Genomic DNA, 89,853 nt, shown 5'->3' on the forward strand with positions numbered 1-89,853 from the left:
CGGGTCCCCTCTCCCGTGCGGGAGAGGGACAGGGTGAGGGATGCGCGTTTTCCGGAAAGACCTGGTCCCTCACCCCAACCCTCTCCCGCACGGGAGAGGGGGCGCGTGGCGGCTTTCGCAAGCCGAGGTGTGAACATCGTAACCCGCACGGGAGAGGGGACCCGAGGCTCCTTCGGTCACGCCACGACCGTGGCTACGATCGAAATCTGGTCGCCGATCGGCTTCACGCCGTCGCGATGATGCAGGTGACGGAAAGCGTCCAGACCGAACGATCGGCCTGAAAATGGATGTGATGCAGGGATGCCGACAGAATTGGCTGCAAGCATGCGCCGAGCATGACTGATAGATCTCAGTCGCGGCGATCAGCAAAAGCGGGAAGACCTGTACTCCCTGAAGGAGCTTGGTCGGAGTGGCAGGATTTGAACCTGCGACCCCCACGTCCCGAACGTGGTGCGCTACCAGACTGCGCTACACTCCGAAGGCCGGCTTGCGTGTCCGCAACTGCCGGCAGCGGGCTTATAGCCGCGCCTTTCCCGGACCGCAAGGCCGGTTTTAGGCGATCACTGCAGTCGGCTCGGCCAATCGCCCCGGAGATGCCGAACCGCGATCCCGGCCTCCGCGGATCGCACTGCGATCGTTGCCGCGTATCCCGCTCCGCAATCGATACCCGCGAGGGTCCACGCACCGCCCTCTGCCATACGCAGGAGACGCGGCGGCTCCGGCGGCACGCTGACGCTGAAGCGGTTGAGCGGCAGCGACAGGCCGGAGCCCAGCGCCTTCACCACCGCCTCCTTGCGCGTCCAGAGACCGAAGAACGCGTGATCGATAGCGTTCGGCGACAACGCCGCCAGCGCAGCGGCCTCATCGGGCGCGAAATGCGCGCGGGCGATGCGCAGGGCGTCCGTGATGGGCCGGATTTCCTCGACATCGACGCCGATGGCGGCGCCGCGTGCTAGACCGATGAGCGCGCGGCCGCCGGAATGGGACAGATTGAAATCGAGGGTCCCCCGCGCGGAGCCGGCGAGTTCGGGCTTGCCGCCGGCGCCGGCCTCCAGGCGGATCTCGGCAGGAGCGAGGCCCAAGGCCTCTCCGAGGATCAGCCGAAGCGCTGCATGGCTGGCCCGGTAGCGCATGCGGTCAACCGGACGCAGGAAGCGCGCGGCGCGGTCGCGCTCGGCGGCGTCGAGAACTGCCGCGCAGAGATCAAGCTGGTCCGGCGACAGGGCGAGATCGACGATCCAGATGTCGGCCGCGCTCACGCGACGCCTCGCGGCTTCTGGGCGCACGACGTAGTCTGCTCGGGACGAGGCGGCACGGGCTTGGATCCGGTGACGGTGGGATGAGGAGCATCGTCGTGCGGCACCGGACCGGCAAGTGCATCCCGGCTTGAGCGCACAGTCGCGTGACGGATGGCTGCGAACCCCGAGTCTGGCCGGGCAGCGTGCCCGCTACGGCGTGTTCTTCGCGACCTACCTCTATCAGGGCCTGATCGCTGGATTCTCTCTGACCGCCCTGGCCAATCACCTCGCGGCGCGCGGCGTCCCGGCGACCGAGGTCGGGTTCCATTTCGCCCTGGCCGGGCTGCCCTGGACACTCCAGCCGATCCTTTGGGGACCGCTGGTTGATCGGTCCGGGAATCTGCGCATGGGCCGGCGGCGGCCCTTCGCGGTGGCGGCGATCCTCGGATGCCACGCGGCGGTCGCCCTGATGCTGCTGCTCGGTGCCGATCAGGTTGGCCTACTCGGCCTCGTCTTCCTGGTCCACAGTGTGTTCGCGTCCCTGCTCGACACCGCCTGCGACCGGATGATCATGGATCACGTCCCGGCAGACGAACTCGGCCGGGTCAGCGCCTGCACGCGGGCCGGGTTCGTCGCCGGCACCAGCCTCAGCGCTGCGGTCTTCGGCTGGACGCTCGCCGCCTACGGGCTGGATGTCAGCCTCGCCGGGCTGCTCGCGGCCGGCATCCTGGCAAGCCTGCCGATGCTGCTGCTGCGCGAGGCGCCCGGTGACGCGCTGGTGGATTTTAGCAGGCGCGGCCCGGCGCCGCGGCGCATCCCGTTTCTGCGCTTCCTGCGCCGCCTCGGCCTCGCCCTGCGGCGGAAGCGGGCGCTGCAGCTGCTCGCCCTGTGCTTCGGCCTCGACGGCGCCCTCGGGCTGTTCGAGCTGCCCTTCTCGATCGACCTGCTCCAGAGCCGGGGATGGGACCCGGCTGCGCTGTCGCGCCTTCAGGCCGGTCTGGCCCTGGTGAGCGGGACCGCGGGCGCCTTCGCGATCGGCGTCTGGTCGGACCGGGCCGGGCCGGTGCGGCCTCTGAAAATCCTGCTGCTGGCGAGCGCGTCGACCTTCGTGCTGGCGGGCATCCTGATCGCCGCCGGTCTGCTGGGGTCGGCGGCGCCGCTGATCCTGGCGCTCACCAACGCGCTGCCGGGGCTGCTGATCGTCGCGCTGATGCCGGCTCTGCTGCAGGCCAGCCGCGGGCCCGCCGGCGCGGCGACGCAGTTCGAGGTCTACATGGCGGCGATGAATCTCGGCTCGGTCACCGGAACGATGCTGGCGGGCTGGCTCGCCCCGGTGATGCCGCTGGCCGTCCTCAGCGCCGTGGTCGCCGCGGTGTTCTTGGGGGCCTTCCTGTCGGTCGGCCGCGGCGATCTGCTCGCGCCCCGGCGCTGAGGGACATGGGGATGCCGCGCCCCAACCGACTCCCGCGCGGCCCGCGATGCGCTAGAACGCCCCCATGCCAGCCGCGAAGTCCGATACGCCCGAGCTCGACCTGACCGCCGAGGAGGCGCGCACCGAGCACGCGCGGCTCTCGGAGGCGATTCATGAGGCGGACCGGCTCTACCATCAGGAGGATGCGCCCGAGATTTCGGATGCGGAATACGACCGCCTGCGCCGCCGGCTCGAGGCGATCGAGACCCGCTTCCCCGATCTCGCCGGGACCGGGGCGGTCAGCGCCTCGGTGGGCGCCAAGCCCTCGGAAAAATTCGCCAAGGTCCGGCATGCCGTGCCGATGCTGTCGCTGGGCAACGCCTTCGACCCGGAGGAAGTCAGCGAGTTCGTGGCTCGGGTCCGCCGCTTCCTCGGGCTTGCCGAAGACGCGCCCCTCGCCTTCACGGCCGAGCCGAAGATCGACGGCCTGTCCCTGTCGCTGCGCTACGTGAACGGCAAGCTGGAGACCGCGGCGACCCGCGGCGACGGCGAGGTCGGCGAGAACGTCACGGCGAATGCCCGCACCGTGCAGGACATCCCGGCCACGCTCGCAGGCACCGGCTGGCCGGAGATCTGCGAGGTGCGCGGCGAGGTCTACCTGTCGCACGCGGATTTCGCCGCGATCAACGCCCGCCAGGAGGCCGCCGGCAAGCCGCTCTTCGCCAATCCGCGCAACGCCGCCGCCGGCAGCCTGCGCCAGCTCGACCCGGGCATCACCGCCTCCCGGCCGCTGAAATTCTTCGCCTATGCCTGGGGCGAGCTCTCAGGGCCGATTGCCGAGACGCAGTCCGGCGTCCTGGAGCGCTTCGCCGCCTGGGGTCTGCCGGTGAACCCGCTCACCCAGACTTTCACCGACATCGAGGCCATGCTCGGCCATTATCGCCGGATCGAGGCGGACCGGGCCGGGCTCGGCTACGACATCGACGGCGTCGTCTACAAGGTCGACGATCTCGCGCTGCAGAAGCGGCTCGGCTTCGTCTCGCGCTCGCCCCGCTGGGCGCTGGCCCACAAGTTCGCCGCCCAGGAGGCGACGACGGTGGTCGAGGACATCGTCATCAACGTCGGCCGCACCGGCTCGCTCAACCCCCTGGCGAAGCTGAAACCGGTGACGGTGGGGGGCGTGGTCGTCTCCAACGCGACGCTGCACAACGAGGGCTACGTGAAGGGCGTCGGCGGCGACGGCGAGCCGATCCGCGACGGGCGCGATATCCGCGTCGGCGACACCGTCACGGTGGTCCGGGCCGGCGACGTGATCCCCAAGGTGATGGATGTCGACCTCACCAAGCGCCCGCCGGATTCGCAGCCCTTCGCCTTCCCGGAGACCTGCCCGGCCTGCGGCAGCCGCGCCGTGCGGGCGATCAACCCGCGCACCGGCCGCCCCGACGCGATCCGCCGCTGCACCGGCGGCCTGATCTGCCCGGCGCAGGGGGTGGAGCGGCTGAAACACTTCGTGTCGCGCAACGGCTTCGACATCGAAGGCTTCGGCGAGACCTATATCGAGGTGCTGTTCGAGGCCGGCTTGGTGCGCCAGCCCGCCGACCTGTTCCGACTCGATTTCGAGACCCTGAAGGCCGCTGTCGTGGCGCGGCGCGAGGCGCTCTCGGCCGAGCGGCGCGCCGGGGCCGGGACGACCGAGCCGCCCAAGAAAGCCGCCAAGAAGAAGGGCGAGGACGAAGACAAGGCGATCAAGAACCTGCTCGCCGGCGTCGAGGCGCGCCGCCAGGTTCCGATGAACCGCCTGCTCTTCGCCCTCGGCATCCCGCAGATCGGCGAGGCCACCGCCAAGGCCCTGGCCAAGCGTTTTTCTGAGATGCCGTCGCTGATCGGGGCGATTCGGGAAGCGGCCGCTGTGCAGCCAGGGCCGGACTGGGTCGAGCTGCGGTCCGTGGACAGAATCGGCGACACGACCCGCGACCGGCTGCTCGATTTCGGCTTCCCGGAGGACGCGCCCTCCGACGCGCCGCGTGCGCGCCTCAGCGCGCCCCAGCGGGAAAACCTTCTGCAGCATTACGGCGATGCCGATGCCGTGCGGGCCGCGCTCGCCCGGGCCGCCGCGCAGAAGCCAGGCGATGCCTATCGGCTGTTCGCCGATGACGGCGAGATCGGTCCGGTGGCGACCGACGCGCTGATCCTGTTCTTCTCCGAGCCGCACAATGCCGACGCGGTCGCGGCCCTGCTCGAAGAGGTGACGGTCGAGCCGATGGAGCGGCCGACAGCCGCTTCAACCTTCGCCGGCAAGACCGTGGTCTTCACCGGCACTCTGGAAAAAATGACCCGCAACGAGGCCAAGGCGGTGGCCGAGCGGCTGGGCGCGAAGGTCTCTGGATCTGTCTCGGCCAAGACCGACCTCGTGGTCGCGGGCCCGGGGGCCGGCTCGAAGCTCAAGGATGCCGAGAAGCACGGCGTCCGGGTCGTGTCGGAGGACGATTGGCTGGGGATGGTCGCCGAGGGTTGAAGCGCGAGTCGTGGGGCTTTAGACCGCTTGGGAACACCCCGAGAACGTTCCCCGGCATGGTCCACCCGCGATGACGGTCCTGGCCCTCGACTTCGAGACGGCCAACGAGCGGCGTGACAGCGCCTGCGCGGTGGGTCTTGCCTGGATCGCGGACGGGCGGATCGTGCGGCGGGAAAGCCACCTGATCCGGCCGCCGGAGATGCGGTTCTCGCCGGGCAACATCCGGGTCCACGGCATCCTGCCGGCCAACGTCGCCGATCAGCCGGACTTCGCCGGGGTGATGGCGCCATATCTCGGCGACCTGACCAGCGGTCTGATCCTGGCTCACAACGCCAGCTTCGATATCGGCGTGCTGCGGGCCGGCCTGGCCCGCGCCGGCCTGCCGGTGCCGGCGCTGTCCTATCTGTGCACCGTCCAGATCGCCCGCCGGGTGTTTCCCGCGCCGGAGGGATGCGGCCTCGGCAAGGTTGCCCGGCGCCTCGGCATCCGCTTTGAGCACCACGATGCCGGCGAGGATGCCTATGCCTGCGCGGCGATCGCGCTGGCTGCCATGCGCGAGACCGAGACCCCGGACGTCCACGGCCTCGCCGCGGCGATCGGCGTGCCGGTCACCCGGGTTACGGGCGGTCCCTCCTTGCCCCGCCGGGCTCCGGGGGCGATCAGCAACCGCGCGATGGCCGCCTTTCCGACGGCCCCTTCGGCGCTGAGCTTTACGATCCGGGGTTCGACCGGCAACCAATACAGCGTCTTGCTGGAAGAGCGTGCCGGCGGCCCGCAGTTGCGTTGCACCTGCACGGCCGGCCGCTACGGAATGCGCTGTCGCCACGTAAAGGCGCTGGAAGTCGGCGACATCACCGACCTGCTTTCCGACAACGCCAACGATGTCGAACTGCTCGCCCGCATGCTCGGCGCGAAGGTTTGCGTCGCCTGACCCTGATCAGGCTGCCTCCAGGCAAGACCGGAACGCAGCGACCGCACGCGCGATATCATGCGAGGCAATATGCGGTGCATGACCAGCCGCAGGCGCAGTGACCCGAGCCGTTCCCGAAGCGATCGAGAACGGCTCTCAAGCCCTGGTCTGATGTCCTTCCGCCAAAAAGATCAGGCGGCGCGCTTCTGCTCCCCGTAGAAGGTCCCGCCCTGCTCGGCCATGGCCGCCAGGGTGTCGGGCACCCGGAAGCGGGGACCGTGCTTGGCCTCCAGGCCTCGGGCGAGCGCCACGAAGGAGGCCGCGCCCATGAAATCGATGTAGGACAGCGTGCCGCCGGTGAACGGCGCGAAGCCGAAGCCCAGGATCGAGCCGACATCGGCCTCCCGGGGATCGGTGACCACGCCCTCGCCGACGGTGCGGGCGGCTTCGAGCGCCTGGACCACCAGGAGCCGCTGCTTCAGCTCGTTGAAATCCACAGTCTCCGGGGCGAGCCGGTTGGGCTGCAGCTCCGCCAGGCCCGGCCAGAGGCGCTTGGGCGAGCCCTCCGGGTAATCGTAGAAGCCCTTGCGGTTCTTGCGCCCGAGCCGGCCCTGGCCTTCGACCATAGCGGTGAGGATCGACTTCTGGGCCGGGTCGACCGCCCCCTCCCCGACCTGGGCCTCGGTGGCCTTGGCGATCTTGAGCACGAGGTCGAGGGCGACCTCGTCGTTGAGCGAGAGCGGCCCGACCGGCATGCCGGCCTGACGGCCCGCGCTCTCGATCATCGCGGGCGGCACGCCCTCGGCCAGCATCTTGTGACCTTCGAGGATGTAGGCGCCGACGCAGCGGTTGGCGAAGAAGCCACGGGCGTCGTTCACGACGATCGGAGTCTTCTTGATCAGCCGCACATAGTCGAGGGCGGTAGCGAGCGCCGCGTCGCCGGTGGCCTGACCCTTGATGATCTCGACCAGCATCATCTTCTCGACGGGCGAGAAGAAGTGGATGCCGACAAACCGATCCGGCCGCTGCGAATTCTTCGCCAGGCCGGTGATCGGCAGCGTCGAGGTGTTGGAGGCGAAGATCGTGTCGGGGCCGATCACCGCCTCGACCTTCTGGATCACCTCGGCCTTGACCCTGGGATCCTCGAACACCGCCTCGATCACGAGGTCGCAACCGCTGAGGGTGGCGTAGTCCGCCGTGGTGGTGATCCGGCCGAGCAGCGCGTCGCGATCGGCGGTCTTGGCGCGGCCCTTGTTGATCTGGCCGGTGATCAGCGTGTGGGCGTAGGCCTTGCCCTTCTCGGCGGCCTCGATCGACTGGTCGACCAGCACGACTTCGAGGCCGGCCTGCGCGGTGACGTAGGCGACGCCGGCGCCCATGAAGCCGGCGCCGATCACCCCGACCCGCCGCAAGTTGGTGGCCGGCACGTCCTTCGGCCGGCGGGCGCCCTTGTTCAGCTCGCCCATGGAGATGAACAGCGTGCGGATCATCGCCGCCGCCTCCTTCGAGCGCAGGATATGCGCGAAGTACCGGCTCTCGACCCGCAGGGCGAGGTCCATGGGCAGCTGGAGGCCCTCGTAGACCGAGGCCAGGATCGCCTTGGCGGCCGGGTAATTGTCGTGGGTCTCGCGGCGGTAGATCGCGTTGGCCGGCGGCCAGATCATCATGCCGGCGGGCGAATAGACCTTGCCGGAGGGCGCCTTGAATTTTGGCACGTCCCAGGGGGCGACCGCGGAGCCGCCCTCGCGGATCCAGGCCTTGGCGCGCTCGACGATCTCGGCCTGCGGCGCCACCGCGTGGATCAGGCCCATGCCCTTGGCCATGGGCGCCCGGATCTGCTCGCCCTTGAACAGCATCTGGAGCGCGTCGCCGGTCTGCATCAGCCGGGCGACCCGCTGGGTGCCGCCGCCGCCCGGGAACAGCCCGACCTTGATCTCCGGCAGCCCGACCCGCGTCTTCGCGTCATCCGACGCGACGCGGTGGTGGCAGGACAGGGCCAGCTCGAAGGCGCCGCCCAGGCACAGGCCCTGGATCGCCGCGGCGAACGGCTTGCCGCTGGTCTCCAACCGGCGGAACAGCAGCGACAGCCGGCGCGACGCCTCGAAGAAGTGGCGCATCGCCACCTCCTCGCCCTGCTCGGCTTTCAACTGCTCGTAGGCCCGGCGGTGAGCTTGCAGCATCGTGAGGTCGGCGCCCGCGGAAAAATTGTCCTTGCCGGTGGCGATCACGCAACCCTTGATCGCAGCGTCCGAGGCGACCGTCTCGATGATCTGCTCCAGCTGATCCATCACCCCTTCGGTGATCACGTTCATCGAACGGCCCGGCATGTCCCAGGTCGCCACCGCAACGCCGTCTAAATCGGTCTCGAAGCGGAAATTGTTTTGCGACTCCGTCATCATCAGCCCTCCTCGCTAATTTCCTTCGCTAACTGCTCGGCGACAGCTTTCAGAATGGCCGATTCAAGCCATAGCGGGACTTCAAACCAAGCAGCCCGAGCAGATGATTGTGGAAATCCGAGCTTCCGACCGGGTTGATCGCACCACCGCATGGCAATCCGGCGCCGATGACCCTCGCCATATGGCCTGACGACGGCCACTGCGAAGCCATGAGGTCCCGTGTCGGGATCATCGTATTGGGTATGATAGACGATCTGCTCGAGATTACCGCCGCCGGTCACAAAAACGTCGCTTAGATCATCCTTTTGGATCGACATTGGCGGTTTTCCCGAACAAGATTGTCGCTTTAACCCAATAGCATGCTTCGATTCATTTGGGCGGCGGAACCGGCGGCGCACCGGTCTTCGGGGCGTTGTCGGTGGCGGCGGCCACCGCCAGCATGTTCAGGAGCTTGGTCACCGAGTTCTGCGAGATCGCCGTCACCGCCGAGTTCGGATCGGCGTTCATCGTCTGGAACTTGAGATAGGTCGGATCGGCATAGATCTCGTCGAGATGCTTCAGCTCGGCGAGCGTGAACTTCTGGGCGTATTCCTTCGACAGCCCCTCGATCATGATGCCGCGCTGCTTCTCGAACTCGTCGGTGAGTTCCTTTCGCACGGCCTCGGCGCGCGATTCCGGCATCGGCGCCACGGTCTTCTCCAGGGCGACGTTGAAGCCGGTCTGAAGGTTCTTGATCAGGGTCTTGTTCACGAGCGAGGTCGCCTCGGCGACGCGGTCCGACGCTTCGTCGGCGCGCGCAGCAAGCGGCAGGCTCATGGAGACGCCCAGGCAGAGCGTCGCGATCAGGCGGTTCAAGGGCTCGACTCCCAATTTGTTATCGTTCGGCCCGGATTCGCGCCGCACGTCATCCGCGCCTCTACCAGCGTTCCCGGGCTTTGGGGAGCGGCCCCCGCCGGCTCCCGCGCCGCAGGGCCGCTCAGACCCGCTCGATGATCGTGGCGGTGCCCATGCCGGCTCCGATGCAGAGGGTGACCAGGGCGCGCTCCTTGCCGGTGCGCTCCAGCTCGTCGAGCGCCGTTCCGAGGATCATCGCGCCGGTGGCGCCCAGCGGATGGCCGAGCGCGATCGCGCCGCCGGTGACGTTGACGATCTCGGGATCGAGATCGAACGCCTGGCAGAAGCGCAGGACGACGGCCGCGAAGGCCTCGTTCACCTCGAACAGGTCGATATCGGACAGGCTCAGCCCCGACCGGGCCAGGACCTTGCGGGTGACGTCGACCGGGCCGGTGAGCATCAGGGCCGGGTCCGAGCCGATATTGGCGAACGCCCGGATCCGCGCCCGCGGCCGCAGCCCGGCGGCGTCGCCGGCCGCCTTCGAGCCGATCAGCACGGCAGCGGCGCCGTCAACGATGCCCGACGAGTTGCCGGCATGGTGGACGTGGTTGACCGTCTCGACATCCGGATGCGCATCCGTCGCCACCGCGTCGAACCCGCCCATCTGTCCCATCTGGACGAAGGAGGCCTTCAGCGCGGCCAGCGACTGCATGTCGGTGCCCGGCCGCATATGCTCGTCGCGGTCGAGCAGCGTGATGCCGTTCACGTCGCGCACCGGCACCACCGAGCCGCCGAACAGCCCGTCCGCCCAGGACTTGGCCGAGCGCGCCTGCGAGCGGACCGCGTAGGCGTCGCAATCGTCCCGCGAGAAGCCGTACTTGGTGGCGATCAGGTCGGCCGAGACGCCCTGCGGCATGAAATACGACTTGATGGCGATCGCCGGATCGACCGGCCACGCGCCCCCCGAGGCGCCGATGCCGATGCGGCTCATCGATTCGACGCCGCCGCCCACCGCCATCGCGTGCTGGCCGCTCATCACCTGCGCGGCAGCGAAATTCACGGCATCGAGGCCCGACGCGCAGAAGCGGTTGATCTGGATGCCCGGGACATGGTCGCCGTAATCCGAGACCAGGGCCGCGGCGCGGGCGATGTCGCCCCCCGCCTCGCCCACCGGGTCGACACAGCCGAGGATCACGTCGTCGACCAAAGCCGTGTCGAGGCCGGTGCGGTCCTTGAGCGCTCGCAGGGCCGTCTCGGCAAGGCGCAGGGCCGTCACCTCGTGCAGCGCGCCATCCGCCTTGCCACGGCCGCGCGGCGTGCGGACGTGATCGTAGATGAAGGCTTCGGGCATCGGCGTTCCCCAGCGTGTTCTTGCCTGTTGGCGACGCGGCCATACCGGGCCGAGTCGCTGGGCGCCAGTCTGCCACGGCGCATGCGCCTCGCACCATCCCGGGCCGCGGTGAAACGTAGAGCTTCGAAGGGAGCTCGAAACAGAGCCGCGCCCGATCGGGGTTCGATCGGGCGCGGCTCGCAATCTCGATGGCCGGTGGCGGCCTGTATCCCGGTCGGGACCTTAGTCTTGGAGCATGCGCTTCAGGAGCTCGACCTCGTCGCCGAGGATCGTATCCTCGCCGATCAGCTTCTCGATCTTGCGCACCGCGTGCAGCACGGTCGTATGGTCGCGTCCACCGAACCGACGGCCGATCTCGGGCAGCGAGCGCAGGGTCAGCACCTTCGACAGGTACATGGCGATCTGGCGCGGCTTGACCACGGCGGCGGTGCGCCGCTCCGACAGGATGTCCGAACGCGAGACGTTGTAGCGCGAGGCGACCAGCTTCTGGATGTCCTCGATCTTGATCCGCTTCGGCTCGCGGTTCTTCACGAGGTCGCGGATCGCGCTCTCGGCGGTCTCCATCGTGACGGCGGTGCCGGTGAGCGTGGCATGGGCCAGCAACCGGTTGACCGCGCCTTCGAGGTCGCGACCGTTGGCCGTGATCGCCCGGGCCACGTAGGTCGCGACCTGCGGCGACACGTCGAAGCCCGGATGCGCCGCCCGCACCGCGGCGAGCCGCGCCGACAGGATCGAGACCCGTAGGGCCTCATCGAGGGCCGTGATCTCGACCACGAGGCCGCCGCCCAGGCGCGAGCGCACGCGCTCGTCCAGCGCCTCCAGCTCGGTCGGGGGACGATCCGAGGCGACGACGACCTGCCGGCCGGCATCGATCAGCGCGTTGATCGTGTGGCCGAACTCGGCCTGGATCGACTTGCCCTGGATGAACTGGACGTCGTCCAGGATCAGCAGATCGATGCCGCGCAGGCGCTCCTTGTAGGCGAGCGCCGACTGAGTCTTCAGGGCGTTGACGAAGCCGTACATGAACCGGTCGGCGGTCAGGTAGATCACCCGGCGCCCGGCCTCGCGGGCGGCGTGGCCGATCCCGTGCAGCAGATGCGTCTTGCCCAGGCCGACGCCGGCATGGAGGTAGAGCGGGTTGTACAGCGCGCCCTCGCCCTGGTGCCGGGCGACCCGCTCGGCGGCGGCGTGGGCCAGCGCGTTCGAGCGGCCGATGACGAAGCTGGAGAAGGTCAGCCGCGCATCGAGCGGCGTGCCGCTGAGGTCGCCCCCAGCATCGGCGTTGCGCTGCTCGGAGGCGGCCGCGACAGTGGTGGCCACGGGGGCCGGCGTGTTGGTGGCGTGGAGCCGGGCGAGCGGGCCGCTGGCCGGGCCGGCCTTGGGCGCGCCGACGACGGCGGGACGCGCCGGGGCGCCGGTGCCGCGCACGCCGACCTCAATCCGGGCGATCTCCTCGGCCTCGGCCTTGAAGGTGCCGAGCACCCGGTCGAGGTAGTGCGATTCGATCCAGCTCTTGAGGAAGCGCGTCGGCACCGTCAGCCGTGCCGTGCCGGCCGATACGCCTTCGAGTTCCAGACGGGCGAACCAGCTGGCGAACACGTCCTCGCCCAGCTCGGCGCGCAGCCGCCGCTTCACCCGCGCCCAGGCGGGTCCGAAATCCGTAGTGCCGCCGCTGCGGCCACCCTCGTCGTCGCTCGCCACCGTTCCGTCGACACGCATCACTGGCTCTCCCGACGCCGCCGGCGGAAACCCGCAGGCTGCGCGTACGCACGATTTACGCCCTCAGCGTCCCGCATGACCGGGCGGGACAGACTCCTTGGGTGGAGTCAACTCCCCACCAAGGAACTTTTGCCGATTGGAAGAGCCTATCAACAATTACCTACAGTTCCTTTAACAGTGGGACTTGTGGGGATGGCCCAGATTCCCAACCGCAAGTGTTTCCTGACCCAACCAAGCCGCTTGCTAGAGTCTTGGCGAATCGGATTGATTCGCTCTCGTCCCGATATCGGCAGTTTTTGCTTGAACGCAGTCAGCTTCTGTTAAGCTACACGCCGCCCCTAGACTCTGCAACGTACCAAATTCTGGTCTAGGGTTAACGCTTCGCGACGGCCCGGGACACGGAGCAGCCAAGCGCATCCGGACAGCGGACACGAAAAAGCCCGGCGCGAAGGCCGGGCTTTGTCTCGTCCAGTGGTGCGGTGGCGGCTTAGGCGGCCAGCGCCTTCACCCGGGCGGCCAGGCGCGAGACCTTCCGCGAGGCGTTGTTCTTATGGACGATGCCGTGCTGGGCAGCGCGCATCATCTCGGGCTCGGCGGCCCGCAGGGCGGTCAGCGCGTCCTGCTGGTTGCCGGCGGCGATCGCCTCCTCGACCTTGCGGACGAAGGTGCGCATGCGCGAGCGGCGCGAGCGGTTGACCGCCGTGCGCTTCTCGATCTTGCGGGTCATTTTCTTGGCCGAAGCGGTGTTGGCCATGGAGTCCTCGTTCTCTTCGTCGGGCGATGCCGACGGGCCGGCTCAGCCGGGAATCGGTCGTCGCATCAGGTTGTCAGGCGATGGCCGAGACGCAGCGCGCGCGAAAGCGCGGCCCCTCGGCGAAGCGCGCTCTATAGACACGGTCCGATGTCGCGTCAACGCATCGGTCGGAGCAAGCCCAGCGACACGGCGAGCTTCGGCGAAGCCATCACAGGTTCTCGGGTGGTCATTTTTTCCTTGTAAATAGGCTTTAATTCAGATACAAGTCTCTCAGTCCATACGGGAGAGAGGGCCGTCCGTGAATGGCGTTACGCTCAAATCCGTCATTCGAAGTGGCGTTGCTACGCAGCCTTGTGGCTGGTCTCACATTCGAATTTAAGCTTTTAAAGCTGCGACTTGCTCTTCAACGAGCGTATTCGCCAGAACAGCCTCGTGTACCCGCCGGCCAACCCAATGCCGGACAGTGGGCGCGTGAAGCGGAAAACTCGCGCCCTGGATCGAATTATCAGCAAATTGCCGAAACATGCCAGGAGTATATCGAGGCCAACTGCGTAGGATAAATTTATCGCGAATTCCCTCGACAATTCCTCGGAATGGATATCTCAGATTTGAAGGCTGCCGCGCGAGCTAATGAACCCGGAGCCAAGAAAGCACATAAACTATTATTTGATAATCGCTTCAAAAAGTAGGAGGCATAAGAATGGAACCTGTATCTATTTTTAGAATTTTGAATCTTCTCGAAAAATCGAAAGTGAAATTTCGTCTCGCCCGTGACCGTCCAGACACAATTAGGGTTGATGCGACATTATATGGTCTGCGACTCGAAATAGAGTGCTTCGATGACAATCATATAGAAATTTCAACATTCCGAGGCACGGAAGATATCGACGGAGAATACGATTACCTACTGAAGATCTTGTCCGAAAACTCAATGGATTAGATCGAGACAATTCAATATGATGATTTGAGGCATGGCGGCAGGTGATCACGTGTCACTCCGGCCAGCGCAAAGCCGCCGCCGCCGCCAGCGTGCCGACCACGGCGGCGATCAGGGTCAGCGCCGCCAACACCGCCAGCGGCACCAGGAACGGCACCGTGCCGCCCGTCGCCGCCTGGGCGGCCGAGACGCCGAAGATCAGGCTCGGAATCATCAGCGGCAGGACCAGCACCGCGAGAATCAGGCCGCCCCGGCGAATCGAGGCCGTCAGCGCAGCTCCGACCGCGCCGATGAAGCTGAGTGCCGGGGTTCCGGCGAGCAGGGTCAGCGCCGTGGCGCCCATGGCGGTGCCGTCCAGGGCGACGAGCAGGCCGAAGAGCGGCGAGGCGAGCGCCAGGGGCAGGCCGGTGGTCAGCCAATGCGCCGTGACCTTGGCGAGCACGACGCCTTCGAGGGGCACCGGGGCGGCAGTCATCAGGTCGAGGGAGCCGTCCTCCTCGTCGGCTTGAAACAGGCGGTCGAGGCCGATCAGGGTCGAGAGCACCGCCGCGAGCCAGAGGATCGCCGGGCCGATCCGCGACAGCAAATTGAGGTCGGGCCCGAGCGCGAACGGCACCAGGGCGACGATCATCAGGAAGAACACCAGCGACAGGGCGCCGGAGCCGCCGACCCGGCCGGCCAGGCGCAGGTCGCGGGCGATCAGGGCCAGGATCGCGCGGGTCACGCCCAATCCTCCATGGGCTCGGGCTCCGGAGCGACCGACGCCTCGATGCACAGCTCCGCCGCCCCGTCGAGGCCGAGCGCCTGGTGGGTGGCGGCGATCACAAGGCCGCCCCCGACCCGATGCGCCGCCATCAGGCCGGCGAGCAAGGCCTGCGAGGCGGTGTCGAGGGCCGCGGTCGGCTCGTCGAGGAGCCAGAGCGGGCGCTCGCAGACCAGCAACCGCGCCAAAGCCACCCGCCGCCTCTGGCCGGCCGACAGGTAGCCCACCGGCAGGTCATGGGCATGGCCGAGGCCGAGCTGCTCCAGCGCATTCCGGGGCGACAGCCGCGGCGCGCCGAGGAGTTTTTGCGCGAACAGCAGGTTCTCGCCGGCGGTCAGCGAACTCTTGAGCCCGTCGCGATGGCCGACGACGTGGAGGCATTCCGGCAGGCTCGCCTCGCCGACCTCGGCCACCTCGACGCGCCCGGCATCGGGCCGCAGCCGGCCCGACAGGATGGCGAGCAGGCTCGACTTCCCGGCGCCGTTCCGTCCGGTCACCGCCAGGGCATCCCCCGGCCCGAGGGCGAAGGCCAGACCGGAAAAAATGCGGCGCCCGGAGCGGCGGCAGGCGAGATTGTCCACGCTGAGCCGCACCCGATACCCCGCCCTCTCCCGCCGACGCGCGGCGCCTCCATGCCCGATTGCGGCCCGCAACGGAACCGTGCCGCTACGCTCCGTCTTTTTCACCGGTTACGGAGGCTCCGATGAACGAGGCGAGAAACCCGACTGAATCCGAAGTCGCCACGACGGCGGACGCGATGGCCGGCCGGGCGCTGGTCGAGGCGCGAATGGCGCTCTGCACGCCCGAGGAACAGGCGGCGTTCTGGGAGGCGGTGGGGCGCTGCTTCGGCGGTGGCAAGCCGCCCGACATGCAGGCCGCCGACTGATCAGGTGCCCTTTCGCGTCAGCGCCCGCAGCGCGCCGCGGAAGGTGCGGACATCCTGCTCGGTCAGGCTCATGCGGTGGAGCATGTCGCGCATGTTGCGGGCGATGATCTCCCGCTTCTCCGGCGGGTAGAAGCCGGCGCCGTCGAGGGCCGTCTCCAGGCTGCCGAACAGCGACATCAGCGCCTCGCGGCTGGCCGGCGGCGATAGCAGCTCCCCCGAGAACGGCAGAACCGCCCGCCCGCTGGCCTGGCGCCAGGCATAGCCCACCAGCAGCACCGCCTGCGCGAGGTTCAGAGACGGGAAATCCGGGGAGACCGGGAAGGTGATGATCGCATCGGCGAGCGAAACTTCTTCGTTCGTCAGCCCGACCCGCTCCCGGCCGAACATCACCCCAATGCGCTGCCCCTCCCGGGCGACCACCTCGCCCATGGCGGCCTCGGGGGCGAAGACCCGTTTCATCTGCCCGCGCTCGCGCGCCGTGGTGGCGAGCACGTAGTGCAGGTCGCCGATCGCCTCTGCGACGCTGCTGTGGATCGTCGCCCGGTCGAGGACATGGGTGGCGCCCGAGGCCGCCTCGCGCACGCCCTTCTTGGGCCAGCCGTTCTTGGGGTTGACCAGGCGCAGCTCCGACAGGCCGAAATTCGCCATGGCCCGGGCCGTCATGCCGATATTCTCGGCGAGCTGCGGCTCAACCAGGATCACCACCGGGGCGATCCCCGGCGGCACCTCGGTGGTCGTCGACGGTTTCTCGCTCTGTTGCTCTGGCGTCGTCATGCCGGCCCTCTGGCACAGGGGGCGGCAGCCCGTCGAGGCCCGGGTGACGAAGCCGGCCGGATGACAGCCCGCGCCTTCCGCTGCCGAAAAGGCCGCGCTATGTCGCCGGGGCGATACGGACCCGGTCGATATTCGGGCGGGCGACCGCACGGCCCTTGCATGCCGTGCGCGGGGACAACGGGAGAAGGCATCGGTCCATGGCGAAGATCAAGGTAGCGAACCCCGTCGTTGAACTCGACGGCGACGAGATGACCCGGATCATCTGGGCCGAGATCAAGAACAAGCTCATCCACCCCTATCTCGACGTCGACCTCGAGTATTACGACCTCGGCGTCGAGCACCGCGACGCCACCGGCGACAAGGTCACGGTCGACGCCGCCGAGGCGATCAAGCGCCACGGCGTCGGCGTGAAATGCGCCACCATCACCCCCGACGAGCAGCGGGTGAAGGAGTTCAACCTCAAGGAGATGTGGCGCTCGCCCAACGGCACGATCCGCAACATCCTGGGCGGCGTCATCTTCCGCGAGCCGATCATCTGCAAGAACGTGCCGCGGCTCGTGCCCGGCTGGACCCAGCCCTTCGTGATCGGCCGCCACGCCTACGGCGACCAGTACCGCGCCACCGACTTCAAGGTGCCCGGCAAGGGGCGCCTGACCATCAAGTTCGAGGGCGACGACGGCACCGTCATCGAGAAGGAGGTGTTCAAGTTCCCGGACGCCGGCGTCGCGATGTCGATGTACAACCTCGACCAGTCGATCATCGACTTCGCCCGTGCCTCGCTGAACTACGGTCTGGCCCGCAAGTACCCGGTCTACCTGTCGACCAAGAACACCATCCTCAAGGCCTATGACGGCCGGTTCAAGGACCTGTTCCAGAAGGTCTACGAGGAGGAGTTCGAGGCCAAGTTCAAGCCGCTCGGGATCACTTACGAGCACCGCCTGATCGACGACATGGTCGCCTCCTGCCTGAAATGGTCGGGCGGCTACGTCTGGGCCTGCAAGAACTACGACGGCGACGTGCAGTCGGACACCGCCGCGCAGGGCTTTGGCTCGCTCGGCCTGATGACCTCGGTGCTGATGACCCCGGACGGCCAGACCGTCGAGGCCGAGGCCGCCCACGGCACCGTCACCCGCCACTACCGCGAGCACCAGAAGGGCCGCGAGACCTCGACCAACTCGATCGCCTCGATCTTCGCCTGGACCCGCGGCCTGTCGCACCGGGCCAAGCTCGACGGCAACGACGATCTGGCGAAGTTCTCGGCGACGCTGGAGAAGGTCTGCGTCGATACCGTCGAGGCCGGGCACATGACCAAGGACCTCGCGCTTCTGGTCGGCCCCGAGCAGAAGTGGCTCTCGACCACGGGCTTCCTCGACAAGGTCGATCAGAACCTGAAGACGGCGATGGGCGTCTGAGCTGTTCTTCCGGTCACGTTCAGCGGCGGGCGCCCCCGGGCGTCCGCCGTCTTCATGTCGTGGTCCGGCGCGGCCGGCTGAGCGCCAGGGCGGTCGCGGCCAGCGTCACCGCCATCCCGACGGCCTCGGCCGCATCGATGCGCTCCCCGGCGAAGGCGTAGCCGACCAGCACGGCGATCACCGGGCTGACGAAGGCGTAGAGTCCGGCCCGGAACGCGCCCCAATCGCGCAGCAGCATCAGGAAGATCGGGAAGGCGATCAGCGATCCGCCGCCGACCATGACGGCGAGACCCTGCAGGACGCGGGGATCGCCGATGGCGGCGAAGCGGCCGGGATCCCAGCCCTCTACAGCGAGGCAGATCGGGATCAGGCCCAGCGTGCCGAGGCCGGATTGCCAGAACGCCAGCACGGCCGGCGGGGTCACGCGCACCAGGGGTCGGCTGATCACGGTACCCCAGGCATAGGCGAACGTGCCAAGGGCCACCGCCCCGAGGCCGAGGGCGGCCTGCCCGCCCTCCCCGCCCCCGCCGAGGCGGCCGGAGAACAACAGCGCGAGGCCCGCGAGTCCGAGGACGATGGCGGCAATCCTGCGCGGGGTGATCGGCTCCTGTCCGTAGGCCGCTCCGATGCCGATCAAGAAGATCGGCATCAGTCCCAGGTTGACCACCGCGGCGAGCCCGCTCGGGGCCTGGGCCAGCCCCCAGAACACCAGGGCGTAGCAGGCCGTGGTGATCAGCATCGAGGCCGCCAGGACGCGCGCCGGTCGCTCGACCCGCAGCGTGAAGCCGCGCAGCCGCGCCATCACGAGAAACCCCAGCGCCGCGAAGCTGAAGCGGAGGCAGGCGAAGAAGATCGGCGGCAGGACCTCCATGGCGAGCTTCGTGGGGAGCCAGCCGGCCCCCCAGATGAACGCCATGGCGGTGAAGGCGAGGATCCGGCTCGAACCGGCCTCGCGTCGCGGGGCTGCGTCGACGAGCGGCGCGTCAGACATCTTCGGCTGCCGTACCGCTGGTGAGATCGACCCGCCCGAACTGACGCCGTCTCCCCAGACGGTCAAGCGTCGAGACGGCATGACAGCCCGGAGGTCCGAGCCGACCTCGAAGCGCTTCCGGATCAGGCCTCGCCTTGGCCGTCCGACGACGAGGTCTCCGCGAGGGCCCTGCCGACCTCCATCAGCAGCAGGTCGATGGCGGCCCGCATCAGCGGATCGCCAACCGAATCGATCAGGTCGCGGACCGAAAGGCACTGCGCCGCGAGGGCATCCAAAGGGGCATCGTTCATGTCGGGGCTTTTCATCAGGCGGCCAGGTAGGCCGGCTCGGACACGAGGACGGACCGGCTGTCGCCGTGGACCGTGCGGAGGCGTGCCAGGGTGCGGTCGTCGAAGGCGGCGGTCGCCGCCATGATCTCCTCGCCGCCGATCTGGACCGGCAGGCCCAGCGGCTGGGCGCGGAAATGCAGCTGGATGACGTGGATCATGTACAGCGTCGGCATCTGCAGCAGCAGGCCGGTGAGCCCGTGCGCCATGCCCCATTCGACGATGCCGGTGAGCAGCGCGATCGAGACCGGATTGACCACCCGGCCCCGGGCACGATGCGAGCGGGCGACGCCCTGTCGGGTCCATTCCCAGAGATGCGGGCCGGCGGGACGTTCGCCTTCGCAGAGCTCCGGATAGACGTCGGACAGGAGATGCGGGCGCGTGGTCGGCAGGAGGCGGCTGTAGCCGATGACCCTATCGCCCTCCATCGCCAGGAAGTGCACCGCGTGGGCCGTGTCGAACTGGTCGATCTCTCGCCCGTCCGGCCGGGCCAGATCCGTCCAGCCCTTCTCCTCGACAAAGATTTCGTGCCGCAGGCGCCAAGCCTGCTCCATCGCGCCGGCATATCGCAGCGCGTTGGCGGGGGTGACCACATGGATCATGGAACAACCTCACGTCTCTATGGCGTGAGTGTCCCGCGTCCGGACCGAAGTTTGTACTACGTAAAACCGTAGGGTTTGCGTGTGCTGGCCATGGCCAGCGCAACCTTGGATTTTGGTGCTGGACCGCGTGCGGGGGCCTGCCGAGACGGTGTCGTGCCTCGCGCATCGTCCTGGACATCAGAACCAGGAGGATGCGCGAGGTCTTCAGTTTTGCATCATCTTTTCCGAACGTCGGAAACCAGCCTTCGGGATGATGCGCTAGGTGATCAGACCGGCCCGCAACGCCTGCGCCACGGTGTGCGCCTTGTTGACCGTGTCGAGCTTCGTACGGGCCGAGCGCAGGTGGAAATCGACGCCCGAGGCGGTGATGCCCATCACAAGCCCGATCTCCGCGTCGGTCTTGCCCTCGGCGGCCCATTGCAGGGTCTCGCGCTCCCGGGGCGACAGGCGCACCGGCTCGCCGGGCACCGGACGACTGTTCATCAGAAGCAGCTGCCCGACCGCGTAGGTCGCCACCAGATTGACCGCGATGCGGTCGGCCGCCTCGATCTCGATCGCTTCGCCGGAGAAGCTGATCCCGCCCGGCTCGCCGTCGAGGGTGACGAACGGGATCGTCAACCCGGCCCGGATGCCGAACTCGGTGGCCTCGTTCATCACGCGGCCGGCCGCCGGCGTGTCGGGCTGCACGGCGCTCCAATCGAACGGCGTGGCGCTGGTGCAGAGCCGGCGAACCGTCGGGTCGTGCACGGCGTAGCCACGGGTGACGTAACGGCGGCCCCATTCCTCCGGCATCGTGCTGGCCAGAACGTAGCCGGCGTGGCGCCGGGCCGGCAGGTTGGGCTCCGGCACGATGCCGGCCATGACGTAGGAAATCCCGTAGCGCCCGAAGGCGGCGACCAGCAGGCGAGCAATCTCGTCCGGCGTCGCGGCGCGGTCGAGATCGCGTAAGATGTTGAAGGTTCTATCCAAATGCCTCGCTTGCGGCATGCTCGCCCCGGGGTTTTTGCACGTAGCGCGACAAATCGCAGACCACCACAACCTGAGGATGGCATCTGCGGCGCTTCGGCGATAGGTTGCAGAAGAATTCTCTCCCGCGGCCGGGGTCTCTTCGACGTCGATGCGGGAAGCGGATCGGGTGCGAGCTGCGAGCCAATGATCGACGACGAGACCCCTCCGACGACGCGCTACCTGCTCGAGCGCATTGCCGTGACCCTGGACGTGCCGGCGTCCTACTTCTTCCGCGTCGAGACCCTGCCGGTCGATGTCTCGGGCGCGAGCGCCTCGGACTGTGACGAGGTCGCATCCCTGTTCCGCGCGATCAAATCACCGACCCGCCGCGGCGCCGTGCTGAAGCTGCTCCGCGAGATGGCGAGCGATCGCTGACGCCTGGCCACGTCCGGAAGCCGGCACCGCCTGGTCGGAACACGCCAGCCAAGCGGGTGAGCGATCCCACCGCCGGATGCACGTCATCATCCGCACCCGCCTGCGGCGCCGCCCGAGAAAACCAGTCGATGTTCAGGCCGCCACGAGCAACGCGGCCCCGGCGACGCCGGACAGGACGAGCCGCAGGCGGCCGAGCCAGAGTGGTACGAGGCCGCGGCGGGTCAAGTCCTGGTCGACCAGGCCCCAGGCCAGCACCAGGGCGCCGAGCACGCGCAGGTCCCAGGGTGCCGGAGCGGCCATCGCCGCCCAGGCCACCAGGGACGGCACGATCGCGATGACGTAATCGCCGTTGCCAGTATTGCGAGCCGCGGCCGCCCCCCAGCGGATGCCGCCCAGGAACGACGCGATCACCGCCCCGTAGGCCGACAGGATCGTCCGCGGCGACAGGCCGATGCTGCTCAGACCCCCGTCCGAGCCCGAGACCGCAAGCGCCGCGAAGCCCAGGAACGGGATGAGGCCGGCCACGCCGAGCACGAGCGCGCTCATCGGGACAGGGTTCCGGTGCGCCATCCATCCTCCGAGCCGCCGTACCGGCAGCGGCTACGCCACCTTCAAGGCAGGCGCGTAACGCCCACATGGAGCGATCCCGCATCGCGGCAGAGCGGTCAAGCTGGGATCGGGGCGGCAAAAGAGAGCAGGACGTCAAACGGTTTGCCGGCTTTCGGAGTGCTGCTTTATTGTACGCGACGCTGCCTTGGCAGGGCGGTCGGGTGAGCGGACACAACCATCGGTCCGGTCCTAATCGACGATCATCCCACCCCCCCCCCTCATCCTGAGGTTTGAGCGAAGCGAGCCTCGAAGGAGCCTTCCAGTCTGCGCGCGATTCCTGGAGGGCTCCTTCGAGGGCGCCGCTGCGCGTCGCCACCTCAGGATGAGGGGGGTGGGTTGGACAAGCGCCGATCAAGACGACGCCAGACCCTGTCCTCTACCGTGGTGATGCTCGAACCGCCGTCGGCAACCGTTACGATTTGCGCGACGGCGCGGTGAAGCTGGTCGGGCTCGGCGTCGGGGCGCCGAGGAGCGACATCGGCGCCGTGATGCCCTCCTTCGGGGCAGGCGGCTCGTTGACCGCCAGATCGATCTTGCGCGGCTTGAAGGTCGCCGCAAGGGTCTTCGCGCTGGCGAGGTCGGCGGGATTCAGCTTGTTCGCCACGTCGTCTCGCTTCTTGGCGGCGTCGTCGTCGCCCTGGGCGGCGGCGGCCGAGAACCACGCGTAGGATTGCACCAGATCCTGCGTCAGGCCGAGGCCACGGGCGTAGAGCACCGCCAGGTTGTACTGGCTGTCGCGGACGCCGAACTCGGCGCCCTGCCGGAACCACGAGGCCGCCGAAGCGAAATCGGGCTTGCCGTTGGCGGCGGGGTTCTCGGCGTAGAGCACCGCCAGATTGTGCATCGAGCGGGCATGGCCCTGCTCCGCGGCGCGGCCGTACCAGAGCTTCGCCTTGTCGAGGTCGCGGACAAGGCCCGAGCCCTTCTCGTAATGGCCGGCGAGCTTGTACTGGGCCGGGGCGTAGCCGGCCGTCGCCAGCTTCTCGAACAGCTTCGCCGCCACGGACAGGTCGCGCGGCATGCCGCGGCCATCCGCCTCGCGGGTCGCCAGATCCCAGATCGCCGCCCCGTCGCCGTCCAGAGCCGCTTGCTTCACCTTGGCCAGCGCCGGCGGCAGGGTGCCGAGATCCGCCTGCATCGTGTTCATGCCCGAGATCTGGGGCACCGCAGCCTTGATGGTGGCGGGCCGCGGCTCGGCAGGAAGCGGGGTCGGCAGAGCTTGCGTGGTAACCGGATCGGCGATCGGCGCCTTGGGTGCCGGCGCCTCGGGGGCGGCCTCCTGGCGCGACTCGCGGGCGGGCTCGGCGCGCGCCGGAGCGACCTGGGAGGTCTGGACCGTGCGGGGCGCCTCCTCGGGCGCGCGCAGGCTGATCGCCTGGAGTGCGCCGAGCGCCAGAACGATGGCGGCGAGCCCGAGCAGCAGCGGCCGGCGGCGGCGGTTGATCTCGGCGCGCAGGCGCTCGAAGCGGCTCTCCCCCGACGCCGCCGGCTCGCTCTCGGCCCGGTTGGCGCGCAGGTCGCGGCGATCGGCCGGCGCTTCCGCGGCGAGTTCCGCCTGGGCGGCCTGGGCGGCGCGCCGGGCCGCCGCGATGAAGCTGGTCTTGATGTCCGTCTCGCCGCCGGCGTCCGGTGCCGGGCGGCCGCGCTGCGGCTCGGCCGAACGGTCCCGCGTGGCCCGGCGGGCCGTGGTCTCGCGCGCCGGGCGCGGCTCGCGTCCCGGCCGTCCGCTGCCGGGCTCCAGCAGGTCGTCGGCCAGGCGCGAGGCCTCGGAGCCGACGCCGCGGGCGATCTCCGGGCTCGTCGTGGTCATCAGGCGCTCGTCGAGGGACGGCACCCGTGCATTTGCCGATTCGGCCGGGCCGAGCCGGTTGACCAGGCGTTCCAGGGCGGACTGGACACCCTCCAGGGTGGCGCCGAGACGCTGGTCCGACGCGATCTGCCGCGCCTGCATGTCGGCAAGGCTCGCCCGCAGGAGCCCGATCTCGCCGAGATCGGCGCTCGGGATGCTGGATCCCTTCAGGGTCTGAGCGACGGCGTTGCGCGTGGCGCGCTCGACCGCGGCCTCGCTGGGCGCCGATTCGCGCAGAGCCGCGACCTGCTGCAGCAGGTCGTCCATGGTCCGCCCGAGGCCGGCCAGGGCCGGGTCGCCGCCGCGGGGTGCATCGAGCCGGCCCGCCAGCGAGACGACCTGCTTCTCCAGGGCGTCGAGACCCTCGTATTCCGAGCGGCTGCCGACCTGATCGACCTTCTCCACGAGGCTGCGCAGCATCGCGTGGATGGAGGCCATGTCGCCGGACTGGGCCGCATCCGGCGCCCCGGCGCGATCGTACCGCTGGTCGCGGGTGTAGAGGCCGTCGACCTTGTCGGCCAGCGTCTGGATCTGCTCGGCGATGGCGGCCGGCGCGGCAGTGCGCACGTCGCTGCGGATCTCCTCCAGGAGCGGGCGCAGGCTCGCGTCGCTGCCCATCCGCTGCAGCTGCGCGATCTGGGCGCTCACGGCCTGGAGGCTGTTCGCCAAGCCCTGGATGCGCTCCGGCCCGGCCAGGGCTCCGATCAAGCGGCGGATCTCTTCGAGTTCCGCGAACAGGCCGGCCAGGGTGTGACCGTCCGAACCGGCCTGTCCGGTCGCGGCGACGCTGTCGAGACGCTCGGCCAGGCGGCGCACGTCGTCGGCGACGCGGGTATGGACGTTCTCGGCGACCTCCTCGGCCAGGCGCTCGACCTGGGCTCGGACCTCCTCGATCGGGGCGGCAATGGCGGCGAGATCGGTGCCGACCTGTGCCCGTTGGATGCCGTGGGCGAGGGAGTTTACCGCCTGTTCGAGGGCGCCGACATCCCGGCTGGTCGCCAGCTGGTTGATCGCCTCGCGCAGGCGCATCGTCTCGCGCTGCAACTCGGACACGGCGGCGGACGGTCCCGCCATCTCCTCGACCCGCGCCTCCAGGCGGCGGGCGAGGTCCATGCGCATGCTGGCTACGACGCCGCCGTCCGACTGACCGGCCGCGAGCGCACGCTCGCCGACGCCTTCCGAGAGCTCGCGCTGGCGCTGGCGGATATCCTGGACGGCGTTGCGGATCTCGGCCACGTCCGGCCGGCCGCGGCGGCCAGCCGGGCGCCCGGAGGCGAATTGCTCGCCGAGCTGGGACATCCGCCGCTCGATGTCGCCGAGCCGCTCGGTCACCTGCTGGACCGGCGTCGCCTTCAGGGCCCGCTCGATCCGGGTCTCGATCTCGGCCAGGCGCCGAGCCTCGGATTCCTGGGCGAGGCGCCGCTCCTCATCGAGCGTGCGGTTGAGGCCATCGATTCGGCTCATCAGAGCTGCGAAACCCTGGCCGTAGGATTCGGGGCTCTGCTCGTGCCGGCTCTCGGTCGGCCGCTCGAATGGGGAACTGCCGTGCGCGACGTGATCGTCGTGCTGGTTGATCTCGTGCCGGCTCTCCGGGCGGGCGGCCTGCTCGGCCCGTTGGCGGCGGCGCTGGCGTCGGTTGCCCTGGAGGCCCTGCTGCTGCGGCACCACGGAGGCGATCCAGGTCTCGAGCGGGACGCCCGCTCGCGCCGCGACATCCCGGGCGGCGTCGAGCACCTCCGGGTCGAAACTGTCGAGCTGCGGCATGGCGTTGCGGGTCATCGGAGGCCTGTCGTCGGCAGCGTTCGGCGTTGATCCTGTTCGCGGGGCGGGACCGAGAGACGGTATCCACGGAACGCGGGTGCCGGATCGTTCGAGGGGACCTTTAACTTTCTTGGTAAACACACGGTTAAGGCGAGCTTGACCCAGTAATCTTCGGCGCTCGCGTGCATGCCCCTGACAGATCCCGCATCCGCGACGGCAGAACCGTTGCTCCGGATGCGGCGGCGCGCTTAGATGCTGGGAAACGGGCGGGCCGATGGTGGCGCTCAGCCTGAGCGAGGGGGAACCAATTCATGCCGCACTACCGCGCCCCGGTCGACGACACGCTGTTCCTCCTCAACGATGTCCTAGGCTTCCATAGCCGGGACAATCTCGCCGGATTCGCCGATGCCTCCCCGGACGTGGTCGAGGCGGTCCTGCGCGAGGGCGCGAAACTCGCCGAGGAAGTTCTTGCCCCGGTGAATCGGGCCGGCGACCTCGAAGGCTGCCGCCGCGAGCCGGACGGCAGCGTTCGGACGCCCACGGGCTTCAAGGCGGCCTACGACGCCTACGCGAAAGGCGGCTGGATGGGCCTCGCGGTCCCGGAGGAATTCGGCGGCCAGGGTCTGCCCCACACCGTCAACACCGCGATGCAGGAATTCGCCTCGGGCGCGAACCTCGCCCTCGGAATGTATCCGGGCCTGACCCAGGGCGCGATGGCCGCGCTCTTGGTCCACGGCACCGAGGCGCAGAAGGCGCTTTATCTCCCAAAAATGGTCGAGGGCGCCTGGACCGGCACCATGAACCTGACCGAGCCGCATTGCGGCACGGATCTCGGGCTCCTGAAGACCAAGGCGGTTCCGAACGGCGACGGCTCCTACAGCCTCACCGGCACCAAGATCTTCATCTCAGCCGGCGAGCACGACCTCGCCGAGAACATCATCCACTTGGTCATCGCCCGGATCGAGGGGGCGCCGGCCGGGACCAAGGGCATCTCCCTGTTCGTGGTGCCGAAGTTCCTGGTGAACCCGGACGGCTCGCTGGGCGCCCGCAACGGCGTGTCCTGCGGCTCCCTCGAGCACAAGATGGGCATCCACGGGAACAGTACCTGCGTGATGAACTACGACGGCGCGACGGGCTGGCTGGTCGGCCAGGAGAATCGCGGCCTCAACGCCATGTTCGTGATGATGAACGAGGCGCGGCTCGCCGTCGGCGTCCAGGGGCTCGGCCAGTCCGAGGTCGCCTATCAGAACGCCGTCGCCTACGCGAAGGAGCGGCTCCAGGGCCGGGCGCTGACCGGCGCCAAGGCGCCCGACAAGGCGGCCGACCCGATCCTGGTCCACCCGGATGTCCGCCGCACCCTGATGCAGATCCGTGCCTTCAACGAGGCCGCCCGGGCCCTGATGCTCTGGACCGCCCTCCAGGCCGACATCCTGCACCGCTCGGAAGATTCCAAGGAGCGCCAGACTGCCGACGACCATCTCGGCCTGCTGACCCCGGTGGTGAAGGGCGTGCTGACCGACCGCGGCTTCGCCAATGCGGTCGAGGCGCAGCAGCTGTTCGGCGGCCATGGCTATATCGAGGAATGGGGCATGTCGCAGTTCGTGCGCGATGCCCGCATCGCCATGATCTACGAGGGCGCCAACGGCATCCAGGCCATGGACCTGATCGGCCGCAAGCTGCCCAAGGACGGCGGCCGGGCGATGATGGCCTTCCTGGGCGAGGTCCAGACTTTCCTGAAGGACCACGGCGAGGACCCCGCGATGGCGCCGTTCACCCAGCCGCTCCAGGCCGGGCTGAACGATCTCCAAGGCGCCGTGATGTGGCTGATGCAGAACGCCTTCTCGAAGCCCGACAATGCCGGCGCTGGTGCCACCGAGTTCATGCACCTCTTCGGTCTCGTGGCGCTCGGCTACATGTGGGCGCGGATCGCCAAGGCGGCCCAGGCCCGCAACGCCGAGGAGGCCGCCCCCCGCTGGGAGGCCAAGCTCACCACCGGCCGGTTCTTCATGGAGCGGATGCTGCCGGAGACGAGCCTGCGTCTCGCGCGTATCAAGGCCGGGGCGGAGACCACGATGGCGCTGGCGGACGAGGTTTTTTAGGCCTGGGCTACCCTACCCATTCATCGCATCCTGAGGCGGTGCGAAGCGACCTCGAAGAACGTCTCCAGCGCTCGCTGAGCTTCTGAAGGCGTCCTGCTTTGCGAGCGCGTCCCAAAGAAAAGGCGCAGGCGGGAAATCGCGAGTTACGCGATTTCCGGCCAGACCATTCAGCCGATCACCCCACGTCGTCATTGCGAGCGCAGCGAAGCAACCAGGGTAGCGCACGGTCCCAGAACGTAGCGAATCCCTAGGTTGCTTCGCTGCGCTCGCAATGACGGGATCGCTACGAGCAGTCCCCAAAATGCTGCGGGAGACAGCCGCCCTGATCACGCTCGACAGCGGGAAGGCCGCTCTTAAGCCCCCAGCGCGCCGTCCAGATCCTCGATCAGATCCGCCGGATCCTCCAGCCCGATCGACAGCCGCACCACTTCCGGCCCCGCCCCGGCGGCGGATTTCTGGTCGTCGGTGAGCTGGCGGTGCGTGGTCGAGGCGGGGTGGATCACCAGCGAGCGGGTGTCGCCGATATTGGCCAGGTGCGAGAACAGCTGCAGGTTCGAGACCAGCTTCACCCCGGCCTCGTAGCCGCCCTTCAACCCGAAGGTGAAGACCGCGCCGGCGCCGTTGGGCGTGTAGCGCTTTGCCAGCGCGTGATAGCGGTCGGTCTCGAGGCCCGGATAGCTCACCCAGGCCACGGCCTCGTGCTGCGCCAAGTGTTTGGCCACCACCAGGGCGTTGTCGGAATGGCGCTGCATCCGCAGCGGCAGGGTCTCGATGCCGTTGAGGATCAGGAAGGCGTTGAACGGCGACAGGGACGGCCCGAGATCGCGCAGGCCGAGCACCCGGCACGCGATGGCGAAGCCGAAATTGCCGAAGGTCTCGGCCAGAACCATGCCGGAATATTCCGGCCGCGGCTGGCTCATCATCGGGTAGCGGGCGTCGCCGGCCCACTGGAACGAGCCGCCATCGACAATCAGGCCGCCGATCGAATTGCCGTGGCCGCCCAAAAACTTGGTGGCCGAGTGCACGACGATGTCGGCCCCGTGCTCGAACGGCCGGATCAGGTACGGCGTCGCCATGGTGTTGTCGACGACGAGCGGGATGTTGTGCTTTTTTGCGACATCAGACAGCGCCTTGATGTCGGTGATCACGCCACCCGGATTGGCGATGGATTCACAGAAAATCGCCTTGGTGCGCGGCGTGATCGCGGCCTCGAACGAGGCCGGATCGTCGTTGTCGGCCCAGGCCACCGACCAGCCGAAGTTCTTGTACGAGTGGTTGAACTGGTTGATCGACCCGCCATACAGCTTGTTGGAGGCGACGAACTCGTCCCCCGGCTGCATCAAAGCGTGCATGGTCAGGAACTCGGCGGCATGGCCCGAGGCCACGGCGAGCGCCGCGGTGCCGCCTTCGAGCGCGGCGATGCGCTCCTCCAGCACGGCGTTGGTCGGGTTGGTGATCCGCGAGTAGATGTTGCCGAAGGCCTGGAGCCCGAACAGCGAGGCGGCGTGGTCGACATCGTCGAACACGAAGCTCGTGGTCTGGTAGATCGGGGTGGCCCGTGCGCCGGTGCTCGCATCGGGCGCGGCGCCGGCATGGATCGCCAGCGTGTTGAAGCCGGGCAGGCGGTCGGTCATCGTCGGGTCTCCTCCTCGCACCGTCTCGCCTGTATGCCCGCCCGGGAGCGGCGCGCAAGGTTTGCCGAGCGCCGTCGCGCTAGTCGTGCGAGGCGCTGATATCGACGTGCGGTTGCCCGGCATCGACCAGGGCGCGATCGACGGCCTCGATCGCCAGCAGGGTCCGGGTCAGGTCCTCGGCCATGGAAATTGGGGCGACGTCGATTCCGCCCAGCCGCTTGGCGATGGCGTTCCGCTGCCGCGCCAGGGCACCGCGCGCGCGCTTCAGGTCTTCGACCTCGTCCACAGTCATCCGCTATCCTTTTCCAGCCCCGGGCCGGTCAGTCGCCGGGCGTCCAGTCGATGTTCGGCCGTTGCGCCAGCATCCGGTCGAAATAGTTGGCCACCGCCTGCGCGCCATCCGTGTGCATCATCGCGACCGGATGCGCGAGGTAGGCGCGGGCGAGATCCATCGGAATCTGGCCCGCCTGGAGGGCTTTCAGCACCTCGTCGATGAAGGCGTCGTTGGCCTCGTTGAAATCGCTCGACAGCTTCTTGCGGTCGTTGAGCGCCTTGATCGGCATGCCGTGTCCTTTGGTGCGGAATCGGGCGGCGCCCACGGAAGAGGTCGCGGGCGGTCTTGCAAGTCTCTGTGCCACGTCAAGAAACGGCGGGTTGCATCTGCGCGCCACCGTCTGGTCGAACCGCCGCGCCGATCAGGTCTTCACCGTCTTCGATTAGTCGATGCAATTTCTACGAGCGTGCGATTGCACACTTAAGTAACCGCGCGGCGCGATGTGTTGGAGCGGAAATCCGACGTGGCACGTTAATCCACCATGTCGATCGATCTGATACCCGCGCACAGCGTCGAAGTCATTCCCTGCGCGAGCGATCCGCGGTGCTTTCGCTGGATCATCCGGGCCGGCGGTGGCGCGGTGGTGGAGCACTCGCCCTACGCGTTCGTGACGCAGAACGGCGCCCGCATCTCCGGGGAATGCTGGATCCGCGAACATTTCGCGGATGGGATGCGGGGCTGAGCCCACCATCTGCGTTGGATCTTTCCGGACATGCCGGCGGGCTGACGATTTCCGTTCGGCCAAGCCGACGATCCCAGCTTTCTCCGAACGCATTGCCGCCCGGCCGTTCGGCGCGTTGAGCGAAGCAGTTCGTCATCGGCAAACGAAGGCTCAAAAAGCAAAAAACGCCCGTGAGGGCGTTTTGCGAAGATCTGGTTGGGAGTTGGAAAACTGGAGCGGGCGAAGGGATTCGAACCCTCGACCCCAACCTTGGCAAGGTTGTGCTCTACCCCTGAGCTACACCCGCTCACTAGTGCCTGGCCGCCTGGACTTGCGTGCCGGCGGCCCCGGCGGCGCTCTCTAAACACCATTCCGCCGGGCGACGCAAGCGTCTCTTTCGCGGTTCGTGTCGATTCACCAGTCGGGGTCGGGCGGGAGCCCTTGGCGGATCTCCCGGAGCCGGGCCACGGTCGCCCGGGTGGTGCCCTCGGGGAGCGCGTCGGCCGGGAAGAACCCGACGGCGGCGATCTCCCGGTCGGGGGCCTTGGCCCGCAGCACCGCGAAGGCCGGCAGCACGAACACCGCGACATGGTCCCGGGGCGCGGCCCCGGCGTTCCGGTAGAGCCCGTGGAGCCGCAGCGGCGCCTCGGCGACGATCTCCGCCTCCTCACGGAACTCGCGCTCCATGGCGGCGGCGGCAGTCTCGCCGCGCTCGACGCCGCCGCCGGGCAGGTGCCAGCCGCTGACATAGGTGTGGCGGACCAGGGCGACGCGGCCTTCCGCGTCGAGGGCGACGCCGCGCACGCCGAGCGTCATGCCCCGGGACGCGAGCGCCCCGAGGTGGAACAGGCGCCGCAGGAACGGCCGGTCGAGGAGCATTTTTTGGGACGCGGTCAGACGACGTCGAGGGTGATCTCACCCAGGCCGGCGATCGCCGCAACCATGCGCTCGCCGCGCCGCACCGGGCCGACGCCCGACGGCGTGCCGGTGAAGATCAGGTCCCCGGGCTGCAGGGTGAAGTAGGTCGACAAGTAGGCGACTTGCTCGGCGACGGACCAGATCATGTCGGCGAGGTCGCCCCGCTGGCGGATGTCGCCGTTCACGGCCAGCGTGATCGACCCCTTGGCAGGATGGCCGATCGCCGAGGCCGGATACAGCGCGCCGATCGGCCCGGACCCGTCGGCCGCCTTGCCGAGATCCCAGGGCCGCGACAGCTTCTTGGCCTCGTCCTGGAGGTCGCGCCGGGTCATGTCGAGGCCGATCGCGTAGCCGTAGACGTGGTCGAGGGCCGATTCCACCGGGATGTCGCTGCCGCCGCCGGCGAGCGCGGCCACCAGCTCGACCTCGAAATGGTAGTTCTCGGTCTTCGGTGGGTAGGTATGGGGCGTCGGCTCGGCGCCGACGATCTGCAGGGCATCGGCCGGCTTCATGAAGAAGAACGGCGGCTCCCGGTCGGGATCGGCCCCCATCTCGCGGGCATGGGCGGCGTAGTTGCGCCCGACGCAGTAGACGCGGCGCACGGGGAACAGGTCGCTGCTGCCGGCGATCGGCAGGGCGATGCGGGGCGGGTTCTGGATGACGGAGAGCATCGCAACCTCTGCGGTGGGGCGCCCTGATCCGGGCGCTTGGCCGTCCCGGGCGTGGATAAGGGTTGTAAGGCGTGCAGGGGCCTGCGCCATCCCGGCGCTTGCAAGGCCCACGCCCTGGTCTACAAAATTTTGCCGATGATGCCCCCAGCCCTCACCCACGATACGCTGCTCAGCGCCCTGCGCGATTGGCTCGGCGCGCGGCACGTTCTGACGGAACCGGAGGACCTCGCCCCCTACCTGGTCGAGAGCCGCAAGCTGTTCACCGGCTCGGCGCTCGCGGTGCTGCGGCCTGGCAGCACCGAGGAGGTCGCGTTCGCGGTCCGGGCCTGCACCCAGGCCGGCATCGCGGTGGTGCCGCTGGGCGGCAATACTGGGCTCACCGGCGCCGGCATCCCGCAGGGCGGCGTGGTCCTGTCGCTGGAGCGGATGAACCGCCTGCGCGCGGTCGATCCGGTGGATTCCACGATCACGGTCGAGGCCGGGATGATCCTCTCGGAGGTGCAGGATGCGGCCGAGCGGGCCGGCCTGCTGTTCCCGCTCTCCTATGCGTCGCGGGGCTCGGCCCGGATCGGTGGCGGCATCGCCACCAATGCCGGCGGCATCGCAGTGCTGGCCTACGGCAACGCCCGGGATCTCGTCCTCGGGCTGGAGGTGGTGCTGGCCGACGGGCGGGTCTGGAACGGGCTGCGGGCGCTCCGGAAGGACAATGCCGGCTACGACCTCAAGCAGCTGTTCATCGGCTCCGAGGGGACGCTGGGCATCGTCACCGCAGCGGTGCTGAAGCTGTTCCCGAGGCAGCGCTCGACCAGCGTCGCCTTCGTGGGCCTGGATTCGGCGCGCGCCGCCCTCGACCTGTTCGTAAACCTGCGGGCGCGGATGGATCGCGACCTCACGGCCTTCGAGTACCTGCCGCCCTTCGCCCTGGAGATCGTGCTGCGGCATGTCCCCGGCACGGTCCGACCGCTGGCAAGCGAGCACGGGGCCTACGCTCTGATCGAGGTCTCCTCCGCGCGGCCGGACGCCGACACCCGGGCCGAACTGGAAGCCGCCCTCGGCGAGGCTTTGGAGGCTGGGGTGATCGCCGACGCGACGATCGGGTCCGGCGGCGCCCAGAACACCGCGCTCTGGGCCCTGCGCGAGGGCGTGCCCGAGGCCCAGACCCGGGAAGGCGCCTCGATCAAGCACGACGTCTCGGTGCCGCTTTCGAAGCTGCCCGATTTCCTGGAACGGGCGAGCGCGGCGTGCATCGCGGCGATGCCGGGACTGCGCCCCTGCGGCTTCGGGCATTTCGGTGACGGCAACATCCACTTCAACCTGACCCAGCCGCCTGCCCTGGACCGCACGTTGTTCCTGGCGGAATGGGGCCGGTTCAACCGGATCGTCCACGACATCGTGCACGAACTCGGCGGCTCGATCGCGGCGGAGCACGGCGTCGGCCTGATCAAGCGCGACGAACTCGCGCATTACGGCGATCCGGTCGGGCTCGATCTGATGCGGCGGGTGAAAGCCGCCCTCGACCCCGCGAATTTGATGAATCCCGGAAAAGTTCTCCCGAGCCCGGATCATACGCCGTCGACTTTGGCTTAGGGGGCGAAAGCTGAACCTTTGTGGGGTCGGGTTTCGACCGCTCTCGGTCACACGGGCAGCTCTCGGCACTTTTCGAAAGCGGTCATTCTTCGGACGTCCAGCCACCTCCGCTTGGGGCGTAAAGCAAAGACCTCACGCCGGCTTCTCACATGATCGATTCGGCTAGTAGACCACAAGCACTCACCGTCCTCGTAAAAAGCATTTTTTTAGTGATTTTCTTCCATCTCATTTTCCGTCTTGATCCGGCAAACCTCTATGTGACTTCATTTCCCGGGAAGTAAAATATATCGACGATTATTAAAATTACTCCATTAGTTGTTTAATAGTTTCCTCAATCCAATGCTTTACCGATCACATTTTCAAGAACACCGGCACTTGGCTTCAAGCATTACAAAAAATCAGAGACATCTCGCCAAAAAATACCGCGCAATTGAAGCAATATTTATCATGAGTTAATCTGCAAATTTAGATACGGCTTCCGTTTCGTAACAATTTTATCGAAGCCTGTTAAATTCTCGCGCCACAAAGCCGCATCCTGCTGTGTTATGGATAGATCTGAGACCAAATCTTTCATTCTATCAACAGAGAAGGGCGGATTCGGGCAGAAATACGGCGTCAAAGGCTTATTGGCATAGTAATTAAAAAATAACGCTCGCCGATTTCGCCCTACAGCAGGTTTGCCTCTGTGAAAATACTTGAATGTGTCGCAGAGTATTACAGTCCCTGTCGGTCCGGTGAAGGACGTGATTTCGAATTTGATCTTGCCTTCGTTTTGAAGATCGATCAATTTTTGCTGCCTAAACCCTCGTAAGTTTTCAAAAACAGGGGCGTTGTGCTGCAAATGGAGAATTTCTAGCGGACCGTCGTTCTCACCAACATCATTGAGATACACGGCAACCTTAACCATTGGATTGTCTTCACTGTCTTTATGCCAAGCTCTCGCGCCTCTTTCTAACCCGTCAGCTACAGTAAAAAATATATCGACGCCGCCATAACCCACGGGAAGCCGCAGATAATGTTCGACGATTCTCAGCAGCTTAGTATCAAGGCCGGCACGGAAAATCGTTTTAAACTGATCCAATAATAAAGGCTTTGCGGCAAGCAACTTCACGATATCGATATTTTCCCCGGTCTCAAGATAATTTTTCTCAATCACGTCATAGATGTCATTCGTCGCCGTCTGAAATTTTTCTGACCTAAAGGCTTCAAATATCTCTAAATTCGTCGTGCAAAACCCTTGCCTGGCCAAACCTTCAGCAAGCAGTGTCTCATCGGTATTTAATACTGATAAATTTTGGCTATGGTGTTGAACAAGATCGATTCTGTGTCGATCTCTTTTGTTTTTGATCGGTCCTATTGAATAAATGCTATGGACTGTCTTGGAGGGCCACTGCAAAATTCTGTGAATAATCTTTTTTGCAACAATCACAATCTTTCGAGCGACGTCCATGGGGCACCAAGTTTTTAAAGCTGGAAACAGCTATGTATTAACTCACTTTGCAAATTTCTTGCCATAAATTAATATTCACGCTCGGCAAGATCAAAAATAATACTCTGCGACAAACCGACTTCGGAATACAAAAGCATTTATTGCTACGGCAGTTTGATGGCGAGTCAATAGCTATGCGTCAATTTTGGGCCGAGCTGTCGATGACTCTGACATATTTCATATTAATTTGAGCGTATTCAATCTCTTTTACCCGGGCGCGCTCGACTAACTCATCAAGATCAATCTGTTGCCATCGGTTGTTCCCGGTCCTAAATTTCCCAAATGAGCCGTCGTTTTTTGAACAAGTCAGCCCAGACTACCGAATGACTGCTCGGGTTTAAAAGAGGAAGCCAAAACGACGTCTGCGTTCATGCATTGCCGCCTCAAAGCGGACCAGCGGAAATCCACCCGTTGCCGACACACCGCTGCCAATCAAAGATGCGGAATGTACACCGCCCGACCGGTTCGTGCCCCAGTCGGTCCTCCCTCCCGGCTCTGTTCGCAGCGTCCGAAATCAGCCGTGCCGCCGAATCCGATGAGCAGGCCGAGCGCACCTGGCGGGAGACGATGGCGCAACCGCGTGTCCCCGTCTTTGTGTCCGATGATCACGACCGCCTCGCGGCCACCTGCACGCACATCGTCGCACCGAACCTGCTGCGCGGCGGGCGCCGCCACGGGTTTTTGAAAAACGTGGTCACACATTCCGAGCTTCGATGGTGTGGGCATGGCCGTACCGTCGTCGCGGCCGCACTGTCACGGGCCTGGGCGGACGCGTGTCACCACGTGTTGATGCAGAGCGGGTGGCCGAACCCGCGGTTCGCCTATGTCGCCCAGGGGTCTCGGCGGTCCGGCGAGGCGTGATCACGTCGCTTTCGGTACTGCCTTTGAGGGCAGCCACCAGGCATCCAGTTCGTGCCGTGTGTGCCGCATCGCCTTCGGACACCGGCGATCACATCTCGGCATGAGACCCCGAAATTTGTGCGGCGCGCCATAATTCGGCACGGCGGCGGGTGCAGGAGTGGCCGCAACGGCACGGTTCGTCGCCGCCGGACTGTGCGTTAAGCGACTGCTAACGCTTCGGGCCGACCCTCATTGCAGAGATCGGGGACACCCGCCCCCGCACAGGCATGGTCTTTGCTCAGGAACCATTCATCTCGCATGTGCGAGATCAGTGATGAGCCGTCCACCGACAGACAGCCTTTCCTTTTTCTGGAGACCGACGGAATGCCTACCTCCCAGGCCCGCGTGCAGACCACCGAGGCTAGCCGCTACCTGCAGCAGCTGTGCCGGCACTGGAGCCACAAGTTCAAGGTCGAGGCGACCCCCGAGCACGGCACCGTGCCGTTCGGCGAGGACCGCGTCTGCACCTTCGACGCCGAGCCCGACGCCCTGGTGATGCGCATCGACAGCGCCGACCCGGTGAACCTCACCCGTCTCGAGAACGTGGTCGCCGACCACCTCGCCCGCTTCGCCTTCCGCGAGAGCCTGGGCGACATCCGCTGGTCCCGCGCCGCCTGATTTTTTCGGCGATTGGGGTCACGTTGACCCGTCGCGAGCGGCGCCGCCCTTCGGCCTGTCCGGCGCCAGGTCGGACCGGCCTTCTCGTCTCAAGAACGTTTCTCGGCCGGTTGCTGGCGTAGGCTTTGCAGCCGTGGTGGGCCGCGCGACAGCGTCGGCGACTCCTGGATACGAGAGCGGGACGACGGAATGAAGCGACGCACCCTGCTGCGAGGCGCCGGCGCCCTGATCGCCGGTGCCGTGGCGCGACCCGCCCTGGTCCGGGCGGCCTCGGCGACGACGCTGCGCTTCGTCCCCTACGCCGACCTGGCGCTCCTCGACCCAATCATCACCACGAATTACGTCACGCGCACGCATGCGCTGATGGTGTTCGACACGCTCTATAGTCTCGACGCGTCCTACCGCGCCCAGCCGCAGATGGTGGCGGGCCACGATGTGTCGCCGGACGGGCTGACCTGGCGCCTGACCCTGCGGGACGGCCTGCGCTTCCATGACGGCACGCCGGTCCTCGCCCGCGACGTGGTGGCGAGCCTCAAGCGCTGGTCCGTGCGCGATGCCTTTGGCGGCGCCCTGTTCGCCACGGTGGACGAGCTGTCCGCACCATCCGACACGACGGTGCAATTCCGGCTCAAGCGGCCGTTCCCGCTGCTGCCGGACGCTCTGGCGAAGCCGACCTCCTACCTGCCGGTGATCATGCCCGAACGGCTGAGCGCCACGCCCGCCACCCAGGCGGTCTCTGAGATCGTTGGTAGCGGCCCCTACCGCTACGAGGCCGCCGAGCGGGTGCCGGGCTCGCTCAACGTCTACCGCAAGTTCGAGGAGTACCGGCCGCGCCCGGATGGCAGCGCGAGCTTCACCGCCGGGCCGCGGATCGCGCATTTCGACCGGGTCGAGTGGCGCACGATCCCCGACGGCGCCACCGCGGCCGGCGCCCTGCGCTCCGGCGAGATCGACTGGTGGGAGCAGCCGCTGGTCGACCTCGTGCCCGACCTGCTGCGCCAGAAGGACGTGCGCGTCGAGCTCGTGGAGAGTGCCGGACTGATCGGCCAGATCCGCCTCAACCACACCCTGCCGCCCTTCGACAATCCAAAAATCTGCCACGCGCTGCTGTCGGCTGTCGATCAGACCGAGATGATGGATGCCGTCGCGGGCAGCGATCCCGCGATCCGGCGCGGCCCGGTCGGCATCTTCACCGCCGGCGGCCCGATGGCCTCGGAGGCCGGCATGGGCGTGCTCACCGGCCCGCGCGACCTCACCGCCGCCAAGAAGGCCCTCGCGGCGGCCGGCTACAACGGCGAGCGGGTCGTGCTGCTCGCCGGCACCGACGTGCCGCGGATCAACGCGGTCTGCGAGGTGATGGCCGACCTCTGCCGAAAGCTCGGCATGAATCTCGACGTCGTCGCCACCGACTGGGGCACGGTCAATCAGCGGATCCTCAACGCGAAGCCCCTGGACCAGGGCGGCTGGTCAATGTTCGGCATTTTTTCGGGCGGCCTCGATATGATCTCGCCGGCCTATCATCTGGCGGTCCGCGGCAACGGCCGTGCCGGTGTCCCGAGCTGGCTCACCGACGCGCCGCTGGAGGAGCTGCGCGGCGCTTGGTTCGCGGCCCCAGATCTCGACGGGCAGAAGGCGCTGGCGGCCAAGATCCAGGCCCGGGCGCTCGAGGTCGGCGCCTACATCCCCTGCGGCCAGTACTTCCAGCCCACCGCCTACCGGCGCGACCTGGAGGGCATGCTGACCGGCCTGCCGCTGTTCTGGAACCTGCGCCGATCGGCTTGAGCGCTCAGCCGATCGCCATCAGGCTGGCATTGCCGCCCGCGGCCGCGGTGTTGATCGCGGTCGAGCGCTCTTCGATCAAGCCGGGCAGCGCGTAGAGATCGCCGGCCGCGAGCACCTCGGGCGTGCGGCCCTGGACCTGGACGATTGAGCCGGGCCGCTCGGCCAAGGTGCGGTTCAGGGTCTGCAACGCCGCGGCGTCGCCCTCAAACAGCACCGCCCGCACGTCGCCGGCCTGGTTTAGGTCGGGCACCCACGTGACCAGGACAGCGAGGTCGGCCGGCAAATCGCTCAGGGGATCGAGGACGCCGTCGGCGCCGATCACCACCGCGTGGTTGCCGGTCGCCAGGATGGCTCCGAGCTGGAGGAACAGCCCGGTCTCCGTCGTCGCGACGGCCGCCACGCGTCCGCGGGGATGCAGGGCGTAGAGGTTGCGCTCGCCGACCGGCCCGGCCAGCTCGACCTCGGCGCTATGGGGAAAACGTTCAGCAACGAGCCGGTCCGCCAGCGAGCCGTGCCCCCGCGACCTTAGCCAGTCGGCGTAGCGGTGGCTCAGTTCCTGGTCGTCTGCCAGCCCGTCGAGGGCGGCGGCCGGTGGCCGCTTCAGCAGGCGGCCGAGATAGAGCGGGCCGCCGGCCTTGGGGCCGGTGCCCGATAGGCCGGACCCGCCGAAGGGCTGCACCCCGACCACGGCGCCGATGACGTTGCGGTTCACGTAGCGGTTGCCGGCGCCGATGCGGGCCAAAACCCGGTCGGCGGTCTCGTCGATACGGGTGTGGAGGCCGAAGGTCAGGCCGTAGCCGGTGGCGTCGATCTCGGTCAGCAGCCGGTCCAGGTCGGCGCGGGCGTAGCGCAGGACGTGGAGCACCGGCCCAAACACCTCTTGTTCAACGTCGGCGATGCGGGCGATCTCGATCAGCGTCGGCGGCACGAAGGTCCCGAACGCCACCGCGTCCGGCAGCGGCACTTGGTGGACTGCAAACCCGCGCGCCCGCATCGCGGCGACATGCCCGTCGATGCGCTCGGCCGCCGCCCGGCTGATGACCGGACCGACATCGACGGCGAGCCGGCGCGGATCGCCTACGGCCAGCTCGCGCATGGCGCTCTTGAGCATCGCCAGGGTGCGATCGGCGATTTCCTCCTGCAGGCACAGGATGCGCAGGGCCGAGCAGCGCTGGCCGGCGGAATCGAAGGCCGAGGCGATCACGTCCCCGACCACCTGCTCGGCGAGCGCGGAGGAATCCACCACCATGGCATTCTGACCGCCGGTCTCGGCGACGAGCGGGACCGGCTCGCCGTCGCGGGTCAGGCGCTGGGCTAGGCTACGCTGGATGCTCTTGGCGACGGCGGTCGAGCCGGTGAACATCACCCCCTGCACCCGCGCGTCGCCGACGAGCGCCGCGCCGACCTCGCCCGGGCCGGGCAGGAATTGGAGCGCGTCCTCCGGCACACCCGCCGCATGCAGCACCCGGATCGCCTCCGCGGCGATCAGCGGCGTCTCCGCGGCGGGCTTGGCCAGGACCGGGTTGCCAGCCGCCAGGGCGGCGGCGACCTGCCCGACGAAGATCGCCAGTGGGAAATTCCAGGGCGCGATGCAGACCACCGGGCCGAGGGGCGCGTGCGTGCTGTCCAGCGTCCGCTCGGCCTCGGTCGCGTAGTAGCGCAAGAAATCCACGGCCTCGCGGATCTCTGCGACGGCATTGGCGAAGGATTTTCCGGCCTCGCGCACGATCAGCCCGATCAGCACCGGCATCCGCGCCTCGAAGGCGTCGGCGGCGGCGCGCAGGCAGGCGGCCCGGGCTTCGGGCGCGGTCGCGCCCCAGGTCTCGGCGGAAGCGTCCGCGCGGGCGAGCGCAGCCTCGATCTCGGCGGGCGATGCGGCCCGGACGCTGCCGACCCCATCGCGATGATCGGCCGGATTGCGGACCGGCGTGTCGGCCGAATGCGGATCGGCCCCGGATGGGACGGCCCGCCACACGGCCCGGCCGCTCTCGCCCAGATGTTCGGCGAGCCGCGCAAGGACCACCTCGTCGGCGAGGTCGAGGCCCGCGGCATTGGCCCGGGCCGGACCGTAGAGGTCGCGCGGCAGCTTGATCCGCTCATGCGGTGCGCCCGGAACCGGCATCGCTTCGACCGCCGCCACCGGATCGGCAATCAGCGATTCCACGGGTACGGCGGCGTCGCTGACCCGGTTCACGAAGGAGCTGTTGGCGCCGTTCTCCAGGAGCCGGCGGACCAGATAGGCCAGCAGGGTCTCGTGGGTGCCGACCGGCGCGTAGATCCGGCACGGCCTGTCGAGCTTATCCGGCCCGACCACCGCCTCGTAGAGCGGCTCGCCCATCCCGTGCAGGCACTGGAACTCGTACTGGCCGAGGGAAAAATCCGGCCCCGCCATCTCGACGATGCTGGCAAGCGTCTGCGCGTTGTGAGTGGCGAATTGCGGGAACACTGCATCGGGCGCGGCGAGCAGCTGGCGCGCGCAGGCGAGGTAGGACACGTCGGTGTGCAGCTTGCGGGTGAAGACCGGGAAGTCCGCGAGCCCGTCCACCTGCGCGCGCTTGATCTCACTGTCCCAGTAGGCCCCCTTCACCAGGCGGACCATCAGCCGGCGTCGGCTGCGGCGGGCGAGGTCGACGAGCACGTCGATCGCGAACGGGCAGCGCTTGCCGTAGGCCTGCACGACGAAGCCGAGCCCGTCCCAGCCGGCGAGATCCGGGTCGAAGGCCAGGGTTTCGAGGATGTCGAGGGACAGGTCGAGACGATCGGCCTCCTCGGCGTCGATGTTGAGGCCGATCTCGTAGCGCCGGGCGAGGCGCGCCAAGTCCCGGACCCGGGGCGCCAACTCGGCCATCACGCGCCCGCGCTGGGACCGGGTGTAGCGGGGATGGAGCGCCGAGAGCTTGATCGAGATGCCCGGCCCCCGGAGGATGCCGCGCCTCGCCGAGGCTCCGCCGATCGCCTGGATCGCCTCTTCGTAGGATTGCAGATACCGCTGCGCATCCTCGGCGGTGAAAGCCGCTTCGCCGAGCATGTCGTAGGAGTAGGTGAAGCCCTTCGCCTCCATGCGCTTCGCGTTGCGCAGGGCCTCCGTGATGTCGCGCCCGGTGACGAACTGCTCGCCCATCAGCCGCATGGCGAGATCGACCGCCTTGCGGATCAGCGGCTCGCCGCCGCGCCCGATCAGCCGGGTGAGCGCCGCCGACAGACCGGCCTCGCTGCGCGTCGCGGCCAAGCGGCCGGTGACCAGCAGGCCCCAGGTCGCCGCGTTCACGAAGGGCGACGGGCTGTGGCCGAGATGCGCGGCCCAATCGCCGCCGGCGAGCTTGTCCCGGATCAGCGCGTCGCGGGTGGCGGCATCGGGGATGCGCAGCAGCGCTTCCGCCAGGCACATCAGCGCTACGCCCTCCTGGCTCGACAGAGCGTATTCGTGGATCAACCCCTCGACGCCGCCGTGCCGGGTCTGGCGGCGCAGGGCCTCGACCAGGTGCCGAGCCGTCTGTGCGACACGCGTGGCCGCCTCGGGCGACAGGCGCGCGCGATCGAGGAGCGGCGCGATGCAATCCGGCTCGGGCCGCCGACAAGCCGCGACCATCGCAGCCCGCAGGGGCGACAGGGTGGCGACCTCGTCCGCGAAGGCCGCGAACGGATGGGCTTCGGCGTCTGCAGATCGATCGGGATGGCCGGATCCGGACATGGGGCGCCTCTCGGGGTTGCGCGACGACTCACACCGTCACCCCAGGCTACATCGTCCGCCGCTCTTGTTCAGGCCTTGTCCGCCGGATCTGAGGTCGCATTCGGCACCGCCCAGCCGGAGGCGCGTCCTACGGACGCTTGGCATGCGCGGCGTCCATCGCGTCGGTGAGGACAGCCTGAGCGCCTTCGCGGCGCAGCGTTGCGGTGGGGATGACCACCGTGTCGGCGCAGGCCTGGACCACGTGGGCCAGATCGAATTGGACCGCGAGCCCGCCCGCCTCGGCGTCGGGCCATACCGTCATGGCGGGCGGTTCGCCGGAGTAGGTCTCCGTCACTGCCTCCCGACACGCTTTGTCGTCCTCATCGACCTTCGGCTTTCCCGTCTTGGGGCGGTAGGCCTGGAGGTAAAGGGCGTGCAGCCGCTCGGACGACAGGGTCACCATCTTGGTCTCGTCGGCCTGGGTCGCCAGCGCGACCTTGCCGGTCAGCGCGGGTGGCAGCAGCGTCGTCCAATCCACCGGCGTGCCGGTGGTGAGATCGTAGACGATCGCCGTCGTGCCGGTGTTCGGATGGGCACCGCCGCAGAACGTGCTGTCGTGAATCTCAAAGCTGAGGAACCGGGGACCACGCATCGCCGCGCGGACGCTCCGCTCCCAGGAACTCTGCGCGCCGCCCTCGGCCTTGCAGCTCTTCGCCGCCTTGCGGACCTGGGCGTCGAGGCGCTTAACGGCGGCGTTGATCCGCCGCTCCGCATCGTCGACCGGATCGACGATCTGCGGAAAGGCATCGATGTTCGGTCCAGCTTGAGCCGGCTGCACCTGCACGATCCGGTCGGCGGCCTTCGCCGGTACACCGGTGGCGACGAGCAGGGCTCCGAACGCCGCAAGCCGAAGACGTGCCTTCATCGATCGCTCCCACGCATCCCGCGCGCCCCGTCCGCGGCGACTTTGACCGCTAAACCCAAGTGAGATCCCGAACAGGGACCGCTCTCGCGGTGCTCAACCTGTCGCGTGAATGCCGATCTAACGGATTGGTGGAGATCGCCATGTCTTCGAGCGCACATCGGATAGGCCGCACAGGGTTTGCGCTGGGACGAACATTGTTCGGCGAGCGCAGGCGTGGCGGGCAGCATCGGCGTCCGCATCAGATCGACGTCCGAACGACTATCCGCACTGGAAACCGGGCTTCCGAACACCTGGCCTGCGTCGCCGCATCGACCGCCCGTGGGAGGTCTTCCCTGCCGAGGCGGCCGCTCGCCATGGTACAGGGACGGCCATGACCGCGATCCTGATCTATGGCGCCACCGGCTACACCGGCACGCTGCTCGCCGAACACGCCGTCGCGCAGGGCCTGCGCCCGATCCTGGCCGGGCGCGACTCCGGCAAGCTCCGGCCGCTCGCCGCCCGGCTTGGGCTCGACTGGCGCGCCGCGCCCCTCGACGATCCAAGTCGCCTGCGCGACATGCTCGCCGGCATCGCCGCGGTGATCCACGCGGCCGGACCGTTCTCGAAGACGGCCCGCCCCATGGCCGAGGCCTGCCTCGCCGCGGGGACGCATTACATCGACATCACCGGCGAGATCGACGTGCTGGAATCGCTCGCCGCCCGGGATGCCGAGGCGAAGGCCGCCGGCATCGTCCTTCTCCCGGCAGCCGGGTTCGACGTGGTGCCGAGCGATTGCCTCGCCGCCCAAGTGGCGAACCGGCTGCCCGGCGCCACGCATCTGCGTGTCTCCATCGGTGGTTTCGGCGGCTTCAGCCGGGGGACCGCCCGCACCATGGTCGAGGGCATCGCCTGGGGGACGCGGGTCCGCCGGGACGGCCGCATCGTCGAATTGCCGAGACCGCCCCGCGGCAGCGCCGATTTCGGCCGCGGCGCCCGGCGCACCGTGGGGCTGGGCTGGGGCGACGTCTCGAGCGCGTGGTACTCGACGCGAGTGCCCAACATCGAGGTCTATTTCGAGGCCTTCCCGGCCATGGCCGCAGCCGCGGGCCTGCCGTCCGGCCTGCGCCGGATCATCGCCGGCCCGACGGCGCAGCGCCTGATCAACCGCGGCATCGACCGGCTGCCGCCGGGCCCCTCCGAGAGGGCGCGGGCGACGGCGCGCAGCACCTTCCTGGCCGAGGCCTGGGACGGGAACGGCAACCATGCGGCGAGCCGCATGGAGACCCCCGAGGGCTACACCCTGACGGTCCTGACCGCTCTGGAATCCGCCCGGCGCGTGGCCGCGGGCGCGGTGGCAGCGGGGTTCCACACCCCGGTCACCGCCTTCGGGCCGGATTTCATCATGGGGTTTCCGAACGTGGTGCGGACGGATCTCTGATCCTCCCGTCATTGCGAGCACAGCGAAGCAACCCAGGGCTGCGCGCGATCTCCAAATGTGGCGTGTCCCTAGGTTGCTTCGCTGCGCTCGCAATGACGGGGAGCGGCGTTCGAAGGCATCAAACGCTGCGCGATCGCAACGGGCTCACACGGTCGCGCCCAACTGCCACGGCGCGAATTCCGACGAGCCGAAATCGAACTGCTCGCTCTTGGTCCGCTCGCCGCTCGCGACCCGCAGGATCAGCTCGAAGATCCGTTGGCCCGCCTGCTCGACGCTCTCTTCACCGTCGAGGATGGTGCCGCAATTGACGTCCATGTCCTCTTCCAGCCGCCGGAACATCGCCGAGTTGGTGGCGATCTTGATCGACGGCGACGGCTTGCAGCCGAAAACGCTGCCGCGCCCGGTGGTGAAGCACACGAGGTTCGCCCCGCCGGCTACCTGCCCGGTCGCCGAGACCGGGTCGTAGCCGGGGGTGTCCATGAACACGAAGCCCTTGGCGGTGACGGGATCGGCGTAGCGCACCACGTCGACCAGGTTGGTGCTGCCGGCCTTGGCCATGGCGCCGAGCGACTTCTCCAGGATCGTGGTGAGGCCCCCGGCCTTGTTGCCGGGGGACGGGTTGGCGTCGATCTCCGAGCCTTCCCGGCGGGTGTAGTCTTCCCACCAGCGCATCAGGTCGACGAGCTTCTGGCCGACCTGCGGGCTCACCGCCCGCCGGGTGAACAGGTGCTCGGCCCCGTAGGTCTCGGTCGTTTCCGACAGGATCACAGTGCCGCCGTTCTCGACCACGCGGTCGCTGGCGATCCCGAGTGCCGGGTTGGCCGAGACGCCGGAATAGCCGTCCGATCCGCCGCATTGCAGGGCGACGATCAATTCGCTCGCCGGCACAGTCTCCCGGCGGACCACGTTGGCCTCGGCCAGGATGCCGCTCACGAATGCGATGCCGGCCTCGACGGTCTTGCGAGTGCCGCCCAGCGTCTGGATGTTCATGCTGCGGATGCGGTCGCCCAGGCCCTGCTCCTCCAGGAAGGCGCCGATCTGGTTCACTTCGCAGCCGAGCCCGATCATCACGATGTGCGAGAAGTTGACGTGCCGGGCATAGCCCGCGAGCGTCCGGCGCAAAAGCTTCAGCGGCTCGCCCATCGCCATGCCGCAGCCGGTCTTGTGGGTCAGCGCGACCACGCCGTCGACATTCGGATAGGGGGCGAGCGGATCGAGGCCGAGGATCGGATGGCGCCGGAACGCGTCGGCGATCAGGTCGGCGACGTGGGCGCTGCAATTCACCGAGGTGAGGATGCCGACATAGTTGCGCGTTGCCACCCGCCCGTCCGGGCGGCGAATACCCTGGAAGGTCGCCGGCGGCGTGATCAGCCGAGTGGGGCGGGCATCGACCCCGAAGGCGTAGTCGCGGGCGAACTCGCCCATGCCGAGATTGTGGACATGGACGTGCCGGCCGGCGGCGATGTCGTCCTTGGCGAAGCCGATGATCTGGCCGTACTTGGTCACCGCCTCGCCGGAGCGATGCGGGCGGACCGCGACCTTGTGGCCGGGCGGGATCCGCTCGGCGGCGGCGACGCCCGGGGCCACCGGCGTGCCGGGCTCGATGGCGGTCCGCGCGACCACCACGCCGTCGTCCGGCCGCAGGGCGATGACGGGATAGGCGGACAGCAGGTCGGCCGTGATCGGCATCGTGGTTCCTCCCTGGGCCGCGCCTCGTTGGGCGCGTGCTTCAAGAACCTAACGCGCCGACCCGGACAGCGCGAGCATCGCGGGTGACGCAAGAGACCCGATGTCGGCGGATGGTCTCAAGAAATCTCGCGGACCAGCTTGGCGATTAGCGCCCGGCCGAAGGCCTCGAAGCTCTCCGCCGTCATGACGAACGCCCCTTCGCCGCCGATCACGGTCTCCCGGTAATAGGCGGCGAGCCCGTCGGGGGGATTGGTGTGCTCCTTCAGGTAGCCCGGCATCCCGGCGGGGTCGGTGAGGATGACGATGCCGTTGACGGTGGTGCCCAAGGCCACGGCGGCGTCCCGGGCCTCGGCGATCGCGCGGCCGGAATTGCTGGTCCCGTCGCCGGAGATGTCGATGACCGTCCGTTCGGCGCGGTAGGGCGACCGGTCGAGCAGCATGGAGGCGAAGCCGATCGCGGACCCGATGGCGGTCCGGCCGTAGAACGGGCGCGTCACCGCGCCGAGTCTGCGCGCGAAGGCGGTCGCGTCGGCGGCCGAGGCAATGATCATCCAGTCGACCGCGACCTGCTGCTCCCCGGGGCCCGCCCAGTCGAACAACGCCACCGCGATGCGCCCGCGCTTGCCCTCGGCGATCGCCCGCAGGACGAGCGGATTGCCGAAGGCTTGGGCGTAGCCCTGCCGTTCCAAGTCGAATCGCGCCGCGCTGATGCTCAGCGAGACATCGACCGCGAGCACGAGGAGAACGTCGACTCCGGTCTCGGCGGCGGCGGCCCGCCGGCCTGCCAGCGACAGCGCGGCGAGCATCCCGGACAGTAGATGGCGTCGCCGCATGGCCGACACTCGGTGACAGGCACCCGCACGGTACGGCGGACGGCCTCACGCATGCAACGAGCCTGCCGCCGCGGTGGTTCGCGACCGCGCGCACCGTATCCGCGGCGCGTCGGACCGACGGAGCCGACAGGCATGCCCGGATGAGGCCGTCCTGCAGGACGGTTCCGTCCGATCCGCGGCGGGCGACGCCGCCTTCGGTCGCATCGGGCGTCGATCGGTCCGCTCTATCTGAGGCTGGACCGGCGCAGCAGGCGCCGACTCTCCGAAAGCTCGAAACCGACAATGCGCATCTTCAACTGGATCGGCCGCATCACGAAAATCGTCGTGGTCGGCGGCTTGACCGGCGCGGTTACCCTGACCAGCCGGCTCCTCGACGGGACCATCGGGCTCGTCGGCCGATCCTCCGAGCGGCTGGATGCGAAGCTCGGCGCCCTGGCACGAGCCTCGGAAGAGCGCCGTCGCCAGCAGGGCCGGCGCCCGATCGACCCGATCAGCCTGCGATATTCGGAAGCCCTACAGGCCTGGGCCCTTGGCAGCGCCGAGGATGCGGCCCGGCCTGCCCTCTGCAGCACCCTGGACCAGGATCACCCAGCTGTCGGCGTCGGCGATCTCCGCCAGGGTGCAGGGCACGTCGAATCGCGTCGGCTGGCCGGTCCAGGCGCCGAGACGCTGCATGCCGCGCACGACGTTGACGTAGGTGGCCGTCCGGCCGCCATTTTCGCCGCCCTGGATCGCGATGGCCCGGCTGCGCAGCACCGGCACCAGCCAGACATCGCCGCGCGTCTCGGCCTTGAGTTCCGGCGCGGCGCCGACCTCGACCGCAATGCGGTCGCCGTGGATCTCGCCGCGGACCGGGATCGGCAAGCCGCCGTGCTGCGTCGCCTCGCGCATCAGCCGTTCGAGGGCGGCGCGGTCCGAGCCCACGGCGAAGCCGCTGCCGTCGACTACGACCTGCGGGGTGAAGACCTGCCGGGCGCCGCGGACCCGGGCATAGGCGCGCTGACGCTCAGTGAACGGCCGCAGCGCCAGGGTGTCCTTCCAGCCGAGATAATCCCAGTAGGTCACCGGCAGGGTCAGCGCGACCACGCCGGGCTGGCGGGCCAGGTCGCGGATGATCGGATCGGCGCTCCGGCAGGCGCCACAACCCTGGCTGGTAAACAGCTCGACCACGGCGCGGACCGGTTCCGCCCGCGCCTGGGCGGACGCCGAGACCGCGCAGACAAGCCCGGCCGCGCAGAGCGCGCGGGTTACACCGAACCGGGTCTGGGCGCGGGGCCGATGGGTCATCGCGCCATCAGAGCGTCTGGCATGCCGTCTGGGAAATCACGTTGGCTTGAGGGTTTTCTACCATCGGTTGCGACGTATTCCGAAGACCTCTCGCTTTAGGCAACATGTCCGGGCGCCAGCGGCGATGCATCCACAGCCATTGACCCGGATTCTCGCGCACCCAGCCCTCGACCACGGCGGTCATCGCCTGCATGGCGCCGGTGACATCGATCACCCCATCGGCATTGCGCGGCAGGTCCAGGGGCGGGGTCAGCTCCAGACGGAACCGGCCCTCCGGCAGGCGCACCACCCGAACGCCATGAACCGGGCAATCGTAGTGCCGAGCGAGCTTGGCCAGCAGCGGGTTGGCCAGGCACGGCCGGCCCATGAAGTCGACCACGACGCCGCGGGTGAAATGCTGGTCGATCAACTGCCCGAGATGGCCGCCATTCTCGACCACGTCGCGCATGGCGAAGACGGCGCCCGGGGTCGAGGCCGCGAGGCCTCCCATAGAGCGTCGGCGGACTTCCTGGACGAGCCGGGCGGCGGCGGGGTTGTTCGGGGGCCGGAACACGGCCGTGGCGTCCAGGCCGAACCGGGCCGCGCAGATCGCCGGGAGTTCCCAATTGCCGAGATGAGCGGAAAAAATCAGCCCCGGCTGGCCGTCGTCGCGCAGGGTGGCGAAGTGGTCGATGCCCGCAACCTCCGTGCGCATCGGACCGGTGGCATCGGGATCGAAGTCGAACAGCGAATCGAGATGGGCGTATTCGGCGCCGGTCCGCCCGAGATTGTCCCAGGCTTCCAGGGCGATCCGCTTCCGCTCCGCCTCCGGCATCTCCGGGAACGCGGCGCGCAGGTTCGCCATGGCGGTGCGGTGGGCTGGCAGCATCGGCCCGATCGTGCGCAGGAGCGCGGCCCCGAACGCCGTCGAGCGATCCGGCCCAAGGGCGCGCGCCAGCCAGACCAGGGAGCGGATCAGCGGGATCATGGCGAAGCCCGCGAGCCGCGGGAAGGATCGTCTGAGGATGAGGGCGAGGCGCAGCACGTTGGATTCCCGGGCACGATGCGGGCAGGCCCGGCAGTTCGCGTGTAAGGCGAAGCTTATCCGATGTCCCGCGCGGTGCGATAGCACATCGTCCCGAAGGGCGGCCGCGGGCGGCCGGGACGATGCATCAGGCGTCAGAGGCTGACGAGGATTTTCCCGAAGACCTTGCGGGATTCGAGCCGCTCCAGCCCCTGCGCGAAGTCGCCGAGCGGGTAGACGGTGTCCACCACCGGGCGGATGCCCTGGGCCATCTTGTCGAGGGCTTGGCCGATATTCGCCAGTGCGCAGCCGAACGAGCCGGTGATGCGGTATTGCTGCTGGAACAATTGCATCAAGTTCATGGTCGCCGAGACGCCGGAGGTCGACCCGCAGGTCACCAGCCGACCGCCGCGCTTCAGGCAGAGCAGCGAGCCGTTCCAGGTATCGGCGCCGACATGCTCGAACACCACGTCGACGCCCTTGCGCTTCGTCAACCGCCGGACCTCGCCCTCGAACCGCTCGGTCCGGTAATTGATGACGTGATCGGCGCCGAGTTCCGCCGCCTTGCGACCCTTCTCGTCGTCGCCGACCGTCGTGTAGACGGTGCAGCCGATCGCCTTGGCCATGCGGATCGCCGCGGTGCCGATGCCGGAGCCGCCGGCATGGACCAGCACGCTCTCGCCGGGCTCCAGCCGGGCGTTGTCGAACAGCATGTGCTGAACCGTGCCGAAGGCGATGCCGGCGCAGGCCGCGTCAGTATCGCTGACCCCGTCCGGCACCTTCACCACCAAGCGGGCCGGTATGTTGACCAGTTCGCGGGCGAAGCCGTCGATGTGGAAGCCCATCACGCCGGATACGTCTTCACAGAGGTTGTCGCGGCCCTCGCGGCAGGCCCGGCACTGGCCGCAGGTCATCGCCCCGTAGGGCACGACCTGGTCGCCGACGGCTACGTTCGCGACATCCGCGCCGACCGACTCGACCACGCCCGACGCCTCGGCGCCGACGATCAGCGGCATCTTGCGCTTGGCGAAGGCCATGCCGCGAAAGCCCCAGACGTCGATGAAGTTGAGGCCGACCGCGCGGATGCGGATCTGCACCTCGCCCGGACCCGGGGCGGCGGGGGCCTCGACCTCGGTCAGGCGCAGATCGCGGTCGCCGAATAGCTGGAGGGCTTTCATGCTGTCTCTCATCATTCCGGCGCCAGATAGCGCCGCCGCGCCCAACCCACGGCGCGTCCGGCCTTGACCCGGCACCACGTGGTCCGGCTCGGCGTGTCGTTGGTGCAGCCGAAGACCAGGGCGCGGGTGCGGATCTCGCCGACCTGCTCGGACGCGGCATCCGGCTCGGCGCGGATCGAGAGCGGCTCGCCGGGGGGCAGCCCGGAGATCCGGTAGGCTTCCGGTTCGGCGCCGGCGCCGCCCGGGACGAGGGGCGCCACGAAGCAGAATCCGGCGAGAACGATGAGGCGGGCGCGCATCGGCAGGTCGCTCAAGCAGGGCGCGTGTGTGGGGAAGTCCGGTCTTCGGACTTATCACGGCAGCCACGAGAGCCGTGAGCCTCCGACGGAGACACGCAAACACAAAAAAAATCAGGTGCGGTGGACGCCCATCATCGCGGTGAGGCCGCCATCGACCGGCAGCACCGTCCCGGTGATGTAGGCGGCGGCATCACCCATCAGGAAGGCGGCGAGCGCGGCGACATCCTCGGGCTGGGCGAACCGGCCGGCGGGGATCTGGCGCTCCATCCCGGCCCGGTGGGCGGCGTAGCGCGCCATCATGGCGGTGTCGACGAAGCCTGGGGCGATGACGTTGACCGTGACCCCGCGCTTGGCGGTCTCGATCGCGAGGGTCCGGCAATAGGCGATCAGCGCGCCCTTGGTCGCCGCGTAGGCGGCGTTGCCGGCATTGCCGCGGAGCGCCGCGACCGAGCCGATGGCGATGATGCGGCCCGACCGCGCCTGGGTCATCGGGCGGACCAGCGCCTTGGCCAGACGGGTCAGCGCGAAGAAGTTGACCTGCATGGCCGCCTCGGCCTTGTCCTGGTCGAACATCGCCGCGAGGGCGTCGCTCGGCTGGCCGGCATTGTGGACGAGGCCGTGATAGCCGGATTCCTCGGCCACCGCGCAGAACGCGTCGAGGGCGGCCTTGTCGGCGAGGTCCAGGGCGTGCCCGGTGAAGGCGCGCTCGGGATGGGCGGCGCGTAATTCGGCGAGCAGCGCCTCGGCGGCCTCCCCCGAGGCGCGGTAGGTGAAGTCGACCGCGTGGCCGGCGCCGGCCAGCGCGCGGACGATCGCCGCGCCGACGCCCGAGGCGCCACCGGTGACGAGGACGCGGCGGGCGGCGCTCACGCCGGCTCCGCCCCGAACACCAGGCAGGTGTTCTGGCCGCCGAACCCGAAGGAATTCGACAGCACGGTGCGGACCGGCAGGTCCCGGGCGGTCTCGACCACGTCGAGGCCGATCGCCGGGTCCGGCACCCGGTGGTTGATGGTCGGCGGGATGCGGCCGTGGCGGATCGTCAGAAGCGAAACCGCCGCCTCGATGGCGCCGGCCGCCGTGAGCGTGTGCCCGATCATCGACTTGTTGGAGGTCACCGGCAGGGACGGCGCCCGGTCGCCGAACACCGCGGCGAGCCCCAAGGCCTCCATCTTGTCGTTCTCCGGGGTCGAGGTGCCGTGGGCGTTCACCGTGTCGATCGCCTCGGGGCCGAGCCCGGCATCGTCCAGGCTGGCCCGGATCGCCGCGATGACCGGCGCCCCGTCGGGGCTGGAGCGGGTGCGGTGGAAGCCGTCGCCCTTCTCGCCGCAGCCGAGCACGTAGCCGAGGATTTTTGCTCCTCGACCGACCGCAGCCTCGGCATCTTCGAGGACCAGGGCGGCCGCGCCCTCGCCCATCACGAAGCCGTCCCGATCCTTCGAGAACGGCTTCGAGGCTTCTTCCGGCACGTCGTTGCGGGTGGAGAGCGCCGAGAGCAGCGAGAACCGGATCAGCGATTCCGGGTTCACCGAGCCGTCGGTGCCGATGCAGAGCGCCGCCGCGGTCTCGCCCCGGCGAATCGCCTCGACGCCGAGCTGGATCGCCGTGGCGCCCGACGAACAGGCGGTGGAGAGCGAGATCGGCGAGCCCTTGGTGCCGAACCTTTCGGCGATGCGGTCGGCCACGGTGCCGAAGATGAACAGGTCGTGCCAGGCGTCGAAGCGCCGGGTCGCGGCGGCCCGGAGCAGGCCGGCATAATCGACGTCGCCATCGCCGCCCGCGGCCTCGGCTAAAGCCTGCCGCTGCGGCCATTCCATCTCCACCGGCGGGACCGCGATGAACAGCGCCCCCGGGAAATCAACCTTCGCGCCGATCCCGGCCTGCGCGACCGCCTCCTCGGCGGCCTCCGCGGCGAAGCGCTCGGACAGGAGCGGCGCCACCAGCGGCTCGGTATCGAGGAAATCCACCGTGCCGGCGATGCGCGTGCGCAAGCCCTCGGTCGAGAACCGCGCGATGGCATGGATGCCGGACCGGCCGGCGCTCATGGCCGCCCAGGTATCGGCCTGGCCCTGTCCGAGGGAGGAGACGACGCCGATGCCCGTCACCGCGATCAGCGGCCGGCCCCTGGCGTCGCGATAGGATCGCGCGCTCATGGCGCGTCTGTACGGGATTTTTTGGTGGCGTACACCCGGTCCGCTCAGAGCCTGCGCCCCAACCCGAAACCGTTGATCGCCCTGAACAGCACCCGCGCCCCAGCCTCGATGTCGTGGAGGCTCGCGAATTCCGCCGGGTTGTGGCTGATGCCGCCCCGGCAGCGCACGAACACCATGGCGACCGGCGCGATCGCCGCCACCGCCATGCCGTCATGGCCGGCGCCGCTCGGGAGGGCGAGGACGGTCAGGCCTTCGGCGATGATCGCATCCCGGATCAGGGTGGTCAGCCCGGGATCGCACGGCACCGCCGCGGCCTCGTGCATCGGTTCGACGCCGAGATCGAGCCGGCGGCGCTCCACGATCTCCATGCACGCGGCTCGGATGTCGGCGAGCGCGGCAAGGCGCTGGGCATCGTCGGGCGCGCGCAGATCGAGGGAGAAGCGCACCAAGCCGGCGATCGTGTTCCCTACCCCGGGATGGACGTGCATCCGGCCGACGGTGCCGACGAGATGCGCCTCGTCGCAGCAGCGCGCCTCGATGGCGAGCACGCATTCCGCGGCACCCGCGAGGGCATCGCGCCGCTCGTTCATAGCGACGGTGCCGGCATGGCCGGCCTCGCCGGTCAGGGTGAATTCCAGGCGGCTGGCACCCGAGATCGCCGTCACGACGCCCACCGGCAGGCCGGCCTTCTCGAGCATCGGACCCTGCTCGATATGCAGTTCCAGGTAGCCCAGGATTTCGTCCGGCCGGCGCGCCGCAGAGGCGGTTGCCGTGGGGTCGAGGCCGTAAGCCCGCATCGCTGCCGCGACCGTGGTCCCGTCCGCATCGGTCGCGCGAAGCGCCGCCGGGTTGAGGCGGCCGGCGAAGGCATTGCTCCCCGTGAGCGTGGCCGCGAAGCGCACACCCTCCTCGTCGGCGAAGGCCACCACCTCCAGGGCGTGCGGCAGGCGGATCCCATCGCGGGCCAGCGCCTCGACGCAAGCGATCCCGGTGATCACGCCGAGGGGCCCGTCGTAACGGCCGGCGTTGCGGACCGTGTCGAGATGCGATCCGATGACCAGCGCCGGCCCGCCCGGTTCCGACCCTTCCAGGCGGCCGATCAGGTTGCCGACGGCGTCGTGCCGCACGCTCATGCCGGCCTCGCGCATCCAGCCCGCAACCAGGGCTTCGGCCCGGGCCTGCTCGGGGGTGAGGTAGAAGCGCGTGATCGCGCCCGGCTCGGCGGTGATCGCCGCCAGCGCGTCGAGGCGCTCCTGGATGCGCGGGGCGAAGATCATCGCGCGGGCAGTTCCGTCCGGGGTGCGTTGGCGAGGCGGAGCACCGTCTGCAGCAGCACGTCCGCGCCGGCCGCGCAGTCGCCCGGGGTGGCGGATTCCGATTCGTTGTGGCTCACGCCGTCCTTGCACGGCACGAAGATCATCGCGGTCGGCACCTTGGCGGCGAGGTTGCAGGCGTCGTGCCCGGCCCCCGAGATGATCCGGCGCCGCGCATGCCCGAGGCTTTGGGCCGCCTCATCGACCGCGGCCACGATGGCGGGATCGAACGGCACCGGCTCCTTGCGCCAGATCCGGGTGAGCGCGATCTCCAGCCGGCGGCGCTTGGCGATCTCGGTCGCCGCCTCGTTGAGGCGCGCCTCCATGGCGTCGAGCGTCGACGAGCTGGGATCGCGGACGTCGACCGTGAAGGCGACGCGGCCCGGCACGACGTTGCGGGACGGCGCCAGGATCTGGGCCTCGCCGATCGTCGCCACCGCCGAGGGGGCGTGCGCCAGGGCGATCCGCTCGGCCGCGAGGGCGAACTCGGAAAGCGCCAGCAGCGCGTCCCGGCGGCGCGGCATCGGCGTGGTGCCGGCGTGGCTCTCGAAGCCGGTGATCAGCCCGTCGAACCACATGATGCCTTGGCCGCCCTCGACCACCCCGATGGTCTTGCCTTCGGCCTCCAGGATCGGGCCCTGCTCGATATGCAGCTCGACGAAGGCGCCGATCGCGCGCGTACCGACCGCCTCGGCGCCGCGATAACCGATCGCGTCGAGGGCCTCGGCCACGGTGATCCCGGCGGCGTCGCGCTTGGCCAGGATCTCGTCGGTTGTGAATTCACCCGCATAGGCGGCAGAGGCCATCATGGCGGGGGCGAATCGCGAGCCCTCCTCGTTGGTCCAGTTGACCACCATCAGGGGCGCCTCGGTCTCGATCCCGGCATCGTTCAAGCTGCGCATCACCTCGAGCCCGGCCAGGACTCCGAGCACGCCGTCGAACTTGCCGCCGGTCGGCTGCGTGTCGAGATGCGAACCGAACGCGATCGGCGCGCGGTCCATGTCCCGCCCCGTCCGCAGGGCGTACTGGGTGCCCAGCGCGTCGACCGAGACCGTGAGCCCCGCGGCCTCGCAGGCCTCCCGGAACCAGTCGCGTACGCAGCCATCCTCCGGGGACAAGGTCAGACGGTTGATGCCGCCGGCCGGCGTGCTGCCGAACGTCGCCGTCTCCAGGATCGTGGCCCACAGGCGTGCGCCGTTCGCGCGCAGGTTGTCGGTCTTGCTCGGGTTGGTTTCGGCCATGGCGGGTCCTTTCACGGCGCGGCGCCGTGCGACACGAGTCGCAGTCACCCTTATCGGGCGTTGCGTGGGCCCGGAGCAACGGTGATGCCAGCCGGCCCGCTCAGGCCGGAGGCCGCCGTACCGGGTTGGCGCGCAGCAGCGCTTCGCCGTGGACCTGCAGGGCAGAGGCAATCTCGCCCAGGGCAGTGGCTTCGATGCCGCTGATCCCGTCCTGATCGGCGACGTCGGCGGCGATCAGGAAGACGTTCTCGCGCTGGCTCACCGGCCGCTCGGCGATGGAGGCAACGTGGCGCAGATTCTCGGCGCGGCCGAGGCGCGTGCGCGCGCGGGCGATGCCCTCGTATAGCTCCGTCTCCAGCATCAGCGCGTCGTAGCCCTTCACCAGGACCGGATCCGCGCGCAGGCCGTGCAGGGCCGCGTCGAATTCCTCACTCGCGACCTCGCCGTCGGCCACGATGACGTTGGCGGCAGCCGAAACGGCCGCGAGCATCAGGGCCTTGTCGCCGGCATAGGCCGTCACGGTGCGGCCGACACGGCCGAAAATGTCGCTCAGAAGGGTCATGCCGAATATTCGAGGCTGTCCGCCGGGCCGCGAGGGATAGCAGACCGTGCTGCGGAAGAAAGGTGCCGGGGAGCACCCGGTCAACGCGACGCGGGTCTGATCGAGGGCGGGAATTTCGAATGCGGCGCGATCCAGAAATTCTCCGGCAACACGCGTGTGGGAATCAGGCGTTCAACCGCGTCCCCAGCGCGGTCCGACGGATCCCGGGCCTGCCATCCCCCCCTCGGGCAGGCCCGGTTCCTGTTCAACGCCGTCGGGACGGTGCGCGGGTGGCCCCAACCGCGTCTCCCGTTCCGGCGGCGGTCTTTCCCAAGGCAGTCTCCTGGGCGAGATGATCCACCACCGCCGACAGGGCTTCGCGTTCCCGAGCGCCGCGCTTGCGCGCCGCCGAGAAGACCGCGATCTGGCGATCGGCGCTCGATCCCTCCGCCGCGATGATCCGGGCGTGTGCGCAGGCCTCCGTGCAGGCGAGGGCGTCGGCATCCTCGGCCGTGTCGGCGAGGAGCGTCTCGACGCATTCGGCCATCGGCACCGCCTGCTCCCGGGCCTCGTCGATCAACTTCGCCTGCACGCCGTCGCGCTCGGCGCGCCATAGGTTCTCGCGGATGAAGCCCCGGGACGCGGCCGTCATCTTGGCATTGAGCGTCCGGTCCCGGACCACCCGGCGCACCAGGCACCGGAAAAGGCTGGCGATACAGAGCGCGTCGTCCAGCCGGGTGCAGCTATCGGCCACGCGCAGTTCGAGCGTGGGGTATTTCAGGGACGGGCGCAGCTGCCACCACAGGAACGTCGCGTCCGGAATGGCGCCGCTGCGGGTCATCACGTCGACATAGCGGGCATAGTCGGCCGGGTCGGCGAACAGCTCGGGCAGGCCGGTGCGGGGCAATTCGGCGTAGGCGCGGGTCCGGTAGCCGGCCATGCCGGTCCGTTCGCCCTGCCAGAACGGCGACGAGGTCGAGAGCGCGAGCAGCACCGGCAGGAACGGCAGCAACCGCCCCATCAGGTCGATGCGGGCGTCGGGATCCGGCACCTCGACATGGACGTGCAGCCCGCAGACGAGGTTGCGCTGCCCGACGATGCGCAGGTCGGTCATGATGTCGTGGTAGCGGGCTTTGTCGGTGGCGCTCTGGTCGCGCCACCGCGCCACCGGATGGGTCCCGGCGGCGAAGGGCAGGATGCCGCGCTCGGCGCCGATCTCCGACAGGCTGCGGCGCTGCTCGGCCAAATGCGCCCGCGCCTCTCCGATGTCGGCGGTCGGGGGCGAGGCGACCTCGATCTGGCACTGGAGCTGCTCGCGCTCGGCGGTGTCCAGCCGGGCCTTCACGGCGGCGTGGAACGCCCTCAGGCGGGCCCGCGGCGAGCCGCGGGTGCGGGCGTCGGCGAGGAAGAACTCTTCCTCCATCCCGAATCTGTAGGCATGGGCCATCCGCGCTCCTCGCCCGGTCTGCCGGCGCAGGCCGGCATTCCCGTCAACGACGCGTCGCGAGATCCGTGCCGGTCCCGATCGCGATCGGGCCCGGATCCGATGCTTCAGCCTCGTTTAACCGGCTGCCAGACGATCCTCAGCGCCAGAACGGCTTGACGTCGAGCAGCTCGGCGCGCGCCTCAGCGGCCGCGGTGAGCAGGTCTCGGGTGCTCTCGTCATCCGGTCCCGGCACCGGCGGGCCGCCCAGGCTCTCCATCATCGACCGGGCGGTCTCCAGGTCGTTCAGGGTGCCGAGATGGTCCTGCAGGTCCGAGAGCGCTGCGCCGAACTTGTCCTGGCGGCGGCGGGCCTTCTTCTTGGTGTAGAGCTCGGCGAAGAACTCCGCGCCGTAGCGGAGTTTCTTCGCAGCGATCCGCGCCCGGTGGCGGGTATGCGGATCGAGCTTCTTCAGGCCGCGGCCGCGCTTCTTCAGGCGCTCGCGGGCGTGATCCAGGACCTGCGCCGCGAAGGCAGGGCCATCCTCGGCGGCGGCATCCTGGGCCGCCCAGGCGCCGGCCTCGACCCAGCCGGCGAAGTCGATGATCAGCCCGCGCCATTGCGGGCTTTCCAGGATCGCCAGCACCGCATCGTAGGCGTCAGTGCGCTCCGCCTCAGCCAGCTCGCGCACCGCGGTGAGGTCGCCGTCGTCCGGGCGCTCCTTGGCGAGGTTTGGCAGGGTGTGGCCGAGGAAGACGTCGAGGTTGCGGGCATGCCCGAACGGTTCGGTGACGCGCTTGATCTCGTCGCCGAAGCTGACCGCCCGCGGATCGGCTTCCAGCATGGGGGCAAACAGCGACAGCGCCGAGCGCAGCCGCCGCAGCGACACGCGCATCTGGTGGAGGGCCTCCGGGGCGTGGCTCGCCAGGAACGCGGTCTCGTTGAGGCGCAGGTGACGCAGGCAGGCGAGCGCCACAAGGCGGAAGACGTCGCCGGCGCTCGCGTCCTCGGGCAGTTCGATCGGCTCGGCCTTGACCACCGATGGTCCGGTCCCGTCCACCAGGGCGTAGCCGCGGGCGCTCTTGGCGGTCGCGCTCAGGCGCAGCGGCACGGTCTCGGCGAGCGCCTGCGCCAAGGCGAACAGGTCGGCTGGCTCGCCCGCGGCGAGTTCCAATTCGAGTTCGCAAAACGGCGCATCGCCGGCTTGGCTCTCCACGCGTCCCTCGTCGAGGGTGACGAGGATCCGCGAGGCGCCCTGCTCCACCGGGATCACCCGGCGCGTGATCACGGTGGAGAACAGCTTCTCCAGCGGCGCATCCGCCTTGCGCAGGACTTTTTCCGCCGCCGTCTCGGCCCAGGCCGCCGGATCCGGCGACTCGCCTGCGATCTCGATCTCCCACTCCGCCCGGTCGAACAGGCCGACGCCACCGCTGCCGGCCTTCACCGTCTGGATGTGCCGATCGCCCTGGGCCCGGACCCGCAGGGTCAGTCCAGCCGCGCGCAGATCCTGGTTCGGCGTATCATAATAGCTGGTGACGAGGAGTTCGGGCTTGGAGCTTTCCGCTCCCTGAAGCCGCGGGTGCGCCGCGAGTGCCGTCAGATCGGGGCCCGCGCAGTCGAGCTTCAGCTCGATCTCACGGGGGGCTGCCACGGCGTGGCTATCGGTCTCGCTCATGCTCTCCTCTTCAGAAACGTCCGGTTCATAACTCGGCTGGGCGCCCGCCGGGTTGCATCCGAGCGTCTTGAAAGATGATCTAGGGCCGATTCCGACGGCGACGCAATCGGGTCTGGCCCTAAGCCCTTGATTCGACACGCACGGTTGCCGCCGAACCGATAGCGACGTCTGCGGCGTACGCCCCGCGGCGGCGCAATCGGAAGCGGCCGGACAGCCGAACCTTGCCGACACGCCAGACGGCGGAAGCCGAACTTGCCCGCAGCCTGCGTGAAGAATCGCCTCACATTTACACTTTCCCAATTCGGGATGCCGTGGCAAAACCGATTGTCCACAATTCATCTGCCTCCTGCGCCCCGGCCCCGACCGCTCGGCGGCGACCCGCACGACGCCGTGCCAGCGAGTCGGAATCCCTAGCTGAGAATGCGGTGCGCCCAGCGTGGACGGTTGCGCCGCGGAGATCGTCGGGTCGGTGGCTCCCTTGAAGACACTTTTGGTCGGTGTGATCGGGCATGTGGATCACGGCAAGACGGCCCTGGTCCGAGCGCTCACGGGGGTCGAGACAGACAGGCTGAAGGAAGAGCGGGATCGCGGTGTCTCGATCGTCCCGGGCTTCGCGCTGCTCACGAGCGACGAAGGCGAGATCGACTTGGTCGATCTGCCCGGGCACGAGCGCTTCGTCCGCGCCATGGTTTCCGGCGCCACCGGCATGCGCGCCGTCCTGCTGGCGGTCGACGCCAACGAGGGCATCAAGCCGCAAACGGTCGAGCACCTCGAGATCGCGCGGCTGATCGGCGTCCGCCGCGGCGTGCTGGCGCTGACCAAAGCGGATCTGGCGACGCCCGAAACGATCGCGGCGCGCGCGGCCGAGATCACCGCCGCCGCGTCCCGTGCCGGGATCGCAGCGGGGCCGGTGATCGCCACCTCGACGCTGACCGGCTCCGGGGTTCCGGATCTCGCGCGCGCGCTCTCAGCGTTGCTGGCCGACGCGGAGCCGGGGACCGACGACGGGTTCCCGTATCTTCCGGTGGACCGGGTCTTCACCCGTCCGGGCTTCGGCACGGTGGTGACCGGGACCCTACGGCGGGGACCGTTGGCAGTCGGCGACACCCTGGAGATCGTCCCGGGAGGCCGCAGCGCGGTGGTGCGCAGCCTCCAGATCCACGGCCGCCCGGTCGAGCGCGCCGAGCCTGGGCGGCGGACCGCCGTGGCCCTGCGCGGCATCGGCCTCGACGAGATCGTCCGCGGCCAAGCGCTCACGGTGCCCGGCCTGCTGGCACCGTCGCAATGGCTCGACGTCGTGCTGACCGCGGCGGCCAGCGCGGATTCCGCCCTGGCGGGCGGCAGCGCCTGCCGGCTGCTGTTCGGCACCACCGAGGTCGAGGCTCGCCTGCGGCTGCTCGACCGCGATGGGCTGGAACCGGGCGCGACCGCGCCGGCGCAGTTGCACCTCGCCGAGCCGGTCACGGTGCCCGCCCGCGAGCCCTTCGTGCTCCGCCTCGATTCCCCGGCCGCGACCGTGGCCGGCGGTCGCGTGCTCGATCCGGTGAGCCGCCGGCGGCGGCGGCACGATGCCCGCGTGCTCGCCGACCTCACCGCCCTGGCGACCGGGAAGCCGACGGACGCCGTGGCAATCCGCCTGTCGCAGGCCGGGGCGGCTGGGGCGACGCTCCCGGATCTCGCCCGCGCGGCTGGCACCGGAGCGGAACGCGCCCGGCAGATGCTCGCCGCCTCCGGCGCTCGCGAGATCGGCGACCGCTTCATCGGGGCTCCGGCCTTCGCTTCGCTCCGCACCGGCGCGCTGGCGGCCCTGTCCACGCACCACCAAGACAATCCGATGGAGCACGGCATCGCGCTGGAACGCCTCGCGCGCCTCCTGGCCCTTCCGGAAGCGATGACCGCCCTGGTCCTGCGCGACCTCGCGGCGACGGGCGGCACGGTCCAGGCCGGAGCACTCTGGCGCCGGTCCGATTTCGACCCGGCCCGCAACGAGAGCGAGACCGCGCGCAAGCTCGAGCACCTGTTCCGCCGGGCCGGCCTCAACCCGCCCGACGAGGCCGAGGCGGTCGGCCGCGATGTCCGGCGGCGGGAAGCGCTGACCTACCTGGTCGGCGCCGGCACGGTGATCCGTGCGATCGACCGGGTGCAGCGCCGGGCGGTGCTGTTCCATCGCGAGGCGGTGGCGGTCGCCAGGACGCGGCTGGCGGAAGCCTTCCCGAACGCCACCACGCCGGAGACCGGCTTTCTGGCCCGGGAGGCCGGGGCCGCCTTGGGGATCTCGCGCAAATTCTCGATCCCGCTCCTTGAGCACCTCGATGCGGTGGGCTTCAGCCGCCGGACCGGGGACCGACGGGTCATCGTCGAGCTGGAAGCCGGCAAGCGTTGAGGCTTACGCACCCAGGCTAAAAACCCTCGCCGGGCCAATCGTCGGTGCCGGGCTCGTAGCAGGTGTAGCCGATGAGGCAGTTGGGGTTGTCGCGGGTCGGCCGGAAGGCGCGCCTCGCGATCTCGGTCGCCTCGCAGAACGACCGGTCCCTCACGAACCGGTCATAGGTCTGGCCGCCGGTCCCGAGCACGAGGGCGCCGCGGGCCTGGATCAGCCGGACCGTCTGCTGGCAGGTCATGGCGGTGCTCGACGGGCGCGTCTGCGCCGCGGCGGGCGCCGCGACCACCATGAGGGCCGTGGCGATCCGGAAGATCATGGGGTGTGCCTGGTTCACTGCGCTCGTGCTCAAGGACAACGCCACCGGGCCAGGGATCCGCGCTGTGTCGGTTCGACACGTATCCGCGGGGATCCAGGCAATCCGCTCCGAGCGTATCGTCCCGCAATCCCCCTCGGCGAAACGCGGAAAAAATCACTCCTCGAACGCCTCGACATACACGGTGCCCGGCTCCTGGCGGCGGGCGGTCTCCTCGATCCGGGCGAGTTGCGCCTCGGCGCGACTGCAGGGGAAGCCGTAGCGCTCACGGACCCGTTCGCTGGCGATGCCGAGGGCGAGGCGGGTGAGCGCCAGGAACTCGTCGAGCGGGTAATCCTGGCCGACCGCGAGATGATCCTTGATCACCAGGGACGGTGCGTAACAGGCGTCGCGGCTCCCGTCCGGCCAGCGGATATGGAAGCGCATGTCAGGCATCGCCGGGGATCCGGGTGGTGTTCCAGGCGGCGGACCCCGTGGCGATCGTCCCCAGCGGGGCCGGTCCGGGGGCGAAGGACGCGTAGGTCGGCAGATGGCGCGCCGCGCAGGCATCCCAGGCATGGGCCCGGGCGACCTCAAGGCCGCAGGCCCGCAGCCGGGCCCGCCGGGACGGCTCGAGGCTCGCCTGCATCGCGGCGGCGATCGCGTCGGGATCGTCGGGCTCGACCGCGAGCGCTTCTCCGGGGGCGAGGTACTCGGTGAAGGGCGGCTGTGCCGAGACGATGACCGGCGTCCCGCAGGCCATCGCCTCCAGGACGCACAGGCCGTAGCCCTCCCGCAGCGACGGGAATACCAGCGCGTCGGCGATCCGGTACAGCCCCGGCATGTCGGCTTGCGGGATCGGCCCGGTCCGGACCACCGGCTTGCCGGGGCCGACTTCGAGGCCCTCGCGTTCCAGCGCGGCACAGCAGCGGGCCTCGTAGCCCGCATGATCGAGGAGCGAGGCACCTCCGGCGATCACGAGTTGTGCGGCTGGGATATGCTGGCGCAGGCGGACGAAGGCCGCGATGATCGCCAGCGTGTTCTTGCGCGCCTCGAACCCGCCGACGCTCAGGAAGACCGGCCCCGCCCCGAGCCCGAGGCGCCGGCGCAGGTCGGCATCGCCGGGCGCCGGTTCGGGCGTGTAGACCATGCCGTCCACGCCGCTGCCGACTACGTCGGCCCGGGCCCCGTACTCCGCCGCGAGGGTCGCGGCCCAGGTCCGGCTGACACAGAGCAGCCGCCCGGCGTCGACGATCGCCCGCTCCTGCAACTGACTGAGCTGCGGGTCCGTCAGCGTGTCGATGTGGTGGACCGTGCGGACGAACCCCGGGATCAGGCGACGGCGCGTCAGGGTCGCCAGCGCGTTGCCGCTGATGCCGCAATGGGCATGGAAGATGTCGAAGTCGCAGGCAGCCGGTGTCGAGAAATGGGACAGGTAATCGGCGATCCGCGACTGGACCAGCGCCCCCGTCGGCGCCGAGACGGCTTTGGCCGCGACAGAGACCACGGGGCAGCGCGCGTCGCGGAAGAAGCCTCGGCCGGTCGGGTCGGGCGCGTGGACCACCGCCTCGTGCCCGAGGTCGCACAGCGCCTCGCCGAGGGCCAGGGCATGGACCACCCCCCCACGGGGATTGGTCGAGTGCGTGAGAATCGCGATGCGCAAGCGATCGACCATGGGGCGGCTCACAAAGGCCCGCAGCCGGTCCGGACTTCGCGCTCGAAGGTCCGGACCCGGATCGCCGCCGCCCGCTCGGGGATCCGGGCCGACCGTTCGCATCGTTCATGCCGAAATCGGACCCGGCGAACCAAATCGGTGATTTAACACCGCAGTCCGTAGTCTCCGTTGGGCGAACGCCGGGAAACCGCGAGGCTGATTGTCGGATCTGAGCCACAGCGTCGCGTATCGGAACCACCAACCCGCCGCATCATTGCCGCCGAGACACCCGGGCATCCGAAGCAACGTCCTGAATATTGAATTCAAGGCCGTAGCGTTGGGATTAAAACGTGGCGCTGTCCTCCTGCGGACGCCGATCCTCGGCTCTTCGGACGACGCTTCGGCCGCGGGATATGGCGGAGAACCAAGACCTTGCGACGCATTCTGATGACCGCTGCCTTGGCCACGCTGCTCGCGGGCGCAGCCAGCGCCGAAGACAACCCGCAGCTCGGCAAACCCGCCAGCGCGGTGATGCCGCCGGTCGAGCTGACCGTCACCCTGCAGGACGGCAAGCCGGTCTGCGCGCCGGCGGATCTGCGCCTGCCGGCCAACACCGACGTGATGCTGCAGGTCGTGAGCCAGGCCAACGTTCCGGTGACGATCACGGCGGAGGGCCAGTTCGAGCAGGGCCATCTGCTGCACGCCGACGGCGACCTCGTTCACGTGATGAGCGAGAAGGGCTACACCGTGAAGGCCAATGGCCACGGGACGCTCAAGCTGCGCACCCTGGATGCCGGCGAGCATAGCTACGCCTGCACCGCCAACAACATGCGCGATGCGCCGTTCGTGGGCAAGATGACCCTGTCCCCGCCCGCCGGCTGATTCGCGTCTTCACGCCGTGCGGTTCCGGCCGGGCGGCGTGCCAGCGTTTATTTTGTGTTACGAATTCACTTCGCCTTCAACGCGCCCGCGGAACTGCTCTTTTCAAGTCCCTGTGTCAGATTGTATCTGTCGTCGACGAGCGGCGGAGCAATCGGTCCCGTGTCCCAGAATCCGACATCAGTCTCTCCCGCCAAGTCACGCCGCAGGCGGCTGCGCGAAGTCTTGGTGGTGTGCGGCCTCCTGCTGGTGCCCACGGCGGTGCTCGCCTACGCGGATCTGCTGCCCGATTCGCTGGATCTCCTCGGCTTCGACCTGAGCGACAGCCCGGACCTGCCGCACGTCGCCCGGCAGATCGCGATCGGCGCCCCGCTCAAGATCGTGGCGTTCGGTTCGTCCTCCACCGAGGGCATCGGCGCCTCGAGCCCGGCCCATTCCTACCCCGCGCGCCTGCAGATCGACCTGCGCAAGAAGCTGCGCGGCCTGGATGTCGCCGTGATCAACCGCGGCATCGGCGGCGAGCACGTGGACGACATGCTGAAGCGCCTGGACCGCGACGTGATCGCGGCCGAGCCGCAGCTTGTTATCTGGCAGACCGGCAGCAACGATCCCCTGCGCGGTGTCTCGATCGAGCATTTTCACGAGGCGACCGCCGCCGCGATTCGGCGCATCCGGGAGGCCGGCATCGATGTGGTGCTGATGGAGCCGCAATGGTGCCCGAAGCTCGATTCGACGCCCGGCTCCTCGCGGTTCCGCGACGCGGTGCGGGCGATCGGGGACGAGCTCGATGTGCCGGTGATCCGGCGCGCCGACCTGATGCACGGCTGGGTCCGTGAAGGAAAACTCACCGCCAAGCAGCTCTTCGCCTCGGACGGCCTGCACATGGCCGATGGCGGCTACGCCCTGCTGGCCCAGGCCGCGGCCGAATCGATCCTGCACGATGCCGGCCCGGTTCAGACTACCGAGGCGGTCGCCGAGTAGCTCACCGCTGGACTCGGCCTGAAAAGCTCCCCATCTCGGCCCCACCGAGATCGGAGCCGACATCTTGAGCCACGACGCATTCAGGTACGACGACCGGGGCTTCGTGCCCCAGATGCACGCCACCACGATCCTGATGGTCCGCAAGGGCGGCCGCGTGGTCGTCGGCGGCGACGGGCAGGTCAGCCTCGGCCAGACCATCGTGAAGGGCAACGCCCGCAAGGTCCGACGCTTGGCCAAGGGTTCCGTAATCGGCGGCTTCGCCGGCGCCACCGCGGACGCCTTCACGCTGTTCGAGCGGTTGGAAGCCAAGCTGGAACAGTATCCCGGCCAGCTCACCCGGGCCTGCGTCGAACTCACCAAGGATTGGCGCACCGACCGCTACCTGCGCCGCCTCGAAGCGATGATGGTCGTGGCCGACAAGGAGGTCAGCCTGCTCCTGTCGGGCTCGGGCGACGTGCTGGAACCGGAGAGCGGCGTCATGGCGATCGGCTCCGGCGGCAACTACGCCCTGGCGGCCGCCCGCGCGCTTGAGGATACCGACCTCGACGCCGAGGCGATCGTGCGCAAAGCCATGGCGATCGCCGCCGAAATCTGCGTCTACACCAACGGCAATCTGGTGATCGAAGCGCTTGATCAGGCGTGATCGAAGGCTGGGACGCTGATGGGATGATGGCCTCGCCGCCGGTGAAAACGATTGGCGCGGTCGATTAAAAATCACGTCTCCCGCGGTATGCTCCGATCCGCCGAACGGGCAGTCGGGCCGATACGGTGAGCCGGCCAGTCCAAGGTTCAAAACGTACGGACTCGCCAGCAGGACCCACTTTAACGGAGCCTTGATCCGTCACCGGCACAATCGTTCCACAAAAGCTTTCGGTGGAAACGGCCATGAAGATCGGCGGGAAACTTCTGGGCTTCGTGGCGGCCTGCAGCCTCACGACGCTGGTGGTCGCTGGCGTAAGCGTCGCGACGCTGCAACGCTTCGAGCAGGCGCTGACGCGCGTCGAGGACGCCTCGATCCGATCCCTCGATGCCGCCAACTTCAACCGCCTCGCCGCCGAGGTCACGATGGATTCGCGCGGCGTCTACGCCTCGGCGGACCGGACCGAGGCCGGGAAATACGCCGCCGGCATCCGCAAGGGTCTCGCCGCGATGGATGCCCTGCGGGCCGACTGGGCGCCCCGGGTGACCGATGCCGAGCGCCCGCTGTTCGACACCATGGCGCGGAACGCCGATGCCTTCCGGACCCTGCGGACCGCGCTGGCCACCGCCGGCGTGGAGACCGGCCCGCGCGCCGCCGCCGATCTCGGCTTCAACGAGGCCAACCAGTCCAACCGCAGGGCCTTCCAGGCGAGCATCGATGCCCTGGTCACCGGCGGTCGGGCCGAGATGGCGGCGATCAAGGCCGAGACGCGGGATCTCTTCCAGGCGCGCACGCTCCTCGTCTTCGGGCTCGCGCTCGCCGGAACGCTGCTGTGCTGCGGCCTCGGTCTCCTCGTCGGCCAGCGCCAGATCGCCCGGCCGTTGCGTGCGGTCTCTGCGGCGATCCAGCGCCTGTCCCGGGGCGATCTGACGCTTCCGGTCGTCAAGGCCGGCCGCGACGAGATCGGAGCGATCTGGGCGAGCATGGCGATCTTTGCCGGGACGATGCGGGAGGCCGAAAGCCTCCGGTTGGAGCGTGAGCGGAGTGGTGCAGAAGCGGCGACGCGCAAGCACGCCGAGATGGTCGCGCTCGCCGACCAGTTCGAGGGCAGCATCGGCGGCCTGGTTCATCACTTGGCCGGCGCCGCCACAGGCATGGAGCGGGCTGCGGCCACCATGGCGGGCAATGCCGAACGCACCGACAAGCAATCCCGAGCCGTGACCCGGGCCGCCGAAACCACCGCGCACAATGTCGAGGCGGTCGCCGCCGCCACCGAGGAACTTGCCGCCACCGCGAGCGAGATCGGCGTCCAGGTCTCGCAGACCTCCGAGGCCGCGGCCGGCGCCGTGGAGGCGGCCAAGCGGACCCGCGCGAGCGTCCAGGCGCTCGCCCGCAGCGCCGACGGCATCGGGCAGGTCGTGTCTCTGATCTCGACCATCGCGGGCCAGACCAACCTCCTCGCCCTCAACGCCACCATCGAGGCAGCGCGCGCCGGCGAGGCCGGGCGTGGCTTCGCGGTAGTTGCCACCGAGGTGAAGGCCCTGGCAAACCAGACGGCCCGGGCCACGGACGAGATCGCCGGGCAGATCGAGGCGATGCGGGCTGCGACTCACGCGGCCGTCGAAGCCATCGAGGAGATCGGCGGCACGATCGAGCAGGTCCACGGCATCGCGATCGGCGTCGCCGCAGCCGTGGAGCAGCAGCAGGTCGCCACCCAGGAGATCGCCCGCAGCATCGCCGAGGCGGCGAGCGGGACCCGCGCCGTGACCGAGACCATGTCGCTGGTGCTCGGTGCCGCCCATGAGACCGGCGCCAGCGCCGGCCAGGTCCTGGACGCCGCGGCCGACATCGCCCGCCGGTCGGACGGGCTGGGCGGCGAGGTCGCGGGCTTCGTCGCGCAGGTGCGGGCGGCCTGACGCGGGCGATGTTGCATCGCAGCGCGATGCCCCCTAGGGTCTGAGGCATTCGCAAGGACCCGGTGAAAGCCCGGGTGGCTCTTCCGGCCGCCGATCCGCCGGACCACGCATCCGAGACGCTCTCTCCTCCGCCTCCAAGTGCGGACGCGCGTCTCGTGCGGATTTTTTCATGCCACGCAACACATCCGGAACCGCCGGCCTTCTCGGGTCGTGGGTGTCCAATATCCGCGGCGACACCCTGTCGGGGATCGTCGTCGCTCTCGCGCTGATCCCGGAGGCGATCGGCTTCTCGGTCATCGCCGGGGTCGATCCCAAGGTCGGGCTCTACGCCTCGGTGGTCATCGCCTGCACGATCGCCTTCGCGGGCGGGCGCCCGGCCATGATCTCGGCCGCCACCGCCGCCACCGCGGTGGTGATGGTCGATCTCGTCCGCGAGCACGGCGTCCAATACCTGTTCGCCGCGACCATCCTGATGGGGCTGATCCAGATCCTGGCCGGCCTGCTCAAGCTCGGCCGGCTGATGCGGTTCGTGTCGCAATCGGTGATGACCGGGTTCGTCAACGCCCTGGCGATCCTGATCTTTCTGGCACAGATGCCCGAGCTCACGGGCGTCACGCCGGCGACCTACGGGCTGATCGCCCTCGGGCTCGCGATCATCTACGGGTTTCCCCGGATCACCCGGGCGGTGCCCTCGCCTCTCGTGGCGATCGCGGTGCTGACCGCGGTAACGGCGATCTTCCACCTCGACGTGCGTACCGTCTCGCATCTGGGCGCCCTGCCCTCGACGCTGCCGAGCTTCGCCCTGCCGAACGTGCCGCTCACCTTCGAGACCTTGCGGATCCTGCTGCCCTACGCGGCGACGCTGGCCGCAGTCGGCCTGCTGGAGAGCCTGCTCACCGCGCAGATCGTCGACGACATGACCGATACCGGCAGCGACAAGAACCGGGAATGCATGGGCCAGGGCGTCGCCAACATGGCCTCCGCCGTGTTCGGCGGCATGGGCGGCTGCGCGATGATCGGGCAATCGGTGATCAACGTCTCCTCGGGGGCGCGGGGCCGCCTGTCCACGCTGGTGGCCGGGGCGTTCCTGCTGCTGCTCCTGGTGGCGTTGCAGGACCTGCTGGCGGTCGTCCCGGTCGCGGCCCTGACCGCGGTGATGATCATGGTCTCGCTCAACACCTTCTCCTGGCGTTCGCTGGCGCAGCTGCGCACCAACCCGCTACCCTCCTCCGCGGTGATGCTGGCGACCGTCCTGGTCGTGGTCGCCACCAAGGATCTGGCGATGGGCGTCCTGGCCGTCGTGCTCCTGTCCGGCGTGTTTTTCGCCGGCAAGGTGTCGCGGCTCAGCCAGGTGACATCCGAACGCTCGGCCGATGGCCGGACCCGGACCTATCGGGTGACCGGCCAAGTGTTCTTCGCCTCGGCGGGCACGTTCTCCGAGGCGATCGACGTGCTGGAGCCGGTGGATCGCTTGGTCATCGACGTGCACGGCGCCCATTTCTGGGACATCTCGGCGGTGGCCGCCCTCGACCGCGTGGTCCTGAAGGCCCGGTCCCGCGGGCGGAACGTCGAGGTCGTCGGCCTGAACGCCGCGAGCGCGACCCTGGTCGAGCGCTTCGGCACGCACGACAAGGCCGGCGCCGCGCCGGCGCCGGCGGGACACTGAGGCGGCAGGACGCGCACCGCCGGCCGCGCTTCGCCTCTTGCGTCGCGCGCGCCGGGACCCCATTCCCGGCCTGGGCTCTTGGTTTCTTCGGGCCGGGAAAAACAGGATGGCACAGCGGTGACGACGTTCTCTCCGCGCGAGATCGTGTCCGAACTCGATCGCTTCATCGTCGGGCAGCACGACGCCAAGCGCGCCGTCGCGATCGCGCTCCGCAACCGCTGGCGGCGCCAGCAGCTGACCGGCCCGCTCCGTGAGGAAGTGGCCCCCAAGAACATCCTGATGATCGGGCCGACCGGCTGCGGCAAGACCGAGATCGCCCGGCGGCTGGCCCGTCTGGCCAACGCCCCGTTCCTGAAGATCGAGGCGACCAAGTTCACCGAGGTCGGCTATGTCGGCCGCGACGTCGAGCAGATCGTGCGCGACCTCGTGGAGGTGGCGATCGGCCTGACCCGGCAGGCCAAGCGCGAGACCGTGAAGGCCAAGGCCGAGGCGGCGGCCGAGAACCGGATCCTCGACGCCCTGGTCGGGCCGACCGCCAGCCAGGCGACCCGCGACAGCTTCCGGCGCAAGCTGCGCGACAGCGAGCTCGACGACAAGGAAGTCGAGCTGGAACTGGCCTCGGGTGCGCCCGCGGGCCTGCCGATGTTCGAGATCCCCGGCATGCCGGGCGCCTCCATGGGGGCGATCAATATCGGCGACGTGCTCGGCAAGGCGCTGGGCGGCCAGCGCGGCAAGCCGCGCCGGGTCCTGGTGCGCGACGCCTACGCGCCGCTGCTCGCCGAGGAATCCGACAAGCTGGTCGACGACGACGCCCTGATCCGCGAGGCGATCCGCGAGGTCGAGAACAACGGCATCGTCTTCCTCGACGAGATCGACAAGATCTGCACCCGCGAGGGCCGCTCCTCCGGCGACGTCTCCCGCGAGGGCGTCCAGCGCGACCTGCTGCCGCTGATCGAGGGGACGACGGTTGCGACCAAGCACGGCCCGGTGAAGACCGACCACGTGCTGTTCATCGCGTCCGGCGCCTTCCACGTCTCGAAGCCGTCCGATCTCCTGCCGGAACTTCAGGGCCGCCTGCCGATCCGGGTCGAGCTACAGCCGCTGACGGTAGACGATTTCCGCCAGATCCTGACCTCCACCGAGGCGAGCCTGCTCAAGCAGACGGTCGCGCTGATGCAGACCGAGGGCGTGACCCTCACCTTCACGGACGACGCCGTGGACGCGCTGGCCCGCGTCGCCGTCGAGGTGAATTCCTCCGTGGAAAATATCGGCGCCCGTCGGCTCCAGACCGTGCTGGAACGGGTGATCGACGAGATTTCGTTCACTGCTACCGACCGCTCCGGTGAAACGGTGCCGATCGACGCCGCCTATGTCCGGGCGCGGGTCGAGGATCTCGCGGCCAACGCGGATCTGAGCCGGTTCATCCTGTGAGCGTGCGCTGATCCCCCGAGGCCGATGCGTCGATTAGGCCGGACAATCGACGCATGATATGCGTCGATTGGTGTATATCTACGACCACCCCGACTGGCCTCGCTTCCGCTGGGACGAGACTGCGCTCCTCGCCCCGCTGGGCGCGGTTCGCTACCGGCAAGGCCGGCTGCTGGGCCGCATGGAAGCCCTCGGCTTCCATCTGCGCGAGGAAGCGATCCTCGACACCCTCACCCAAGACGCGGTCAAGACCAGCGAGATCGAGGGTGAGACCCTGACCCGCAACGAGGTCCGCTCGTCGCTGGCGCGGCGTCTCGGGATCGAGACCGCAGGCCTCGTTCCGAGCGGGCGGCAGGTCGACGGGATCGTCACGATGGTCCTGGACGCGACTCAACGTTTCGCCGAACCGCTGACCGTCGAACGTCTGTTCGGTTGGCACACGGCGCTGTTCCCGCACCGCGATATCGGGCGCCAGCCGATCACCATCGGAGCGTGGCGGACCGATGCGCTCGGACCGATGCGCGTCGTCTCCGGCCCCTGGGAGCGCGAGCGGGTGCACTTCCAGGCACCGCCTGCCGACCGGATCGCCGCGGAAATGGATCGCTTCCTGAGGTGGTTCGAGGACCCGGCCGATCCGGCCGACCCGGTCCTCAAGGCCGCGATTGCACATATCTGGTTCGTTACCATCCATCCGTTCGACGACGGCAACGGCCGCATCGGCCGGGCCATCGCCGACATGGCGCTGGCCCGGGCCGAGGGGACGGGACGGCGCTTCTACAGCATGTCCGCGCGGCTGCGGGTCGAGCGGAACGCTTATTACGAGACGCTCGAAGCGACCCAGAAGGGCGATCTCGAGATCACGGCGCGGCTGGCTTGGTTTCTCGGAATCCTTGACGCAGCCATCACCGATGCCGAGACCATGCTCACGGCGGTCCTGCGCAAGGAGCGGTTCTGGCGCGCTCTGGAAGCGCAGCCCGTGAACCCGCGCCAGCGCATGATGCTGGGCCGCCTCCTCGACGGATTCGAGGGCAAGCTCACGACGTCGAAATGGGCGCAGATCGCGAAGTGCTCGCACGATACCGCCCTTCGGGACATCGAAGAGCTGAGCGCGCGCGGGCTCCTGATGCGCGGCCCGGCGGGGGGACGCAGTACCAGCTACCGTCTGGTCGAGCCGCACGTCTGAGAGATCCGTGTCCGTGACGATCACCAAGCCGAGCCTCGGCGCCACACTTCTCCCGGTCGCCGCACTGGTTGGCGGCATGGTCTCGCTACAATACGGCGCGACCGTCGCGAAAAGCCTGTTCCCGGTCGTCGGCGCGGCCGGGACCTCGTCCCTGCGCGTGGGCTTCTCGGCGCTGATCCTGATCGCCGTCTGGCGGCCGTGGCGGCGCAGCCTGTCGCGGCGCGAAGCCGGGTGGATCGCGCTCTACGGCGTCACGCTGGGGCTGATGAACCTGCTGTTCTACCTGTCGATCGCGCGCCTGCCCCTTGGGCCTGCGGTTGCGATCGAGTTCGCCGGGCCGCTCTCCATCGCGCTGATCGCGTCGCGCCGCAGGGCGGATTTTCTCTGGATCGGCGTAGCGGTGGTGGGCCTCGGGCTACTCCTGCCGGTCGCGTCGACCAATGCGCTCGACCCGCTCGGCGTTGCCCTCGCCCTCGGGGCGGCCCTGGCCTGGGCGCTCTACATCCTGTTCGGGCAGCGGGCCGGCCGAATCGACGGCGGCCAGGCCGTGTCGTTGGGTATGCTGATGGCCGCCCTGGTGGTGGCGCCGTTCGGCTTCGCCGAGGCCGGCCCGGACCTGCTGGCGCCCGGGATCCTGGTTGCCGGGCTGACCGTGGCGCTGATGTCGAGCGCCCTGCCCTACTCGCTGGAGATGTTCGCGTTGCGGCGCCTCGACCGCAAGAGTTTCGGCGTGCTGATGAGCCTGGAGCCGGCGGTTGCGGCCTGCGCGGGCTTTGCCCTGCTCGGCGAGCGGCTCGGCGCCGTTCAATGGCTCGCGATCGGCTTGGTGATCGCCGCATCCGTGGGCATCACCGCCACGTCGCGCCGGGCTGTCCCGGAGGCCGCGCTCATCGAAGGCTGAGAGATTTTATTTGCCGGCCAGAACGCGCGAGGCGACGTTGATGTACTTGCGGCCTGCTTCCTGGGCGTGGAGGACGGCGTCGCCGAGATTCTCCTCGTCGCGGACGCTCGCCAGCTTGATCAGCATCGGCAGGTTGATGCCCGCCACCACCTCGACCGAGCCACCGTTCATACAGGAGAGGGCAAGATTCGAGGGCGTGCCGCCGAACATGTCGGTGAGCACCACCACACCGTCACCGGTGTTCACGCGACAGACCGCGGACATGATGTCCCGCCGTCGCAATTCCATATCGTCTTCCGGCCCGATCGTGATCGTCTCGATCTGATCCTGCGGGCCGACCACGTGCTCCAGAGCGGCCTTGAATTCGGTCGCCAATAGCCCGTGAGTGACGAGCACCATGCCAATCATCGACACGTGTTCCAACGTCCTCTGTCTGCCGCCATGTTGTGCAATGCACAGGTCCCAACAAGGCGATCGCGACGTTTTTGCTCGGACATTGCCGCGATCATGCCATGCGCGCTCCTTGGGCGCCATGGGGTCTCACCACCACGACGCGAATCAACGACCTGTGCGGCTGCGAAGTCACGGCCTCTGCTTCCGCAGTGCCGCACGAATCAGCAGCGGCGCCAGTCCGGCATTTCGTACGCCGCGGTCAAGGACCAGGCGGGGTATTCGAAGGTCCAATATTTCGGCGTCCGCCAGCGGCTCGGGCAGCCGGGGTGATTCTGCGACGAGATCGATCGCGAGGCGCACGATCGCCTCGGGGCGGATCGCAAGGCCGAGTTCTTGAACCGGCAGAATACCTTGTCCGTGGATCTCGACCTGCCCGACAAGGGCGTCGTGCGGCCGGGCCACCAGCGCGCCGGCGCGGCGCTCGCAGACGACCCGGTCGTCCGCGACGAAGGCCCCGTCGCTCTCGGCGGCGAGAAGCAGCGCCAGGCTCGACTTACCCGCGCCCGAGGGACCGCGAATCAGGACGCCGGACTCGCCTAAGGCGACGCAGGCGGCATGAAGGCTCGGCATCAGGCGTGAAGCTGCCGCGGCGCGGCGGGCAGACGGACGGTAAAGCGAGCGCCGCGCACCGTGGGTTCGCCGTCCTCGTCGGGCGCGCCCGGGCGGTTCTCGGCGCGGATCATGCCGCGATGGGCCTGGACGATCTGGCGGGAGATCGAGAGGCCGAGGCCCGAATTCTGGCCAAAGCCCTGCTCCGGCCGGTCGGTATAGAAGCGCTCGAAGATCCGTTCCAGGGCGTGCTCCGGGATGCCCGGCCCCTCGTCCTCGCAGACCAGCTCGACCTCGCCGCGGACCCGGCGCAGGGCGACTCGCACCTTGGCGTCGGTCGGCGAGAACGAGCGAGCATTGTCGAGGAGGTTGTTGACCACCTGACCCAGCCGGCTGTCATGGCCGATGACCGTGAACGGCGCGTCCTGGTCGGGGATCGGCTCGACATCGAGCTGGATCAGGCAATCCTTGGGACGCCGTCGCTCGTTCGCCACCGAAACGACTGTGGTGAGCAGCTTCTTGAGATCGACCCGACGCGCCTCGGCCCGGGCGAGCTCGGCATCGAGCCGCGAGGCATCGGCGATGTCGCTGATCAGCCGGTCGAGGCGCTTCACGTCGTGCTGGATGATCGCCATCAGCCGCCCGCGAGAATCATCGGACTTCGCCAGCGGCAGCGTCTCGACCGCGCTGCGCAGCGAGGTGAGCGGGTTTTTTAGTTCGTGACTGACATCGGCGGCAAAACTCTCGATGGCGTCGATGCGCCGGTAGAGCGCCTGGGTCATGTCCCGCAGCGCCCCGGAGAGGTGGCCGATCTCGTCGGTGCGCTGGGTGAAATCCGGGATCTCTTCCCGGGTCTTGATCCCCATCCGGACCTTTTCCGCGGCCTCGGCGAGACGGCGAACTGGGCCGGCGATGGCACCCGCCAGCAGCGCCGACAGCACCACCATCACGGCAGACGCCACGAGAAACACTTGGAGCAGGCCGAAGCGCTCGGAGGCGATCACCCGGTCGATCGCGTCGCCCTGCGTCGAGATCAGCAGCGCGCCGCGCACCGAACCAGCCCGATGGATCGGCACGGCTACCGACACGGTGGTCTCGCCCAGCGCGTTGCGGCGGACCAGGCTGCCGCGATTGCCGCTGAGCGCAGCCTGGACCTCGCGCAGCGAATGGCCGTTCACCGGGCCGGTCTCTTCGAGCTGCGTGGTGCGGCTGCCGAACAACCCGCTCAGCTTCGCCTGGACTGCCTGGAAGGCGGATTCGAGCATGCCGGCCTTGTGCGGCTTGGCGGCGATGGGGTCGCTGCGGCCGGCATCGCCGCGCTTGAACAAGGTCCGCGTGTCGAACAGCAACCCGCCTTCTTGGTCGTAGACCCGGGCGCGGTTGCCGGTGGGCGTCACCAGGCGCGACAGCAGCGGCGCCACCTTCTCGGGGTTGAGCGAGAAGGCGAGCGGCTGCGATTCTTCTTCCGCGGACTCGCCCGCCTGCTGCTGGAGCAGCTTGTCGGGGTCGATCTGGATCGTGTCGGTATCGACCGACGCGGAGGCCGCGATGGCGCCCGCGATGATCTCGCCCTGGATCGCCAGGCTCTGGATCCGGGCCTGGATCAGGCCCTGCCGGAACTGGTTCAGGTAGAGGAAGCCGACGAGCAGCGCGATCAACCCGACGAGGTTGAGCACGACGATGCGGCGCGTCAGGCTCGACGACGCGCGCTGGCCGATCGCGTCCCAGAGGGCGCGCGGCCAGGTCAGCGGTCGGGAGAGGAGCTGGGTGAACGAGGCGCGCGGTTGCACGTCCTCGGTTTGGGCGGGGGTACGGCCGGTCACGGAGCGGATCCTTGGATCACGCCTCCTTGAACCGGTAGCCGACGCCGTAGAGCGTCTCGATCATGTCGAAGCTCTGGTCGGTCACTTTGAACTTCTTGCGCAGGCGCTTGATGTGGCTGTCGATGGTGCGGTCGTCGACATAGACTTGGTCGTCATAGGCCGCATCCATCAGGGCGTTCCGGCTCTTCACGACGCCGGGGCGATGGGCGAGCGCCTGGAGGATCAGGAACTCCGTGACGGTGAGCGTCACCGGCTCGCCCTTCCAGGTACAGGTGTGGCGCTCGGGATCCATCATGAGCGAGCCGCGCTCCAGAGACCGGGCCGCGACCTCGGCCTCACCCCGCGGGGTGGACCCGGCCGGCTCCTTGGCGAAGCGCCGCAGCACCGCCTTGACCCGCTCGACCAGCAGGCGCTGCGAGAACGGTTTATGGATGAAATCGTCCGCGCCCATCTTGAGACCGAACAATTCGTCGATCTCCTCGTCCTTCGAGGTCAGAAAGATCACCGGAAGGTCCGATTTCTGCCGCAGGCGTCGGAGAAGCTCCATCCCGTCCATGCGCGGCATCTTGATGTCGAAGATCGCGAGGTCCGGCGGGGAGTGCCGCAGACCGTCGAGGGCGGAGGCGCCGTCGGTGTAGGTCTGGATGCGGTAGCCTTCGGTCTCAAGCGCGATCGACACGGAGGTGAGAATGTTCCGGTCGTCGTCGACGAGGGCGATGGTTGGCATGCGCGATCCCTGAATGAACGGGCTCAAGCGCGGTCCCGGCTGTTCGCGCGGGCCGCGCTTCACCCCGGCCCCCGAGGGGCAGGCGGACGTGCGAACCAGGCCGGTGTCGGCGCCGCCCGGTTCGCGCAACGGGACAGGTGCTTTAGTACGGTCGATCGGAAAAAGCGAGCGGCGGTCATAGCTTGGCCGTAAAGGCCGATCTGACGCGGGCCGCGGCGCTCGTGCGCCGGCTACGGCATCGCTACCATGGCGCGCGATTGTGGCGGCGGTTCGAAACGGGAGGGATTCGATGGCGGACGTGAGCACAGGTGCGTCGGAACAGCGCGAGCCGGCCCGCCCGCTTCCCGCAGCGGACGCGCCGTTCGACGCCATCGGGTTGTCCCGGATGCTGCTGCGGAGCATCCGCTCCGGCGCGCTGGCGACCCTCGACCAGGAGGGAACGCCGTTCGCCTCGCTGGTCACCATCGCCACCGACCAGGACGGCACGCCGCTGATGCTGTTGTCGCGGCTCTCGGCGCATACCCGAAACCTGCTGGCCGATCCGCGCTGCTCGCTTCTGTTCTCGCAGGGCGGCAAGGGCGATCCGCTGGCGCATCCGCGGCTCACCGTGGTCGGCGAGGCCGTCCAGACGAACGAGGCGCGGGCGCGGGAGCGGTTCCTGGCGCGCCATCCGAAGGCGAAGCTCTACGCCGACTTTCCGGATTTCGGGTTCTTCGCATTGTCTGCGAAGGCCGGCCACCTCAATGGCGGTTTCGCGAAGGCCGCGACGCTGACCCGCGAAGAACTGCTCCTCGACCTGACTGGGGCGGACGCCCTTGCGGCGGGCGAGCGCGGGGCGGTCGAGCACATGAACGCCGACCATGCCGATGCTCTGGCTCTCTACGCCGCCGCGGCCGGCGCCGAGGCCGGGCTGCCCTGGCGCCTGACCGGGCTCGACCCGGAGGGCATGGATCTGATGGCCGGCGAACGGACGGCGCGGGTCGTCTATCCGGAGCGGGTCACCGATATGGGCGCCCTGCGCAAAAGCCTGGTCGCCATGGCCGCGCAGGTGCGCGGGGGTGGTGGCGGTACGGCAGAAACGTAACGCGGGAGATCGCGCTCAGGCATGGCGAAGCATCGCCCGGTGCACCATATCCGCGCGATGAGCGACACACAGACAGACACCTATCCTTTCAGCCTCGATGTGCAGCCGGTCGGCGAGAGCGGGTCGATGTTCCAGTGGAGCATCCGCAAGCACGGCAAGCTGCATCAGCGCTCGGACCGGAAGCACCCGACCGAGTCGAAGGCGCGGACCCACGGCGAGGCCGAGATCGAGCGCCTGATCCGCGACCGCGGTCGCTGATCGCATCGGAAATCCGCCGGAACCGGCGGGACGTTGCCGACAGGCGGGGGCTGGATCGTTCCGGCTCCCGTCTCGTCGTTTGTTCCGGCTCGACCGCAGGGCGGTTGCCGGCGCGCTTGGCGCGTTCCCGCGGCGCTGCTATCTCGCGCGTGAGCCGATCCTACCGAACACGCCCTGACGTCAGACGGTGCGCGCCGTCGCGCGCCCGAACGGAATGCCGATGACAACCCCGATCGACAACATCCGCAACTTCTCGATCGTCGCGCATATCGACCACGGCAAGTCGACCCTGGCGGACCGGTTGATCCAGGCCACCGGCACCGTGGCCTTGCGCGACATGAGCGAGCAGATGCTCGACTCGATGGATATCGAGAAGGAGCGCGGCATCACCATCAAGGCGCAGACGGTGCGCCTGGAATACCGGGCCGAGGATGGCAAGGATTACATCCTCAACCTGATGGACACGCCCGGCCACGTGGACTTCGCCTACGAGGTGTCGCGGTCGCTGGCCGCCTGCGAGGGCTCCCTTCTGGTGGTGGACGCCTCCCAGGGCGTCGAGGCGCAGACGCTGGCCAACGTCTACCAGGCGCTCGACGCCAACCACGAGATCGTCCCGGTCCTCAACAAGGTCGACCTGCCGGCTGCCGAGCCCGAGCGCGTGAAGGAGCAGATCGAGGAGGTGATCGGCCTCGACGCCTCCAACGCCGTGCCGATCTCGGCCAAGACCGGCCTCAACATCGAGGCGGTGCTCGAGGCGATCGTGACCCGCCTGCCGCCGCCCAAGGGCGACCGGAGCGCGCCGTTGAAGGCCCTGCTGGTGGACAGCTGGTACGACGCCTATCTCGGCGTCGTCGTGCTGGTGCGCATCATCGACGGCGTGCTCAAGAAGGGCATGACCATCCGGATGATGGGCGCCGATGCGGTCCACGGCGTCGACCGCATCGGCGTGTTCCGCCCGAAGATGGCTGAGATCGGCGAACTCGGCCCCGGCGAAGTCGGCTTCTTCACCGGGTCGATCAAGGAGGTCGCCGACACTCGCGTCGGCGACACGATCACCGAGGATAAGCGCCAGACCACCTCGATGCTGCCGGGCTTTAAGGAAGTCCAGGCGGTGGTGTTCTGCGGCCTGTTCCCGGTTGACGCCGCCGAGTTCGAGAACCTGCGCGCGGCCATGGGCCGGCTCCGGCTCAACGACGCGTCGTTCTCCTACGAGATGGAGAGCTCGGCCGCGTTGGGCTTCGGCTTCCGCTGTGGCTTTTTGGGCCTGCTGCACCTGGAGATCATCCAGGAGCGGCTGGAGCGCGAGTTCAACCTCGACCTGATCTCCACCGCACCCTCGGTGGTCTACCGGCTGAAGATGCGCGACGGCACGCTCAAGGAGTTGCACAACCCGGCCGACATGCCGGACGTGATGAAGATCGAGCTGATCGAGGAGCCCTGGATCCGCGCCACGATCCTGACCCCCGACGAGTATCTCGGCGGCGTGCTCAAGCTCTGCCAGGACCGCCGCGGCGTCCAGATCGATCTCAACTACGTCGGCAAGCGCGCCATGGTGGTCTACGACCTGCCGTTGAACGAAGTGGTGTTCGATTTCTACGACCGTCTGAAATCGATCTCGAAGGGCTACGCCTCGTTCGACTACCACGTCTCCGACTACCGCGAGGGCGACCTCGTGAAGATGTCGCTGCTCGTCAACGCCGAGCCGGTGGACGCCCTGTCGATGCTGGTCCACCGCACCCGCGCCGAATCGCGCGGCCGGGCCATGTGCGAGAAGCTGAAGGACCTGATCCCCCGCCACCTGTTCCAGATTCCGGTCCAGGCGGCGATCGGCGGCAAGATCATCGCCCGCGAGACGATCAAGGCCCTGTCCAAGGACGTCACCGCCAAGTGCTACGGCGGCGACATCTCGCGCAAGCGCAAGCTGTTGGACAAGCAGAAGGAAGGCAAGAAGAAGATGCGCCAATTCGGGCGCGTGGAGATCCCGCAGGAGGCGTTCATTGCGGCGCTGAAGATGGACGATTGAAGCGTTGCATTCGTGATGCGTGCTTCCCTCCCTCACTTGTGGGGAGGGAGACACGGGGGGCTCGTCTCCGCGTTCGGACGTAACGACCGGTTTTAGAACTGAAAACGGCCGTTCCCGTCATTGCGAGCGGAGCGAAGCAACCCAGGGAAACGCCACGGTTTGCGATCGCGCGCTGCCCTGGGTTGCTTCGCTGCGCTCGCAATGACGGTGTGGAGCGCCGGAGAAGCTCCTACCCCGGCGGCAGCACGTCAATCTGGATACCGGCATAGTACGCCGCCAAGTTCGCGATGTCGGCATCCGACAGCTCCTTGGCGACCACGTTCATGATCTCGTTCTGCCGCTTGCCGTCGCGGTACTCGCTGAGCGCCTTCACCAGGTAGGGCTCGACCTGGCCGGCGAGGTTCGGCGCCTCCGGCAGCTTCGAGAGCCCGTCCATCCCGTGGCAGGTCTGGCAGGCGGTGGCCTTCTTGCGCCCGAGGGCGGCGTCGCCGGCCTGGGCCGAGAGCGGGACGAGGGTCGCGGCGAGAAGGAGAAGTGGGCGGATCATCGGCGGGGCTCGGAATGCGCGACACAACTCTCCTCCCCCTTGCGGGGAGGAGTTGGAGGTGGGGGTGGCGCAAGATGGAGCGGTGCGGTGCCATCTGCACCACCCCCACCCTCGATCCCTCCCCGCAAGGGGGAGGGAAGAGCGCCCTTATTTCTCGTAGGAGATCCGGTAGATCGCCCCGGCGGCATCGTCCGAGACCAGCAGGGAGCCGTCGAGCATCACCGCCACGTCCACCGGGCGGCCGAGATACTCGCCGTCGCCGGTCAGCCAGCCTTCCGCGAACGGCTTGACCGCGCCGAGCTTTCCGTCCGCCCCCATGGGGGCGAACATCAGCCGGGCGCCCACCGGCTCGGTGCGGTTCCAGGAGCCGTGCTCGGCGATGAAGATCCCGCCCTTGTACGAGGCCGGGAACTGCTTGCCGTTGTAGAAGGTCATGCCGAGATCGGCCGCGTGGGGCGGCAATTCGGCCACCGGAGCGACCGCGTCGGCGGGCGGGGTCTGGTCCTTGTACTCGACGGTGCGGATCGCGCCGCCGCCATACCAGGGGAAGCCAAAATTCTCGCCGGCCTTGATGGCGTGGTTCAGCTCGCCCGGCGGCTTGTCGTCACCCATGCCGTCGACTTGGTTGTCGGTGAACCAGAGCGATTTGTCGGTGGCGAAATCCATGCCCACCGAGTTGCGGATGCCGGTGGCGTAGACCTCGCGGTTCTTGCCGTCGGCATCGATCCGGATGATGCCGCCGATGCCGGCCTTCCGGTACAGGTCCATCTTCTCGGCCGGCGGCACGTTGTAGGGCTGGCCGAGCGCGATGTAGGTCTTGCCGTCGGCCCCGACCCGGCAGACCCGGGCGGTGTGGTTGAAGCTCTCTTCCGCGGCCGGAATGAGCGCGCCCTCCTTCACGAGAATGCCGGCGGCGACATCCGGATTCTCATAAAAAAACTCGGCGGCCGGGAAGGCGAGGACCCGATTCTGCTCGACGACGGTGAGCACGCCGTCCTTCGAGAAGCAGACGCCGTTGGGGATCTTGAAGGTGATGCCCGGCGCGAAGGCGCGGACCTCGTCGGCGACCCGGTCCTTGTCGCGGTCGGTGACCGTGTAGACCTTGGTCTTGCGGGTGCCGACGAACAGCACGCCGGCATTCGGGCCGACCGCGATGGCGCGGGCATCCGGCACCACGGCGTAGAGATCGATCTTGAAGCCCTCGGGCAGCTTGATCTTGCCGAGTGTCTTGCGGATCGCATCGGCGCGGCGGCCGCTTTGCGGGATCTCGGGGGCGGCCTGGGTGTCGGTGCTGCGCATGCCCTGGAGCTTCTCCAGGTCGTCGGCCTTGGACTTGGTCTCGGCCGGCGCCGCGCCCTGCGCGAGGGCCGGCACGGCGATGGCGGGCATGGCGACACCCGCCCAGAGCGCAGCGATGATCAGCGATCGCATCGTCGAAAAATCCTCCCGGCCGCCCTTGGGTTCGGGCGGTTCCGGATCGGACATAGACGACCCGAGCGGGCGGGCAAGTTGCGGCGGTGACGCGCGTCCGCACCTGTCGCGTGTCAGGCGACCTTGCGCGGGACGAGCCGCTCGCTGCCCAGCGCGGCCTGGGCGCCGGACACGCCGGACTCGGTGTATTCCGCGTCCTCGTTGACCTGCCAGACGTCGTGCCGGCGCCGGCCGCAGAGGATGTTTTCCACGGTCAGCATCGCGGTCATCATCGCGTGGTCCTGGTTGTTGTACTTGTGCATGCCGTTGCGGCCGACGAGGTGCAGGCTCGGGAAATCCCGCTCCAACTCCCGCCGCACGGTGACGACGTGGCCGGCATAATCCTCGTCGTAGACCGGATAGGCCTTGGGCTGCCGGACCACGCAGGCATCGACCACGTCGGCCGGGTCGATCAGGCCGATCTGGCCGATCTCGCGCTTGGCCAGAGCCACCAGCTCGTCGTCCGAGGCGGTCCAGAGCCCGTCGCCCTCGAAGCAGAAATATTCGAGGCCGAGGCAGGTGTGATCTTCGTCCGGCACCATCTCGGGCGACCAGGAACGGAAGTTCTGCACCCGCCCGACCTGCACCGACGGATCGTGGATGTAGATCCAGTTATCCGGGAAATTCTTGTGGGATTTTGCGATGAGCGCGACGGTGAGGAAGTCGCGGTACTTGAGGGACCGTGCGTTGAAGGTGCTGAGCGGGCGCGGGCGGATCGAATCCACCATTTCTCGCACCGGCGCGGACGAGATCACGTGCCGGGCCGTGAAGGTCTCGCGGCTGCCGTCGGCGCTGCGGGCCGCCACCGTCCAGATGCCGGTGCCGGAATCATAGCTGAGGGAATCGACGCCGCGGTCGAGGATCACGCGCCCGCCCTGCGCCTGGATCTTGGCGGCGGCCGCCTCCCACATCATGCCGGGGCCGCGGCGGGGATAGCGGAACGACTCGATCAGCGTCTTGATCACCGGGCCGCCGGCCTTCGGCGCCTTGCGCAGGCCGAGCGAGCGCTTGAGGCCGTCGCGGATCGCCGAGCCGAGATCGAGACCCTTGATGCGCTGGGCCGCCCAATCCGCCGAGATCGCGTCGCAGGACATACCCCACACCTTCTCGGTGTAGGTCTTGAAGAAGATCGAGAACAGGCGCTCGCCGAACTGGTTGCGCACCCAGGCGTGGAAGTTTTTCGGGTCGCGCACCGGCTTCATGCGGGCATACAGGTAGGACGCGACGCAGGCCGCGCTGGTGAAGACACCCAGATTGCGCAGCGCCTCGAAGGCCTTAAGCGGATAGGCGTAGTACTTGCCGCGATAGTAGATCCGCGACAGCCGTGGCCGCTCGATGAAATCGTTGGGCAGGATCTCGTCCCAGAGATCGACCACCGCCTTGGACTTCGAGAAGAACCGGTGGCCGCCGATATCGAACAGGTAGCCGTTATGCGAGACGGTGCGCGAGATCCCGCCGACCTGCGCCGGATCCCGCTCCAGAACAGTGACCGACCGCCCCTGCTTCGACAGCAGGTAAGCGGCCGTGAGACCGGCCGGCCCCGCGCCGATCACCAGCGTCTCGGTGTGGTGGCTCATCCCCTGCTCCGGCTGCCGTCGCGGCCGGATCCCGACCGGCTCGCGCGGAGATTGCGGTCGGATGGTTAAGGAACCGCCTTACGGTCGATTGACCGGCCATTAAGCCGGTGCGCGCACCCTTCATCCCGCGCCGGATCGCGGCGCGTCCGGGAACCCGCAACGATGCCGCCCGCGGCCGCCGCCTCGCCGGCACGGATCGACACCCGCGCCTTCCTGTGGCTGCTCGTCGTCCTGTCGCTCGCGACGATGCACGCGCCGCAGGACATCTGGGACACGATCCGGCACCTGCGCGTGCCCGATACCGACGACGCCATGCGGCTGGTCGAAGTGCGCGACCTCCTGGCCGGCCAGGGCTGGTACGACAACACCCAATATCGCTTCCTCGCGCCCGAGGGCGTCGCGAGCCACTGGTCACGCCTCGTGGACGCGCCGATCACGGGGCTGATCTGGGCCCTGACGCCGCTGGCCGGCCGGTCGCTCGCCGAGGGGCTGATTGCCGCCTTCTGGCCGATGCTGCTGTTCGGGCTGTTCTGCGCCCTGCTCTATCGCGGTGTGCGGCAGAGTTTCGGGGATCGCGCGGCGATCCTGGCGGTGCTGGCGGCGACGCAGACCTTTGGCATCGCCATCCAGTTCCAGCCGGGCCGGGTCGATCATCACAACGTGCAGATCCTGGCGATGCTGGGCCTCGCCCTCTGCCTGATCAGCGGCGGCTTTCGCGCCGGCCTCATCGGCGGTGGACTGGCGGCGCTGTCGCTGGCGGTGGGCCTCGAAGGACTGCCCTATCTGGCGCTCGCCGCCCTCTACCTTGCCGGCGACTGGTGCTGGCGCGGACGCCCCGCCCTCCCCTGCCTCGCGGGCTTCGGGCTGGGCCTCGGGCTCGGAGCGCCGCTCCTGTTCGCTGCGCAGACGGCCCCTGCCCTCTGGACCGCGACGCATTGTGACGCCCTCTCGCCGCCCTGGCTGTGGCTGGCCGCCGGCGGCCTCGGCTTCGCGTTGGCGGCGGCCGCGCTCGGGCGCCGTCTTGCAACGCCCGGATCACGCATCGCCCTGGCTGCCCTCTGTGGCGTCCTCCTGATCGGCGGCTTCGCCCGCGCCTTCCCGGTCTGCCTGGACGGGCCATTTCCGGGCATGCCGGCCCTGGTCCGGGACCATTGGCTGCTCACCGTCAACGAGATGGCCTCGCTGCCGAAATCCATCGCCCAGGGGCGCTGGGAGATGCTGATCTTCTATCCGGTGATCCTGCTCGCAACGCTGGCGGCAACGTGGATGGCTTGGCGCGGCACGCAGCGACGGGCCTGGTCGGTGACGGCTTTGTTCCTGTGGCCCGGTCTGATCCTCGGCATCTTCCAGTTCCGCGGGCTCTACATCGCCTCTGGCTTCGTGCCGCTGGTGGCGGGGCCGGTGATCGACCGCGCGCTGACGTTCGCCGCCGCACCCGGAGCCGGCCTTCGCCGCTGGGGTGCTCTCGCTCTCGGCGGCTGCCTGATCAGCACGCTCTGGCTGGCAACGGCGGGGCTGGGCGAATGGCTCGCCCCGGCCTCGCGGACGGCCCCCGATCCGGCCGGCGCCCTCGCGTGCCAGGGCGACGCCGCCGTGCGTCCCCTGGCGGCGCTTCCGGCCGGAACCGTGCTGGCGCCGATCTTCTTGGGGCCGTCGATCCTGCTGCGCACGCCGCACACGATCGTGGCCGCGCCCTATCACCGGGCGATCCCGGGGCTCACCGCGGCGATCGAGGGCCTGGGCGGAACGCAAGCGGATCTCGACCGGATGCTCGATGCCTTCCGGGTCCGCTACCTGGTGGCTTGCCCGTCCCGGCCCGCCGACGACCTCCAGGCCGAGCCGGCTTTCGCGACCCGGCTCGCCCGCGGCGAAGTTCACACCGACCGGCTGGAGCCCGTGGCGCTGCCCGGCCCCCTGGAGGTCTGGCGCGTGGTGCGGTGAGTTTTCAGAGCAGCCGGCGGTCCAGCCGGATGATCCGGCACGGGTCGCCCGCCTTCGCGGCCGGCTCGTGCGGCGCGCGGATCAGCAGCGCTTCCGCGCGTCCGAGCACCGCCAACATCGAGGAATCCTGGCGCTGCTCGGGCGACGCCACCGGCAGCCGACCGGGCTCGATCGCGAGGCTCGCGCGCATGTAGTCGGCACGGCCGTCATTGGCCGGCAGGTCGCGGCCGAGGGTGGCCGGTTCGCTCCGGTCGGCGCCGGCCTGGGGATCGCCCTGGAGCGCCCGGATCGCCGGCACCACGAACAGCAGCCCGCAAACGATCGACGAGACCGGATTCCCCGGCAGGCCGATCACCTGCATGGCGCCGAGGCGCCCCTGCATCAGCGGCTTGCCCGGCCGGAGCGCCACCCGCCAGAAGCCGAGTTCCAGCCCCTCCTTGGCGAGCGCCGCCTGCACGAGGTCGTGGTCGCCGACCGAGGCGCCGCCCAGCGTCACCAGCAGGTCGGCCCGGGCCTCGCGGGCGCGGCGGAAGGCGTCTTCCAAAGCGCCGTGATCGTCCGCAACGATGCCGAGATCGATGATCTCTGCGCCCGCCTCGGCGGATAGTGCGGCCAGCGCCAGGCTGTTCGAGGCGACGATCTGGTCCCAGGCCGGCGCGGCGCCGGGCTCCACCAGCTCGTCGCCGGTGGCGAGGATCGCCACGCGCGGCCGGCGCCGGACCGACAGGCGCGGATGCCCGGCCGCCGCCGCCAGCGCCAGGCGGCGCGCGTCGAGAGTCATGCCCGCGACCAGCAGAGTCTCACCGGCGGTGAAGTCGAGCCCGGCCCGACGGATGAAGCGATTTTTTTCGACTCCCTCCATAACCCGGACGGTCTCGCCTTCGGCTTCCGCGTCCTCCTGGATCAGGATCGCGTCGGCGCCCTCCGGCACCGGCGCGCCGGTGAAGATCCGCACCGCCTCACCAGGGCCGATGTGGCCGGAGAAGCCGTGCCCAGCCGCGCTGGTCCCGATCAGCCGCAGGCTCGCGCCGACAGCAGACGCGTCGGCGAAGCGTACCGCGTAGCCATCCATGGCGGAGGCCGGAAACGGCGGCTGCGTGCGGGCGGCAGCGACATCGGCCGCGAGCGTCCGACCGGCAGCTTGAGCCAGGGGAACGGTTTCGGCCTCGACCGGACCTGGCACGCTCGCCAGGACCCGCGCCAGCGCCTCGGCGACCGGGATCAGGCCGCTCATGCCTCGGGCGCCCGGTAGGCGCCGGAGCGGCCGCCATCCTTGGCGACGAGCCGGATGCCCTCAATCCGCATGCCGCGATCCACCGCCTTCACCATGTCGTAGACCGTCAGGCACGCCACCGAGACGGCGGTCAGCGCCTCCATCTCGACGCCGGTCGGCCCCTGGACCCGCACCTCGGCGGCGATGCGCAGTCCCGGCAGCGCCGCGTCCAACTCGCACTCCACCCGCACCTTCGAGAGCAGCAGCGGGTGGCAGAGCGGGATCAGCTCGTGGGTGCGCTTGGCCGCCATGATCCCGGCGAGCCGGGCGGTGCCGATCACGTCGCCCTTCTTGGCGTCGCCCTCGCGGATCAGCGCCAGGGTCTCGGGCCGCATCACCACGCTGCCCTCGGCCCGGGCGGTCCGGTCGGTGGCGGGCTTGTCGGTGACGTCGACCATGTTGGCCGCGCCGCTAGTATCGAGATGGGTGAGCGTCGAACCGGGCTCCATGCTCAGCCCTTCTTCTTGGCCTTGCCGGCCTCGCCGAACAGCAGCGCCCGAGTCGCCTCGGTCACGTCCGCCTGGCGCATCAGGCTCTCGCCGACCAGGACCACGCCGAGGCCGTGCTGCCGGAGCCGCTCGACATCGGCATGGCCGCCGATGCCGCTCTCGGCCACGGCGATCCGGTCCTTCGGGATGCCCGGGCCGAGACGGATCGCGGTGTCGAACGAGACCTCGAAGGTCTTGAGGTTGCGGTTGTTGATCCCGATCAGGGCGGTGCCGAGCGGCAGCGCCCGCGCCAGCTCGGCCTCGTCATGCACCTCGACCAGCACGTCCATGTCGAGTTCGTGCGCGGTGGCGACCAGGGCCTCGGCCTCGTCGTCGTCGAGGCAGGCCATGATGACGAGGATGCAATCGGCGCCCCAGGCCCGCGCCTCGTAGACCTGATAGGGCTCGAACAAGAAGTCCTTGCGCAGGACCGGCAGCCCGCAGGCCGCCCGCGCCTCGGTGAGGTATTCCGGGCGCCCTTGGAACGAGGGCTCGTCGGTGAGAACCGAGAGGCAGGTGGCCCCGCCCGCCTCGTAGGCGGCCGCCAGCATAGCCGGCGCGAAATCTTCCCGGATCAGGCCCTTCGACGGCGAGGCCTTCTTCACCTCGGCGATCAGGGCCGGCCGCCCGGCGGCGAGATGGGTCCGGATCGCCGCCGCGAAACCGCGCACCGGCTCGGCCTGGGCGGCGCGCCGCTCCAGCTTCGCCAGCGGCACCCGCAGCTTCGCCTCGGCGATCTCGCGGCGCTTGTAGGCCTCGATCCGCGCCAGCACGTTGGGCCGCTCGGGGGGTGCCTCGGCGGCCCCCGCTTGGGGCACCGGATCCTGCGTGAGCGTGCTCATCGGCACTCCTGCCCGTTCGAGCGTTCGTTCGAGGCCCGGACCAGGCGGGCGAGGGTTTTTCGCGCCGCCCCGGAATCGACGGCATCCTGCGCCCGCGCGAGCCCCTCCGCCAGGGTCGACGACGCCCCCGCGACGACGAGGGCCGCGCCTGCATTGAGAACGGCGATGTCCCGGTAGGCGTTGCGTGCACCCGCCAGGACGGCTTCGAGCGCCCGGGCATTGTCGGCGGGATCGCCGCCGCGCAGGTCTTCCGGCGCGCGCAGCGTCAGGCCGAGTTCCTGCGGATCGATGGTGAACCGGGACAAACGGCCGTCCTCGAGAGCGACCACGCGGGTCGGCCCGGTGACGGTGATCTCGTCGAGGCCGTCGGAGCCGTGGACGGTCCAGACCCGGCGGCTGCCGAGTTCCGCCAGCACTTTCGTCAGCGGCTCGGCCAGCGCCTCCTGCGCGACGCCGAACAGCTGGTAGGCGACGCCGGCCGGATTACAGAGCGGTCCCAGCAGGTTGAAGATCGTCCGCACCGGCAATTCGGAGCGCACCGCCGCGACATGGCGCATGGCGCCGTGATGGGCCTGTGCGAACAGGAAGCATAGATTGGCCTCGGAGAGGCACCGCGCCTGCCCCTCGGCATCGAGCCCGAGCTTCACGCCGAGCGCCGCCAGCACGTCGGCGGCGCCGGAGCGCGAGGTCGCGGCGCGGTTGCCGTGCTTGGCCACCGGCACGCCGCTGGCCGCGACCAGGATGGCGGCGAGCGTCGAGACGTTGACGCTGCCGGAATGATCGCCGCCGGTGCCGACCACGTCGACGGCGTTGTCCGGCGCCGCGATCCGGGTCATGCGGGCGCGCATCGCCTCGGCCGCGCCGACGATCTCCTCGACGGTCTCGCCGCGCACCTTGAGCGCGGCCAGGAAGGCGCCGGCCTGGACGGGGGTGACCTCGCCCGACAACAGGTCGTCGAAGGCCGCGCGCGCCTCGGCGCGGTCGAGGGCCAGGCCCCCGGCGACCTTGGCGAGATGGGGTCTGAAGCTGTCCATGCGCTCTGTCGGAAGGCCGCCCCGGCCGTCCGGCGTCAATGCACGTCGGGGCGGCCTCTGTCACGCGCCGCGTTCCAGGCGGCGGCGAGATCCAGAAAATTCTTCACGATCTCCGTGCCGTGCTGAGACCGGATGCTCTCGGGATGGAACTGCACCCCGTGCAGGGGCCGCTCCGCGTGCTCCACGCCCATGATCAGGCCGTCGGCTTCCGCCGTGACCCGCAGGGTCTCCGGGCAGCTGGCGCGGTCGATGATCAGCGAATGGTAGCGCGTCGCCTCGAAGCTGTCGTTCAGGCCGCGGAACAGACCGCTGGCGCCGTGCCGGATGGTCGAGACCTTGCCGTGGAGCGGCAGCGGCGCCCGGATCACGTCGCCGCCGAACGCCTGCCCGATCGCCTGCAGGCCGAGGCAGACCCCGAAGATCGGGATGTCTTCGGAGAGTTCGCGCACCACGTCGAGGCAGATGCCGGCTTCGTTCGGCGTGCAGGGGCCGGGCGAGAGCACGATCGCGTCCGGCGCCTTGGCGCGGATGTCAGCCACCGTCAGCGCATCGTTGCGGGCGACCTCGATGGCGCCGCAGAGCGGGCCGATCAGGTGCACGAGATTCCACGTGAAGGAATCGTAGTTGTCGATGACGAGGACGTTGGGCATCGCGGCGGCACGCTCGGGCATGAGGGCGATGTGACGGCTCGGGGCGGAACGGTCAACCGTGCGCGACGCGCGGGGCGTCGTTCCAACCTGAGACCTCATCCTGAGGTGCCCGCGTCAGCGGGCCTCGAAGGAGGGCTCCAGGAATCGCGGTGCCGGCTGGAGGGCTCCTTCGAGGCCTCCGCTGCGCTTCGGTACCTTGTATTAGCGAATCATGTCAGATTGCCCCTGTCCCGCGAGGGATGCCGGCTCTGGGGTGGCCACCCCAGAGCCGGCGGCGACTGTCGGATCGTTGGCTACTACACGCCCGGGGTGGGCGAGCGGACGCCGATCTACACCCTCGGCTTCGATCTCTACGAGAACGGGGTCAGCGGCGCGCTCAAGCTCGATTACGGCGAGTTCGCCATCCTGGGCGACATGACGGCCCTCGACATCG

At 68.8% G+C, this 89,853-nt stretch carries 77 protein-coding genes, 2 tRNA genes, 1 pseudogene and 1 other annotated feature; of the genes and pseudogenes, 26 read left to right on the forward strand and 54 right to left on the reverse strand.

Translation table 11 applies throughout. The annotated features are described in order from the left end of the window. Window positions 1-401: 401 nt before the first annotated feature. A tRNA-Pro gene (locus MKL20_RS15190) sits at window positions 402-478 on the reverse strand. A gap of 82 nt (window positions 479-560) precedes the next feature. After that, window positions 561-1,259, reverse strand: a complete 699-nt coding sequence (locus MKL20_RS15195) for a 4'-phosphopantetheinyl transferase family protein (RefSeq protein WP_244037367.1) — start codon at window positions 1,257-1,259, stop codon at window positions 561-563. A gap of 127 nt (window positions 1,260-1,386) precedes the next feature. Between MKL20_RS15195 and MKL20_RS15200 the strand changes: the two genes are divergently transcribed. The 3 genes from MKL20_RS15200 (at window position 1,387) to MKL20_RS15210 (ending at window position 6,095) form a co-directional block, all read left to right on the forward strand. After that, entirely contained in the window at window positions 1,387-2,670 is a 1,284-nt protein-coding gene (locus tag MKL20_RS15200; RefSeq protein ID WP_244037368.1) for an MFS transporter, read from the forward strand. A 64-nt stretch (window positions 2,671-2,734) separates the two neighbouring features. Beyond that, window positions 2,735-5,164, forward strand: a complete 2,430-nt coding sequence (gene ligA, locus MKL20_RS15205; RefSeq protein ID WP_244037369.1) for an NAD-dependent DNA ligase LigA — start codon at window positions 2,735-2,737, stop codon at window positions 5,162-5,164. A gap of 70 nt (window positions 5,165-5,234) precedes the next feature. Next, the gene (locus tag MKL20_RS15210; RefSeq protein WP_244037370.1) at window positions 5,235-6,095 is read left to right on the forward strand and encodes a 3'-5' exonuclease; all 861 of its coding nucleotides are present in this window, start codon (window positions 5,235-5,237) and stop codon (window positions 6,093-6,095) included. A 170-nt stretch (window positions 6,096-6,265) separates the two neighbouring features. Here the strand turns inward: MKL20_RS15210 and MKL20_RS15215 are convergent, their stop codons facing one another. The 8 genes from MKL20_RS15215 to ccmA form a co-directional block, all read right to left on the reverse strand. Next, complete coding sequence (locus MKL20_RS15215) at window positions 6,266-8,470, reverse strand: 3-hydroxyacyl-CoA dehydrogenase NAD-binding domain-containing protein (RefSeq protein ID WP_244037371.1); 2,205 nt, start codon at window positions 8,468-8,470, stop codon at window positions 6,266-6,268. A gap of 2 nt (window positions 8,471-8,472) precedes the next feature. Next, window positions 8,473-8,787 (reverse strand): hypothetical protein, encoded by a 315-nt coding sequence (locus MKL20_RS15220; RefSeq protein ID WP_244037372.1) that lies wholly within the window; start codon window positions 8,785-8,787, stop codon window positions 8,473-8,475. 52 nt (window positions 8,788-8,839) lie between these two features. Beyond that, window positions 8,840-9,325 carry a hypothetical protein gene (locus MKL20_RS15225; RefSeq protein ID WP_244037373.1) on the reverse strand — a complete coding sequence of 162 codons (486 nt, stop codon included), beginning with the start codon at window positions 9,323-9,325 and terminating at the stop codon, window positions 8,840-8,842. 121 nt (window positions 9,326-9,446) lie between these two features. After that, window positions 9,447-10,655, reverse strand: coding sequence for an acetyl-CoA C-acetyltransferase (locus MKL20_RS15230; RefSeq protein WP_244037374.1), 1,209 nt, complete (start codon window positions 10,653-10,655; stop codon window positions 9,447-9,449). 222 nt (window positions 10,656-10,877) lie between these two features. Next, window positions 10,878-12,374: a chromosomal replication initiator protein DnaA gene (dnaA, locus tag MKL20_RS15235; protein WP_244037375.1), complete on the reverse strand. Its 1,497-nt coding sequence runs from the start codon at window positions 12,372-12,374 to the stop codon at window positions 10,878-10,880. Between the two features lie 487 nt (window positions 12,375-12,861). Beyond that, window positions 12,862-13,128 (reverse strand): 30S ribosomal protein S20, encoded by a 267-nt coding sequence (rpsT, locus tag MKL20_RS15240; RefSeq protein ID WP_147856441.1) that lies wholly within the window; start codon window positions 13,126-13,128, stop codon window positions 12,862-12,864. A 992-nt stretch (window positions 13,129-14,120) separates the two neighbouring features. Further along, the gene (gene ccmB / locus MKL20_RS15245) at window positions 14,121-14,789 is read right to left on the reverse strand and encodes a heme exporter protein CcmB (RefSeq protein ID WP_244037376.1); all 669 of its coding nucleotides are present in this window, start codon (window positions 14,787-14,789) and stop codon (window positions 14,121-14,123) included. Continuing rightward, a complete protein-coding gene (gene ccmA, locus MKL20_RS15250) occupies window positions 14,786-15,421 on the reverse strand; it encodes a heme ABC exporter ATP-binding protein CcmA (RefSeq protein WP_244037377.1) in 636 nt (211 codons plus the stop codon). Before ccmA ends, ccmB begins: the two co-directional genes overlap by 4 nt. Window positions 15,422-15,531: 110 nt before the next feature. On the opposite strand from ccmA, the gene MKL20_RS15255 reads away from it, so the two are divergent. Then, on the forward strand, window positions 15,532-15,714 hold the full coding sequence (locus tag MKL20_RS15255; protein ID WP_244037378.1) for a hypothetical protein: 183 nt from the start codon (window positions 15,532-15,534) through the stop codon (window positions 15,712-15,714). Here the strand turns inward: MKL20_RS15255 and MKL20_RS15260 are convergent, their stop codons facing one another. Next, on the reverse strand, window positions 15,715-16,488 hold the full coding sequence (locus tag MKL20_RS15260; protein WP_244037379.1) for an RNA methyltransferase: 774 nt from the start codon (window positions 16,486-16,488) through the stop codon (window positions 15,715-15,717). A gap of 197 nt (window positions 16,489-16,685) precedes the next feature. Between MKL20_RS15260 and MKL20_RS15265 the strand changes: the two genes are divergently transcribed. Then, window positions 16,686-17,900, forward strand: coding sequence for an NADP-dependent isocitrate dehydrogenase (locus tag MKL20_RS15265; RefSeq protein WP_244037380.1), 1,215 nt, complete (start codon window positions 16,686-16,688; stop codon window positions 17,898-17,900). Between the two features lie 52 nt (window positions 17,901-17,952). Here MKL20_RS15265 and MKL20_RS15270 read toward each other — a convergent pair whose 3' ends face one another. The 4 genes from MKL20_RS15270 to MKL20_RS15285 form a co-directional block, all read right to left on the reverse strand. Next, entirely contained in the window at window positions 17,953-18,891 is a 939-nt protein-coding gene (locus tag MKL20_RS15270; RefSeq protein WP_244037381.1) for a DMT family transporter, read from the reverse strand. 122 nt (window positions 18,892-19,013) lie between these two features. After that, window positions 19,014-19,181 carry a hypothetical protein gene (locus MKL20_RS15275; protein WP_244037382.1) on the reverse strand — a complete coding sequence of 56 codons (168 nt, stop codon included), beginning with the start codon at window positions 19,179-19,181 and terminating at the stop codon, window positions 19,014-19,016. 14 nt (window positions 19,182-19,195) lie between these two features. Beyond that, window positions 19,196-19,819 (reverse strand): acyl-homoserine-lactone synthase, encoded by a 624-nt coding sequence (locus MKL20_RS15280; RefSeq protein WP_243966293.1) that lies wholly within the window; start codon window positions 19,817-19,819, stop codon window positions 19,196-19,198. Between the two features lie 258 nt (window positions 19,820-20,077). Further along, window positions 20,078-20,788, reverse strand: coding sequence for an autoinducer binding domain-containing protein (locus MKL20_RS15285; RefSeq protein WP_244037383.1), 711 nt, complete (start codon window positions 20,786-20,788; stop codon window positions 20,078-20,080). A 183-nt stretch (window positions 20,789-20,971) separates the two neighbouring features. On the opposite strand from MKL20_RS15285, the gene MKL20_RS15290 reads away from it, so the two are divergent. Then, complete coding sequence (locus MKL20_RS15290) at window positions 20,972-21,202, forward strand: hypothetical protein (RefSeq protein ID WP_244037384.1); 231 nt, start codon at window positions 20,972-20,974, stop codon at window positions 21,200-21,202. A gap of 132 nt (window positions 21,203-21,334) precedes the next feature. Here MKL20_RS15290 and MKL20_RS15295 read toward each other — a convergent pair whose 3' ends face one another. Further along, window positions 21,335-21,772, reverse strand: coding sequence for a DUF3429 domain-containing protein (locus MKL20_RS15295; RefSeq protein WP_313902724.1), 438 nt, complete (start codon window positions 21,770-21,772; stop codon window positions 21,335-21,337). 451 nt (window positions 21,773-22,223) lie between these two features. Continuing rightward, window positions 22,224-25,439: a hypothetical protein gene (locus MKL20_RS15300; protein WP_244037386.1), complete on the reverse strand. Its 3,216-nt coding sequence runs from the start codon at window positions 25,437-25,439 to the stop codon at window positions 22,224-22,226. A gap of 293 nt (window positions 25,440-25,732) precedes the next feature. Between MKL20_RS15300 and MKL20_RS15305 the strand changes: the two genes are divergently transcribed. Next, window positions 25,733-27,520 (forward strand): acyl-CoA dehydrogenase C-terminal domain-containing protein, encoded by a 1,788-nt coding sequence (locus MKL20_RS15305; protein WP_244037387.1) that lies wholly within the window; start codon window positions 25,733-25,735, stop codon window positions 27,518-27,520. A gap of 353 nt (window positions 27,521-27,873) precedes the next feature. On the opposite strand, the gene MKL20_RS15310 is transcribed toward MKL20_RS15305, so the two are convergent. The 3 genes from MKL20_RS15310 to MKL20_RS15320 all read right to left on the reverse strand — a co-directional run bounded on the left by MKL20_RS15310 (window position 27,874) and on the right by MKL20_RS15320 (window position 29,717). Next, window positions 27,874-29,154, reverse strand: a complete 1,281-nt coding sequence (locus MKL20_RS15310) for an O-acetylhomoserine aminocarboxypropyltransferase (protein WP_244037388.1) — start codon at window positions 29,152-29,154, stop codon at window positions 27,874-27,876. 79 nt (window positions 29,155-29,233) lie between these two features. After that, the gene (locus MKL20_RS15315; RefSeq protein ID WP_243966301.1) at window positions 29,234-29,446 is read right to left on the reverse strand and encodes a hypothetical protein; all 213 of its coding nucleotides are present in this window, start codon (window positions 29,444-29,446) and stop codon (window positions 29,234-29,236) included. A 28-nt stretch (window positions 29,447-29,474) separates the two neighbouring features. Then, window positions 29,475-29,717, reverse strand: a complete 243-nt coding sequence (locus MKL20_RS15320; RefSeq protein ID WP_243966303.1) for a hypothetical protein — start codon at window positions 29,715-29,717, stop codon at window positions 29,475-29,477. 252 nt (window positions 29,718-29,969) lie between these two features. Here MKL20_RS15320 and MKL20_RS15325 point away from each other — a divergent pair, with 252 nt between their 5' ends. Then, the gene (locus tag MKL20_RS15325) at window positions 29,970-30,170 is read left to right on the forward strand and encodes a hypothetical protein (protein WP_243966305.1); all 201 of its coding nucleotides are present in this window, start codon (window positions 29,970-29,972) and stop codon (window positions 30,168-30,170) included. A gap of 211 nt (window positions 30,171-30,381) precedes the next feature. Here the strand turns inward: MKL20_RS15325 and MKL20_RS15330 are convergent. The 3 genes from MKL20_RS15330 to MKL20_RS15340 all read right to left on the reverse strand — a co-directional run bounded on the left by MKL20_RS15330 (window position 30,382) and on the right by MKL20_RS15340 (window position 31,738). Then, window positions 30,382-30,456, reverse strand: a tRNA-Gly gene (locus tag MKL20_RS15330). A 107-nt stretch (window positions 30,457-30,563) separates the two neighbouring features. Further along, window positions 30,564-31,028, reverse strand: a complete 465-nt coding sequence (locus MKL20_RS15335) for an NUDIX domain-containing protein (protein ID WP_244037389.1) — start codon at window positions 31,026-31,028, stop codon at window positions 30,564-30,566. Window positions 31,029-31,042: 14 nt separating this feature from the next. Further along, a complete protein-coding gene (locus tag MKL20_RS15340; protein WP_244037390.1) occupies window positions 31,043-31,738 on the reverse strand; it encodes a fumarylacetoacetate hydrolase family protein in 696 nt (231 codons plus the stop codon). A gap of 138 nt (window positions 31,739-31,876) precedes the next feature. Between MKL20_RS15340 and MKL20_RS15345 the strand changes: the two genes are divergently transcribed. After that, complete coding sequence (locus MKL20_RS15345) at window positions 31,877-33,325, forward strand: FAD-binding oxidoreductase (protein ID WP_244037424.1); 1,449 nt, start codon at window positions 31,877-31,879, stop codon at window positions 33,323-33,325. A gap of 445 nt (window positions 33,326-33,770) precedes the next feature. Here MKL20_RS15345 and MKL20_RS15350 read toward each other — a convergent pair whose 3' ends face one another. Then, the gene (locus MKL20_RS15350; protein WP_244037391.1) at window positions 33,771-34,775 is read right to left on the reverse strand and encodes a hypothetical protein; all 1,005 of its coding nucleotides are present in this window, start codon (window positions 34,773-34,775) and stop codon (window positions 33,771-33,773) included. A gap of 1,263 nt (window positions 34,776-36,038) precedes the next feature. Here MKL20_RS15350 and MKL20_RS15355 point away from each other — a divergent pair. Together MKL20_RS15355 and MKL20_RS15360 are read left to right on the forward strand one after the other, a co-directional pair. Continuing rightward, window positions 36,039-36,332, forward strand: coding sequence for a DUF2218 domain-containing protein (locus MKL20_RS15355; protein WP_058192738.1), 294 nt, complete (start codon window positions 36,039-36,041; stop codon window positions 36,330-36,332). 189 nt (window positions 36,333-36,521) lie between these two features. Then, window positions 36,522-38,114 carry an ABC transporter substrate-binding protein gene (locus MKL20_RS15360; protein ID WP_244037392.1) on the forward strand — a complete coding sequence of 531 codons (1,593 nt, stop codon included), beginning with the start codon at window positions 36,522-36,524 and terminating at the stop codon, window positions 38,112-38,114. Window positions 38,115-38,118: 4 nt separating this feature from the next. Here MKL20_RS15360 and putA read toward each other — a convergent pair whose 3' ends face one another. Both putA and MKL20_RS15370 read right to left on the reverse strand, forming a co-directional pair. Beyond that, window positions 38,119-41,805 (reverse strand): trifunctional transcriptional regulator/proline dehydrogenase/L-glutamate gamma-semialdehyde dehydrogenase, encoded by a 3,687-nt coding sequence (putA, locus tag MKL20_RS15365; protein WP_244037393.1) that lies wholly within the window; start codon window positions 41,803-41,805, stop codon window positions 38,119-38,121. Window positions 41,806-41,932: 127 nt separating this feature from the next. Continuing rightward, on the reverse strand, window positions 41,933-42,709 hold the full coding sequence (locus MKL20_RS15370) for a DUF4163 domain-containing protein (RefSeq protein ID WP_244037394.1): 777 nt from the start codon (window positions 42,707-42,709) through the stop codon (window positions 41,933-41,935). A gap of 370 nt (window positions 42,710-43,079) precedes the next feature. On the opposite strand from MKL20_RS15370, the gene MKL20_RS15375 reads away from it, so the two are divergent. Then, a complete protein-coding gene (locus tag MKL20_RS15375) occupies window positions 43,080-44,126 on the forward strand; it encodes a saccharopine dehydrogenase family protein (RefSeq protein WP_244037395.1) in 1,047 nt (348 codons plus the stop codon). Between the two features lie 144 nt (window positions 44,127-44,270). Here MKL20_RS15375 and MKL20_RS15380 read toward each other — a convergent pair whose 3' ends face one another. The 13 genes from MKL20_RS15380 to MKL20_RS15440 all read right to left on the reverse strand — a co-directional run bounded on the left by MKL20_RS15380 (window position 44,271) and on the right by MKL20_RS15440 (window position 58,758). Further along, window positions 44,271-45,794, reverse strand: a complete 1,524-nt coding sequence (locus MKL20_RS15380) for a UxaA family hydrolase (protein WP_244037425.1) — start codon at window positions 45,792-45,794, stop codon at window positions 44,271-44,273. Between the two features lie 137 nt (window positions 45,795-45,931). Then, entirely contained in the window at window positions 45,932-46,648 is a 717-nt protein-coding gene (locus tag MKL20_RS15385; RefSeq protein WP_244037396.1) for a DUF1194 domain-containing protein, read from the reverse strand. A 513-nt stretch (window positions 46,649-47,161) separates the two neighbouring features. Then, window positions 47,162-47,935 (reverse strand): DUF1223 domain-containing protein, encoded by a 774-nt coding sequence (locus MKL20_RS15390; RefSeq protein ID WP_244037397.1) that lies wholly within the window; start codon window positions 47,933-47,935, stop codon window positions 47,162-47,164. Window positions 47,936-47,942: 7 nt separating this feature from the next. Then, a complete protein-coding gene (locus MKL20_RS15395) occupies window positions 47,943-48,959 on the reverse strand; it encodes a lipid A biosynthesis lauroyl acyltransferase (RefSeq protein WP_244037398.1) in 1,017 nt (338 codons plus the stop codon). Between the two features lie 134 nt (window positions 48,960-49,093). Continuing rightward, window positions 49,094-50,116, reverse strand: a complete 1,023-nt coding sequence (locus MKL20_RS15400) for a zinc-binding dehydrogenase (protein ID WP_244037399.1) — start codon at window positions 50,114-50,116, stop codon at window positions 49,094-49,096. Window positions 50,117-50,127: 11 nt separating this feature from the next. After that, window positions 50,128-50,415 (reverse strand): SH3 domain-containing protein, encoded by a 288-nt coding sequence (locus tag MKL20_RS15405; RefSeq protein WP_244037400.1) that lies wholly within the window; start codon window positions 50,413-50,415, stop codon window positions 50,128-50,130. Between the two features lie 111 nt (window positions 50,416-50,526). Beyond that, window positions 50,527-51,285, reverse strand: a complete 759-nt coding sequence (locus MKL20_RS15410; RefSeq protein ID WP_244037401.1) for an SDR family NAD(P)-dependent oxidoreductase — start codon at window positions 51,283-51,285, stop codon at window positions 50,527-50,529. Then, on the reverse strand, window positions 51,282-52,565 hold the full coding sequence (locus MKL20_RS15415; protein WP_244037402.1) for a beta-ketoacyl-ACP synthase: 1,284 nt from the start codon (window positions 52,563-52,565) through the stop codon (window positions 51,282-51,284). Before MKL20_RS15415 ends, MKL20_RS15410 begins: the two co-directional genes overlap by 4 nt. A gap of 44 nt (window positions 52,566-52,609) precedes the next feature. Continuing rightward, the gene (locus tag MKL20_RS15420; protein ID WP_244037403.1) at window positions 52,610-53,842 is read right to left on the reverse strand and encodes an allantoate amidohydrolase; all 1,233 of its coding nucleotides are present in this window, start codon (window positions 53,840-53,842) and stop codon (window positions 52,610-52,612) included. Further along, window positions 53,839-55,119, reverse strand: a complete 1,281-nt coding sequence (locus MKL20_RS15425; protein ID WP_244037404.1) for a Zn-dependent hydrolase — start codon at window positions 55,117-55,119, stop codon at window positions 53,839-53,841. Before MKL20_RS15425 ends, MKL20_RS15420 begins: the two co-directional genes overlap by 4 nt. 100 nt (window positions 55,120-55,219) lie before the next feature. Continuing rightward, window positions 55,220-55,681 (reverse strand): tellurite resistance TerB family protein, encoded by a 462-nt coding sequence (locus tag MKL20_RS15430; protein WP_243966333.1) that lies wholly within the window; start codon window positions 55,679-55,681, stop codon window positions 55,220-55,222. 244 nt (window positions 55,682-55,925) lie between these two features. After that, window positions 55,926-57,107 (reverse strand): carboxylate-amine ligase, encoded by a 1,182-nt coding sequence (locus tag MKL20_RS15435; protein WP_244037405.1) that lies wholly within the window; start codon window positions 57,105-57,107, stop codon window positions 55,926-55,928. A gap of 136 nt (window positions 57,108-57,243) precedes the next feature. Continuing rightward, on the reverse strand, window positions 57,244-58,758 hold the full coding sequence (locus MKL20_RS15440) for a CYTH and CHAD domain-containing protein (protein WP_244037406.1): 1,515 nt from the start codon (window positions 58,756-58,758) through the stop codon (window positions 57,244-57,246). Between the two features lie 436 nt (window positions 58,759-59,194). On the opposite strand from MKL20_RS15440, the gene selB reads away from it, so the two are divergent. Continuing rightward, window positions 59,195-61,141, forward strand: coding sequence for a selenocysteine-specific translation elongation factor (gene selB, locus MKL20_RS15445; RefSeq protein ID WP_244037407.1), 1,947 nt, complete (start codon window positions 59,195-59,197; stop codon window positions 61,139-61,141). Between the two features lie 16 nt (window positions 61,142-61,157). On the opposite strand, the gene MKL20_RS15450 is transcribed toward selB, so the two are convergent. The 3 genes from MKL20_RS15450 to MKL20_RS15460 all read right to left on the reverse strand — a co-directional run bounded on the left by MKL20_RS15450 (window position 61,158) and on the right by MKL20_RS15460 (window position 63,108). Then, on the reverse strand, window positions 61,158-61,457 hold the full coding sequence (locus MKL20_RS15450) for a hypothetical protein (RefSeq protein WP_244037426.1): 300 nt from the start codon (window positions 61,455-61,457) through the stop codon (window positions 61,158-61,160). Window positions 61,458-61,610: 153 nt separating this feature from the next. After that, window positions 61,611-61,889, reverse strand: a complete 279-nt coding sequence (locus MKL20_RS15455; protein ID WP_244037408.1) for an MSMEG_0570 family nitrogen starvation response protein — start codon at window positions 61,887-61,889, stop codon at window positions 61,611-61,613. Beyond that, a complete protein-coding gene (locus tag MKL20_RS15460) occupies window positions 61,882-63,108 on the reverse strand; it encodes an MSMEG_0565 family glycosyltransferase (protein ID WP_244037409.1) in 1,227 nt (408 codons plus the stop codon). Before MKL20_RS15460 ends, MKL20_RS15455 begins: the two co-directional genes overlap by 8 nt. A gap of 426 nt (window positions 63,109-63,534) precedes the next feature. Between MKL20_RS15460 and MKL20_RS15465 the strand changes: the two genes are divergently transcribed. From MKL20_RS15465 to MKL20_RS15500, 8 genes are all read left to right on the forward strand, one after another. Continuing rightward, window positions 63,535-63,969, forward strand: coding sequence for a cupredoxin domain-containing protein (locus MKL20_RS15465; RefSeq protein ID WP_244037410.1), 435 nt, complete (start codon window positions 63,535-63,537; stop codon window positions 63,967-63,969). Window positions 63,970-64,197: 228 nt separating this feature from the next. Then, window positions 64,198-64,947 (forward strand): SGNH/GDSL hydrolase family protein, encoded by a 750-nt coding sequence (locus tag MKL20_RS15470; RefSeq protein WP_409568154.1) that lies wholly within the window; start codon window positions 64,198-64,200, stop codon window positions 64,945-64,947. A 112-nt stretch (window positions 64,948-65,059) separates the two neighbouring features. Beyond that, window positions 65,060-65,590: an ATP-dependent protease subunit HslV gene (gene hslV / locus MKL20_RS15475; RefSeq protein WP_244037427.1), complete on the forward strand. Its 531-nt coding sequence runs from the start codon at window positions 65,060-65,062 to the stop codon at window positions 65,588-65,590. Window positions 65,591-65,832: 242 nt separating this feature from the next. Continuing rightward, the gene (locus tag MKL20_RS15480; RefSeq protein ID WP_244037412.1) at window positions 65,833-67,503 is read left to right on the forward strand and encodes a methyl-accepting chemotaxis protein; all 1,671 of its coding nucleotides are present in this window, start codon (window positions 65,833-65,835) and stop codon (window positions 67,501-67,503) included. A 52-nt stretch (window positions 67,504-67,555) separates the two neighbouring features. Then, window positions 67,556-67,611: a sequence feature (sul1 is cis-regulatory element that is thought to sense ions involved in sulfur or methionine metabolism; They are found in Alphaproteobacteria), on the forward strand. A 61-nt stretch (window positions 67,612-67,672) separates the two neighbouring features. Next, window positions 67,673-69,169 carry a SulP family inorganic anion transporter gene (locus MKL20_RS15485; protein WP_244037413.1) on the forward strand — a complete coding sequence of 499 codons (1,497 nt, stop codon included), beginning with the start codon at window positions 67,673-67,675 and terminating at the stop codon, window positions 69,167-69,169. Window positions 69,170-69,286: 117 nt separating this feature from the next. Continuing rightward, window positions 69,287-70,600 (forward strand): ATP-dependent protease ATPase subunit HslU, encoded by a 1,314-nt coding sequence (gene hslU, locus MKL20_RS15490; protein WP_244037414.1) that lies wholly within the window; start codon window positions 69,287-69,289, stop codon window positions 70,598-70,600. A 58-nt stretch (window positions 70,601-70,658) separates the two neighbouring features. Beyond that, a complete protein-coding gene (locus MKL20_RS15495) occupies window positions 70,659-71,780 on the forward strand; it encodes a Fic family protein (protein WP_313902725.1) in 1,122 nt (373 codons plus the stop codon). A 76-nt stretch (window positions 71,781-71,856) separates the two neighbouring features. Continuing rightward, on the forward strand, window positions 71,857-72,681 hold the full coding sequence (locus MKL20_RS15500) for an EamA family transporter (RefSeq protein WP_244037429.1): 825 nt from the start codon (window positions 71,857-71,859) through the stop codon (window positions 72,679-72,681). Between the two features lie 6 nt (window positions 72,682-72,687). Here MKL20_RS15500 and MKL20_RS15505 read toward each other — a convergent pair whose 3' ends face one another. The 4 genes from MKL20_RS15505 to MKL20_RS15520 all read right to left on the reverse strand — a co-directional run bounded on the left by MKL20_RS15505 (window position 72,688) and on the right by MKL20_RS15520 (window position 76,233). Continuing rightward, window positions 72,688-73,089, reverse strand: a complete 402-nt coding sequence (locus tag MKL20_RS15505) for a PTS sugar transporter subunit IIA (RefSeq protein WP_007561549.1) — start codon at window positions 73,087-73,089, stop codon at window positions 72,688-72,690. 174 nt (window positions 73,090-73,263) lie between these two features. Continuing rightward, window positions 73,264-73,704, reverse strand: coding sequence for an HPr kinase/phosphorylase (locus MKL20_RS15510; RefSeq protein WP_244037415.1), 441 nt, complete (start codon window positions 73,702-73,704; stop codon window positions 73,264-73,266). Continuing rightward, window positions 73,704-75,473, reverse strand: coding sequence for a sensor histidine kinase (locus MKL20_RS15515; protein ID WP_244037430.1), 1,770 nt, complete (start codon window positions 75,471-75,473; stop codon window positions 73,704-73,706). The genes MKL20_RS15510 and MKL20_RS15515 overlap by 1 nt, the downstream gene beginning before the upstream one ends. Window positions 75,474-75,522: 49 nt before the next feature. Beyond that, the gene (locus tag MKL20_RS15520) at window positions 75,523-76,233 is read right to left on the reverse strand and encodes a response regulator transcription factor (RefSeq protein WP_092043734.1); all 711 of its coding nucleotides are present in this window, start codon (window positions 76,231-76,233) and stop codon (window positions 75,523-75,525) included. Between the two features lie 289 nt (window positions 76,234-76,522). On the opposite strand from MKL20_RS15520, the gene MKL20_RS15525 reads away from it, so the two are divergent. The 3 genes from MKL20_RS15525 (at window position 76,523) to lepA (ending at window position 79,598) form a co-directional block, all read left to right on the forward strand. Then, complete coding sequence (locus tag MKL20_RS15525) at window positions 76,523-77,317, forward strand: HugZ family protein (RefSeq protein WP_244037416.1); 795 nt, start codon at window positions 76,523-76,525, stop codon at window positions 77,315-77,317. A 21-nt stretch (window positions 77,318-77,338) separates the two neighbouring features. Next, a complete protein-coding gene (locus MKL20_RS15530; protein ID WP_243966352.1) occupies window positions 77,339-77,575 on the forward strand; it encodes a hypothetical protein in 237 nt (78 codons plus the stop codon). A gap of 220 nt (window positions 77,576-77,795) precedes the next feature. After that, window positions 77,796-79,598 (forward strand): translation elongation factor 4, encoded by a 1,803-nt coding sequence (gene lepA / locus MKL20_RS15535; RefSeq protein WP_147853555.1) that lies wholly within the window; start codon window positions 77,796-77,798, stop codon window positions 79,596-79,598. Between the two features lie 229 nt (window positions 79,599-79,827). Here lepA and MKL20_RS15540 read toward each other — a convergent pair whose 3' ends face one another. The 3 genes from MKL20_RS15540 to MKL20_RS15550 all read right to left on the reverse strand — a co-directional run bounded on the left by MKL20_RS15540 (window position 79,828) and on the right by MKL20_RS15550 (window position 83,192). Beyond that, window positions 79,828-80,145 carry a c-type cytochrome gene (locus tag MKL20_RS15540; protein WP_244037417.1) on the reverse strand — a complete coding sequence of 106 codons (318 nt, stop codon included), beginning with the start codon at window positions 80,143-80,145 and terminating at the stop codon, window positions 79,828-79,830. A gap of 147 nt (window positions 80,146-80,292) precedes the next feature. After that, the gene (locus MKL20_RS15545; RefSeq protein ID WP_244037418.1) at window positions 80,293-81,576 is read right to left on the reverse strand and encodes a PQQ-dependent sugar dehydrogenase; all 1,284 of its coding nucleotides are present in this window, start codon (window positions 81,574-81,576) and stop codon (window positions 80,293-80,295) included. Between the two features lie 113 nt (window positions 81,577-81,689). Beyond that, window positions 81,690-83,192, reverse strand: a complete 1,503-nt coding sequence (locus MKL20_RS15550) for an NAD(P)/FAD-dependent oxidoreductase (protein ID WP_244037419.1) — start codon at window positions 83,190-83,192, stop codon at window positions 81,690-81,692. Between the two features lie 162 nt (window positions 83,193-83,354). Between MKL20_RS15550 and MKL20_RS15555 the strand changes: the two genes are divergently transcribed. Further along, the gene (locus tag MKL20_RS15555) at window positions 83,355-85,133 is read left to right on the forward strand and encodes a hypothetical protein (protein WP_244037420.1); all 1,779 of its coding nucleotides are present in this window, start codon (window positions 83,355-83,357) and stop codon (window positions 85,131-85,133) included. A gap of 4 nt (window positions 85,134-85,137) precedes the next feature. On the opposite strand, the gene glp is transcribed toward MKL20_RS15555, so the two are convergent. Genes glp through MKL20_RS15580 form a run of 5 tightly spaced genes read right to left on the reverse strand, consistent with a single transcriptional unit; the run spans window position 85,138 to window position 89,420 of the window. Beyond that, on the reverse strand, window positions 85,138-86,367 hold the full coding sequence (gene glp, locus MKL20_RS15560; protein ID WP_244037421.1) for a gephyrin-like molybdotransferase Glp: 1,230 nt from the start codon (window positions 86,365-86,367) through the stop codon (window positions 85,138-85,140). Then, complete coding sequence (moaC, locus tag MKL20_RS15565; protein WP_092043725.1) at window positions 86,364-86,855, reverse strand: cyclic pyranopterin monophosphate synthase MoaC; 492 nt, start codon at window positions 86,853-86,855, stop codon at window positions 86,364-86,366. The genes glp and moaC overlap by 4 nt, the downstream gene beginning before the upstream one ends. A 2-nt stretch (window positions 86,856-86,857) precedes the next feature. Further along, window positions 86,858-87,736, reverse strand: a complete 879-nt coding sequence (gene trpC, locus MKL20_RS15570; protein WP_244037422.1) for an indole-3-glycerol phosphate synthase TrpC — start codon at window positions 87,734-87,736, stop codon at window positions 86,858-86,860. Continuing rightward, a complete protein-coding gene (gene trpD, locus MKL20_RS15575; protein WP_244037423.1) occupies window positions 87,733-88,770 on the reverse strand; it encodes an anthranilate phosphoribosyltransferase in 1,038 nt (345 codons plus the stop codon). The genes trpC and trpD overlap by 4 nt, the downstream gene beginning before the upstream one ends. A gap of 35 nt (window positions 88,771-88,805) precedes the next feature. Then, window positions 88,806-89,420: an anthranilate synthase component II gene (locus MKL20_RS15580; RefSeq protein WP_244037431.1), complete on the reverse strand. Its 615-nt coding sequence runs from the start codon at window positions 89,418-89,420 to the stop codon at window positions 88,806-88,808. A 288-nt stretch (window positions 89,421-89,708) separates the two neighbouring features. Here MKL20_RS15580 and MKL20_RS15585 point away from each other — a divergent pair. Next, a pseudogene (locus MKL20_RS15585) lies at window positions 89,709-89,853 on the forward strand (EipB family protein); the annotation flags it as partial.

This window comes from Methylobacterium sp. E-066 (assembly GCF_022829635.1).
In the GTDB taxonomy this organism is placed as follows: domain Bacteria; phylum Pseudomonadota; class Alphaproteobacteria; order Rhizobiales; family Beijerinckiaceae; genus Methylobacterium.

Coding starts and splice junctions, on each gene's coding strand:
- ligA (WP_244037369.1), top strand. CDS start 2,735: ATGCCAGCCGCGAAGTCCGATACGCCCGAGCTCGACCTGACCGCCGAG.
- MKL20_RS15210 (WP_244037370.1), top strand. CDS start 5,235: ATGACGGTCCTGGCCCTCGACTTCGAGACGGCCAACGAGCGGCGTGAC.
- MKL20_RS15215 (WP_244037371.1), bottom strand. CDS start 8,470: ATGACGGAGTCGCAAAACAATTTCCGCTTCGAGACCGATTTAGACGGC.
- MKL20_RS15220 (WP_244037372.1), bottom strand. CDS start 8,787: ATGTCGATCCAAAAGGATGATCTAAGCGACGTTTTTGTGACCGGCGGC.
- MKL20_RS15230 (WP_244037374.1), bottom strand. CDS start 10,655: ATGCCCGAAGCCTTCATCTACGATCACGTCCGCACGCCGCGCGGCCGT.
- dnaA (WP_244037375.1), bottom strand. CDS start 12,374: ATGCGTGTCGACGGAACGGTGGCGAGCGACGACGAGGGTGGCCGCAGC.
- rpsT (WP_147856441.1), bottom strand. CDS start 13,128: ATGGCCAACACCGCTTCGGCCAAGAAAATGACCCGCAAGATCGAGAAG.
- MKL20_RS15255 (WP_244037378.1), top strand. CDS start 15,532: ATGAACGAGGCGAGAAACCCGACTGAATCCGAAGTCGCCACGACGGCG.
- MKL20_RS15260 (WP_244037379.1), bottom strand. CDS start 16,488: ATGACGACGCCAGAGCAACAGAGCGAGAAACCGTCGACGACCACCGAG.
- MKL20_RS15265 (WP_244037380.1), top strand. CDS start 16,686: ATGGCGAAGATCAAGGTAGCGAACCCCGTCGTTGAACTCGACGGCGAC.
- MKL20_RS15270 (WP_244037381.1), bottom strand. CDS start 18,891: ATGTCTGACGCGCCGCTCGTCGACGCAGCCCCGCGACGCGAGGCCGGT.
- MKL20_RS15275 (WP_244037382.1), bottom strand. CDS start 19,181: ATGAACGATGCCCCTTTGGATGCCCTCGCGGCGCAGTGCCTTTCGGTC.
- MKL20_RS15280 (WP_243966293.1), bottom strand. CDS start 19,819: ATGATCCATGTGGTCACCCCCGCCAACGCGCTGCGATATGCCGGCGCG.
- MKL20_RS15290 (WP_244037384.1), top strand. CDS start 20,972: ATGATCGACGACGAGACCCCTCCGACGACGCGCTACCTGCTCGAGCGC.
- MKL20_RS15295 (WP_313902724.1), bottom strand. CDS start 21,772: ATGGCGCACCGGAACCCTGTCCCGATGAGCGCGCTCGTGCTCGGCGTG.
- MKL20_RS15300 (WP_244037386.1), bottom strand. CDS start 25,439: ATGACCCGCAACGCCATGCCGCAGCTCGACAGTTTCGACCCGGAGGTG.
- MKL20_RS15305 (WP_244037387.1), top strand. CDS start 25,733: ATGCCGCACTACCGCGCCCCGGTCGACGACACGCTGTTCCTCCTCAAC.
- MKL20_RS15310 (WP_244037388.1), bottom strand. CDS start 29,154: ATGACCGACCGCCTGCCCGGCTTCAACACGCTGGCGATCCATGCCGGC.
- MKL20_RS15315 (WP_243966301.1), bottom strand. CDS start 29,446: ATGACTGTGGACGAGGTCGAAGACCTGAAGCGCGCGCGCGGTGCCCTG.
- MKL20_RS15320 (WP_243966303.1), bottom strand. CDS start 29,717: ATGCCGATCAAGGCGCTCAACGACCGCAAGAAGCTGTCGAGCGATTTC.
- MKL20_RS15325 (WP_243966305.1), top strand. CDS start 29,970: ATGTCGATCGATCTGATACCCGCGCACAGCGTCGAAGTCATTCCCTGC.
- MKL20_RS15335 (WP_244037389.1), bottom strand. CDS start 31,028: ATGCTCCTCGACCGGCCGTTCCTGCGGCGCCTGTTCCACCTCGGGGCG.
- MKL20_RS15340 (WP_244037390.1), bottom strand. CDS start 31,738: ATGCTCTCCGTCATCCAGAACCCGCCCCGCATCGCCCTGCCGATCGCC.
- MKL20_RS15345 (WP_244037424.1), top strand. CDS start 31,877: ATGCCCCCAGCCCTCACCCACGATACGCTGCTCAGCGCCCTGCGCGAT.
- MKL20_RS15350 (WP_244037391.1), bottom strand. CDS start 34,775: ATGGACGTCGCTCGAAAGATTGTGATTGTTGCAAAAAAGATTATTCAC.
- MKL20_RS15355 (WP_058192738.1), top strand. CDS start 36,039: ATGCCTACCTCCCAGGCCCGCGTGCAGACCACCGAGGCTAGCCGCTAC.
- MKL20_RS15360 (WP_244037392.1), top strand. CDS start 36,522: ATGAAGCGACGCACCCTGCTGCGAGGCGCCGGCGCCCTGATCGCCGGT.
- putA (WP_244037393.1), bottom strand. CDS start 41,805: ATGTCCGGATCCGGCCATCCCGATCGATCTGCAGACGCCGAAGCCCAT.
- MKL20_RS15370 (WP_244037394.1), bottom strand. CDS start 42,709: ATGAAGGCACGTCTTCGGCTTGCGGCGTTCGGAGCCCTGCTCGTCGCC.
- MKL20_RS15375 (WP_244037395.1), top strand. CDS start 43,080: ATGACCGCGATCCTGATCTATGGCGCCACCGGCTACACCGGCACGCTG.
- MKL20_RS15385 (WP_244037396.1), bottom strand. CDS start 46,648: ATGCGGCGACGCCATCTACTGTCCGGGATGCTCGCCGCGCTGTCGCTG.
- MKL20_RS15390 (WP_244037397.1), bottom strand. CDS start 47,935: ATGACCCATCGGCCCCGCGCCCAGACCCGGTTCGGTGTAACCCGCGCG.
- MKL20_RS15400 (WP_244037399.1), bottom strand. CDS start 50,116: ATGAAAGCCCTCCAGCTATTCGGCGACCGCGATCTGCGCCTGACCGAG.
- MKL20_RS15405 (WP_244037400.1), bottom strand. CDS start 50,415: ATGCGCGCCCGCCTCATCGTTCTCGCCGGATTCTGCTTCGTGGCGCCC.
- MKL20_RS15415 (WP_244037402.1), bottom strand. CDS start 52,565: ATGAGCGCGCGATCCTATCGCGACGCCAGGGGCCGGCCGCTGATCGCG.
- MKL20_RS15420 (WP_244037403.1), bottom strand. CDS start 53,842: ATGATCTTCGCCCCGCGCATCCAGGAGCGCCTCGACGCGCTGGCGGCG.
- MKL20_RS15425 (WP_244037404.1), bottom strand. CDS start 55,119: ATGGCCGAAACCAACCCGAGCAAGACCGACAACCTGCGCGCGAACGGC.
- MKL20_RS15430 (WP_243966333.1), bottom strand. CDS start 55,681: ATGACCCTTCTGAGCGACATTTTCGGCCGTGTCGGCCGCACCGTGACG.
- MKL20_RS15435 (WP_244037405.1), bottom strand. CDS start 57,107: ATGGCCCATGCCTACAGATTCGGGATGGAGGAAGAGTTCTTCCTCGCC.
- MKL20_RS15440 (WP_244037406.1), bottom strand. CDS start 58,758: ATGAGCGAGACCGATAGCCACGCCGTGGCAGCCCCCCGTGAGATCGAG.
- MKL20_RS15450 (WP_244037426.1), bottom strand. CDS start 61,457: ATGATCTTCCGGATCGCCACGGCCCTCATGGTGGTCGCGGCGCCCGCC.
- MKL20_RS15455 (WP_244037408.1), bottom strand. CDS start 61,889: ATGCCTGACATGCGCTTCCATATCCGCTGGCCGGACGGGAGCCGCGAC.
- MKL20_RS15460 (WP_244037409.1), bottom strand. CDS start 63,108: ATGGTCGATCGCTTGCGCATCGCGATTCTCACGCACTCGACCAATCCC.
- MKL20_RS15465 (WP_244037410.1), top strand. CDS start 63,535: ATGACCGCTGCCTTGGCCACGCTGCTCGCGGGCGCAGCCAGCGCCGAA.
- hslV (WP_244037427.1), top strand. CDS start 65,060: ATGCACGCCACCACGATCCTGATGGTCCGCAAGGGCGGCCGCGTGGTC.
- MKL20_RS15480 (WP_244037412.1), top strand. CDS start 65,833: ATGAAGATCGGCGGGAAACTTCTGGGCTTCGTGGCGGCCTGCAGCCTC.
- MKL20_RS15485 (WP_244037413.1), top strand. CDS start 67,673: ATGCCACGCAACACATCCGGAACCGCCGGCCTTCTCGGGTCGTGGGTG.
- MKL20_RS15495 (WP_313902725.1), top strand. CDS start 70,659: ATGCGTCGATTGGTGTATATCTACGACCACCCCGACTGGCCTCGCTTC.
- MKL20_RS15500 (WP_244037429.1), top strand. CDS start 71,857: ATGGTCTCGCTACAATACGGCGCGACCGTCGCGAAAAGCCTGTTCCCG.
- MKL20_RS15505 (WP_007561549.1), bottom strand. CDS start 73,089: ATGATTGGCATGGTGCTCGTCACTCACGGGCTATTGGCGACCGAATTC.
- MKL20_RS15510 (WP_244037415.1), bottom strand. CDS start 73,704: ATGCCGAGCCTTCATGCCGCCTGCGTCGCCTTAGGCGAGTCCGGCGTC.
- MKL20_RS15520 (WP_092043734.1), bottom strand. CDS start 76,233: ATGCCAACCATCGCCCTCGTCGACGACGACCGGAACATTCTCACCTCC.
- MKL20_RS15525 (WP_244037416.1), top strand. CDS start 76,523: ATGGCGGACGTGAGCACAGGTGCGTCGGAACAGCGCGAGCCGGCCCGC.
- MKL20_RS15530 (WP_243966352.1), top strand. CDS start 77,339: ATGGCGAAGCATCGCCCGGTGCACCATATCCGCGCGATGAGCGACACA.
- lepA (WP_147853555.1), top strand. CDS start 77,796: ATGACAACCCCGATCGACAACATCCGCAACTTCTCGATCGTCGCGCAT.
- MKL20_RS15540 (WP_244037417.1), bottom strand. CDS start 80,145: ATGATCCGCCCACTTCTCCTTCTCGCCGCGACCCTCGTCCCGCTCTCG.
- MKL20_RS15545 (WP_244037418.1), bottom strand. CDS start 81,576: ATGCGATCGCTGATCATCGCTGCGCTCTGGGCGGGTGTCGCCATGCCC.
- MKL20_RS15550 (WP_244037419.1), bottom strand. CDS start 83,192: ATGAGCCACCACACCGAGACGCTGGTGATCGGCGCGGGGCCGGCCGGT.
- MKL20_RS15555 (WP_244037420.1), top strand. CDS start 83,355: ATGCCGCCCGCGGCCGCCGCCTCGCCGGCACGGATCGACACCCGCGCC.
- glp (WP_244037421.1), bottom strand. CDS start 86,367: ATGAGCGGCCTGATCCCGGTCGCCGAGGCGCTGGCGCGGGTCCTGGCG.
- moaC (WP_092043725.1), bottom strand. CDS start 86,855: ATGGAGCCCGGTTCGACGCTCACCCATCTCGATACTAGCGGCGCGGCC.
- trpC (WP_244037422.1), bottom strand. CDS start 87,736: ATGAGCACGCTCACGCAGGATCCGGTGCCCCAAGCGGGGGCCGCCGAG.
- trpD (WP_244037423.1), bottom strand. CDS start 88,770: ATGGACAGCTTCAGACCCCATCTCGCCAAGGTCGCCGGGGGCCTGGCC.
- MKL20_RS15580 (WP_244037431.1), bottom strand. CDS start 89,420: ATGCCCAACGTCCTCGTCATCGACAACTACGATTCCTTCACGTGGAAT.